Raw genomic sequence first — 100198 nt, 5'->3', positions numbered from 1 at the left:
GCTTATATCAAGCTTTTTTCAATTCTAGTCAGCTGTGCCGGGGTGGGACGACGAAATTTTATTAGAAAAATTAGATTTCTGTCCCACTCCCTTATTTTTAATGTTCAATTTTATATTTATTTTTACTCATTACAAATCAAGCACATTGACATTCATGAACTAAAGCCAGATAATTTGTATAAATTATATTATTTGCAACTTATTTAAGGAGGTGCGAAGTCAATGACGACAACACATATTGATCCACGAATTACTAGAACCAAAAAATTATTGATGGATGCCTTTCGTGACATTGCTAAAGAAAAAAAGTTACAAACCATTACAGTGAAGGATATAACTGAACGTGCAACTGTTAACCGTGCTACGTTCTATGCTCACTTTTATGATAAATATGACATTATGGACTACACATTGTCAGAAACCATTCTTAAAAATTTAAACGATAACTTAACCTTATCTTCTGAACTTAATGATGAAACATTATGCAAAACGTTCATCACAATTACGAGTTATATTGAAGAAACACATAATGAATGTAAATTAAATAGTGCTGCATATGGTGAAGTAGTTGAAAAGAGAGTGAAAGAAGAACTGGAAGATATTTTCTTAACGTTAATTGTACAAAAACATCCAACTGAAGACAGAGAAGCATTAGCTACGAGTGCTCGCTTTTTATCTTGGGGGCTATATGGCACAGCTAAACATTGGTTTCATACGAGTAATACTTCTGCACGTAACTATATCGAAAAAGCACTACCTTTGTTTATGAGCCAAGTATTAAAATAAATTATACAAAAAAGCCTCTAAAGCAATGCATATTTGCTCTAGAGGCTTAATATTTTTCAAAAAACTATTTTTTGTTTTCATTAATAAAGTCTAGTACATCACCAGTTAATGCGACGCCATTGTTACTTTCGCCTTCTACGCCACCGTAATGTAATCCTACTACTTCATTATTCGCATTAAAGATTGGAGAACCAGAGTTGCCGCCAAATGTACTCGCACCATATGTAAGTTGCGTGCCATTATTTGTCAGTACTTCCCCCTTACTTTCCCACATTGTAGCTAATGATTTATCACCCGGGTAGCCAGTTACTGTCACAGGATCACCTTTACTAACACTTGATGCATCTTGGATTGTTGCAGGTTGTACTACATCACCTACAGACTGCCCTTCATCATTGGTGTTGAAATGTACAAGCACTAAATCTTCTTGACCAGGATAAGGTTGGACATCTTTTTCCGTAAATTCACCATACGGAAATGAACCTTCATTTTTAGCTGCAGGTGCAAATGTCATATCGCCGTTTGAAAGATTAGCAACATGCTTATTTGTTAATACAGTATTTTTATCGATGACTACACCTGTCGCTATATTTGATCCCATATTCATGTACCCTACTGATTGATAATGACCTGTAGTGGTATTTTCAATTTGTGTTCTATCTTCATCAGGTAATATGACCCTTGGCATAACTTCTGATGATTGATTATTAGTTGTATTATCATTTTGTTGCGTTTGTGTTGGCTGAGTTGTTGTATCGTTATTTTGCGTATCCGTAGCTGCAAAACTACTAAATGGTGCAATTGCGAATAACATTACTAAAGAAAAAGCTATACTACCTATCATTTTTCTTGTAAACATAAATAACCCTCCATCAAAATATATTATACTATTAAAATTTAAAGAAATTTTCAAAAATAATCAAATGTTAATATTAGCTTTTGAAAATATATCACCTTAATTTATAAGTTTTTTTAATAGTATATTCTTAGCTTATACCCTATCTTCGAAAATAGTATCACTTTCAAAACAACACATTTCCCCTTATGTCGTTTAAACAATAAATCGATAAACATGTTGTTTGCATTATATTTCATAACGTAATACAATATATTTAAGCAACAGGTGTTAGTTAGTTAATACTTGTTGCTTAACTAAAGTTAGGAGGGATAGACGTGACAACAATTCAAAAACACAATGGTTTCAAACGGACTTTTCAACAGGATCATTTGACGTTAGGCTTAACGTTACCTTTTGATAATTCTGAACACATCGCATTGTCGTTGGAACATCAAGTTGATTTAGCACAATACGCTGAAACACTTGGATTTACAAGCCTTTTTGTACGGGACAGTCCGCTTTATAGCCCATATTTAGGAAATGTAACGACAAACTACGATCCGTTTGTATTTTTAACTTATCTCAGCGCCAAGACATCGAAAATCGCTCTCGGAACATCTAGTATTGTTGCTACATTACGTCATCCAATTCATATAGCGAAAGCTGCTACTTCTCTTGACTTGATTTCAAATGAGCGATTATTGTTAGGTGTTGCTACAGGAGATCGATCATTCGAATTTCCAGCTTTTAAAGTAAATACAGACCATTTAACTGAGCAATTTCAAACAGCGATAACCTCTATAAATGATTTATGGAAAACACATTCGCCACAAATCTCAAATTCTATATTTGAATTATATGAGGATGCCGGTTTACAAATATTACCAAAACATAAGCATATTCCAATGTTTGCTACTGGGTATTCAAACCAAGATATATCTTGGTTAAAAGCGCACATGGATGGTTGGATGTTTTACCCACAAGATTTTCAACAGCAAAAGAAATTATTACAAGATTGGCATCAAAACGATGTATTCAAACCTTTTATGCATCCACTTGTTATCGATTTGTCGATGAATCCAAATGAGTTGGTTAAACCTATTAAAGGTGGTTATCGCTTAGGTAGAAATACTTTAATAAAAATATTAAAATCATATGAACGTATAGGTACGAATCATATCATGCTACATTTAGTTGAAAATGAAAGAACTTATAAAAATATATTAACAGAGGTAGGAAATTATATTATTCCACACTTTCCACCTCATGAATTACAGGAGGAAAAAAATTATGACATTATTAGATAGAATTAATATACTCGCAAATAAAGAAAAAGTTGAAACATTGAGCATTGAAGAAAAACAAGAACAACATGTATTAAGACAAGAATATTTACAAATGATTCGTGGACAAGTTGTTAACACATTCTCAACTTTGAAAGTCGTTGATCCTTTAGGTGAAGACATTACGCCAGATAAAGTCTATGAATTACGTGAAAATATGGGTACTTTAGATTTAAATTAAATTTATAACTATATAATAAATATTCACTAAAAACGGCTGTGCGCTTTCAAATCAAAGCGCACAGCCGTTTGTTATTTCTAAGTTTCACAATATGCAGTTACTTATATCAATCATTTAAAATTTGTTGCATTGAGCGATCAACACTATTCGCATACATATTTCCAAATTTTACTAAGTGCACCATTAATAAATAAAGTCGATAAAATTCTAGGCGTGCCTCTGCGCCATCGCTCAATGGATAATGCTTATTATATTCATCATAAAATGCTTGAGTAAAACCACCAAACACAGTAGTAATACCTAAATCAAATTCTCTATCACCATATAAGGGTGCCGGATCAAATAACGCAGGCGAACCATCTTCCAAGAACATGTAGTTGCCTCCCCATAAGTCTCCATGTAACAGGGATGGTTTGCTTGTATGTTGATTCAACGTCTCTATAATGACCTTACGTACATGTGCATATGTTTGAGCATCGTCATCTGTCCAGCGTTTTAATCGCAATAATTCATCTTTTAAATGATCCAGACGGCGTTCCACGAATAATGTTGTCCATGAATCCGTCCAGCTATTATCAAATGAAATATCTCCGCCTTCATAAGGTAAATCAAAGCCAAATTTTCCAGCTGATTGTTGTTGGCTATGCATTTTCGCAACAAGCTGTCCTAATTCTTTTTGACTACCGGTCGTACCTTCATCTAAAAAGGTTAATAATAAATAAGCGTCGCCATTAATTTCTCCACTCCCAATTACTTTAGGCGCAGTAATTTGAGCTTGCTCAAAAAGGTTTAAACCTGCAATCTCTGCTGCAAAGAACGCTTCATTACGATCACGTTGCACGAGTAAAAAATAAGTTTCATCGGGCGTTTTCACTTGAAATGCTTCATTCACATCTCCACCACCAACAGATGATATAGATTCTATATGATTTAATGGAAGTTGTGCTTGCCATTCTTGTTTCATTTGTACCCCTCCATAACTTTTTAACTATAATATCGTTACTTCATTATTATTACCGTTTTCAACATATATTAATCAATAATGCTTATTGTCATACATTTTATGTGACACTTCTTAAAATTATCTTGATTTACTCTAGGCATATATTCAGTAAAATGCTAGTCTATTAAAGACATCATTTTCAATATAGCCAACAATATAAATTAACTTTTGGCTTAAATACATATTTTCAATACTAATAAAATTCGATTAACGGAGTGATAATCTCATGTATAAACTAATCAAACCTATTTTATTTCAATATGACCCTGAAAAAGCACATGGTATGACGATCGACGCACTGAAATTCGTACAAAAACATTCTAAATTATTACCAGTCATCGAACAATTATTTCATTATGAGCATGCGGCCCTACATCAAGAGATTCATAGTATTCATTTTGACAATCCAATTGGTCTTGCAGCAGGATTTGATAAATCTTGTGAAGTTCCTAAAGCTTTAGAAAAAGCAGGATTTGGTGCAATAGAACTCGGTGGTGTTACACCTAAACCACAGCCTGGTAATCCAAAACCACGTATGTACCGATTAGTTGAGGATAATGCTTTAATTAACCGTATGGGCTTCAACAATTTAGGTATGAATAAGGCACTTAGTAACTTACGTAAATATAGCTATCAAGTACCTGTAGGTTTGAATGTGGGCGTGAATAAATTTACTGATTATGAATCACGTTATCAAGATTATATAAAAGTAATCGATACATTTAGAAATGATGTAACTTTCTTTACTGTGAATATTAGCTCACCTAACACTAAAAATTTACAAAGCTTCCATGACAAAGATGAATTCTCACAGCTTTGTTCTGCAATTCAATCATATAAAGACAGTCACGATATCAACGTTCCTATTTTTATCAAGCTGACTTCAGATCTTGATTTAGATAGTTTAGGTCGTATGTTGGACCCTATCGTTGAAACTTTTGATGGCATTATTTTAGCTAATACCACTCAAAAACGTGAACAGTTACATTCTGACAATCAACATGAAACTGGTGGTTTAAGTGGTAGACCACTATTTGAGCGTAATCTAGAACTCATTTCTTATGCTTACAAACAAACAAATGGTCAGTTTTTAATTATTGGTACTGGTGGTATATTTAATACAAATGACGTTATTACAATGATGCGCCATGGTGCTTCACTGGTACAACTCTATAGTGCATTAGTATTTGAAGGTCCAGGTCTTACTAAAAAATTAAATAAGAACTTGGCAAAATATCTTAAAACAGAAGGTTATGCGCATATAAGTGATATTATAGGATTAGACGTATAAAATTCAGCAATTATTTAATTTGAAATCATATTACATTATTTTTATTAGGGTATGTAAATAATAAAGGAGGCGCTATTATGTACAAGAAAATACTATTAGCTTATGACTTTGGCAACACATTCGATAACGTTCCGAAAGAACTACAAAACTTAACTGCTGGCGTAGATGACGCAGAAATTACAATTTTCAATGTTATTTCTGAAGGAGAATTGCAAACCTCAGTACGCTATGATGGTAAACATTTTGAAGAATTAGCAAACGAAAAGGGCAAAGAACTTGATCCATTTGTTCAAAAATTAGAAGATCTTGGTTTAAATGTTCGCGTGAGATTTAGTACAGGGTACATCAAGCAATCTATTCTACAAGAAGTAGAAGAAAATCATTATGACATTATTGTCATGAGTAATAAACGTGCAAAATCAGACATTAAAAATGTCCTAGGCAATGTCACTCATAAAATTGCTAACAGCGCGAATCTTCCTGTATTAATTATAAAATAATAGGTATATAAATAAGGAAGCCTCCATCTAAATCTTGGAAGCTTCCTTATTTTTTTAGCATTATCGTCGATTATTTTCGACTTCTATTTATTCTTGATCCTCTTGATTCAAGTATCTTTCAATCACTTGTAATACACCAGAGTCATCATTAGATGGTGCACGGTGTTGGGCTATTTTTTCAAGTTCTGGACTACATTTTGCCATAGCATAACTATGGGTCGTCAGTGCAAGCATTTCTAAGTCATTATTAGCATCTCCAAAAGCTAATAATTCGTCTTTATCTATTCCCCATTGGTTTAAAAGTGCTTGAATCGCCACACCTTTATTCACACCAGGTAAAATAAGATCCACACTCTCAGCACCACTTGTCACAGCACGTATTTCGTGTGCATATTCACTTTCCAAACCAGCTTTCACTTGCTTTACGATATCGTCATCTTTGATTCTCATCGCCACTTTAACAAACTGGTCATCTTTGATATCACTAAAGTTTTCAACTTTTTCAATATCATAGTAATAGTTGGTAATAAAATTCATAAACTCATCGCTACAATTACTTTTAACATATGCTGATTTAATCCCACTTACTATAACGTCAGAGATATTATAATCCACCATAATTGTCTGCAAAATGTCAAAAGTAAGTTGTTGGTCAAAATGCGAAGAAGATATTAACGTATCATTAACATATGTAACAGCACCATTTTCTGCTACATACGTAATTTGTGATTCCTTGCCTGGGAAATATGATCGTAATTGGGCATATTGGTTTCCACTTGCTACAATAAATTTTATATTACGTTTCGTTACTTCTTCAAATATTTTTTCAAAATATATTTCATCAAACGTATGATTGGATTTAAATAACGTTCCATCTTTGTCTACTGCAATTGCTTTTATCATCGGTATACATCCTTCCAAATTCGTTATCAACCCTAACAATATATGCTACTACTTAATTTACATCACAATAATATTAAATAAGTGGCCATCTATGTCACTAAACAAACCACCATAAAACCCTTCTAGCATCGTGCCACTCTGCAATACTTTACCGCCTGCTTCTTCAACTTTATTTAATAATACATCAACCTCTTGGGACTGGGATACGGAAATAGAAACTAATGCTTCATTTGAGCCTATATTAGAAAGGTGAGCTGCTTTTTTAAATTGGCTATGCTCAATAAGCATGATAATTTTATTATCAATCGTTTGAATTCCTCTCATTTTATCCAAAACAGCGTCATTTTGTTGAATTTCAAAGCCAATTGCGCTAAAAAATGCTTCGCTTGCTTTAAGGTCTTTTACTGGTAAATTTAGCCACGCTGATTGTATATCCATTTTAACATGCCCCCTATTTTTACTCACCATACCATATCTCACTCTATATGGGGCATTAATCATCTGCTTTAAACTACATAATCCTTATCTACTTACATTGTGATTATACTTATAGTTCAAGTGATTATTTCCTAGGTTATACTATAAAAGCTAAAATCTAACGAATTAATCATCATTAATTTGAGTGAGTTTACGAATTTGCGATAGGTCGATCTTTTCAATCAATTGTTCATATGTGTTCAACGCCTTTTTAGTCATTGTTAATCCTTCTTCAGTTAGATAGATATACATAGCGCGCTGATCTTCAACACATTCTTGTCTATAAACGAGCGGACAATCCATTCTTTCTATCCTAACGATTAAACGCGACATTGCACTTTGACTCAAATCTACAATTTTGATTAAATCATTCATTTTATATTTTTTTCCTGTTGCTTTATAAATTTCGTATAGTACATAAAATTCTTTTAAGCTTAAATGATATTGTTGTTTTAACGTTTTTTCTATTAATGATTCTGTATAGTGCACATATTTTGTCATTTCAATCCAATTATTTATTTTTTGCTGTTGTTCCATATAACATCCCCCAATACTTAACTAACATCTCTATTTATTCTTATTTGAATTTATCGATTTAAATTACGTCTAAGCTTGATTCAACTGTTAATCCCATAATTTACCATTAAAAAAGTGAGCGCATTCACTTAAGATTAACACATTCATTATTAAATAAAAAAGTGCGTCTAAATACCACTAGCAACTTACTTTTTAATAAAAAAACATACTGAAAGGCTTTATAAATAAAAGCCCTCTCAGCATGTCCAACTCACTATGAATTGCTATTTAGTAATTTCTCTTTAAGATCTTTACGTTCATATTCTAATGAATATGGATCATTCAACCAATAAATACCTTCATCTACTTTAAATGTATGGTTGTTTTGTACCGCTTCAGTATTTTTCCAAATTTCTTTATTTTCAAATGATAAGTCTGACCCTTTTGCTACAGGAGTCACAACATAATCGCCAGCCATTTCAGGAAGCTCTTCTTCTGAGATATCAGCTAAATCATTTTTCTTCGTTGCTTTTTCTACTGTCTCTGGCATTTTCAGACCAAATGAGTCATATAAAATCTCACTACCATGACCATATGTCTTACCTAGTGCATAGATTTTTTTATCAAAGTCTTTGATGATAGACACTGTTGTATCTGCGCCAATGGCATCTTTAATTGCTTTACCATCATCTTTTGTTTTTTGCTCCCAGTCTTCAACCCATTTTTTTGCTTTATCTTCTTTGCCAACAATTTTCCCAAGTTCTAAGTGTTGTTCTTTATAGTCATGTTTTGCATAATCAAAGGCAACAGTAGGCGCTATTTTTTTCATTTTTTTTAAGTTTTTATCTGTATTATAAGTAATGATTAAATCTGGTTTGAGTTTCGCGACGCTTTCTACATTTTCAGCATCTACCTTCTCAACATCTTTAAATTTTTCTTTTAATACTTTACTGTCATCAACGATATTCGCAACACCTACAACATTTGCATCAAGTTGTTTTAAACCACCTGCATATGTTGCCCCTAAAACGACAATACGCTTAGGATCTTTAGGTATTTTCACTTTATCTCCTGAGTCTTGTTTGTAAGTTGTTTTTTCGCTATCTTTTTTAGACGACTTGTCTTCTGAGCCATTGCTACACGCTGCAAGTACAAGCACCAACACTAACAAAGGTAATAATAGTTTCTTCATTGTTTATGTCCCCTTTTTTTATAGTATTTTAAATTATACAGGAAGTTGTATTAAACACAATCATATATAAAGAATTACTATTTGAAATTCTAAATGATTGTAAATGTTATATAAACAAACAGTTACTTTCTTAATATATAGAAAGTAACTGTTTTGTATATTCATGTCGTTGATCACTAAATAAATCATCGATATTAAAATCGTCTACAATGATACCATTTTTCATTACAATAACTCTTTCAACCAAATGATTTAAAAAGGCAATATCATGCGAAATCATCAACATGCCTTTTTGTGTTCTGTGATGATAATCTTTTAGTACTTCAATCATTTTTTGCTCTGCAATAACATCTAAGCTGGCTGTGATTTCGTCACATAAGAGCATATCTGGTTCCAACATCAGTGTACGTATTGTATTAAATCGCTGTAATTGGCCGCCACTTAATTCATCAGGTAACCTATCCAACAACTTAGCATCTAATTCCATATATGTCATCAATGCTTTCATTCTTCGTTTTACATCACTCGTATCCGTGCCTTTATAATACTGTATAGGTTCTGCTAAGGATTTTCCTATATTAAACTTCGGATTAAAACTATCATATGCATGCTGAAATATAGGTAATAATGTTAATCCATGTGTGTTGATTTGTCCTTCGGTCGGTTGAAGTAAACCTAGCATGAGATGCGCTAAAGTGGTCTTTCCTGAACCACTTTCACCTACGATACCAATAATTTCATCCGCATTTATAGTCAGGTCGATATGAGTTAAAATAGGCGCTTGATCATATTTAAAGTTTATTCCTGTTAATTCAATCATAAACATTCTCCCTTCTTAGCTGGCTACGGGAATTAAATAGCTCCAAGCTATAGGGTTTTACATTGTGATTTTTAAAGGCTGTAACATGATTAGAATCTATCACTTCTCCGTGACGTATTACATGAATCCAGTCACTAAAATCTAAAACGTGGGATAAATTATGTGTGATGATTAATAACGTCACTTGATGCACTTCTGCTAAATGTTTAATTAAGTTCATTACATTATAACCCGTTATCGCATCTAATGATGAGGTTGGCTCATCAGCGATAATGACTTCTGGGTTTAACATCAAAACACTCGCAATTTGTACCCTAGCAAGTTGGCCACCAGATAAGCTAAAGCAGTAGCGTTCCATCACTTGATCAGGTGCTAAATCTACCCATTGTAATGCTTTTGTGACAAATTGCTTTGCCACTGTTTTTTTCACTTTATAGTGCATTCTATAAATAGCCATAAGTTGCTTACCAAGTTTTGTATGATCATTAAAGCTGTGTGTATAGTCCTGAGAAATAAAACCTATATCTTTGCCTAATAAAGTATGCATATCTCTGACAACTTGATTTTTATAATGTAGTGCATCGAATTCCATATCTAGTGCGCGTGGTACACGTTGGACAAGTGCTTTAGCAGTTAAACTTTTACCAGAACCACTTTCACCAACTAGGACATTCACTTTACTTTGCTTTAGCCCTAGATTGATATTATGGATGAGTTCAGTTCCTGAATTATCTTTGATTGATAGATTGGATATCTCGAGTATATTAGTCATCCAAATCACGCTTCCCTTTTAATAATTTATCTCGTAACGCATCACCAGCTAAATTGAATAATAATATTGTTAGTGTAATTAAAGTTGCTGGCACAATTAATAATAATGGATAAGAACTAATATAGTCACGTCCAGCATTAAGCATTGCACCCCATTCAGGTGAAGGTGGTTGCGCACCTAATCCTAAAAAGGATAGTGATGAAATATAAAGTATGATTTTACCAAAATCCACAGTCATCAGCACAATAATAGATGGCGTAACTTGTGGTAAAAAATGCTTCCAAATAATTGTACGCGTTGGCACATTAAAAAGCTTAGCCATTTGTATATAAGGTTTCATCATTTCACTGCTTACTACAGAACGCGTAAGTCTTGTATATGTCATCCATTTAATTATTGTAATGGCGATGACTAAATTCCAAATACTTGGTTTAAAAAAGCTGGCAAATGCAATCATCAATACAAATTCTGGAATACTTAGTCCAATGTCAATTAAACGCATAATCACTGTATCAACGATGCCTTTTTTGTAGCCTGCTAAAAGTCCAAGTGGTACACCTATAATTACTGTAACAAGTAATGTAACCAAACTAATGAGTAAAGTGTATCTCGCTCCAACAATAACTCTCGATAATAAATCTCTACCATAATCATCTGTGCCTAACCAATGGGCCAAACTTGGCGTTTCCAAAGCATTACCTAAATGTACTTCTAATGCACTATGAGTTGAAACAAAAAATTGCGCTATGATAATTATGATGAGATAGAAAGCAAAAACATAGAAAATGAGATTGTGTTTATTCATATGTTTCATTACATCTCACCATCCTGACGCGCTACTTTATTCTTTTTACGTTTTTTATTGTATCGCCGTTTTGGATCTAGCCATAATAGCAGTAAGTCACTGATGGTGTTAGCTAGAACTACAAGGAAGCCGATCATAAGGACTGCACCTTGCACGACAGGATAATCCCTTGCTCGAATACTATCGACTAAGAAATGGCCAATACCTGGTATGCTAAATAAGTTTTCAATAACCACTGTGCCTCCAATAAGACTGCCTATAGACATACCCAAGACTGTAACGACCGGTAAAATAGCAGGTTTAAACAAGTCCTTCCATAAAATATAACGTTCAGACATCCCTCTGAGGCGAGCCGCTTCTACTTCTTTTGATTGGTACAATTCTACTAAATTAGAACGCATTAATCTGACATAATAGGCACTCATACCTATGCTAAGTGCTATCACAGGTAAGACGTACCCTGCTAACGAATCTAATCCGGATGATGGGAGCAAGTTGAGTTTTTGAGCAAACACATAAATCAATAATGTTCCCAAAAAGAAGGACGGTATACTAACAGTAAAAGATGTTACTATCCGGATCAAGGTATCAATCCAAGTATGATAGTATTTCGCTGCAATAATACCTAATGGCACTGCTACAATAAAAACAATAATAATAGTCAAAACAGCTATGAATGCTGTAGGTGGCGTATAATAAATCAATTCATTGATTACAGGTTCACCGGTTTGATAACTCGTACCAAAATTCAATTGTACAATTTGTCCTAACCATTGAATATATTGGATGACTACGGGTTGATCTAAACCTAATTTTTGTTTAGTGGCTTCAATTTGTTCACTTGAAACATTAGCTACATCTAAATGTAAGATTTTGTCGACTGGGTCTCCTGGCGTAAGTTTCATTAATATAAACGTGATAGTAGAAAGGACAAACAATACAATGATCATTTGTCCAATTCTAGAAAGTATATTTTTTAATATCATTGTTTTTTATCTACTTTATAATCGATAAGGTAGACGCCTTCAGGTGTTGCTTTTAAGTTTTCTACATCTTTACTCATACCGACGATATTATCATTATATGAAATATAACTATTTGCTAAGTCATTGTTCGTTATATCAATAATTTCATTCGTTAGATGATGACGTTCATTTGTATCTACTGTTTTATTAAATTGATTTATTAGTTCAGTCACTTTGTCATTGTCATAATCACCTGCGTTAATCGCACCTTCTGGTTTGTACGCTTGGTTGAAGAAATAACCTGTGTCTCCTCTTGGAATCGTACCAAAGCTATAAAGTGACGCATCCCACTGACTTTTATCTTTTAGATAACCTTGAATATCATCCACATTACGTAATTTAATATCAATATTTGCTTTTTTAGCATCTGATTGGATGACTTGTGCAATTTTTGGAAGCTCTGGACGTCCATTATATGTTGAAACTGTTAATTGTAATGGATGTTCTTTTGTATAGCCTTCTTTTTCCATGATTTGTTTGGCTTTATCTATATCTTGTTTCTGTACTTGTTGGTTCTCTATGAAATCTAATTTGGTATTGAATGGTCCGGTCGCTGGTTTAGCATGACCTTTAGATACATTTTTAGCAATACTTTCACGATCTATGACTTTATCAAGTGCTTCGCGTACAGGTTGCGTCATCTTATCGCTTGTATGGTTATATAAGAGTAAGCCTGTTCTAAATCCTGAGACATTTGATACTTTTGTTTTATCACTCTCTTTTAGTGTTTTTACTTTTTCAACAGGTACATCTGTAATGACATCTGCTTTACCTGATTCTAAATCACTTGTCCGTGCGTTACCATCCTCTTGATATGTAACATTGATATGATCTAGTTTCGGTTTACCTTGCCAGTAGTCTTTATTTCGATCTAACTTAATTTTTTGAGATTGCTTATAGTCTTTAATTTGATATGGTCCAGTACCAACAGGGGTTTTATTTACATCGCCTTCTGCTTCCGTATCATAGATTGCAGAAAATGGACTAGCAAGCTCTGAAACTAACTCAGGATATGCTTCTTTTGTCGTAATCGTAACATTTTGTCCATCTACTTTAATGTCTTTGATAGGAAGTGAACCTTTTACTAAGTCACTTTTCTCAATACTTTCTTCTAAACTAGATTTCACTGCTTTACCAGTCACTTTTTTACCATTTTGGAATTTAATATCATCTTTTAATTTTAGGTCTAGTTGAGTTGGTGACTTTTGGTTATATGATTCAACTAATAATTTTTGAACTTTTCCTTCTGCGGAGGCTTTAAACAAAGATTCTGCTGCGCCAATCTTCACTGGTACATCTGTTTCATAAGGGGCGATTGAAGTTGTTTTTAAAGGTAATTCAATGTCTAAAGTGTTTCCTTTAGATTGACTTCCAGATCCACTGCAACCTGCTAAAGTAATTGCTGCGGTTGCAAACAATACAACTATTTTTTTCATTTATATTCCTTCTTTCTAAAAAATCACTCTTAAAATCAATTAGAAATTTATAGTTTAAAACTCATACAATAAGGCTAACTATCCTTTCAGCCCTATTGTTTTAAGTTTAAATGTTATATCACTCTACTTGTTGTTCTTTCATTTGATTACCCGCAAATAGCATAATCCATGTAGCAATAATAAATGGCAATGTAAATACCGGCAAGCCAAATGGTGTTAATAGCGTAGTCATGCCTGCATGTAAAACGACAGTTAGCAAAATGCCTAACACAATACTTATATAACGCGGAATTCTAGTACTAAACGCTACACCTAAAGCTAACACTGTAAGTATGACATTATAGCCAAACAGGCCATCATTAATTTGGTCGTGATTGCCACCAAGTACCGTGACTGCTGCAAAACCTATAATATTTGCAATTATTGCAAATGTACCAGCTTTTCTAGAAGCAATAAAAATACCAATAAGAATTAATATACCTGCAATCATATTTTTGAGTAAAAAGATTTCACTGAAGCCCGTTAAAAATGCACTTATAAAGTCGATACTATGACCAGAAAACTCAATTTCCTGAACAGTATTCGGTAAAATATTTACATCTGCATTCACAAATTTAAATTGGAATGACATGAGTAATACAATCCAACTTACAAATACATACGGCATTGTTAACATTGGCACACCAAATGGTTTGAAAAATTCTCTAAATGCCGAACCAATAGGCATTGTTATAATAATTGCCACTAATACAATAACCACACTATACCATTCTGGTACTAAAAATAATGTTAATGCAATGGCAGTAAGTACGGGATTAAACCCGGCCAATCCCGTATTGATTTCCTCTTCGGAATAATTCGTTCGTTTTGCAAGTAATAAGGAAATGACACTTGCACTCAAAGCCATTAGCCCCACTTTCCAATTACCTACAAAAATACCTGCTAAAACAAACAACCCTGTCCATGGATTGTTCAATAATAATACTTGCGCAATATTCTTCAATATTATCCGAATAGCGTCCACATCGTCACCTGATTTCTATATACTTTGACTTAAATAATAATATATTAATATCCACTAAATTTAAAGAGATACATATCGCCCGTAATAAAATTCATTTTTTTATTTTTTCACACTCTCAAGGGGTTATTCTTGTAGTTAAATAATATTCGGAATATCATTATATAGCGGACATAATTAACGTACACGATATAAATAATGGAAAGGTAGTGAAGCTCGTGCATTTTACACAACGTGAACAAGATAAGTTGATGTTAGTCGTAGCATCAGATTTAGCACGCAGACGTCAACAGCGCGGTTTAAAATTAAATTATCCTGAGGCAGTAGCCATAATTAGTTTTGAACTGCTTGAAGGTGCTAGAGATGGGAAAACCGTGGCTGAACTGATGAGTTACGGGAAACAAATATTAAGTGAAGATGATGTAATGGAAGGCGTTGCCGACATGCTAACAGAAATGGAAATTGAAGCGACTTTCCCTGACGGAACTAAATTGATTACCGTCCATCACCCAATCGTTTAAAGGAGGATTTATATTATGAAACCTGGTGAAATTATAGTTAAACGTACAGAAATAGAAGTAAATAAAGGTCATAAATCCACAATACTTAATGTGAAAAATACTGGAGATCGACCAATACAAGTTGGCTCACATTATCACTTTTTTGAAGCAAATCCAGCGTTAGATTTTGACCACGAAAAAGCCTATGGTAAACGACTAGATATTCCGGCAGGTGCAGCCGTTCGTTTTGAACCAGGTGATGAGAAAGAAGTTCAACTCGTTGAATATTCTGGCAAACGAAAAATTTATGGTTTTCATGGTGCTGTAAACGGGCCAATTGATGAGCCTCGTGTCTATAGAGAAGAAGCAAACGATTCAGCTACAGAAATAGCTGAAGAAGAAAATAAAGAAAACGAAAACGAAAATGCGAATAAAGAAAGTGGGTATAAAGCATGAGTTTTAAAATGACGCAATCACAATATACAAGTCTTTATGGACCAACTGTTGGAGACTCTGTAAGACTTGGAGATACAAATTTATTTGCAAGAGTAGAAAAAGATTACGCTACGTATGGTGATGAAGCAACATTTGGTGGTGGTAAATCTATCAGAGACGGCATGGCTCAAAACCCTAATGTCACGCGTGATGATAAACAAGTTGCAGATTTAGTTATGACAAATGCAATGATTATCGACTACGATAAAATCATTAAAGCTGATATAGGTATCAAAAATGGCTATATTATGGCAGTCGGCAAAGCTGGTAACCCTGATATTATGGATAACGTAGATATTATCATTGGTGCTACGACGGATATCATTTCTGCAGAAGGCAAAATCGTAACTGCTGGTGGTATCGATACACACGTTCACTTTATTAATCCTGAACAGTCACAAGTTGCACTTGAAAGTGGTATAACTACACATATTGGTGGCGGTACTGGTGCATCTGAAGGTGCAAAAGCGACTACAGTTACTCCAGGACCATGGCACTTACACCGCATGTTAGAAGCTGCGGAATCATTGCCATTAAATATCGGTTTCACTGGTAAAGGGCAAGCAGTAAATCACACTGCCTTAGTAGAACAAGTACATGCTGGTGCGATTGGCTTAAAAGTACATGAAGACTGGGGCGCAACGCCCTCAGCATTAGACCATGCTTTACAAGTCGCAGATGACTATGATGTTCAAATCGCATTACACGCCGATACATTAAATGAAGCTGGTTTCATGGAAGAAACGATGGCCGCAGTAAAAAACCGCGTATTACACATGTACCATACAGAAGGTGCTGGTGGTGGCCACGCGCCAGATTTAATTAAATCTGCTGCCTATCCAAACATCTTACCTTCTTCTACAAACCCAACGCTTCCATACACAGTAAATACTGTAGACGAACATTTAGATATGGTCATGATTACCCATCACTTAAACGCTGCAATCCCTGAAGACATCGCATTTGCTGATTCACGTATTCGTAAAGAAACAATTGCAGCAGAAGATGTATTACATGATATTGGCGTATTTAGTATGGTAAGTTCTGATTCTCAAGCTATGGGACGTGTCGGTGAAGTTATCACACGTACTTGGCAAGTTGCGCACCGTATGAAAGAGCAACGCGGTGCATTAGAAGGTGACAGTAAACATAATGATAATAATCGTATCAAACGTTATATAGCGAAATATACGATTAACCCTGCAATTACACATGGTATTTCAGATTACGTTGGTTCTATTGAAGAAGGCAAACTCGCCGATATTATCATGTGGGAACCTGCTTTCTTTGGCGTAAAACCAGACGTTATCCTTAAAGGCGGACTCATTAATACAGCCATTAATGGAGATGCTAACGGTTCTATCCCTACTTCCGAACCATTGAAGTACCGTAAAATGTACGGACAATTAGGCGGCAATATGCAAAGTACTTCAATGACTTTCGTATCTTCAACAGCATACGAAAATGATATTGATAAAGTACTCGGCTTAAAACGTAAAGTGAGACCTGTTCGCAATATCCGTAAGTTAAGTAAAGCAGATATGAAAAACAACAATGCAACACCAAAAATAGATGTTGATCCACAAACATATGAAGTATTCGTAGACGGTGAAAAAATCACAAGTGAACCAGCTACTGAACTACCGTTAACTCAACGCTATTTCTTATTCTAGGAGGTAAAAAATGATCATCGAAGAAATTGTAGGAAATATCGCTAACATTGCTGATAGTGAAAAAGGTAAGCATACAGAAAAAGTATACTTGGAAAACTCTGATTTAGTTAAACGTATTCAACGTGTAACGACAGACCATGGTAATGAAATTGGTATACGTTTAAAACAACCTATTGATTTACAATATGGTGATATTTTATATAAAGACGATACGAATATGATTATCGTAGATGTGAATTCTGAAGATTTACTCGTTATTAAACCACGTACGCTCCAAGAAATGGGAGATATAGCGCATCAACTTGGAAACAGACATTTGCCAGCACAATTTACAGAAACTGAAATGCTTGTACAATACGACTACTTAGTAGAATCTTTATTAAAAGATTTAGGGATTCCATACGAACATGAAGACCGTAAAGTAAATAAAGCATTTAGACATATAGGTCATTCACATGACTGATCATGCACACCTACGTCTGTTTCAATTTTGTGATTCCCAATTTCCGACAGGTGCATTTAGTCATTCATTTGGACTTGAAACTTATATTCAACGGGACACAGTACATGACGAAGAAAGCTTCCAACAATGGCTCACGCTATTCTTAAACGAACAATTGACATACGCAGATGGCTTAGCCATGCGCCTTGTCTATGATGCGCTCGACCAAAATGATTCAGAATCTATATTGCGATTAGATAAAATTCTTTTCGTGCAAAACTTACCAAAAGAAACACGACAAGGTTCAAAACAAATGGGTAACCGCATGGTCAAACTCGCTTCAGAACTTTATGATAGTGACTGGATTGACTGGTACAATGCACAACTAAAAGAGAAAAAAGCCAAGTTGCATCCTGCCATTTGTTTTACGATGCTCGGACATCATTTAGGAGTCGATATCGAAACAATTATTGATTATTATTTATATCAAAACGTGTCTAGTTTAACTCAAAATGCTGTACGTGCAATTCCTTTAGGGCAAACTGCTGGTCAACGTATTGTCCATCATATGATTCCACTTATGAAAGAGACAAGAGACCATATCATGACATTGGATGAATCCCAATTAGGCATTACTGCGCCAGGATTAGAAATCAACCAGATGGAACACGAGAACGTCAATGTAAGAATTTTTATATCTTAGGAGGACAATTTTTATGACAGAGACAGTTAAAATAGGTATCGGGGGCCCTGTCGGTGCAGGTAAAACCCAACTTATCGAGAAAATTGTTAAACGTTTAGCAAAAGACTTAAGCATTGGTGTTATCACTAATGATATATATACAAAAGAAGATGAAAAAATATTAGTTAACTCAGGTGTATTACCTGAAGATAGAATTATCGGTGTTGAAACAGGTGGATGTCCACACACAGCAATTCGTGAAGATGCGTCAATGAACTTTGCAGCAATTGATGAATTAAAAGAACGCAATGAAGATATAGAACTTATTTTCATTGAATCTGGTGGCGATAACTTAGCTGCAACTTTCAGTCCGGAACTCGTTGATTTTTCAATTTATATTATTGATGTGGCACAAGGCGAAAAAATTCCACGCAAAGGTGGACAAGGTATGATTAAATCTGACTACTTTGTAATCAATAAGACTGACTTAGCGCCTTATGTTGATGCATCATTAGAACGCATGGCAGAAGATACAAAAGCATTCCGCGGTAACCGCCCATTCACTTTTACAAACCTTAAAACCGATGAAGGCTTAGACAATGTACTTGAGTGGATTGAACAAGATGTATTTCTTAAAGGATTAGCTTAATGTCTGAATCAAATCCACAATGGACCGGCCAATTAGATCTAACTGTTTTTAATAACGGAAAAAAATCTGTTGCGCGTGATATCTTTTTTGAAAGAGCATTAAAAGTAATGCGTCCAGTTTACTTAAACGGCTCTGATATTCCTACATTTTATATTGTAAACGTAGGTGGCGGTTATTTAGATGGTGATCGCTATAACATGAACTTCAATATAGACACTAATGCGAAAGTCATATTAACTTCGCAAGGTGCAACAAAGATTTATAAAACGTTGAATGATCATGTGGAACAATATCAAAATTTCAATATTAAAGATAACGCTTATGCGGAATATGTAGGCGACCCAATTATCGCTTTTGAAAATGCCAAATTCTACCAACATAATACATTTAACTTGAGTTCAACAGCAGCTTTATTTTATACAGATATTTTAACACCTGGATATTCTAAAGAAGGTAAAGCCTTTAGCTACACATATATGCATTTATTAAATGAAATTTATGTAGATGATGATCTCGTTGTATTTGATAATATGTTACTTGATCCAACTAAAAATAAAGTTGATGATATTGGTTATATGGAGCATTATAGTCACTTGGGTTCTTGTTATTTTATCCACCCAGATGTTAACCAAAAATTCATAGATAACGTATTCGATCAAATTAAACACTTGCAACAAGCATATGATTGTCGCTTTGGTATTACACACTTACCAACACATGGTTTTAGCATTCGTATTTTATCTAATAAAACGCAAGTAATTGAAAAGATTTTAACGACATTACAAACTTACGTTGTTAAAGAAATCTTCGATCGTGACGTTGACTTTTTAAGAAAATATTAGTTGTTCTCGAGGCTGGACATAAATACCCAGCCTCAAAATAAAAGGACTAATCCATTTAATAACGGATTAGTCCTTTTTATATTTAAAATTTTACGCTTTTGCACAATTCTAAGGGAAGTATGCATAAAATCAAAGTTCATAACGTTCTATTGATAATAAAAAAGCCTTTAAGAACTCAACGTATTCTTAAAGACTTTTTAAATATATATAAATTTTTAACTACAGACACAACTTTTAAATTAAATTAAGTAACCAGACTAAACTTATCACTAATAAAACAATCGTAACGATATAAATCAATAACTTTTGCCCTTTAGTTAAAGTTTTTTCACCGTCCGTAAACAAACTAAATAACGAACCATCTTTGCCCATTAATAATGCAATAGAATAAATAAGTAAGACTAAAGATAAAATAAATAATATTAATGCAACAAATACCATAATAGTACTCCTCTCACAATACAATCTGTTTTTCTTAGTTCTATGCCTATTCATTCTATCTTAATATTCAAATTTGTAAAATAAAGCCTATATAAATGATCATAGTGATTTTATTTCTATTATATTATGGTAATTGTCCTTTTTTCTCTAATCGTTTAACTTTAAATGGTGCGTAAATTAATACCACAATTAATACTAATCCTAAATAACCAATAAATGGATAAAAGAATGACATTAAGTCTGTAAAGCCTGCAAAGCTTACTGCAAAGCCAATTAAAATAGATACGATATAAAATACTTTAAACTGTATTGTTTCAGGAGTAGTAAAACGTGTAGCAAGTGAATAGAACATACCTAAACACGTATTAAATATCATTAAATAGATAATGATAGACATAAGGACACCTAAAATTGGTGAGATATCGTTGACAAGCCCTAACATCGGCATTGGTAAATCTCCTACCGTTTCAATTTTAGAAAGTATCGCAAAATGACTTATCATGATCATCACACCTAAAACGAATCCTCCGACGAAACCGCCCCATGCAGCTATCTTAGGATTTTTCTCACTACCACCCATAACGATTGCCATAGTTGCCCCTAAACTGATATTTAACGAAACGTAATTAACGCCTGAAATAAACCAATTCGGCACCGCTGATGTATGTTCTTTAGCTATGTCAGTAAGTTCAGTAAACGTACCTGACATTGTAAACAAGCAATACACAGCAACAACTAGAATAGCTACAATCAATAACGGTGTAATATTACCGATAACTTTAACCACATTATCTACACGTAACATACCGAATAAAAATACTAAAAGAACCATTAATAGCGTTCCAATGACTGCCGGTATACCAAACTGTTGCTCAAAGTTCGAGCCACCACCAGCGAGCATTACGACACCAAATCCAAACAAGGCGATGATGAGTACAATATCTATCACCCATGCAAGCACTTTACCAAACAATGTACCGCCTGTTAATTTATGTATTACATCATTATGACTCTGAGCTTTAAACTTACTACCTAGCCATACAAGCACCATACCAATATATGAAAATAGCATTGTTGAAACAATTGCTGCAAATATGCCCATCATACCGAAACTAGTAAAATATTGTAGAATTTCTTGTCCTGAAGCAAATCCAGCGCCTACAATGATACCAATTAAGGCACTACCTATTAAAAATACCTTCTTCATAGTAATCCCCTTTGTTAGTAGTAATTTTTGTTAAAAACGTAAAATCATCATTGTGAAATAGATCGCATTACATTATATAACCCCTTTGTACACGTCTATCAATGTAACTTCGTATTGTCTCACACAACAATGTAAACGTTTACATATTCATAGTAACTCACTTGGCTTTAATTTTCAAACCGCTAAAAACACTTATCCTTGATGGTATTTACATTATATAATACGCACTTTACGACTAATAATAATATCATTATAGAGAAAACAAATTTTTAAACTTTTCACTATAAAACTGATACAATTATGTAGTCCAATATTAAAAGATAATTATAGGAGTGGTCTCATGGTAGAAGAATACATATATAGAAATACTGTACAACCATCTTGGATTGACCGTAACAACCATATGCACGACGCACAATATTATTCAATTTTCAGCGATGCAGTTGTTGGTTTCTTTGAATCTGTAGATTTATCAATTTCATATCGTCCTAATCAAGAAGTAACGATATTTAGTATGGAAGCGCATATTTCATTTTTAAAGGAATTATTACTAGATGATTCGTTTTATATTAAAGTGCGCATTTATGATTATGATGCAAAAAGAGTTCACCTCTTCTTAACAATGTATAATCAGCAAGACGAACGTAACGCTACATATGAAGTGATTATGATGGGTGTAAGTAATCAAACACGCCGCAGCATGAATTTTCCTCAACCTGTTTATGATAAAATCAAAGCTTATTTTGATAGTCAACAATCTTTCGAGGTACCTAAACAACTCGGTCATGTGATTAGTATACCTAGAAAATAACTATGCGATACTTAGAAGACTTTTATTGAATCTAAATTTAGATTCAGTAAGCATTTCTCAATATGGCAGGCAAAGACTCCAAACAGTATCATATTGATAACACAACAAAATATTATCTTATATAACAAAGAGAGCCTCTAAATGATTAGAGGCTCTCTTATTAATTAGTTTAAGTGATCTAAAGCTTGTTTTAAATCTGTTACTAAATCTTCAGTGTCTTCAATTCCAACTGAGAGACGAATTAGACCATCTGCAATACCTTCTTTGGCACGAATGTCTTTAGGAATAGATGCATGTGTCATTAATGCTGGTACAGAAATTAAACTTTCTACTGCGCCTAAACTTTCAGCTAATGTGAAATATTGTGATTCACGAATAACTGCTTTGGCGCTTTCTATATCCTCAACTTCAAAAGCAACAACACCAGTATGTCCTTCTGATTGTGCTTCGTGGATATCATGGTTTAAATGTTCAGCGATACTTGGATGGAATACTTGTTTAACATTTGGATGTTGTTGCAACATTTCAATAATTGAAAGTGCGTTACGTTGTACTTGCTCCATTCTTAGCCCTAATGTTTTAATACCACGAATTAATAAATAACTATCTTGTGGTCCCAACACGCCACCTGTTGAATTTTGAATAAATCCAATACGCTCAGCTAGGTCCTCATCATTTGTAGCAACTAGACCAGAAACAACATCACTATGACCACCAATGTATTTTGTAGCTGAATGCAATACGATATCAATACCCAATGTTAATGGGTTTTGGAAATAGGGTGTCATAAATGTATTATCAACAACTGATATCAAATTATGTTTCTGTGCAATTTCTGCTGATTTTTTAATATCTGTTACTCGTAACAATGGGTTTGATGGTGTTTCAATATATAACATTTTTGTTTCTGGTTTAATATATTGTTCCACTTCATCTATATGTGTTGTATCTATGAAATCTGCTTTTATTCCAAAACGTGAAAATACTTTTGTTAGTGCTCTGTATGTGCCGCCATAAACGTCGGAATTTATTAATAAATGATCACCTTCGTCTAATAACATGATTACTGCAGATATGGCTGCCATACCAGAACCAAATGCATAACCATATTGACCATGTTCTAAATCAGCAATAAGGCCTTCTAATGAACTACGTGTTGGATTAGCTGAACGAGAATATTCATATCCCTGTCTCATATCACCGATGTCGTCTTGCATAAATGTACTTGTTTGATAAATTGGTGTAGTTACTGCACCTGTATATGGATCAGTAGTAGATCCGCCGTGAATTAATTGTGTTTTTTTATTCATTAATGATTCTCCTTATAATTAAAGATTTTTTGTGACATGTATCGATCACTACCATCAGGAAAAATCGTTACTATAATGCCACTATTGATATGTTTTTTTACTTCTAATGCACCTTGTAAGACTGCACCAGAGGAACTTCCTACAAGTAAGCCTTCTCGTTTTGCCAATAATGCTACATTTTCAAAAGCGTCTTTATCAGACACTTTCACAATATCAGAAACTAAGGATTCAGGTAAAAACTGAGGCCACTTTTCAGAACCGATGCCTTCAATATCATGGGCGTGTTGAGCTCCTCCACTTAATATAGAACCTTCTGGCTCAACAATGACATTCTCTACATTAAATGAAGTTAAATGTTCTGCCACACCTGTAAATGTACCGCCTGAACCTATACCAGCTACAAAATAATCTACTTCAGGCAATTTTTCTGTAATTTCTTTACCCAACGTTTCTAAATATGCTTTCGGGTTGTTAGCAGATTCAAATTGATTTAAATAAAGTGCGTCCGTTTGCAATTCAAATTGCTTTGCTGCTTCTTGAGCACCTTGCATGCCTAATACTTTCTCAGTTCTTCTAACCTCAGCACCTAAAGCTTTAATAATGGATATTTTTTCTTCTGCAAAACCTTCAGGTGCAAAAATCACTGCATTTATATTATGATGGTTAGCTGCAATAGCTACGCCAATACCCGTATTGCCTGCTGATGCCTCTACTACAGTTCCACCTTTTTGTATTAAGTTGTTCTCTAAAGCTTTTTCAATTAAATACTTTCCAAGTCTATCTTTAATACTGCCGCCAGGATTGAATTGTTCTAATTTAGCATAAATTTGAACATCCTCATTACTAAAAGATTTTAATAATACCATAGGTGTATTGCCGATTAAATCATATGCAATCATTATAGTCCTCCACACACAGGTGTTTTTAATGTTTTGTTTATTCCCTACTATACTGATATGAATTATAAATAGTTTCAGCCCTTTTTGCAAATTTTATAATTAAAATATTGCAAAACACTTAAAATAAATCCTTACTTTTTTAATAAGAATACTTGAATTCACTATATAGCTCTTGTATAGTGTTAGTTATCAGAAAATTCAAATTTATAGGAGGATTTACATTATGAGTCAGAATTCATGGCATTTAGACACATTATCAATTCATGGCGGTCAACAAGTGGATGATTCAAAATCACGTGCAGTACCTATCCACCAAACAACGAGTTATGTATTTGATAGTACAGACCATGCACAAAAATTATTTTCGCTACAAGAAGACGGTAATATTTACACGAGAATTATGAATCCAACACAAAATGTCTTTGAAGAACGCATCACGGCTCTAGAAGGAGGCGTTGGCGCTTTAGCTACTGCTTCAGGACAAGCTGCAATACATCTCGCATTATTAAACATCGTTGAAACAGGTGACGAAATTGTTGCTTCTTCAAACTTATACGGTGGTACATATAATTTATTAAAAGTGACATTCAAAAAATTAGGCATTAAAGTCCATTTTGTAGATCCTAGCAATCCTGAAAACTTTAAAAATGCTATTACAGATAAAACGAAAGTTGTTTATGCAGAAACAATTGGCAACCCTCGTATTGATGTTCTAGATATAGAAGCTGTTGCAGATATTGCACATGATAATGGTGTTCCATTAATTGTTGACAATACATTCCCAACGCCTTATTTATTACGTCCGTTTGAGTATGGTGCTGACATTATTGTTCATTCAGCTACTAAATTTATTGGTGGACATGGTACTTCAATCGGTGGTGTCATTGTTGATAGTGGTAAATTCAATTGGGATAACGGTAAATTCCCTGGCTTAGTTGAACCAGACCCTAGTTATCATGGCGTGTCTTATGCGAAAGATGTAGGAGAAGCTGCATATATCACTAAAGCACGTGTTCAATTATTACGTGATTTAGGTGCATCTGTATCACCTTTCAATGTTCATGAATTCTTGATTGGTTTAGAAACATTGCATCTACGTATGGAACGTCATTCAGAAAATGCTTTACGTATCGCACAATACTTAGAAAAACATCCAAACGTAACATGGGTGAACTATCCAGGTTTAGAAAACAATGCTTACAATGAATTAGCTCAAAAATATCTACCAGATGGACAAGGCGCTATACTTACATTTGGAGTTGATGGTTCAGTAGACGATATTGCTAATTTTGTTGAAGGATTAGATTTATTCTCACACGTTGCAAACGTTGGTGATTCTAAATCATTAATTATTCATCCTGCAAGCACAACACACTTACAATTGTCACCAGAAGAACAAAAAGCTTCAGGTGTACTTCCAGAACTTGTAAGATTATCAGTTGGAACAGAAAAAGTAGAAGACATCATTTCAGATCTTGATAAAGGTTTTAAAGCATCACTTGGAAATTAATGAAAAAAATTTCCTTAGTGATGCTAAGAATCTAGTTCACACTCTAAAAATATATAACATCAAAAACGCCCAACCTTAATTTGTTTGGGCGTTTTTAGACTGCGCGCTATTATTTCGTCACACAAACCGAAGACTCCTGCGTGTGTAAATTTTATATTTAAACTCCTGTTTTCTATTAATAACGATATTTACCTTTGTGTTTGTTAATTAATATTGGGATAATAACAATAATTGTTCAATAAGTGGGAGGTGCATGTTTGGATAATCAAAAAGATAAAATAACCATGAATGTCATATTACTTACCGGTAAAATACTTTTGTCTTCTGGCGCTGAAGTATCACGGGTTGAAGATACTATGCGTCGTATAGCAATTTGTATGGGCTATTACAATAGCCAAGGATATGTCATAAATGTGTTCATCAACTTTTCACTAAGTGAAGAACACGATACACGCATTTTGCGTATTAATAAAAATACCACCAACTTATTGAAAATATTTCAAGTTAACGCAATTTCACGGAAACTCACAAGTAATCAATTATCTATAGAAGAAGCTTACGACCTTTTAAAAAATATAGATCGCACATCAGTAACAATTCCACTGTGGAAGAAAGGGATAGCAGCTGGCATTATCTCGCTGAGCTTTTTATATTTACAAAATGGTACATGGCCAGATGCGATTACCGCAATCATAGCTGGTGCTACAGGATTTTTAATTGTAGAATTTATGCATAGCAAGTCACTGACTATGTTTATCCCTGAATTTGTAGCCTCTTTTGTAATAGGAACAATCGTTATCTTTGGGTCTAAATTATTCAATGTTGATAATATGTTTGGACCTGCCATGCTTGCTTCAGTTATGCCAATCGTTCCTGGCGTATTAATAACAACCGCAATACAAGATTTATTTGGCCGTCACATGCTTATGTTTACAGCAAAATTTTTAGAAGCATTAGTTATTGCTTTTGCGATTGGTTCAGGCATAGCAATTGCGTATTCACTATTTTAAGGAGGATTCTTCATGACTATTTTAATTACATTCTTATGCAGTTTCAGCGCCTCCTATTTCTTCAACGTGATTTACGATTCGCATAAAAAGGTATTTCTTCCTGCTGGATTTGCTGGAGCCATGGGTTATATCGTCCATTTTATTTTAAGCGAGCACGGACAAATGGATACAATATATACAAGTTTATTAGGTAGTTTAACACTAGGTTTAATCAGCCATACTATGAGTCGAATATATAAAGCGCCTGTTGTGCTATTTATGATCCCTGGCATTATTCCACTTGTTCCAGGTAGTATTGCTTTCAGTGCGACACAACAGCTCGTTACGCTTAATTTTACTGACGCGACTAACACATTCATTCGCGCTATTTTGATAGCAGGTGCAATTGCTTTAGGTTTGTTGATTTCAGATCAATTATCTAAAACATTGAATATACGAAAATACTTAGCTATTAAAAGAAATAAACTTTAAAAAGACTACACACTATTGCTATACACTTCAAATAGGTTTATAAAAACGTTATTTGATAGTAATACAATACATGTGTAGTCTTTTATTAGGATTCATTCACAAAATATAAACCCGTTAATACATTAGCTTCTAAGTCACTTATTTTAATACTAATCGGACTATTGCGTATTAAATGATGTGCTTTTACATATGTTTCTATACTTTCTTTATAAGGCAATGCACTTTGTGTCACGCCACCACCTAATACAATATGATAAATATTAAATACACTAAATAAATTTGTACACAGTTGTTGAGTTAGTTTTAACACTTCTTCAATCATTTGAATTATTGCTTCATCTTCCCCTTGAACATACATTTCAATTGCTTCTTTCGTATTCACTTCTCTTTGTAAAATATCACTCGCTTTTCTGCTAATCGCTAACCCGGAAATTTCATTTTCAACACAGCCATATTGCTTACAGACAGGACATTGGTAACTGCTATCACTTTTAATTACTGTATGGCCAATCTCACCAAAGTTTCCGTCAACGCCAGAAACTAATTGTCCTTGTTTCATATAGGCCATGCCAACACCTGTACTAATCGTTAAATAAATGAAATCCTCAGTTTGTGCTTTTATATACTGATGTTCTGCTAAAATTGCAGCATCCGTATCATTAACAAATTGTGGTTTAAATTCACTATTCTGCGTTATATAAGCACCCGTATTAAATCCATTATATTTTTGCAAATTAGGTGGGTTTAAAAATAAGCCTTGAGTATAATCACACGGCCCTGGCATCGCAATATTTAAAACAGTCTTATCGACGTCCTTATAATTTGTTATATAGTCATTCGCCAGACTTATAATTTCATTGAATTCCTTTTCTGGCACATCTTTATTCGTTTTAAATTTTTGACTCGCTACGATTTCTAACTCTTCATTGATAAGCCCAACAATCGTTTTAGTTCCTCCAATATCAACACAAATTTTCAACATCAAGCACCAACTCCATCATTTATTATTTTATCTTAATTATGTATAAAAAGAGGCACAGACAAAACCAATTTGCCTTGTGACAAATCAAATTCATCTCGCCTCTCCTTATTTATACATGGCTGACAATCATCGTCATGTCACCATTAAATTGAATCTCATCGTCTTCTGTTGTCAGTATAAAGTGCGTACCTTTGTTTAAACTGTAGTCGCTTCCGTCTACAGTGATTTGTCCGCTGCCTTCAACAATTGAAACAAGACAGTAGTCCTGCGGTTTTCTATAATTTAAGTTACCATCGATTATCCAACGTTCAACTGTGAAAAAATCATTGGACACAAATTGTGTGTACTGCTGTCCTTGGATATTTTCATGTATTGGCGTTGTATTAGGTGAGTCTTCTGAAAGATGAATTACTGCTTTACTCTGTTCTAAGTGCAAATCACGTTTGTTTCCATCTTTATCTACACGATCATAATCATATATTCTATATGTCGTATCCGAAGATTGTTGTGTTTCTAAAATCATAATACCTTTTCCAATAGCGTGTACTGTTCCAGCTGGTACATAGAAGAAATCTCCTGCTTGTACTTTTACTGTTTTAAAAAGGGTATCAAATTGTTGTTGATCAATCATTTCATTTAATTCATCCTGATTTTTAGCGTTTACATCATAAATAATCTCTGCATCTTCTTGTGCATCTAGAATATACCAACACTCTGTTTTGCCATATTCACCTTCATATTTTTGTGCATATTCATCATTTGGATGGACTTGAACTGATAATTTATCGTTTGCATCTAATATTTTCGTTAATAAAGGAAATTTAGCATCTCCAGTTTCACCAAATAATGCTTTATCTTCATTCCATACTGTTTCTAATGTTTTACCTTTATGTTTACCATTCTCAATTATATTCGGTCCATTGGGATGTGCTGAAATCCCCCAACATTCACCTGTATATTCATTAGGGATGTCATAATTGAATGATTTTAAAGCCGTACCACCCCATATACGTTCTTGAAAAACGGGTTGTAAGAATAATGGCATATGCGCATACCTCCACTTATATTTCTTTTAGTATATCGTATATTTGTTCTGTATGTGTTGTATCGATTAAACTTTGACGGATATCATCATCCATTAGCGCTCTAGATAAACGCTGTAACAATTTCAAGTGCGTATCACTACTATCACTTGGTACTGCAATTAAGAAAACAATTTTTGGTAATGTGCCATCTAAGCTATCCCAATTCACGCCTTGTTTATTATTCATAACTGCTACGATTGGTTTTTTCACTGCATCTGATTTAGCATGAGGAATTGCCACATTCATGCCTATAGCCGTTGTCGACTCCATTTCTCGTTTTAAGACGTCTGCTTTCAGTCTTTCCGTATCTGTAATATAATCATATTTATTTAATTGACCTACAAGATGTTCAATTGCTTCGTCTCTTGTCAATTTCTTCTCTGATATTTCAATTACCTCTTGCTGAAATACTTCAATTTCGTCATCTGTTGTTGCTTGTTTATCTTCGCTTATTTCAGCGCTATTTTGCGTTGCTACTTCTGTATCATTCTGAGTTTGCGCAGCCATTCCTGCGTCTGTATGCGCTGCATCTCCAGCTATTGCTGGTGTTTTTCTTCTTAGTGTCAATACTGAGAACATTGTCACAACACTACCTACAATCACTGCTATAAAGAACCAAAGCACTTGATCAATACCACCAAGCACAGCTACGATAGGTCCACCATGCGCTACTCTATCACCTACACCACCAATTGCTGCAATCGCCGCAGCAATCATGGCTCCTATCATATTAGAAGGTATAATACGTAAAGGATCTTGGGCAGCAAAAGGAATCGCACCTTCCGTTATACCAAATAATCCCATTGTAAATGAAGCTTTACCCATTTCTACTTCACCTTTATTAAACTTGCGTTTGTTGATAAATGTTGCAAGTCCTAGACCAATAGGTGGTGTACATACCGCAACAGCAACCATACCCATTACCGCATAGTTTCCTTCAGCAATCAGTGCTGAACCAAATAGAAATGCAACTTTATTTACTGGTCCACCCATATCAAAAGCAATCATTGCGCCAATAATCAACGCTAAAATCACGATATTTGTTCCTTGCATACCTTTCAGCCATGTCGTTAAGCCTTCAAAAATACTAGCAATCGGTGCGCCAATTAAGAAAATAAAAATGAGCCCTACGATAAGTGAAGATATTATCGGTATAATGATAATCGGCATAATTGGAGCCATTACTTTTGGTATTTTAATATTTTTTATCCATTTTGCAATATAACCCGCTATGAAACCTGCTACGATACCACCTAAAAATCCTGCGCCTGCGTCACTACCATAAAAACTACCATCAGCAGCAATCGCACCACCAATCATCCCTGGCACAAGTCCCGGTTTATCTGCAATACTTACCGCAATATAACCTGCTAAGATAGGAACCATAAAGCTAAATGCTAAATTCCCAATATTTTCAATTGATTTCCAAAATGAATCTTCTGGTATTACTAACCCTTCAGGTGTAGCTTTGCCCCCTAAAGTCAATGCAATCGCCATCAACAGTCCACCAACAACGATAAATGGAACCATAAATGAAACACCATTCATCAAATGTTGATATATCATTTGCACGCCGCTTTTTTGCTCTTCATCATCTTGATTAGAAGCGCCTGTCGCATTAGCGTCATGATGTATGTGCGCATCTTTATCGATAATACGTTGAATGAGTTCTTGTGGTTTATGAATACCTTCTCGAACACTTTCATTAATTAATAATTTCCCATCAAATCGAGATAAATCTACTTGGCGGTCTGCGGCAATGATAATCCCATCCGCTTCTCTAATTTCTTTCGCTGTCAAAACATTTTCAGCACCAACGCCTCCCTGCGTCTCTACTTTAATGTCTACACCCATTTCTTTACCTGCTTGCTCTAATTTCTCTTGAGCCATATACGTGTGTGCTATCCCATTTGGACACGATGTTATCGCTAAAATTTTCATAACGTTCATCCTCCTTACTTATAATTGTAAACGCATTCACAAGCATATAAAAAAGAATAATTGCCGTTGGTAGTGGCAATTATTCTTTCACTAACTGAATTACTTTATCTTTTAAAATTTGATCTTCAAGCACTAGCAACTGATCTACATCATTTTCAGTTAAATTGGCTATCGTATGAATGATTTTTTTCATAACTGGAATATCTTGTTCTGCTATTGCTAAGAAAAAGACTAATTTCGCCCTATTTTGTTTCCAGCCAAAACCTTGCATATTTTTAAAAATTACCACGTGTGATTTCAGTACCTTTTCAGGGTCGCCATGGGGAATACTAATACCCTTTCCTATAAAAGTAGAAGAAAATTTTTCTCTTTCTAAAGCACTTTGAATATATTTTTCGGTAACTGAATGGTTGTCTCTAAAAATAATTTGCGCCTGTTCAAATACATAGGATGCTTCTGTTAACTCTTGTTTGTCTGAGTGTACATCAAATTGAATGGCTGCTAATTCATCCTGGTTTAGCACAGGATTTTGCTTATGGCGTATAAAGGATTGAATTTTATTAGCATCTTCGTTGGAAAATAGTGGCGAAACTTCCATTACTTGCAATGTATCTGGCACCTGAGATTTATCTATAAAGTGCGTCGTAATTAAAGCATCGACACCTGAAAAATCATACTGTGACACATCTTCTAACTTTAATGTATCTATCACGTGTATCCTATCATCTAAATTTGCTATCTTAGCTTCCAATAAACTTGAAATACCCAAACCATAATAGCAAGTAATTACGATATTAAAATGATTTTTCTCGTTACGATCTATGGATGATTGAAAATGTAATGCTAAAAATGCAATTTCATCTTCTACTAGATTTATTTTTGCGTCTTTAGACAGATGATTTACAGTTTCATATAAGGTGTTAAAAACAAAAGGATAATGTTTTTTAATATCTTCAGTTAATGGATTGTTAATGTAGACATTTTTAGCAATGCGTAAATAGGTTCTACTAAAATGTGAATAAACATTGTCTCGTAATGCTTTATCTTTGGTAAAATTCACTCCTACACTTTTTTCCATTTGATATATCATTCTATCGATGTAACTTTTAACGAACACTTTTTCTAAGCCTAAATCGTATTTATTAAAATAGTAACTAATAAAAAATGAAAACAATTTTGCAGTTTCATCACTTAACCCATATGCTAATTTTTTATTTATTTCGTCTATACAATGCTGGGCTATAATTTGTGATTCTTCATCTATAACCCACGAAGCATCATCGTCATTGTTTCTTTTAAATATAATAATAAGATGTATGAGCAATTGTCGAATTCGAATATCGGAAGTTTGTATTTGGTAATCACTTAAGTTACTTTTAATAATTTGAAATATCATTTGAATATGTGCTTCCGGTATTTCATTTAGAATGAATTGCTCTACGGTCTGGTCTTTTGTCGAGAGCTGATTTAAATGCAGAATTGCATTTCTTATATTCATTTCGTTACCATTAACTGTGATACCTTTTTTCTTAGTAATGTTTACACTAATATCAAATGATGTACACCAGGATTGTATTCTATTTAAATAGTCATTTACTTCTGATTTTGTTAAATCAAAGTCGTTTTCCAATTGATCAATGGTCATAGGTTGTTGATGCATTAGCAACTGATAGCCTAATTTCAACAGTATTTCACTTTCTTTATTCGTAAATGCTGTAACGATTTCTGCCAATTGTTCCACACTATATAAGGTACGATTCATTTTATATCCTCTACCTTTTACACTAACAATGAGTTCTTCCACTAACTCGCTATTAATATACTTAATATCACTTCGTACAGTTCTGTTGGAAACATTCAAGTAGTTCGCTATTTCGTTTGCACTTAAATAATCATTGTTATTATTTAATATTAAACGAATAAGTTTAGCATGTCTTTCTTGCATAGCTGCACCGCACTTTCCACATTATTACACGCCTTATTAGTAAGCGTTTCCTATAATATCAAATACATTGTAGCTATAACTCATTATATAAGCAAGGAGTTCACTGTTTGCATAACGTTACATTAATTTCTGCTGTAAATTATTGTTTTAAATAAAAAAGAGATAGCAACTGAAATTGTCATTCGTTACTATCTCTCAATTATTAGTTTGTTACTTTACTAATTGTTTGTTGTATATATTGATGTGCCACTTTGAGTTGTTCAATTTCTGTTTGACTGAGTTGAATTTCAAACCTCTGTTTAATACCTTCACTTCCCACTAATGTAGGTAGACTAAAGGCACTCTCATTCAAACCATATTCATTACTTATTGAAGTTAACGGCATGATGGTCTGTTGGTTTAATGCAATTGCTTGTATTAAATAATTAACTACTTTCGATATCGCTACATTTGTCCATCCTTTTTTATAAAACACATCCATAGATACCTGATCAATTTCTGAAGTTATACGTGTTTTATCGATTGGTAACGTATGCGTCAATTGTTCAAATTCATCTAATGTCATGCCATAAATTCTAACTTTACTCCATACTGGCACTGCATGTTGTCCATGTTCTCCAATCACAAATGCTTCAACATTCTTAGGGTCAACTTGGTAATATTTCGCAATCAATGTTTTAAAGCGAGATGTTTCCAAAGCTGTTCCAGTACCCATTATTTTATGAGAAGGATATTGAGATGCATTGCTCATATAAGTAATTGTATCCACTGGATTGGAAACTACAATAACAATCGCATCTTGTGTCACTTGATTAATTTGTTTCATGACTCCCTCAATCATAATTCTGTTACCTTTCGCTAGTAATACACGATCGCCCTCATTAGGATCTGTTGGCACACTCGCTGTAATCACAATGAATGATGCATTAGCTAAATCTTCATAACTACTTTCTCGAATATTGATGTGTGTTGAATTCGGTAAACCTTGCGTGTGCAAATGATCCAGTGCTTCACCACTTGCTCTTTCTGTATCTGTATCAATTAATACAATATCTGAGAATAAATTTAAATTTTGGACGTCTGTGAGTACTTGGCTTCCTACTTTACCAAGTCCAATGATTCCTATTTTGGACATTTTATCCCTACCTTATCTATAGAATATTAATATATGATACTTTTAACTACTATATAAAATGTAACAAACGCATTGTGTTACATCTTATTTTTCATATGGAATGACATCTTGACCGTATTCTTTTTTAATAAAGTCTTGTGTATCTTTTGATTGTAGTACTTTAATTAACGTTTGGTATTTTTTATCATCTTTATGTCCTTTTTGAACGGCAACTATATTTGCAAATGGTGATGATTTATCCTCAACTGCAATCGAATCTTTATGTGGTGTTAGACCGTTATCGATAGCATAGTTAGAATTCATAATAACTGCCGCGCCTTCTTTACTGTTATATGTTTTAGGTAAAAATTCAGCGCCTTGTTTGTTATTAAATTTTAAATCTTTTTTATTTTCTACAATATCCTCAAATTTTGCATCTTCAATATTTACACCTTTTTTAATTTTAATTAAGCCTTTATCAACAAAAAATGATAAGAAGCGTCCTTCTTCAGCAGGGTTGTTCGATACATAAATCGTTGATCCTTTAGGGATATCTTTAATATCTTTATATTTTTTACTGTAAACACCCATTGGCGTAGTTAAGACTTTCCCTACTTCTTCAATATTATAATTATGATCTTCTTTTTCAGCTTTCAGATAAGGTACATGTTGGAAAAAGTTTGCATCTACATCGCCTTTATCCAATAATTTATTAGGTACTTTATAGTCATTCACCGTCTTAATTTCTAAATCATAACCTTCTTCTTTCATTGCTTTTTTAGCATGTTTAAGCACTTCGCCATGTGGTGCTGGAGATGTTGCTATCGTGATTTTTTTATCTTCACCTTCGCCCTTTGAATTTCCGCATGCTGCCAATATAACTACTAATACTAATAATGAAACTAAACTTATAACCCTTTTCATCAAATCTCTCCTTATAATTTGTTTTACTTTACGACTAAAGCTATGTATAAAAAAATACTTTCTCTTCATTTTCAAGAGAAAGTATCCACCTTCTCTCATCTTTGAAAGTAAAATTACTTTCTGTGAATTAGCACCATTTCAAAAACGACGGTTGCTGGGCTTCATAGGGCACATCCCTCCACCACTCTAGATAAGAGTAAATCATATGCAATTGATTGTTTTAATCCTAGCATCGCGCTCATGATTAGTCAATAAGTTTTTAGAAAATTCTAAATCATTTGTTTTCATAAATATTTTTACTTTCGTTCCATGTGAAACAACAATCATTCTGATAAATAACTTTATAATTTGAGGAGTTTAAAGAAAGAATAATACCTTAATTTAATATATACATCTACAATAATAATATAAAATATATATAAAAGTATGCGTAATAATTTTATGAAGTGGTATATATACATTAACGAGATAGAAACAATACATAACATGAGGAGTTGCATAATAATGAGAATTTTAGTCTTAGGAGCAGGTGGTATCGGTGGTTACTTTGGTGGTCGCCTAGCTGAAGGTGGTCAAAACGTTACATTTCTAGTACGTTCAAAAAGAAAAGCATATCTAGAACGAAATGGTCTATCTATTCATAGCGAAAAAGGTGACTATCATTTCAACCCTCAACTTATTACAAGAAAAGACCGCGTGAAACCATTTGACGTAGTACTTTTGTCTTCTAAGTCTTATCATTTAGAACATGCACTTGAAGATTTAACACCATTTGTTAACGGCAGTACAGTGATTATTCCATTACTTAATGGAATCGCACATCTACCAAAGTTACAATCAACTTTCGGTGAAAATAAAATTATGGGTGGTTATTGCGTTATTGAAACGACTTTAAACCCCGTTGGTGAAATCGTTCATACAAGTCCTTTTGACAAACTCTTTTTTGGTGAATTAAATGGTGATCAAAGTGAACGTGCTGAACAAATTGCTCAAGCTTTTTCAAATACTAAGGCTGAATTTATTTTAAGTTCAAATATCCAGCAAGGTATGTGGCATAAATATTTAATGATCACTGTACTATCAAGTCTTACTACACTCATGCATGCACCAATTGGACCAATTCGTGATAGCGTGGGAGGCGTAGATTTTATTGAGTCACTATATAACGAAGCCGCTTCAATTATGCGTGCACATAATGCGCCCATTTCGGATAATATCGTCGATCAATATATGAAATCACTGCCGCAATTATCTTATCACTTCAAGACTTCTATGCAACGAGATATGGAAAAAGGATTAAATATTGAAGCAGATCATTTACAAGGTTATTTGTTACATTTAGCAGCATCATACCAAATAGATGCGCCTCTGCTAACTACTGTTTATCAAAACCAAAAAGTATATAAAGAAATGCTTCAATAGTAACTATTTATTATTGATTTCAGGGTGTCGACAAAATCTATTGTTTTGTTGGCATTTTTTGTGCACGCTTTCCGCGGGCACACCTCACCCTGTAGTCTCCGGCTAGTGCTTTTCCTTCCGGAGTCGGCACAAATCACTGACTTTATTTAAACAAAAATAATTTTATTATTGAACAAAGATTGTCTCAAGAAAAAATACCTATAAAAAATAAACCAAGTGCTATAAAAGCACTTGGTTTATCTATGTTTTGAAAGTATTCATAATAAAACATATTGAAACGTTTCATTATGTTATTTTTTTATCATTAATTTTTTGAAACCATTTATAATCAGCGGATAGAACAACGCTAAAATAGTCATCAACGATAAAACGATACTAATTGGGGATCCCAAAAATATATCTCCTACATTATTATTACTAACTATTAAGCTTTTACGGAAATTCTGTTCCATATCTGAACCTATAATTGCTGCCAAAATCAAAGGTGCAAGTGGAAAATCTAATAATTTCATAACTAATCCAATAATACCGAAAATAATTAAAATATAGAAATCAGTTATACTATAACCTAATGTATATGTACCAATAAACGCTAGCACCAAAATAATTGGATATAACACTTTTGGCGGTGTACGTAATATCTTTAATAACAATCCTATTAAAGCAATGTTTAAAATTACTAAAAATATATTACCGATAAACATGCTATTAACGAGTGTCCATATCGTTTCAGGTTCGTTTGCAAATAATAAAGGCCCTGGTTGTAAGCCTAGCATAACTACCGCACCTAAAATTACAGCTGTTGTCCCTGATCCTGGCACGCCCATCGTTAATAATGGTATTAAAGCACCTACTGATGCAGCATTATTAGAAGCTTCTGGCGCAGCTACACCTTCTATTTGACCTTTCCCAAAATTCTTACCATTTTTAGATATTTGTTTTTCGGTTGAATAGCTTAACATTGCCGCAATAGAGCCACCAGCTCCTGGTAAAACACCTATTAGAAATCCAATAGGACTTTGTCGAAACATAGCACCTCTTGTTCGTTTCCAATCTTCTTTTGATAATTTCATTGATCCTACATCAGCTTTAGGTGGTTTCAATGCATCTAAATGTAAATAATTATATAATACTTCTGCTACTGCATATACACCAATGATAACTACTAAGAAGTTGATACCTTCACTTAAATGAGGAATGTCAAAAGTGAAACGATAAATACTTGTTTGTAAATCAACACCTACCGTACTAATGATTAAACCGATACTCGTGGCAATAAACCCCTTGACCATCTTCCCAGATGATAAAGTTACAATAGCTGAAAGTGTAAATAAGAATAGTAAAAAATATTCTTGTGGGCCAAATTTTAAAGCAAAGGCAGACAATGGCTTAGCTAAAATGATAAAACCAAACACTGCAGTAATACCACCAATTAATGAAGCTATAGCTGAGATAGTTAGTGCTTTACCAGCCTCTCCTTTTTTGGTCATTGGATAACCATCGAATGTAGCTGCAATGGCTGATCCATCACCTGGCGTATTTAATAAAATCGAACTTCTTGATCCACCATACATGGCACCGTAATAAATTGAAACCATTAAAATCAGTGCACTTACTGGTTCCATACCGAATGTCACAGGTATCAGTACTGCAACCGCAGTCGCAGGTCCTAATCCAGGTAACATACCTACCACTGTACCTAGAAAACCACCGATAAGTACCCATAAAAGGTTCATCGGATGAAACGCAGTTGATAATCCTTCTAAAAAACTACCTGCATCAATCCCCATTTAAATCACCCTCCTTAAGGTAAACTGACATTCAATAATTGTGCGAATGTGTACCATGCAATGCCAGAAAAAATCACCGTAACTAAAATATTTTGTAACCATCTTTTATATCCATTAATTAAGAACATAATCGCACCTAAGAATATAATTGTTGAAATTAAAAAACCAAGACGTTCGAATATTAAAGCGTATATCACTGTTAAGATAATTGTTAAAACGATACGTATAAATGTTTTTCTTTCTAGTAATTGTGAAAAAGCTGTGAATTCTTCGTGACGTTTTTTAAACTCTTGATAAAAATAAACAATGCTCATTATAAGAAGTAATAAACCAACTAACATTGGAAAATACATCGGACTATTAGGGTCTCCAATGTTTGATTTTGGTATATTAATTGTTAATACTAAATAAACTACACCAAATAATATTAATAATACTGGAAAGACAAGTCGTGACATTTATACTCCCCCTTATTTCAGACCTGAATCTTCGACTAATTTTTTATATTTCTTGCGTTGTTCTTTTAAGAACGCTTCACTTTCTTCGCTATCTTTGTAAAAGTTTTCCCAATCATTGTTTTTTCTTATTTCTTGCCATCTGTCAGATTCAACTACTTTTTTCATTGTAGTATCCCAATATTCACGTTGTTGTGGTGTCATATCTTTCGGTCCCATGACCCCACGCCAATGTGGAAATACGACATCAACACCTTGTTCTTCCCAAGTGGGCACTTCTTCAATACCTTCAACTGGTTTATCTGCAGTGACTGCCAACATTTTTAATTTCCCAGTTTGGTGTTGTTCTTTAACTTCAGAGACTGCAGTAGATGCAACATCTACGTGACCACCTAATAAAGCCGTTTGTAAATCTCCTCCACTCTTATACACAAGGAAATCTATTTTTTCTACATCAACACCAAATTCTTTTGCTGCCTGTACAAATGCTAAATGATCATTGTTTCCTAAACCTGGTGCGACACCTATAGTTAAGGATTCTGGATCTTCTTTTAGTTTTTCCATCACTTCTTTACCAGAGCTTAAGTTAGATTGATTAGATGCTGTTAAACTAATCCATTCAGTTGCTAAAATAGCAATAGGAGTGAAATCATCTGTACTTAAATCACTTAGCCCTAATTCATTGTTAGATAATAATAAACTGGAATTAATAGATATGGTGTTCGGTGAACGTGATTTTAAATATTGCCAACCTACCTCTCCACCACCTCCAGGTTTATTAATAACATTGACATTTTGCTTTGTTAAGTTTTCATCAATCATAATTTTTTGAATGGCACGAGCTGTTGTATCCCAACCGCCTCCTGGAGAAGCCGGTGCAACAATTTCTACCGTTTCATTGGGAAATTCCTTATTTGACGCATTCGAATTATTATCTTTGCCACAACTTGCTAGCACAATTGAAAAAATGACAATTAAAATCCCCCATCTTTTCATCCTAATCCCCCTTTTGTTGAAAGCGTTTACAAACTAACTTTATATTATCAGATAATTCAGTCTATTAAAACATTAATTTATTCTTTTTATGTTTTTCTTATTTGAAAGTCAACATTTTAAAATTTATATTAAAATATTAATAAAAGTGCTAAGTATTATTTAAAAAGGGCATCAATAAGCTTCGTTATAATACTTTATCTAGTAGTTAAAATAAATGCTTAATCACAGTAGAAACAGGATATATTAAGTATAATGCTTTCTTTAAAATTCTATTTTAATCAAATATGTATTAATAAGGATTAAACGCATAATTTGGGGGGATTTACTATGGGACAGAATCATCCATTTGATAAAGCTACACAACTAACTGAAAAAACGCCAGGTGTTTATAGTGGCCATACGTCCGAAAAGTATGCCAATATGATTGGGCCGTTTGGTGGTGTTATTGCATCTACGTTACTTCGTGCCGTTTTAGAACATCCAGAACGATTAGGAGAACCAGCATCATTAACTATCAACTACGCAGCTCCTGTAGCTGATGGCGATTTTAATATTATAGCAACACCGACTCGAACAAATAGATCCACTCAGCATTGGTATATTGTGCTTTCTCAAAATGATAAAACTGTTATTACTGGAACGGCTGTTACTGCTCAACGACGAGATACTTGGTCTACTACCGAGATAGCGTTCCCTAATGTACCAGTTGCTGAAAAATTTGCACTTCCATCTATAGAGGGCGCACCACCTTGGTTACAGAATTATGATATACGAATTATTAAAGGGGCACCACTCGCGTTATCACAAACACAATCTAACAATGCTCATGATTCAACGACGCTTCAATGGATACAAGACAATCCAAAGAGAAACCTCGATTTTCTCTCACTTACTTCAATATGTGATGCTTTCTTTCCACGTATTTGGGTGCGTCGTGAAAAAATGGTACCGATTGGAACAGTTTCACTTACCATTTATTTTCATGCTGATTCAGAAACACTTAAAACACATGGCGATCGAGAAGTCTTAGGTCATACACGTGCGTTAAAATTCTATGATGGCTTCTTTGATCAAACTGGAGAAATATGGAGCTATGATGGAATTTTACTCGCGACGACGAGCCAATTTGTTTATTATAAAGAATAACTATCTTAAATTTCATAAGAATTAAAAAAGAGCTATAAAACATCTACGACATAGATGCTTTATAGCTCAATTTATGAAATATTTTAATGACTTACTTCTTCATTTTGAAAATGTCCACCATGATATTGATCTATATATTGATAATCATGTTCTGTACGCGCTTTCAAAATTGCGTTTCTTAATAGATTATTCACTTTATTTTTACCATGTATGATTTCGCCCCATACACGTGCATTTTCTTGTACAAATGTCGTGCGTGGTTTACGCTCTTCTTCAAATTCTTTAAATGCTCGTTCATAATTCGTTTCATGTTTTTCTAACATATCAGCCATGAATGATGCATCTTCTAAAGCTTGGCATGCACCTTGAGCTAGATACTGTAGCATTGGGTGCGCCGCGTCACCCATCAATGTGAAGTTGCCTTCTGACCATTGATCAATCGGCTTGCGATCAAACATTGGCCATCTTTTTTGTCTTGAAATATAGGAAACTGCAGTTTGCACTTTATCACATGTTCCTGAGAATACTTCATCCATTTCTTCTGGTGTACCCCAGTCATCTGCGAGTTCATTACCAGGTTGATAGTTTTTACTTTTAAATACAACAACTTGGTTATAAAGTTCACCTTTACGTACTGGATATTGTACAACATGCATATCAGGACCAATCCACATATAGACATCGTCCAAATTACCAATATTAGTAACTTCTTCCATTGGAATTGCACCTCTATATGCAACATATCCTGAACAAATAGGTTCGTCATCAATTAAATAACCGCGTGTAGTAGACCATAAACCATCTGCGCCGATAACAGCATTTCCTTCATGGCTATCACCATTTTTAGCTGTGACTTTTACATCTCCGTTATTTTTTGTTTCTATGTTTTTGATGTATTGATTTGTAGATAATTCAATATCAGGATGTTCTTCACATGCTTCTAATAAAATACGATGCAAATCAGAACGATGAAGTACGATATAAGGTGCACCATATCTCTCACGATAGTTTGAATCGATATCTAGCGCAGATAATTCTTCACCCGTAAATGCGTTCATTAATACTAACCGTTTTGGAAAAACAGCTACTTCATTAATCTTATCCATTACGCCTAATTTTTGTAATACATTTGTACCATTCGCCGCAAGTTGAATACCCGCGCCAATTTCTTTAATTTCTGGTGCCTTTTCTAAAACTTTAACATCATTTCCATTCTGAGCAGCACCCAAAGCTGTTGCTAAACCTCCAATACCGCCGCCAATAATGATCATTTTTTTATTTTCATTACTCATGATGTTTACCCCCTTGTTTTAAAAATCAACTTTAAAAAATTATTATGATTAAGTTATTTTATATCATGTAATGTTATTAACGAAAATCGTCTGTAAATTCGCTAATTATTTTTTGATGCCCCTTGTTTTCTTCTAAACTATTTCCTCTTTCTAACTCAAAACGATCCATAATTGGAATATCATTAACTGAGAATAAATATGAATCTTCACTTGCTACATGTTCATGCCAATTCCAGTTTGGTACTACAAAATAATCTCCTTTTTTCCAATTAAATTTCATACCATTAATAACAGTATAACCAGATCCTCTATGCACACAATATATAACTGAGTGTGTATGTCTATGTGCTTTTGTATGATGTCCTTTAGGTAAATGTGTCATTCTAGAGCCAACTGTTGGGTTAGCAGATTTTCCTGTTGATGGATTAATATATTCAACTGTAAATCCATCATATGGATCAGGTTCGAAGTTCATAAGACCTTTGATTGCATCTACAGTGCGATCCCATTTATAGTTAGCCAGTGGTGCTACATCAAATTTGTCATCACCAATTGGACGTACCATTCCACCTCGATATCTTTTTTCAGAGAAGTTATCTGGAACATCAGGTTGTTGCAATCCATCTTCGTATGGTTCAAAGAAAGTACCACCTAGATTATAAATAGTAGGAATATCTAACGCATCCATCCATATCATTGGTTCATCACCTAAATGACCATGACCATGCCATAAATTTTTAGGCGTTGTTAAAAAGTCCCCTTCTTCCATAAATATACGTTCACCTTGAACAATTGTATATGCGCCTTCACCGTCAGTTATAAATCTGAGTGCACTTTGCGTATGACGGTGTGAAGGAGCTTCTTCTCCTGGTTGTAATAATTGCACTGCTGCATAAAGCGTCTGAGTAGTCGATACATGTCCCCATGGTTGACGATAAGTTAATCCTGGGTTTTGAAAATAGATAGCACGACGCTCGCCACCTCTGTCAGGCGTAAATATTTCCGCTGCCTCTGATAATTTTTTCTTCAACAATTCACCACTCCATAAATAAGCTTGTGCGTGTGATTGTGGTGTCTTATTCATTACTTCAGGAATAGCTTCCCAAAGTGGTCCTAAGTTATATTGTTGAATATCTCGTGTGAAATCTTTTACGTCGCTGTCTTGTAAGAAACTTCCTTTATCTGCCATAAAAAAATCTCCCCTTTATAATATAATTTTATTCAGGCACTTTACTTAAATTTCTTTTAATTTGCCCAAGATGCTTTTCAATATGCTCATCAATAAAATGTTCAATAATAAATGAAACTGGTTTATTACCAAATTTTTCGAAATTTCGATGTGGATTTTCTTCCGCTAAACGACTTTCGTCAATTTTTGAAAGTCTTTCATTTACTTCGTCTTTCAAATTCGAAATTGATTGTATAACATTTTTAACATTTAATGCTTCTGGGTTAGACACTGCTTCTAATCTAGCTTCATCTTTCAAACCTCTTCCCCATTTTGAACCCGGTTCTGATAATACTGTTTCAGTTTCGCTTAACCAATATGAAGTCGCTTCTTTAACATGATTTAAAATTTGTAAAATAGACCATTCATCTTCTGTTGGGTTCCAACGTATTGTTTCTTCTGGTAAACCATCTACTACTTCTAAAATATTATCTAAAGTATGTTGAATTGATTCGATATACGTTTCTATTTTCGACATTTTATATGCCTCCTTCAAATTTATTTTTGTTTATTTTCTGCAACTACTTTATTTTCTAAAGCACCTATTTTATCGATTTCTATTTTTACGACATCGCCATCTTTCATAAATACTTGTGGATCACGCGCTGAACCTACGCCACCTGGTGTACCTGTTAAAACGATATCTCCTGGTTTCAATGTTGCTAATCCAGATAAGAAAGCAACTAATTTTTGAACTGTGAATACATGATTAGATGTATTTGAACGTTGCATTTCTTCACCATTTAAAGTGAGTACCAACTCTAATCCGTCTGGATCTTGTAATTCATCAGAAGTCATAATCCATGGACCCATTGGCGCTGTGCCATCTACTGTTTTTCCTTGTAGCCATTGCAATGTTCTTTGTTGAATATCACGATAAGTCACATCGTTAACGATTGTGTATCCTGCTACATAATTAAGTGCGTCTGCTTCAGATACGTTTTTTGCTTCTTTACCTATTACAAAAGCAAGTTCTGCTTCATAATCTAATTTATCTGAGATAGGATAATGAACAATATCGTCTTCTGGACCAACAATTGTATTATCAAATTTAGCAAATACTACTGGATTTTCAGGCAAGTCACGACCCATTTCTTTAATGTGTTCTTCATAATTATGTCCTACGCAAAACATTTTTCCTGGATTTTGAATAGGCGCCTCTATTTTTACGTCTTCTTTTTTATAAATTAATTGATGATTAAATACATCTGGTTTAGCTTGTGCAAACTCGATTGCTTCTTTAGCATAGTTTAAACTTTCTTCTCCACCTTCAATGAACCCCTTCGCATCAGATGGAACATATGCTTCAGCAATCGTTTCACTACGATATTTCCCCTTGCTTTGTAATAAAGCTTGAAATGCGTAGTTTAAATCTACTACTTCATTTTTTTCAGTTAATGTACCTAACCTAGAATAACCATTTGTTTTAAAAGTAATCAGTTTCATAAAATATCTCCCTTTGTTTTAAAATTTAAGTTTTATTTATCAATAAAAACTTATTCTTTCTAATGATTTTCCACTCATGTGATAATGAGTTCACCATTTGTAAACAATTATAATTAATTGTCAGAAAATTGTCAATCTTCCTTTTGGTAGTAATTCATTTCTATTAGTATAAAAAGTCATTATTTCAAACTAAAATTTAGGAAATGTATAGTGGTAGAATATTGTGCTATAATTTGTTTGCAATGAAGGAGCGTGAGTAATAAATGGCGGATAAAAAAAGTAAAGACTATATCCAATCTTTAGATACAGGTATTAAAATATTGAATGTTTTACAGAAATCTAAATCCCCTATGAAATTTAGTGAGATTCAACAAATTACTTCTATTACGAAAAGTAACTTATATAAATATATGAATACTTTAGCTAATAATGAATTAGTCTATCGTAATCCAGCTACAAGTGAATATCATTTAGGGAACCAACTCATACAACTGGGTATGTCGGCAATGGGTAATTTAGACTCTCTAGCTATTGTGACACCTTACTTACAAGAAATTGGCCGTCACAATAATAATACAGTGCTGTATTCAGTAATCACTAGACGAGGCCCAGTCGTTACAAAAATTTGGCATGCAGAAGGTATTTTAAATATTGGGGCACAAATTGGTACAGTACTCCCCCCGAAATCTTCTTCCGGTAAAATATTTGCAGCCTTTTTTGATGAAACTCAAAAAGAGTACGAAGATGAAGAATTAAATAAAATTCACAATCAACAAATTGCTTTTGCTGAAGAACCGTTGATCCCTGCAATTTCTTCTGTTTCTTTCCCTGTGTTTACATTTAATAAAGAATTAGAAGGAATCATTTCTGTTATAGGAGTAAAAGACAATTTACCGGATTCCGTAGACTCACCAGATACATATTATTTATTAGAAAAACAAAAAGAAATTTCTAAATTATTAGGATTACACCTTTAATATTCAAGATAATTTAAATCATTTTCTGTTGCTTAGTCTAATAATTGAATATATAATCACCCATTAAATTATTTTAATGGGTGATTTTTTTAAGGTTTAAATGTCATATTAATTACGCCGCTCACCCCTTTTCTACTTAGTTTTCTAACAGTTTGAAGTACCACTCCATAACAGTTAAATATTCTTAATTTTCACATTTTTCATTGTAATTGTAAAAAAACACCTATATAATCACCACTAAAGAACAAAGGACACTAATATGATAAATATACTGTTTTATTATTATATTTTATTATTAGTGTTTAATTTCATGGAGGGGTATATTTATGGGGGAAATCAATACAACCAAAGTAGTTAATAAAAGTAAGTTCAACAAATTTCATTTCAAATTAATTTTTTGGAGCTTTTTTCTTATTATTTTCGACGGCTATGATTTAGTTTTGTACGGGACAGCAGTACCTATGTTAATTGAGGATTGGGGGCTCTCCGAAATTGAAGCAGGTACTTTAAGTAGCTATGGCCTATTCGGCATGATGTTTGGGGCTATAGGATTTGGCATTTTAGCTGATCGTATTGGTAGAAAAAATGTCATAGCAATCACATTGATTTTATTCAGCTTATTTACATGTCTTTGTGGGTTTGCTGCAAATACAACACAGTTTGGCATCTATCGCTTTTTAGCAGGTTTAGGTTTGGGGGGTATCATGCCTAATGTCATTGCACTTGCAACAGATTTTGCACCTGAAAGAATGAAAAATCTTGTGGTTTCAATTGTGTTATGTGGCTACTCAATTGGTGGTATTCTTGCACCAGTATTAGGGTTAACATTAATGCCTGTTGGAGGCTGGCGTTCAATCTTTTGGGTAGCAATTTTACCTATATTTGCACTACCTTTTTTACTTAAACAATTACCTGAGACTTTTAGTTATTTAAATCGTACTAATAGGAAAAAAGAAGCAGTAAATACATTAAGAAAAATTGATCCAAAACTTAACATATCTATGAACGATACGATAAAAGATATCGAAGTTTCTACTACTAAAGTGCCTTTAATGGACCTATTTAAAGAAAATCGGGCGCTCAGTACAGTCTTATTTTGGTTAACTTTCTTTTGCTGTTTGTTAATGATTTTTGGTTTAAATACATGGCTACCAAATTTAATGATGCGTGCTGGATATGAATTAAATTCTAGTTTAGTATTTTTAATCGTATTACAAGTTGGAGCAATCATTGGAACACTTATAATCGGAAGACTATGCGACAAATTTGGTTCCAAAAAACTACTTGTGCCATTATACATTGCTGGCGCTATCTCTTTATCTCTATTGTCTTTAGGTAAAGATGTTAATATATTTGTTATTTATATCTTAATTGCAATCGCAGGCGCTGCTACCATAGGTTCACAAAATCTCGTTCAAGCTTTCGTATCGCAATATTTCCCAGCTTATATTAGATCCACAGCGCTAGGTACAGCTTCTGGTATTGGGAGAGTCGGCGGAATGATTGGACCACTAATGGGTGGCTTTTTACTCACATTTGCATTACCTATGCCGTTGTACTTTATCGCTTTTGCTATTCCAGGTTTAATAGCTGCCTTAGCACTTTATTTAATACCAATGCAGCATGCAAGTGAAGAATATAAAAAAACATATCAGGCCAAAGACGCGCCGAAAGACGTGCCGAAAGACGTGCCGAAAGACATACCAAACGAAGTTAAATAACTTAATAACCAAAAAATCTCAACCAATGTTGGTTGAGATTTTTTTATGCTTTATTCATATTATAAATTGTTTTTCTTGAAGCTGTTTCAATAGTTCAGCATAATTATTAATTGCTGTTTGATGTTTTAATCGTTCATTATTTTTTACATTGTTAAGTGGTTTATCTACAATTTTCATCATACTATTTGCAAATTCTCGAATATTATTAGGTTCAATAAGATATCCATTTTTACCATGTTCAATAATTTCTCTCGGACCATATTGAACATCATATGAAATGGCAGGGCATCCAACTGCAATGCTTTCCATAATTGTTAAGCCAAATCCTTCAAAGCTACTCGTTAATAGCGATGCTCTCGAAGCTTTAAATTCTGCTAATGGATTGGATGTATAGTCATTAATCTCAACGTAATCATTTAAAGCATATTCATTTATTAAATCTTTAAGCATTTTTAATTGTCCCGCTTCATCCTTACCATATAATACGAGTTTGCTTGTATAACCTGCTTCACGAAATAACTTATATGCTTTAATAAGATGGTCTAATTGTTTTCCTAAACCAAACCTGCCAATATAAATAAATTGATCTTTAAAGTTTGATGGTTCACGGGAAGGCTCTGCAACTTCAATAAAATGGGGTATTACAGCAAAACAGTCATCTTCAATAGAGTATAAATTTTGTATATCTGTTTTTTGATGATTCGTTAACACTAAATATTTAGTAACACTTTCAGAATGTGTAAGCGCGTATTTATATGCTTTTTTCACATTATTCCCATCTATATGTGAGCTATGAAATACCAATACATTTTTAGTATGATTTGTTTGTTTTAATAATGGTATATCTAAAAGTCTTGCATCATTAAAGACAATATCTCCATCTTTAAAACGATTTTGGAAATAATATTGAAAAAGCTGTTTTTCATTTTCAAATGCTTTAAAATGTTTACTCTCTTTATATAATTGAACTAATAATAGTGTTGTGTTTTCATCATCAGCAAAAAACTTTTCACAATATTTATTACCTTCTCTATCGTAGAATTTTTCTGCAATCTTCCCATAATTTCTAGTAGAAAAATAAATTTTCTTATGTAAACAACCAAAATTATTATATTGATGTCTCTCTACTCTTTTTTTACAATAAGGCGTCATAAAATCTTCGAATTCTAAAATATTACTTCCTGGTCTGAATTTTCTATATAGAACATATGTATCACCGTCATAATAACGAACGACATCCCTATTATTCTTTCTGATTTCACTTGTTAATCCTTCAATATCCCGTTCAACTTCATGATATTCTATTGTGTCACTATTAGCGTGTGGATTATATAATAATTTAAAATCAGATAGCCAATCATAAATATTTTCTACTCTAATTTGAGCATTTAATTTATTATTTTCCACAAATGATTTAATAACGTCATAATAGTTAGGATTATAATTTGTCGTTAATATTGTGTTTGTTTCATTTAAATCATTATGCATTAATTGAATTCTATTTAATAACGCTTTCGTTCTTCCACCATGTACTGGTGGCAATGTTGACGTAACTGTATAAAGCACTTATGACTCTCCCCCGATATAATAACTTGTAATAACAGTAGTATACCATATAAAATAAACTTTTTTATATTAATATAAATGTTTATTTCATAAATCAAAATTTCGTACAATTATGTAGTACATTTATAAACATACTGCCTTATCGCTAGAGATTAAATTAAAACAAATCGGGAAGATAATGATTAAGAAGGTGAAATGATGTTAGATAGGGAAGAAGTTTTTAATTATGTAAATCGTAAGTATGATGTGAAACCAGATTATCCTTGGAAAACTTATTCGAATTTTGCAGCTTTAAGACATAAAGATAACAAAAAATGGTTTGCTTTAGTGATGAATATTGCTCAAGACAAATTAGGGTTAAATGGCTCTGATGAAATAGATGTATTAAATTTGAAAATCAGACAAGAATTTATTGGACCTTTAAGAAAAAAAGAAGGATTTTACAAAGCCTATCACATGGATAAGTCCAATTGGATAAGTATCAATTTAAATGAGATTAACTCTATAAATCATATTAAAGATTTAATAGCAGAAAGTTATGAGCTAACAAATTAACTTTTACAGTTTCATTGATCATTTTTAATAAGACTTCATACTAAATTGACATTAAAAAACAGGTAAGCATCCTTAATTTATAAGATGCTCACCTGTTTTATTTTAATTATTTAATTTTACTGTTCCTCTGCTTCTTTTTGATTCGTACGTTTTTGTAATAAAATTGCTACCGCTGCTAAGATTAAGACTAAAACGGCGATACCGATAAGCCCAAGATATTTCGCAATATTACCAAAGACGATACCTACAACTAAGAAATCTGTATCTGAGAATGTCGTTGCTGCACCACCAAGTTCACCTAGGAATGGCAAGAACAGCAGTGGTAAGAATGTAATTAACAAGCCATTTAATGCTGAACCTGCTATTGCACCTCTAATACCACCACGCGCGTTACCAAATACGCCAGCCGTTGCCCCAAGGAAGAAGTGAGCTACTACACCTGGAAGTATAACTACCCCACCAAATAAGAATAAGACGAACATGCCCAAGACCCCAACTATAAAACTGACAAAAAAGCCAATTAATACAGCATTTTGTGCATAAGGGAAGACTATAGGACAGTCTAATGCTGGTTTTGTGTTAGGTACTAATTTTTCAGAAATACCTTTAAACGCCGGCACGATTTCAGCCAATATTAAACGTACACCCGTTAATATGATAAACACACCAGCTGCAAAAGTAACCCCTTGAATCAGTGAAAATACAATAAAGTTTTGACCGTCACTAATTTCTGTATGTACGAAGGTTGGACCCGCAAATAACGCTGCCACAAAATAGAGTAATGTCATTGTTAATGAAATACTGATTGTACTTTCTCTTAAAAAGCTCAAGCCTTTAGGAAAATTAATTTCTTCTGTTGATTTAGACTTTCCTTTAAATAACTTTCCAATCTCTCCAGCTGCCCAATAACTGATCGTACCAAAGTGACCTAAAGCGACTTGGTTAGTCCCAGTTATTTTCTTCATTGTTGGTTGTGCTAACGCTGGTAATATAGCCATAATCAATCCTAAAATAATAGATCCTGTGATTACTGTCAATGTCCCAGTGATATTACCTACTGACAGTAATATAGCTAAAAAGGCTGCCATATAAAATGTATGATGACCTGTTAAAAAGATATATTTCAAATTCGTAATACGTGCGATAATGATATTAACAATCATCCCAAACACCATAATTAATGCTGCTGTTGTGCCATATTGTTCTAAAGCAATTGAAATAATCGCTTCGTTATTAGGTACGACACCTTGCACGCCAAAAGCGTGTTGGAATATTTTTCCAAATGGTTCTAATGATTGTGTTACAACATTCGCCCCTGCGCTTAACACTAAAAATCCAAGTATCGTTTTAATCGTACCGGACGTGATGTCAGTGGCTGATTTTTTCTGCATAATTAGACCTATTAAAGCAATTAAAGCAACTAATATAGCAGGTTGACTCAAAATATCAACGATAAAATCTAGGATAGGTTTCATAACGTTGCCCCCTTACTTCTAATTTATAAAATGTTCAAATCACTTAATTTCTCATTCAATTTATTTTGTAACTCTTCTTTATCTAGAATGTTATCTAAAACAATAACGTCCCCTAAGTGCTTTGTATTTTCTTCTAAATCTCTACCACAAATAAATAAATCTGCCATATCAGGGCTTGCAGACATGACATCACTGTGTTCAACTTTAACGTCTGATGGTGCATTTAAATTTTTTAAAGCTTCCTGTGCATTCATTTCCACCATAAAGCTACTTCCTAAACCGTGACCACATACAACTAAAATTTTCATTTTCATCATTCTCCTTTAAATATATTTATTATTTCATCAATGTCTGTTGCTGCTAATAATTTATTAACTGTGTTCGAATCCCCTAAGATTGTTGCTAAATTTCTTAAAATTTCTAAATGTCCCTCGTTATCAACAGCGCTTAATACAAACACGAGAGACGCATGATGTCCGTTCTCAGAAAAGTTAATATGGTGATTCAATTTCAATAAACTTAATCCTATTTTTTTAACATCATCACTCGGTCTAGCATGCGCTATTGCAATTTCAGGTGCTATTACAATATAGGGCCCTAATTCTTCTACGCTATAAATCATCTTTTCAATGTATTGTTGTTTAAAGTACCCTTGTTCTAGCAGAGGTTCAGATGCAACACGAATTGCATGTTTCCAATCATCCACTCGATCTCGTATCTGTACTTTATCCGATGATAAAATTTCCGGACTCATTTATATCCCCCTTATTAATGTTGACTTACATCACGAATACATGACATGATATCTGCTATATTTCCAGAAAACAGTGTTGCTCTCGTTGCTTCCTCCATGATTAGCTCGCTAAATTGTCGCAAAGCATTTAAATGTATCTGCGGCTGCTCCGTAGCTAATGTAATAATGATATGCACTGGATCATATTGCTGATGATTAAAGATCACACCCGTTTTAAAATGAACTAAACTAAATCCCACAGGTTGTTTAACATGTTTATGGTTAGCATGAATCAATGCAATATGAGGACTAATTACCATATAAGGTCCAAATGCATCTAATTGTTCAATAATGTCAGCAGCATAGGCCTCATCTACGATTTGATCATTTACAAGCGGTGATACACATTGTCTAATTGCATCATTTCTTAAAAGTGTTTGCTGTTGTGTCAATATTCGAGATTGTGGTAATACTTCTTGTAACGTTGGCCCTAACCCTTTAACATCATTTACATATCGCTCTCTTGAATGGTTAATAATTTCATTTAATTGCTTTCGATCGTCTTTATTTAAAAATGGCGAAACCCTAATTACTGGTACGCTTGCTTGTTCAAAAGGAACCGTAGAAATGATATAATCAATACCTTCATGTTTTAGCATTACTTCATCTATTTCATATATAGAATAAGCATCTACAATTTCTAATTCTGGATAAATATGATCCATCCTACTTTTTAATAATTGAGATGTTCCTATACCTGATCCACAAAGTAACACGACTTTAATGGCATTTGTGGTCACTGCTGAAATCCGTTCAATCGCAGAAGCAAAATGCAATGTGATATACGATAATTCATCATCAGTAAAGTGTATTTGGTAATTTTCTTCAATGCCCCATACATGCCTTTTAATTCCTTCTATAATATGGTGATACTGCGTATGGATTTCCCTATTTAAAGGGTTCGCATGTGTCATATCAAACTTCAATCGATGAATTGCAGGTCTCAAATGTACGATTAAACCATTTGCTAATTTGCTATCAGACATTAAATCTAGTCCTAAATCACCACTCATACGTTCAATCAATTGTTCTGTTAATATCTCTAAATCGTCTATTTGTTGATTGAGTTCATTCACTTCTGACGTTTTAGCACCCAATAAATGTAAAGTAATAAAAGCTGCCTCACTTTTTGGAAATTCAATCTGAAAAATAGCTTCTAATTTTTCTTTAATTTTAAGTGCAATATGAAATTGCTCTGTTTTAGCAAGCTTTTCATACTCTTTATCAGGTATATCGAAGGCAAAATGTTCATTTGTACGATGAAGCGCAATCAAAATGTGATAAATCAATCCATCAATTGCACTTTGAACTAATTGATATTTTGCATCTAATAATATAGAAGTTACTGTTAAACGAATTTGTTCTAACTCTTTATTCGAAAAAAGTTGATGACCCATGTGATGTGTGTGCGTTTGAAAATATTCATGTACACGTGTGGCATAGGCTTTACGATAAGCGTTTTCCTCACCCTGAATTACAAACCCTTTATTTTTCTTGTACTCAAGAAACAAATCGTTTTCTTCTAACCAAGATTGAACATTTTTTAAATCTTCAACAATTGTACGACGTGTTACTGAAACCAATGTTGCTAATACTTGGGATGATGTGGGTTCAATCGATTCAAACAGCTTCAAAGTGATATATAATATGCGTTCTTTCTTTGAATAATGCATCGATGTTCCCGTATATTTTGGCTCTAATGTTGCCAACTGAAGCGCTGTTGTTGTAATCTTTATCCCATCATATTTATTCCGATGAATCGTTAAATCTAATTTATCTTCCATAGTTTCAATGTATTCAAGATCATATTGGATTGTTCTTTCAGATACATTGAACTGTGTTGCTAAATTATGAATTTGAACAAAGGCTTCACGTTCAAGTAAGTACGTTAATATATGATGTTGTCTCTTGCTTAACACATCAGCAACCTCCTTACAGTTATATTGTAATCGCTTTCTTGTACGTGTGGATGTGTAATCTATTTCGTCTCACAATACGAAAAGTTGCACATCTAAATAAAAAATACTATTTTTAAATTATAAAATGCATTGATCTAATTTGATACATCTTTGTTTATTTTTCAAAACAAAAAAGATGTAAAAGTAATTAAACTTTTACATCTTTTGCTGACATTATTTCACTACCATAACAAATCATTCAATTATTTATTATTTTTTACTTCTTTATATAAATCTATCATTTCCTGGGCAATATCTTTAAAAGTGATTGCCGTCATTAAATGGTCTTGACTATGCACTGTTAACAGCGTCAAATTGATATGTTCACCTTGTGCTTCCTTTGTTAACATATTCGTTTGTACATGATGTGCTTCAAGCAAAGCAGCTTCAGCTTGTTTCAGTTTCGTTTCCGCTTCATCAAACGCACTTTTTTTAGCTGCAAATATGGCTTCCATAGCATGACTTTTAGCATCACCACTATAAGCAATGAGCGACATTGCAAATTCCAAATTCTTCTCTTCTTCAGTCATTGTTCCACCCCTATTCGCTCATTAAACGTTCAGCTGCACTTAATACGTTTGCGCCATTCATCGTACCGTAATCTGTCATTTCAATGACTTCTACAGGTATGTTTTTGTCTGTACATTTTTTAGTATATTCATCTTTTTTAAAACGGACTTGTGGACCTAATAACAAAACATCTACTTGAGCATCTTCAATTTTTTGATCCGCTTCTGTCGTTGAGACTGCAAATATTTCACGGTCTAAATCTTGGTTTTCAGCTTCTTTTTGCATTTTCTGAACTAACATACTTGTACTCATTCCAGCTGCACATACAAGCATTATTGTTTTTTCTGCCATATAAATCCCTCCATTTATTATTACTATACCCTATCTGTTAATTGATCTCGCTATCATGGACAATGTGTGGCGTTGTCCACGTATCGCTTTACTTAATTCAAAAATATTTTCTACAGGAGCTAAACCGCCATAGCCTGCGTCACCAATATGTTGAATATCCACACCGCATATTTTATTTCGAATTGCGAAGTCCCTAATTGTACTGGCGTCAGAACTCTCTTGACTTGTCCCTATTGCTGACATGACTAAACCACCATGATGATGGACTGCTTTCACTATGTCTTTTAATTGTGCTTCATCAAATCCTGGAACTGTTCCAATAGATGGTACTAAAATAATATCAGCACCTGCATCAATAAATTTTTCAACATATGCTTTAGTAATTACAGGTTCATCTACACCTGCACTGTGCATTTTTCCGGCTATAATCAATCCTGAAAAATTTGCTCTTGTCTCAGCAATTGCACCAACAATTTTTTCATTAGATACGCCAGTACCTGGATTCCCCGTCATGCAAATAAAGTTTATGCCTAATTTTTCTAAAGCTTTTACTGTTTTCGGACTTGCTTGTCGTCCTTTAGCAATATTTAATTTTTCTTCTGCCATGCTCGCTTGCTCATCTACTGGTTCTAAATTGACACCTATAGGTCTTGCAACAAGACGTCTTAATTCTTTAATGACATGTTTTTTCTCGTCTATGTTTTCTACTTTAGGATTGAACACGTCTAATCCATTTAATAAAATCAAATCTGCTCCGAATGCACGTGATAGTTCTGCATTTGTTATGTCGGGTATCACTGGTGTACGCGTAACAACATTCTCTGCTAAAACAACGCGACCATCACTTGCTTTAATACTTTGTTTTAATTCTTCAGCCGTCATTTTCACTATTTCTGAGGCATTAGCACTTAATAATCTCTTAACCATATTATCTACTCCTTTATTTTGGTTCTTCCGTTTCTTTTTTTCCGTTTACTTCTTTATCTTCTAAATATAAATTATATTTCTCCATTGCTCTATAAAATGGGTAATAGAGTAAAATATCGATAATGATACATACAATTTGAACCAATGAACCACTATAATGCCCTGTCGCTAAAAATCCACTGATGATAGGTGGTATCGTCCATGGCATCGCCGTCCCATTGGTGAGATGCACGATACCGCTCGACATTGCGAAATATGTTATCGTCGCATTAATCATTGGTGCTAATACAAATGGAATAATTAATCTCACATTAAGTACAACAGGCAAACCAAACAATGTTGGTTCATTAATATTAAATATTCCCGGCATTAAAGTAAGTGGTGCCATCGTTTTTGTGATTTTACTGGAACGTTTTTTAAAAGCTAATATCGCAATTACGATGACTAGACCTATTGTTGAGCCACCGCCTCCCATAAATACAAAATTATCAATAAATGGCTGCGTTATGATATGCGGTAAGTCTCCGTGTGGATTGGCTTGATATGCTAGACGGTTTTCATCAATATTTTTCAACCAAATTGGTTGCATAACTGCATTTACTACGTTTGCACCATGGATACCGACAAACCAAAAAGCACTATTAAGACCAACTAAGATAATGGTACCGATCAAGCTACCTCCCATCAGACTTAACGGTACACCTAATGTATTAACAATCAATTCATGGATGTTGCCAAACGGTAAATTATCCAATGCGATATATACAGCAAGCCATAATATTATAATAGCTGCCCCAGGTATTAATGCGCTAAAACTTTGTGCTACTGCTGGCGGTACTTGATCTGGCATTTTGATTCTAATGTTTCTATTGATAAACCACTGAAAGATTAACCCTGAAATAATACCAATAATAAGTGCTACAAATAAACCCTGACTTCCCATATATATTTGAGGTATTGCTTCTTCAGGTACTTTATCTCCAGTCATTACATTCGGTGTGACAACTAAAAATGCTGACATCGCAATAATACCGGCTGAAACCCCATCTGTATTGTATTGCCGGGCAATACTATGTGCGACACCAAAACTTGCAACTAGTCCCATTAATCCGAATGTCCCATTCACTGCTTTCATTAAATATGGTTGAATCCCCTGTGTTTCTAGCCACTCTATCCAGCCCGGTATCGCAATACCACTGATTACTAAAAATAATGAACCAATAATAATCAAAGGCATTGCAACGATAATGCCATCCCTCATTGAAATCAAAATTTTATTTGATCCCAATTTAGAAGCGACTGGTAACAAATGTTTTTCTAATGCGTCATTAAATTTACTCACATCAACACCCCATCGTAGATTCGATTTTGAAAACGCTTTCAATGTTTTGATTAATTATAATTTATAATCAATTATGTGTCAATATAGTTGCAACTTTTTATTTTTAATATAATAATAAGAGTATTAAGAAATTATGGTGATAAAAATGAAAGCAAACATGACAAATAAACAGCGGATGATACGTGGCCAAATTTTAAATGAAATATACGTACGTGGCCCTATATCAAGAGTTGACATAGCAAGAAATACAGGAATCACACCAGCAACAACAACTGCAGTAACCGCAGAACTAATACAAGATAATCTCATTAAATCTACGGATATTGAAGTTGATCATTACGATATTGACACTAAAAAAACGTCAGGACGCAAAAAAATATTACTTACAATTTGTAATAAATACAATTACTATGTTGGTATTGAATTAGCCAGAGATTTTGTAACGTTATGTTTAACTGACAATCTTGGTAATATTGTCGATCAGAATATGATTGATATTACTACAACACAATTCTTAAAAAAAATTACTCCAAACTTTATATTGGAAGAACTTAATCATTTCTTAAAACAACATGTAGCTTATAATATTCAAGCAGTTGGTATTGCTTTACCAGGTCACTTTGATGAAACAGATCAACAAATTGCTTCGAATAGTGATTGGTCCGGTTTTGATTTGAAAAATTTACTTTCTCGTATTGACCTGCCTGTATTTTTAGAAAATAACGTACATTGTATGAGTCTATATGAACATTTACTTACATCAGAAAATGATGGCGAAAACTTCATCTTCTTCCATGCTGTAAAAGGGATTTTTTCATCTAGTATGTACCGTGGTAATTTATATGGAGTTTCCAATTTTTCTGTAGGGGAAGTCGGACATACCATCATCCATCCAGACGGTGAACGCTGTGAATGTGGTCGTAGAGGGTGCTTACAAAACTATTTAGGTGGTATGAATATTATAAATAAAGCTAAAGTTATTTATAGAAGTGCTCAAAGCACATATCTCACAAGTTTAGTAGCAGACTCAAATGATATAACTTTAGATACTGTTATAGAAGCGTATCGTTTAGGCGATAGTGGCATCGTACAAATTATCAAAGATGCTATGCGTGCAGTCGCAATTACGCTCAATAATTTAACCATGTTAGTAGATACCAATAAAATTTATTTGCATGGTCCATTATTTAACAATGATATTACAGATGTCATTTTAAAAGAATATTTAAGTTACCAAAACTTATACGGTGGATTAGGTAAAATTGATTTTCAAATGAAAGTCTATCACCCTATTAATGGTGCCAAAGGTGCCTGTGCCCTTGCCATCCATCAACATTTAATTTGGTCAGAGTTATAGGTTAAGTCAAAATATAATAGTTCGATAAAAGAGATAGCGGAGGATTTTTTATCTTCCGCTATCTCTTTTGATTTCTAACACTTCTTATAACAAGTATTATCTATAAAAATTTTTATCCCTCACAAAAATTAAATAAAAATAACTTTTTAAATTATTAATTTTTTCCTTTTTTGAAAAAGCGGTGCGCACTAGATATAACTGTGATATTCTATTTTAATAAACATATTATAAGGGGGATTTTTATGCATTGCCCAAATTGCGGGGAGTCAGTTACAAAAAAAGATTTATTTTGTGGCGAGTGTGGTACCAAATTAACACTTCAAGATCAATCATCTACTGACAATCCAACTACTAATCAACATACATCTCAGTCTGATGCATCACAGAATCATGAACCATCTCATACCTCTCATCAGCCAAAACAACCAAGTCAATCAAACAAAAACATTACCAAACATTCTGATGATATTTTTAATGAGGCAAAATTATTTTTCTCCAGCTCATTTTCTAGGACAGATGAGGCAGTTATAAGTAAACATCAATTTACATTTAAAACGCTTTTCAGTCTCATTATTGCAGGGTTTATAATTACACTTATTTTATTATCTTTAGTTATACCAGCAGAGGTAGCATTTTTTGCGACAAGTAAGGCTAATATCGTTTTTAACATTACCTTTTACATACTAATATCTATTTCAATAATTTTTGCCATTACATTATTATTGATTAAACTGCTAAACATTAAAATCAGTGTACATAAAGCACTTTCAGATTTTGTATTAATTAATACTTTTTCTGTAATTGCGTTCTTATTAGGCTTATTATTTCTAGCTATTAATGTGCCAAGCTTTGGATCAATGCTTGTTTTAATTTCTATGCTATTTACATTAGTGTCACCAATTTATCTCACAACAAAGCACAGTCATATGCATCAACTTCGTATGCCCGTGATTTATGCTATTTTAATTTATATTCTTATTTTAGGTGTCCTCCTTCGCATTCTTATTGAAGGAACAGTTTCAAATTCTTTAAGTGCTTTAGATTCATATTTTAATACAGATTATTAAGGAGAGAGTTAATTAATGAAATACTGTAGTAATTGTGGAGCCGAAATTAAACCAAACCAAAAAGTATGTACACAGTGTGGCACACCTGTACATCAACAACGTAGTACAAATAACAACGACAATCATAATAAAAAATCAAAATTACCACTTTATATTACAATTGCTGTCATTGTAGTTATCATTATTGCATTATTTACAGCTTATAAGATAATTGAAAGTCAGCTTTCACCGACAAAACAAGCTGAAGCTATTTCAAATGATTTAAAAAATAATAAGCCCAGTAACTTAACTCATAATTTAAAAGCAAACGGCGAGTCTCTGTCTAAAGACGAAGCCAAAGCTGTCTATAAATATATTAATGAAACAGATAGCCCTGAACGTGTTGGTGATGAAATTCAAAGCGCTGCACAAGGTATGAAAGATAATACAATGGGTGGCACTTCTGTTACGGTTGGCGATAACGAACTCATAAACATCTCTCAAGATGGTAAAAAATGGGGTATATTTAAAAACTATAATTTTAATGTAAATGAAGCGTCTGTTACCATTCTTCCTGAAGAAGATAGTACATTATCTTACAAACATAACGACGATACGAAAAAAGTGAAACTAAAACAAGGTAAGACAAAAACACTTGATGACTTCCCTATTGGAATATACGATTTAAAAGCTACTCAAAAAGTAGATGGTAAAAAGTTTGATGGTGTCGTTCATATCGATATGTCTGAAAGTAACGATGCTGATCCTCAATTCAAACAAAAGCGTTTTACTGTAAGTACTGACTCAGCATATATCGATTTAGATTCACTAAAGCTTTATATCAATGGTGAAAAACAACAAGACTTTGATGAATACGCTAGCGAAACATTTGGTCCATACTCACCTGACGAAAAAGTAGAAGTATATGCTACAACTGAAGTTGAAGGTAAACAATTCACATCAAATGTCGAGAATGTTTCAAGCCCTGAAAACGACGAAGAAGAAGTTGATGTTGCTTTAACCTTTGATGATGATGCTATTAGCGACCATGAAGACAAAGTATTTGAAAAAGAAACTCAATCTGAAGATGACGAAGACGCATCTAGTTCAGATGAGGAGGATGTCACACGTGATAATGTTATAGACAAAGTCGAATCATATGAAGGCGAAAGTTTAGACACTGATACTTATACTTATAAAGAACCTGAAGAAACAGATGATGGTTGGGGATTTTCATTTACCGATAAAGACGGTAATTTAGCTGGATCATATACTATAGATGATGACGGTTATGTCACAGAATATGATGAAGACGGTGAAAAAGTCGATTCTGGATATTAATATTATTTTATAGGGAGTAGGATAGAAATCTAATTTTCCTAATAAATTTCGTCGTATGAACCCAGCCCGGCACAGCTACTGTAAACAAGTGCTTCAGTGCTTTTAAAGAACTACTTGTCTTCATAAATGAAGTAGTAGTTCTTTAAAAGCTTGATATAAGCGTATTTTCAATTCAGTCAGCCACTCCCTATATAAAAAATAAGCCTGAGACATGTGCTATGTCCCAGGCTGTTTTTTATTTAAATAAATCTTTCTTGCTTCTTTTCAAAATAATTTTAATAATATGTAGTTATTCACGTTATTCGAACATCTTTACTTCCCCTTTTTTCTAATCACTCTACGCCACTTTCATTTATCTTTTTTAATTGTCACAATTTTAGTAACTTTTATATGTAAGCGTATACAAATGTAAAATTACATGTTAGAATTTTACCAAATTAAACAAATGTTTGATTTTAAACTTATGTTTAGGTTACAGAAAAAGGAGGTTGATCTTATGAATAACAATGAACGAGAGGTTCTCAAACGTATTCAAGAAAATCCTTTTATCTCTCAACAAGAATTAGCTCAGTCTATTGGTCTATCCAGGCCAGCTGTGGCAAACATCATCTCAGGTTTAATTCGCAAAGAATATGTATTAGGAAAAGCCTACGTGTTAAACGAAGACTATCCGCTCGTTTGCATTGGTGCCGCCAATTTGGATAGGAAGTTTTATGTTCATTCCGAATTGCAATTGGAAACTTCAAATCCTGTCACTTCTACAAGATCTATAGGTGGTGTCGCACGTAATATCGCTGAGAATTTAGGCCGTATGGGTGAAACTGTTGCTTTTTTATCAACAAGTGGTAATGACAGTGAGTGGGATATGATTCATAAATTATCTAGTCCGTTTATGAATTTAGACCATGTACAACAAGTTGAAAATGCAAATACAGGTTCATATACTGCCTTAATTGATAACGAAGGCAATATGAAATATGGCTTAGCAGACATGGAAGTTTATGAGTACATTACCCCTGAATTCTTGATAAAAAGAACCCACTTATTGATTAAAGCGAAATGTATCGTCGTAGATTTAAACCTCAGTAAAAACGCTATTGATTTTCTATGTGCATACTCAGAAAAACACAATATTAACTTAGTCGTTATACCTGTGTCATCACCAAAAATGAAAAACATGCCTGATTCTTTACATGCTATCGACTGGCTCATCATTAATCGTGATGAAACAGAGACCTACTTAAAAATGAAAATCAACAATACAAATGATTTAAAAATTGCAGCTAAAAGATGGAATGATTTAGGTGTTTCGAATGTCATTATTACTAATGGCGTTAATGAACTCATATATAGAAATTCCAATAAAGAAATTATCAAACCGATTATGCCATCAGACAAAGTCGTAGATGTAACTGGTGCAGGAGATTCTTTCTCTAGTGCAGTCGTATTTAGTTGGCTCAATGACTTAGACATAGTTAGCATACTTGAGGCCGGAATAATTAACGCGCGCAAAACAATCGAAACGAATTACACTGTTCGCCAAAATTTAGATAAAAAACAATTATTTAGAGACTTGGAGGAATATAAAAATGGAAAAATACATTGAATATTCAAAAGAAGTACAACAAGGTAAAGCAAACAACAAACCTATAGTAGCACTAGAGTCAACAATTATTTCACACGGTATGCCCTATCCACAAAATGTCAAAATGGCTAAAAAAGTCGAACAACTTATAAGAGATAATGGTGCTGTACCTGCCACCATTGCTTTAATGAACGGAAAAATTAAAATCGGCTTAGAATCAAATGAACTCCACTTTCTCGCCAATAGTGACAATGTAGCTAAAGTATCTCGTCGTGATTTAGCAGAGATAATTGCAACTAAACGAATTGGGGCAACTACTGTAGCATCAACAATGATTTGTGCTGAATTAGCTGACATTCAGTTCTTCGTTACTGGAGGTATTGGGGGGGTCCATAGAGGAGTCGAACATACCATGGACATTTCAGCAGACTTAGAAGAACTGGGCCAAACAAATGTCACAGTGATTTGTGCTGGTGCAAAATCTATATTAGATTTACCAAAAACAATGGAATATCTCGAAACTAAAGGGGTTCCTGTAATTGGCTATCAAACAGATGAATTACCTGCATTCTTCACTCGAAAAAGTGGTATTAAATTAAATAGCTCTGCGGACACACCTGATGCTGTAGCACGTATTTGTAAGAAAAAATGTGATATAGGTCTGTCTGGCGGTATTGTAATTGCCAATCCTGTACCTAAGCAATTCGAGTTAGCTAAATCTTATATCGATACAATAATTGAAGACGCTGTAAAAGAAGCAGAAGTACAAGGAATAAGTGGAAAAGATTCCACACCTTTCCTTTTAGGTAAAATCGTTGAAAAATCTGACGGTAAGAGTTTAGAAACAAATATAAAACTTGTTGAAAACAATGCTGTTGTAGGAGCTAAAATTGCAGTTGCTTTCACTCAAATGTAGGTGATATATATGTCAATTTTATTTACCTTTACTGGTATTTTATTTGCTTTATTAATAGCTTTTCTATTTAGTTTTAACAGAAAAAGTATTAATTTTAAAAAACCTGCCATTATGTTAGCTATTCAAATCATCATTGTATTATTCATGATGAACACAACTATAGGTTTGAATATATTAACAACTTTAGGCGCCTTCTTTGAGGGTCTAATCAATATCAGTAATGCTGGAATAAACTTTGTGTTTGGAGATTTACAGAATCAAGATGGTTCCACATTCTTTTTAAACGTCTTGCTACCATTAGTATTTATATCTGTACTAATTGGAATATTAAATTACTTCAAGATTCTTCCTTTTATCATTAAATATGTTGGAATAATTATCAATAAAATAACGCACATGGGACATCTTGAAAGTTACTTTGCAATTTCGACATCCATGCTTGGTCAACCAGAGGTATTTTTAACAATTAAAGATATGATACCCAAACTATCCCGTGCAAAATTATATACGATTGCTACATCTGCTATGAGCGCTGTCAGTATGGCGATGCTTGGTTCATATATGCAAATGATTGAACCAAAATACGTAGTAACTGCAGTGATGCTTAATATATTTAGTGCATTAGTCGTAGCAAGTATTATCAATCCATATGAATCTGACAACCAAGACGTAGATTTAACAAATTCAATTAATAAGAACGATTCAAGTCATAATAGCAATCAATCATCGTCGCGACAAACTAAAGTTCCTTTTTTTCAAATGATTGGTGATAGTGCAATCGATGGTTTTAAGATTGCGATTACTGTAGCTATTATGTTATTAGCTTTCATTTCCTTAATGGAGGCCATTACTATATTATTTGATCTTGTAGGTCTCAACTTCAAACAACTTATTGGTTATGTATTTGCCCCAATTGCTTTTATTATTGGAGTACCATGGCATGAAGCTGTTCAAGCTGGTTCTATTATGGCTACAAAATTAATAACTAACGAATTTGTTGCAATGCTAGATTTTCAAAAATTAGCAGGAGATTTGACGACACGCACTCAAGGTATTATTTCAGTTTATTTAATCAGTTTCGCTAACTTTGGTACTGTAGGGATTATCGTTGGTGCCATCAAAGGAATTAGCGGAGAGCAAGGAAATAAAGTCGCATCTTTTGCACTGCGCTTATTGCTTGGTGCTACACTTGCATCTATCATTTCTGCATCTATCATTGGCTTGGTTTTATAAATAAATTAGCAATATCTAATTATGAGTATTTCACTTAATCCTATTCTATATTAAAGTAATATTTTTCGTTTTTGCACTTATCGAATATTGAATTTAGCAAGCAAAGTTCGATAATTATACACAATGTATTTTCATAGACAAAATGCTACTGATTTATACTAATGCTAGTTATATTTCAAATTTCAAATTATAAATCAAAAAAGCCACAACCATCATGGTTGTGGCTTTTTTGATGAATATGCTAATTTTCAAACAGTTTCAGTAAGTCATCCTTTTATTTTTCAAAAATAAAACCCCTTTTCAATATAACTTTTTTATAATTTTGCATAATTTAATAAATATTGAATATTAATTATACGTAATATAACATGATGTCAAGGGTCTAGTGTCAAGGGGTGTAATTAATGAATCTAAAAAAAATAATTGCATGTACATTATTATCAACACTAATATTTACCGGCGTCACTAACTTCAATATAGGTACTTATAAATTTAGTCAACATCAAGTTCAAGCTGCTGCAATAGATAAATATCCCAGACCAATAAAAAGACAACAAGCAAATTATCACTGGAAGAATAATTGTACCTGGTACGTACATAATAGAAGAAACCAAATAAAAAGATATCTTCCTTCCAGCTTTACCCATGCAAAAAATTGGTTGGCGGAAGCTAGGAGAGCCGGTTTTGCTACTGGAAAGAAACCTCTAGCTGGAGCAATATTGCAGACTTCTAAAGGGGGTGGCGGTTACGGCCACGTTGCTTTTGTTGAACAAGTTTATAAAAACGGGAGTATTAAGATATCAGAGTATAATTACAATGTACGATTAGGCTATGGTACTAGAGTTTTATCTAAATCTCAGGCTGCACAGTACAATTATATTTATTAATTTCTAAAAAATACACTAGATCCTAGGGACCTGGACTGCTGATCCAGGTTTCTTATTATTTAAGAAATAGGTGAAAAAATGAACTTCGTAGAATTAACAGCAAAAGAATTCACTGATTTTATTAATCAACATTTTGTGCATTATACCCAGTCTTATTCTCATTTTCATTATAGAAATAAGAATAAGAAAGATGTACATTTAGTAGGCGTTAAAGAAGATGATAAAGTGATAGCAGCTTGTCTATTAACAGAAGCTAGGGCATTAAGGTTTTTTAAATACTTTTATTCTCACAGAGGTCCTGTTTTAGATTATAGTAATCCAATATTAACTAAATTCTTTTTTGAAAATTTAAAAGTATATTTAAAAACTCAAAAAGCATTATTCGCTTTAATAGATCCATATATTTTAGAAAATATTAGAGATGCTGATGGAAAAATAATTGAACACTATGATAATGAAAAGCTTAAAAATGCATTATCAAAATTAGGTTATGCCCATCAAGGTTATAGTATTGGTTACTCTACTACTAGCCAAATTAGATGGTTATCTGTTTTAAATTTAAAAGATAAAAGTGAAAGTACCATATTAAAAGAAATGGATTATCAGACACGTCGTAATATTAAAAAAACTTTTGAAATGGGTGTGGAAATAAAAACATTGGATATTTCAGAAACCGATGTATTCTTTGAACTATTTCAAATGGCAGAAGAAAAGCATAATTTTAAATTTAGAGATAAAGCTTATTTTGAGGAAATGCAAAAAATTTATGCTAATCATTCTATGTTAAAACTCGCGTATATCAATTTAGAAAATTATAAGCAGCAATTGCAAAAGAAAAACGCTAACCTTCTTTTAGAAATTAAAAATTTAGAGAATAAATTACAAGAAAACACTAATTCTAAAAAAACGAAAACGAAATTGAAGCAATTAACGCAACAACAAAACAGTTACGAAAGAAAAATTAATGAGACGATCGAATTAATTTCAACTGACGGAAATATCTTGAATTTAGCTGCTGCATTTTATATATACACGAAAGATGAAGTTTATTACCTATCTAGTGGTTCTAATCCTAAATACAACCAATTTATGGGGTCTTATCGTTTACAATGGGATATGATTAAATTTGCCATAGAGAACGCTATTCCAAGATATAATTTTTATGGCATTACTGGAGACTTCAGTGAAACTTCTGAAGATTATGGCGTACAGCAATTTAAAAAAGGCTTTAATGCACACGTAGAAGAATATATTGGCGATTTTATAATTCCAATCAGAAAATATTTATATAAACTATATTTATTAAATAAAAATAGACATGTTAAGTGAATTAGATTCAAAACCAAATGCTGTAAATGTATTTGGTTTTTGAATCTATTTTTTGTTCGTTCATTTCATTACTCAATACCACTTGAAAATGTCAGTGATTCGGGCCAACTCCTCATTAATTAATAAAGTACTAGCCGAATACTATAGGCTGAGGTTGCGCCCGCGGACAGCGCGCACAAAAAAATGCCAACAAAGTCGGAAACTTTGTCGACATTCTAAACCAATACAAACTTGTATCGCTTTTGTATATTTATTTAATTTAAAGCTGAATCATCAACGATAACTTCTACATTTGGATGTTGATGCAATATTGAAGCAGGAAGTGATTCCGACACTTTAACATCCATTAATTGTTGGATTGCATCTTGCTTATTACTTCCAAACGCTATTAGAATGATGCGTTTCGCACTCATGATAGATGCTAAGCCCATTGAAATAGCTTGTTTAGGTACATCTTCAATATTATCGAAGTGTTGACTATTTGCTTTGATTGTTGAACCCGTTAAATCTACTACGCGTGTTTCACTTTCAAATGATGAAAATGGCTCATTAAAACCAATATGTCCATTTTCACCGATACCTAAGATTTGAATGTCTGCTGGTCCTGCATTTTGTATACATTGCTCATAGGCTATACATTCTTTTTCTACATCTTCTGCATCACCTTTAGGTAAATAAATATTATCTTCATTCCAAGTGCTATTATGATTGAATAAATGTTCTTTCATATAAGCATGGTAACTTTGTTCGTGATCTGCCGCTAACCCAATATACTCATCTAAATTAAATGTCACCACATCAGTTAATTCTGTGTGATTAACATTAATTAATTCTGCTAAGTATTTATAGATATCAATCATTGTACTTCCCGTAGCAAGACCTAACACAGCATTAGGTTGCGACTTTATTTGTTTCAAAAGCTCTATAGCAACATATTGACTCGCCGTTGTGCGATCTTTCAAATTTATAACGTTCATATTTCTACCCCATTCTTTCTAATATCACTATATATTTTCATAATTAACATTTAATTACCTATATTACATAATTATCTGTTTTTTATCAAATTAATATAAAATGAATCATGCATACAATACCATTATACGCTTGTTTATGACTGTTCACTATCTAATAGTTCTTCTACTTCATTTTTTATCGTAGTTACATGGGGACCATAAACAATTTGAACGCCGTTCCCCTTCTGAATCACGCCTCTTGCTTCGGTCGACTCTAATATTTTTCTATCAACATCTTTATCAGTCTTTAAGGTAACTCTTAATCTTGTTGCGCAACAATCAACGACATCAATATTCTCTTTACCACCAAGACCTTGAATAATCGTTTTAGCACGATCAGTTGCTTCTACTGTTTCAGCCGCTTCTCCTTCTTCACGCCCAGGTGTTTTGAAATTAAATTTCGTGATGCAAAATCTGAATATAATATAATAAAGCATAAACCAAACGATACCTATTGGAATTACCCACAAGAAATTCGTCTTAGCATTGCCCTGCAATATACCAAATAATAGATAATCAATGAAACCACCACTAAATGTTTGACCAATCGTAATATTAAATATGTCTGCGAGCATAAACGCTAAACCATCTAAAAAGGCATGTATGACATAAAGAACCGGTGCTACAAATAAGAAACTGAATTCTAATGGTTCTGTAATTCCTGTTAAAAATGATGTTAACGCTGCAGATAACATTAACCCGCCAACGACTTTTTTACGTTCTGGCTTTGCAGTATGGTAGATTGCCAATGCAGCACCACATAAACCAAACATCATAGTAATGAATCTACCTGACATATATCTAGATACACCCGAATAATATTTAGTAACATCAGGATCACCCAATTGAGCAAAAAAGATATTTTGTGTACCTTGTACAATTTGTCCTTTCACTTCTAAAGTACCACCCAGTGCTGTCTGCCAAAATGGTAAGTAAAAAATATGATGTAAACCAAATGGTCCCAAAAGCCTTAAAATAAAACCAAAGAAAAAAGTACCAATAACTCCTGTTTTATCTACGATTCCTCCAACACCAAATATCCAACCTTGCACAGTTGGCCAAATAAAGAACATCACGACACCTAATATAATAGAACCTAATGCTGTGATAATAGGCACAAAACGTGAACCGCCAAAGAAGCCTAAATAGGTTGGTAAGGATATTTTATGGAACTTATTATGTAAAAGCGCTGTCATGATGCCGGTTATAATACCGCCAAATACGCCTGTTTCCACTGTTTGTATTCCAAGGACTGTACTTTGCCCTTCTTTAGCTAAATTACCATCTGCTAATGTATCTGTAATAATTAACAAACCATTCATTGAAGCATTCATAATGAGGAACCCTAACATGGCAGCTAAACCTGCTGTTCCTTTATCACTTTTGGCTAAACCAATCGCAACACCTACTGCAAAAATGACAGGTAAATTTTGGAAGACAATATCACCTGCAGATGACATTAATATAAATATATTTTGTAATAGTTCAATATCCAATAAAGGATATGCTTTGATTGTATTTGGATTACTTAATGCGCCACCAATACCTAACAATAAACCGGCTGCTGGTAAAATTGCTATAGGTAACATAAAGGACTTACCGAATTGTTGTGCTTTCTCAAATAGCTTACTCATAATTGATTAACCTCCTAATTACCATAAATATACAAGTAAAGAAAATGATAATCAATACAATTCGTCATTATGAAAAAAAATTTCAAAAGGATATAACTCTTTTCTATGTAAGCCCTTTATTATAAACCTCGTTTAGTTCACTTAAATAACAGTTTTCTTTATACATTAAATAATCTGTTTCACCCATTAGGACACTTCACAATCTACATCGTCATATTAAAAGTTTAGCGGTGGTATTTTGAGCCAATATTTGCGATAAATAATAGTAGCTGCAAACTACAAGCTGTGACTTCGTAAGGTGTGCAAAAAAATGGGGAGGGACAGAAATCAAAATTTGAAATTTGATTTCGTATTCCCTCCCCTACGACTATTACTTCGCTTAAAATATATCGCCTAGTGTCACTGACATAATTGCTTTTATAGAATGTAATCTATTTTCAGCTTGATCAAATATCACAGCGTGCTCACCTTGAAATACGTCATCCGTAATTTCCATTTCAGACAAACCATATTTTTCATAAATCTGTTGTCCTACTTCAGTGTTTATATCGTGAAATGCTGGTAAACAATGTAAGACGATTGCATTAGGATTCATCGTATTCAATAACATTGATTCATTTACTTGGTAAGGTAATAATTCATTAATACGGGTTTCTAAAACAGATTGATCCTCACCCATTGATAACCATACATCTGTATAGATAGCATCTGTTTGATAAATTGCTTGATTCACGTCATCCGTAATTAAAATTTCACTCTGAGATTGTGCAGCATAATCCTTAGCCATCTTTTGAATTGCTTCATCAGGTTGTAAAGATTTAGGTGCAGCAATATGTACGTTAACGCCTAATATAGCTCCAGTGATAAGTAAATCATGTGCTACATTATTTCTAGCATCACCTACATATGTTAATGTTTTACCTTCTAAAGTTCCCCAATTTTCTTTTAATGTAAAGAAATCCGCAATCATTTGCGTTGGATGCCACTCATTCGTCAAGCCATTCCAAACTGGCACATTGGCATTTTTAGCTAAAGATTCTATATCTTTTTGATGATAACCTCTAAATTCAATGCCGTCATACATACGACCTAATACTTTTGCAGTATCAGCTGTAGATTCTTTCACACCTAAGTGAATATCACCTTGGCCGAAATACTCTGGATAAGCGCCCAAATCATACGCAGCAACACTAAATGCCGAACGTGTTCTTGTAGAGGGTTTTTCAAAGAGTAACGCTAAATTCTTTCCTTTCAGATAAGGATGAGGGATCCCACGTTTTTTCTTTTCCTTTAACTCTCCAGTAAAATCTATTAATGTATTCAATTCTTCTGCTGAAAAATCGCATGTTTTCAAAAAGTGTTCTCCTTTAAAAACTTGTAACTTATTTAAAGCTGTTGTGTTCAACCCCATTTTCATCACTCCAATATTTTTATAAGATTTATATACATAATATACGTAATTCACATATAAAACAAGTATAAATATGCTTTATTATGTATATTGTTGAATTTTAGTTTGGAATGTTATCTTTAATTATTTGATAAACAGCACTCATTTTAACTAATGAATTTAACATTTATGCAGTTTTTCAAAGCATTTATGCACTGTGAATTTCCAATAAATAACACTTGTGAAATTTATTTTTTGAGTTATGCATGAATACGCATTGTGCTACTTTTTTGTACTACAATGACGCTGAAATACTTCATTGACGGAGGTGATTGATTCTGTTAACTAAAATTGTGACTGTAATCAAACAGATTGTTGCTCAATTTATTTCTGGTGGCTTCCAAGAAAAATAAGTCATTCATTTCCACTCCATTTCAAAACGATTGCATAATCAGCTTTTAAAAATAAAAGAGTCCCATTCTAGTTTTAAAACTAGAATGAGACTTTTTTAATGGTAAATATTTATTTTTTAATACATGCTTTTTACGATTACGTTGCTTCTTTCTTACTAAGTTTTGCACGCTCTTCAGGCGTTTTTAAGAAACGTGTCATAATTGCACTTGCTACATATAATCCAAAGATTAAGTACATCATGCCTTTTACGCCAATACTATCGTAGAATAACGCTACTAATCCAGGCCCAGCAAATACACATAACCCTGCACCTAAGTTTAGTATAGCCATCGCTGGCCCTTTGTCGCCATCACCTACAAGCGAAGGTACGAGCGCAGAAATTGGAACAAATCCTGCTAGACACATACCCCATAAAAACCCTACAGTGCCGATGACAAATACATTACCTGTAAATAATTCTGGTACAAAATACAATCCTAATGTGAACACAGCACAACCAATACCGCCGATGTATGAGATTGTATTTTTCCAACCAATCTTGTCACTCAATGCACCGAATATTAAATTAAATATAATATTTGCGACAAAAATTGTTCCCCAAATATTGAGCCAAGTTGTTGTTGCAATTCCTTTAGATGCTAAATATATCGGTAAGAACAATGGAAATGCATATTGTGCTGCTTGATTAATAATTCTTACGATACATGCCACTGCGACGCGTGGTTCTCTTTTTAATATCGTAATTCCAGCACCCATTTCTTTTACATGTTCTTTCACACCATGGCCTTTCTCTTCTATTTCAAATTGATCTCTGTTTACAAATACAGCTAAAAACGTTCCAATAAGCACCCATATAATAGCTGTCCATAAAGTGAACACATGACCAAACCATTGAATTGCGAATGAAGAATAGAATGAACCAAGTACGCTTAAACCACCTGTAAATACAAACCAGAACCAACCTACTGCCGCACCTAATCGTTTTTGAGGTGAACGGTAAGCGACCCACACTAAAAATGAATAAGCAAACAACGGATAACCAAATCCTCGAATGGCATACGACGGAATCATTAATTCATAATTCATCGTAGGTATTGCAAATCCTACGAATATAATATGACCAACAATATACAGCCCTGTGCCTAACAACATAACTTTACGCGGTCCAATAATTTCGACCAAGACGCCTGAGAACCAAGATCCAATTGCAATGGTCACACCATAACAAGTCGTTAAAATTGCAGTTTGTTGAACGGATAAGCCGTGATCATGAAGATAAGGGCTTATCCAAGCAAGTTCTAATCCATCACCCATCATAAAGATTAATACGCCAATATACCCCCATAATAAAGTTGGTGGCATACCCATTTTCGATAATTTTTTATTCATATTTAACACACCCCTATGTAATTAAATTGATAACTTGTGGCTACTTATACAATTACAAAACATACTAAAAACCTAAGTGATAAAAATAAATTTTAATTGCTGCCTTTCATATTTCATCGTACAGAAAACGCTTTCATATATTGTCTTTATATTATTGTATTTTTTCTAATAATGCAAATTTATTTTCGTTTTCTTTCGTTTTCTTTCGATTGATGATTATTTTTAGATACTTTTGATATAATCAACACTTCTATAGTACTTTATTAATTCTACGTAGTTATTTTTTGGATATGTTTAATAATTTATTTAAGTTATATATTAATTACAGAAGATTGATTTTTATTTTGAAAACGTTTACAATAATTATGATTTAATCATCATATGACTAGATGATATTAATTTTGTAAGTTAGGGGTTAAAATATATGCTGTTATTAATTGCTTTAAGTGCAGTAATTGTACCGTTTATCTTTTTAGTGCTACTTCGTATGTCAGCTTTAAAAGGTATGATAATCAGTGCAATTGTTGTTACGTTATTGGGAATATTTGTTTGGGGTATGAAAGGTAATGTCGTAATTGCTTCATTATTACAAGGTACACATAAAACGTTTACGATTCTATATATCTTATTCGGTGCACTTGTATTACTTAACACATTACGACAAACTGGGGCTGTAAACCGTATTAATGCAGGCTTCCAGAAAATATCTGGAGATATGCGTGTCCAAGTGATTATCGTCGCATTCTTATTTGGGTCATTAATTGAAGGCGCGTCTGGTTTTGGTACACCTGCAATGGTTACAGCTCCATTAATGGTAGCTTTAGGTTTCAGACCAATGATTGCTGTAGTATCTGCTTTAATCGCAGATAGTGTTGCCGTATCATTCGGTGCAGTTGGTACGCCTGTTCTTGTAGGATTAAGTACATTGACAGATGCTGATAGTGCATTCTTCCAATCTACTGCTGAACGTATCACTACATTAGATTTATTGAGTGGTGTTTTCATTCCAATTATTGTAATCATTACTTTAGTTGTTTTCTTTGGTAAGAAAAATAAATTAAAATCTATAATTGAAATGTTACCGTGGCTCGCTTTAATTGGTATTGTTTATGCTGGGTCAGCATTTGCCTATGCATTCTTATTTGGCGCAGAGTTCGTTGCAATTTTAGGTTCATTAACTGGTCTTATAGTAGCAGTTATAACTGCAAGTAAAGGTTGGTTATTGCCTAAGACTGAGTGGAAAGATGGATTAGATGATTCATACGAAGCTGATGAATCTGAGCACTCAATGAGTTTACTTACTGCTTGGGCACCGTATTTAATGGTAGTTGTCTTATTATTACTTACTAGAACAGTACCATTTATTAAAGAATTCACAACAAGTGTTTTAGATTTAACTTGGACTAACATTATGAATTTTGAAAGTATTTCATCAGATTGGGAAGTATTGTATTCACCAGGAACCATCTTAATAATATCTGCAATATTTGCGATACTCATTCAGAAAAAACCATTTAAAGATCTGACTAAAGCTAGTGTAGAATCTTTAAGTACAATTAAGATAACTGGTATTACGCTTATTGCGACACTCGCAATGGTTCATGTGTTCATCAACTCAGGTATTAATGCTAATGACTTAATTAGTATGCCTGAATATATAGCTAATGCTATGTCCGAATACTTAGGTCCAATTTGGTTATTTGTCGCTCCGTTCTTAGGTGCTTTAGGTTCGTTTATTACAGGAAGTGCTACTGTTTCCACACTTACGTTCTCACCAATTCAAATGAATATCGCAAATGCAATTGGTGCTGAACCGTTCACTGTATTAGCCGCACAAATTATTGGTGCCGCCGCAGGTAATATGATTTGTGTTCATAACGTTGTTGCAGTTTGTGCTGTTGTCGATATGCCAGGTAAAGAAGGTAGTGTTATTAGAAAAACACTCGGACCTGCACTACTATATTGTGCACTCGTAGGTATTAGTGCATATATCTTCACACTGTTTTTCTTCTAATTTAGTTGGAAGTTAATTAATAAATAAAACAGACTAAGTGCTTTGATTAGCATTTAGTCTGTTTTTATATGTTCTTTTTTATTGCTACAAAACACCTAGGATATTCACGGATTAAAACTTATAATTTTATCATCACTTTAGATGATAATTTTGAATTTCTAGCAATTTCAAACGCTTCTTTAAAGTCTTCAATACTATAAGTCTGTGTGACCACATTCTCTATTTTTTCATTTTCATCTAAAACTTTTAATGCATCTTCTATCTCACTATTAAATCTATAGCACCCTCTATATGTTACTTGTTTTACATTGATTGTCCCTAAATTTATAGAAGCTTTTTCATTTTCTATATTACCTACCTGAATGATTGTTCCACCAATATTAACTGCTTTAAAAGCTGTTGTTACAGCTGGCGTTGCACCTGAACATTCTAATACCACATCATAATAATCTTCTGGTACATCTTTATCTTTTATATTCAGTGTATCAATCTCACCTAAGTCTTTAGCACGTTCCAGAGGTTCATTTAACATATCTGTAATCATTACACTTTCTGCGCCTATAGTATAAGCTGCACCTGCCGCAAGCAAACCAATGGGACCTGCTCCAGAAACAAGTACTTTTTTTCCTTTAACACCGCCGGCCAAGTTAATTGCATGCATTCCCACGCTTAGTGGTTCAGCTAATGCACCGCGCTTTAAAGTTACATTTTGAGGTAATGGTAATATTTGCGCTTTATCTACTATCATTTTTTCAACCATGGCACCTTGTTTATGTGGTAAATATCTTGCAGATCCTAAGTATGAACCGTTTGGCCAAACCTCTGGATTATGAGGCAAGCGGTCAATTTTCTCACCGTAAGTTGCTGGATGCACAGTTATTTTAGTACCTTCAGGCAATGTTTGTCCTTTGTACTTCATCTCTTCAAGTAGGATACCGCTTAATTCATGACCAGGTATTAATGGTTCTCGTATCACTGCTGCTCCACTTATACCTTCAGATAAATAATGTAAATCCGAACCACAGATACCTACATATTTCACTTCAATTAACACTTTATCTTGATTAATATTTTCATTAATTGCATCAATATCACGTAAGACAATATCTTCTTTACCATTTATATATACAGCTTTCATTTTTTACATACTCCTCTTCTGTTAAATAATCATATTTAAAATTAAAACAAACCCTAATCCACAGACAGATATAGCAGTTTCTAATAAAGACCAAGTTAAAAATGTTTCCTTTATCGTTAAACCAAAATACTCTTTAAAAATCCAAAAGCCCGTGTCATTAACATGTGAAAAAATAATACTACCTGCACCAATAGCTAAAGTTACTAATGCTAAGTTAGCATCTGTTGCTTGTAGTAGCGGTAAGACAATCCCTGTAGTTGAGATAGCGGCAACCGTTGCTGAACCTTGCGCAATACGTAGTAATGATGAGACAATCCACGCTAAAAGTATTGGAGACATACTCGAACCAACAAACATGTGCTCAATTGTTTTCCCAACACCGCCATCGATTAATATTTCTTTAAATGAACCACCTGCACCTAAGATAAGTAACATCATCCCAATAGGAATAATTCCAGATTTTGCACTTTCCATAATCTCATTCATATTTCTATTCCTACGTACACCCATTGAATATATTGCAAAAAGCAGTGAAATTAGCATTGCAATTGGTGCATTACCGATAAAGTAAGTAATACTTTCAAACTGATTTGTCGCTCTATCTTGGTGTCCTGTAACCATTTGGACAATTGTCGCAAACAACATCAAAATAACAGGCAATAATGCAGTAAATACACTAATGCCAAATCCTGGACGATATTTTTCTTCAATAGATACCTGAGAAATTATATTTGTCATATCTACTTTTTTAGTGAACGCACTTGGTGATAATTTAGGTAATATTTTCACAAGTAAACCACCAACAATAGCAACTGTAGGTATGGCTATAATCATCCCATAAAGTAGCACTTGCCCTATGTTCGCATTTAATTCTTTTGCTATGACAACTGGTCCTGGATGCGGTGGTAAAAAGCCATGTGTCACTGATAATGCAATAGCCATTGGTATACCAATAGTCATATGAGATACACCTAAACGTTTAGAAATTGTGAACGCTAATGGTATTAATAATACAAGACCTACCTCAAAAAATAATGCAATACCAATAATAAATGACGCTAAAATCATCGCCCATTTGATATATTTCTCTCCAAATTTATCTATAAGTGTATCCGCAATTCTATTTGCTCCGCCTCCGTCAGCAAGTAGCTTGCCTAAAATTGCGCCTAAACCAAATATAATTGCTACACTTCCTAAAGTGCTACCCATACCTGTTTCAACTGTTTTAACTATTTCATTTAATGGCATACCTAAGATAATACCTGTGAAAATGGATGTCACAATTAAAGATATAAATGCATTAATCTTAAATTTAATAATTAAAATTAATAGTACAATAACGCCCAATACAACACTGATTAATGGCCAAAATTCCCCAAACACATCAACACGCCCCTTTTATTATTAAAAACATATTCACTTACAAATATAATATTTTAAATTTTATGTTTATTCTACATTATGAAATGGTATATCATATAAAGGAATTATTTATTAGTATAAAGCGCAAATGAAAGCGCTGTCAATTAAAGGAGGAATATTATGTCAAATGTACAGTCTATCGATCGTGCATTAAATTTATTAGAATTAATATCTAAACACAGCCCGGTTTCACTTAATGAACTCGTTGAATTAAGCAATTTATCAAAAACAACAGTCCACCGATTAGTAAAATCTCTCGTTGATAACCATTATGTAAATCAAAATTCTTTAACACATCAATACGAATTAACTTACAAATTATTTCAATTAGGTTATTCAAGTATTCAAAACATCGATTACTTAAACATTGCTAAAAGTTTAATTAGCAAATTATCTATAGAGGTATCCGAAACATGTCATTTAGTTCTCGAAGATAGCAATGAAATTTTATATATCGAAAAATTCATACCTAACAACACTGTCTATGCTATGGCCTCAAAAATAGGACAACGAGCACCAATGTATTCCACTGCTGTGGGGAAAGCTATTTTATCTACTTATAGTAATGAAGCTATTCGAGCTGTGTGGGACAGTTCTAATATTGAAAGTTATACTGAACAAACTATTACCGATTTTGAAGTTCTTATGAAAGAAATAGAATCAATTCGTGATCAAGTCTATGCAGAAGATAATGAAGAAAATGAAAAAGGAATTTTTTGTGTTGGAACTTACTTTGTTAACTATAAAAATGAAGTTCAAGGTGCAATAAGCTTATCTTTTTCAACGTCTCAACTAAATAAAAAAGCCTTTTTTATTGATAAGTTAAAATCAACTGCAAATGATATTTCAAAACACCTGGGATATTCAATAGATTAAAGTGTATTTTTACTTTATAACTTCGTTATATTATCATACTCCTTAATATTTTGATAAAGTACAATTAACTTATTAATTAAATTTATTTGCCAAACTAAACAATGGATTGGATGGGGATCTACAAATGAAATTTAAAAACGTTACGTTATTAACCTCTGAGTTGAAAGAAACTTTGCAGTTTTACGAAGAAACATTAGAGTGTCCTGTTCAAGTTCTTGATCACGATTCTTTTATTGTTCAAATTGGGGAAACTCAATTAAATTTTCAAAAATCCGAAGAAATCAATCAACCGTTTTACCACTTTGCAATAGATATTCCTTACAATCATTTTTACGATATGAAACAACACTATCAAAATATTTTATTTTTATTGATGGAAGATGGCCAACATACAACTTATTTTGAATCTTTCGTTGCACATTCAGTTTATTTTAATGATCCTTCAGGTAATATTGTCGAACTCATTGCAAGGGTATCTAATATGACAGATGAACCTGAATTTTCAAGAATTAGTGAAGTCGGATTTGTCTGTAATGAGCTAGATGATGTGTATCAAGCTTTAACCAATCACCATCTTACAACACATGAAGGGCGTCCATTTTCTCCAGAAACTTTAAATTTTATGTGTGATACAAAGGATGAAAGTTATATTTTATTAACACCTGAAAATAAAAAATGGATTTTTTCTGATAAAGCATCTACTGCATTTCCGATAGCTATTGAAACTCAAGACTTCAAATTAACTTATGATGACAAACATCAATGGTCTTTAGTATCTTTATAAATTTATACATAAAAAAGGATGGAAGCGTGACATTATTTATGTCACACACCCATCCTTTTTATATTCAACATATTATTCTCTGACTTGTGATTTGTCACTGACAAACTTTTTTAATGTTTTATCTAATCCTTCTTTTGCTTCTTGATCATAACCATAAGTGCCGTCTTCATTTGAGGTGATGTGTTTATCTAATATAAATCTGCCTTTGTGAATTGTGTCTGCACCTAGTTCTTTAATCACTGGATCCAAACTATATTGAATTGCTAGTACATGCGCAAAGGTTCCGCCTAATGCTAATGGCAATACTGTCTTACCTGTGAAAGCACCTCTTGGCAATAAATCTAAATACGTTTTAACAATACCTGAATAGGCTGCTTTAAACACAGGCGATACGATAATGATACCATCTGCGTTTTCTATTTTTTGATGTGTTTCATTAATAGACGCATTAGAAAAATCCGCTGTAATCAACGCTTCTGCGTCTAATTGATGAACATGTACAACATCTGTATCAATACCTTCATCTTCTAGATATTTTTCAGCATACTCGACAATACCTGTTAAACGAGATTGTAATTTATTTCCACCTGCAATGATTGCTACACTTGCCATCTTTAATGTCCTCCTTTATTTATTCAAACTGCTTATACTTTCTCAGACACCTGACAGGAGCTCAATTTTTAAAAACTAAACATGTTATTGTTATGCATGTTGTTTCTATTGAATTTAAATTTCTGCTGTACTATAACTATATTGCTTATTAAATTGCGGTTTATATTGTGATCCTGGATGCGTAGATCTTAAATACTTTTCACCTTTACCGAATAAATTTTCTCTAAGTGTTGTATTTTCTTCATCATAATCTTTATGATAAACGCCTCGTGCTTGTAATATTGGAACCACTTTTTCTATGAAATCTTCATATGAATTTGGTATCGTTCCATACGCAATATTAAACCCATCTACATCAGCAACTTCAACCCAGCGCTCTATTTCATCAGCAATTTGCGTAGGTGTGCCGACAAAGCGAACTGAGCCAATACCTAAGCCATGATGCTTAATAGCTTCTTTCAACGTCCATTTACGTGTTGGATCTTTCGCATAAATATCTAACAAGCTTTGAATCGCATCTGTTTCAATATCTTCTAAATATTGATCTGGGTCAAATTGAGAAAAGTCTATGCCTGTGTGTCCACTTAATAAAGCAGCAGTTCCTTCATAAGTGATATGTTCGATTAACTCTTGATGTAATTGTTCTGCTTCTTCTACCGTATCACCAATAACGGGAACAATCATAGTAAATACCTTTAAATCTTCTTTATTTCTGCCTTGCTGTGTTGCTCTAGAACGAATGTCATTTACATCATTAGCTAGGCCTTGAAGTGAGTGATTCACGACAAAGATTGCTTCTGCATGTTTACCTGCAAAGTTACGCCCTTTATCCGAAGCTCCTGCTTGAAATAACACTGGTGTACGTTGTGGAGATGGCTCTACAATATGTGGCCCAGGAACATTAAAGAAACGCCCACTGTGATTAATTAAATGTACTTTATCTGGATCTGCATACGTGTTGGTAGCTTTATCTTTTACAACGGCGTCATCTTCCCAACTACTTTCCCACAATTTATATGTTACATCTAAAAATTCGTCTGCACGATCGTATCTTGTTTCTTTAGGCATACGTTCTGTTAATCCTAAATTTTCCGCTTCACTTCCTAAATAAGATGTCACAACGTTCCAACCAATTCGGCCATGTGTTAAATGATCTAATGTAGAAAATTTTCTCGCAATATCATATGGTTGAAAATAAGTCGTAGATACAGTTGGTGCAAATCCTACGTGTTCTGTTGCTTGCGCCATAGCAGATATCACTAATAATGGATCATGATCTGGAACTTGTACGGCATGTTGTACAGCTGTTTTATAATCATTGCCATATTCACTATACGTTCCTAATACATCAGCGATAAATAGTGAATCGAACTTCCCTTTTTCAAAAAGCTTTGCAAGCTTCACCCAATAATCGATGGTGCCATGTTGTGCGCCTTCATGTTTGTCATGTTTCCAAAGACCAATTGCATGTGGTGCTGGTGAGTTCTGAATAAAGCCATTAAAATGTATTTGTTTTTTTCCCATTGTATTACCTCCTATGAGTTTAAGTCACGCTTATGCTTATATTTCATCGTTGTGATTTTATTTTTTTATTTATTTTGTAAAATATTTTTATATTAATTAGATATATTTAATCGGATATTAGTTGAAAATTATTTTTCAATCGTACTTAAATCTCCAGCTGGCAAATCTAATTCCCAAGCTTTTAAGACACGACGCATAATTTTACCAAAACTTGTTTTCGGTAATTTATCCATAAAATCAATTTCTCTTGGTGCAGCATGTGCAGCTAAACCAGTCTTAACAAATTGTCTTATTTCAACTTTAAGTTCATCCGTTTTTTCTACGCCTTCACGCAATGTGACATATGCTTTGATAATTTCACCTCTTACGTCATCAGGGATACCAATAACTCCTGCCTCTGCAATCGCTGGATGTTCTACAAGTTTAGACTCAACTTCAAACGGGCCTACTCTTTCGCCTGATGTCATAATCACATCATCTACTCTACTTTTGAAGAAAAAGTAATTGTCTTCATCTCGATATGCTGAATCTCCAGAAATATACCAACCATTCACAAAATATGAATTGAATTTTTCTTCATTTTTCCATATTTTTCTCATCATAGAAGGCCATCCTGCTTTTAACGCCAAATTACCTAATGTATTCGGAGGTAATTCATTACCTTCGTCATCGACAATACTTGCTGTAATACCTGGTAAGGCTTTACCCATAGAACCCAATTTAATAGTCTGACTTGGATAATTCACAATCATTAATCCACCGGTTTCTGTCATCCACCAAGTATCTAGTATACGTCTGCCATATACTTCATTGCCCCAACGAATCACTTCTGGGTTTAAAGGTTCACCGACTGACAAAATACTTCTTAAAGTTGATAAATCATATTGCTTAGTGAATGTCTCGCCTTTACTCATCAACATACGTAATGCTGTAGGTGCGGTATACCATAATGTAACTTTATATTTTTCTATCATTTCATACCATAATTCTGGAGAGAATCTTCCACCTATGACACAATTTGTTACGCCGTGAAGCCAAGGACTGAATATGCCGTAGGACGATCCTGTTACCCAAGCTGGATCTCCAGTACACCAATAAATATCATCTTCTTGTAAATCTAATACATATTTTCCTGTAATGTAATGCACAATCATCGCATCCTGTGCATGTAAGACGCCTTTAGGTTGGCCAGTTGAACCAGACGTGTAATGCAATACAAGTGGGTCTTCACGATTTAACCATTCAATGTCGAAACTATCACTCGCATGCTTGAACGCTGTATGAAAATCAATATGTTCTGGCGATACGTTGTCACCCACAACTATAATAGTTTCTAAGTCTGGTAATTTTGAGTAAGGCACACGGGGTAATAACTCTTCTGTTGTAACTAAGACTTTAGCGTCTGCATTGCTTAAACGTTCTTCTACTGCTTGATCCATAAATGCTTCGAATAATGGACCACATATTGCTCCAGTTTTTAAAATACCTAAAAATGAAAAATACAGTTCTGGCATTCTAGGCATATACACAAACACTCTATCGCCTTTTTCTACGTTAGCTTCTGTCTTTAATAGATTCGCTACTTTATTTGAAGCTAGCTTTAAATCTTCGAAAGTAAAAGATGCTTCTTGTGCGCTGTCTTTATAATTCAAGGCAATTTTTTGCCCTTTACCGTTATCTACGTGACGGTCTATACATTCATATGCCATATTTACTTTTCCTGTTTCATACCAAGAAAATGCTTTTTCCGCTTCTTTCCAATCAAAGTTATTATATGTATGTTCATAATCTTGAAGATTAAAGTTTCCTTTTTCACCTTTTAAAATTTCAGTTGTCATGTGTATGCCTCCTATAAAGATTTAAAAATCATTATAGATGGAACTTTCTGAATATTCAACCTATTATTTAATAATTCCGATATATTTAGTATGATTTAAATCTTTGAAACCTAGAGCCACATATCTTAGCAGTTTTACAAATAATTTTAAACTTTTTTAATTGTTCTACAATATCATTTTAAATTATTATAGTTTAAATGATATTTATTATTCATTTGATTATGATAGCTTTGGTGTGAGAATTGATAAGAAAAATAATTATCACGCTAGCTTAAATTTTATAATTGACGAGGATAAATATGGTATTAACACCTCAAGGGATATACAGGTCTTTTGAGAAGATATTTGAGACTCATGGATGTATTTGGTTTATTTAGGGAAACTGAGGATAATAGGCGATTATATAGCATTGTAATGAATGATTGAACTTGTATTTTTAAAAATTGCAGTGATTTGAAGTGAATCACAAGCTAAAGAGTCTGAGACATAAATATCCCATTCTTAAATTAAAAGCAGCAATCTATTAGTTTCTAATGGATTGCTGCTTTTCTATTTAAAATTTTTCGATTTTGAGAGCGCATGCTTGCCTGGGGCATGGTTCGAGCCTGTAGTCTCTCACTCATACTATTCCCCTAGGCGTCAGCGCTTTACAAAATCGGTGCAATTATATAAATTCATACAAAAAAATAAGCCACTTTCGTATAATAAAGTGACTCTAGCATAACTTTAAAACGAGTTGTCTTATGTATAAGAATTATAATATGACTCAGCTAACACTACCAATGGATAAGAACATAAAAATGGTGGTTTCTACTATATTTCACGTAGAAACCACCATTTTTTTAGTTAACTGAGAAGCTTATGTCTCAGACTCTTTTTTAAATATATGATTGGTCGTACTATTGTTGGATGGTTGTACCAACGTTTTGACCACTTTGTAATTTCTTAATAATATGTGATTCATTACCTGCAGCAATGACTACTTTTTCACAGCCTGATTCAATCGCTTGAATCGCATCTTGAACTTTAGGAATCATACCACCATATATTGACGCTTGATCAATATAGTGATTGATACGTTCAGCATTCAGTGTAGCTTGCACTTTTTCATCAATGATGACACCAGGAATATCACTTAATAGATAAATTGGCGCCTGTAAAAATTGTGCGATTTTATATGCTAATGTATCTGCATTAATGTTATAGAGTTGCCCCGTGCTTCTATGTTGACCTATAGATGCAATGACTGGTACAAATTGTTCTGTTAACGCAGCAAGTACAGAAGTATCGACATCTGTAGGTTCACCGACATAACCATATTTATCGTCTAATGGGAGGACATCAAATAATTTTGCATCTACGCCATTTATACCAATGCTTTGAATATCTGATTTATTAATTTTGCTAACAAGCGTTGGATTCACTGATCCAATTAATGTCTGACTTGTCACTGCAAGTACTTCACGCGTTGTTACTCTCAAACCATCTTTAAATTGCGTAGACACACCTTGTTGCTCCAAAGCTTCATTAATAAAAGGCCCACCGCCGTGTACAATAATGGGTTTAAATCCTTGTTGTCTTAAAAGTGCAATGTCTTCTATTGTTGAATCATGTAGATTTGTCAGAGTGCTGCCACCTATTTTAATTACAATATAGCTCATTTGTCACACTCCTTAGGTTCTATATGAAGCATTGATACGTACATATTCATATGATAGGTCACAACCATATGCTGATGCTGCGCCTTCACCATTACCGACTGATGCTTCAATATAAATGTTATCTGCTTCTAATTGTTTTTTTAAATGTAACTCATCAAATTCAACTGACATGCCATCTTCAACAACAGGCACATTACATAAAGAAACATTCGTCTGACTTGGTTCTATGTCTTCAGAAGCATAGCCCATTGCTGTAACAATTCTTCCAAAGTTGGCATCTTCGCCATGAATTGCTGTTTTCACAAGGCTTGATGATACAATACTTTTAGCAATTTTTCTTGCTTCTGCAACATCATTTGCACCTTTAACTTTAGCCGTAACTAATTTCGTTGCCCCTTCACCATCTTTAGCTATTGATTTAGCAAGATACTGACTCACGAAATTTAATGCATATTCAAACTTTTCCCAATCAGGGTGTAACGTATCGAGTTTATTATGGTTCGCTTGTCCATTCGCTAAACCAAGCACCATATCGTTTGTACTAGAATCTCCATCAACTGTAATCATATTAAAAGAGTTATCAATCGTTTGTTTCAAACAATTGTCTAGCGTGTCCGCATCAATTTTGGCATCTGTCGTAATAAATGACAGCATTGTTGCCATATTCGGATGAATCATGCCTGAACCTTTAGCTGTTCCTCCAATTGTTACAGTTATATCATCAATTTCAACTTGCACAGATAAATGTTTAGTAAATGTATCCGTTGTTAAAATCGCTTGATTGAAAAACTCGCTTTGATTATATTGTTCTTTTAAGACATTTTGTGTACCGTGTTGTATCTTATCCATTGGTAAAAATGATCCTATAACGCCCGTAGATGCGACGCCTACGCTCTCTTTGGATAAATTCAAATGCTCTGCTACCCATGCTTGAGTGTCTTTGGCATCTTGAATACCTTTTTCACCAGTACATGAATTAGCATTTGCTGAATTCACTACAATGGCTTGTAACGATTGATTATTTTTAATCGTTTCTTCAGTAACTTTTAACGGTGCTGCTTTAAAACGGTTCAGTGTATAAGTACCTGCTGCTGCAGCTGCTGTCGTAGAGTATATCCATCCAAAGTCTTTTTTCTTTCTTCTTAATCCAACATGCATGCCTCCAGCTATAAAACCTAATGGAGAACTTACATCACCTTGTAAATCTATTTTCAATTGGTTAAGTGTATCTAACGTTTCAATATCTTTCATCCCATCTCACCTTTCTTTTATATTACGGATATACAGGTAGTTGTATTAACCCTGTTGCTTCATTTAATCCATACATTAAGTTTAAATTTTGTATCGCTTGGCCACTTGCACCTTTGACTAAGTTATCAATAACAGAGACAATCACTGCTGTTTGCGTTTCTTCGTCAACATACATACCGATATCACAGTAATTACTACCATATACTTCTTTAGTTTTAGGATAATTACCTAAATCTCTAATGCGTACAAAGGGTTTACTATCATAATATTGCTTGAAAGTTGCATGTAAATCTTCGCTAGTAGTTTGTTTGTTTAATTTCACATATATCGTAGAGAGTATGCCACGTGTCATTGGTACTAAATGAGGGGTAAATACTACTTTGATATCTTCATCTGCTAAATGCGAGACATACTGTTCTATTTCAGGCTTATGCTTATGTTTACCAATCGCATAAGCACTCAAGTTCTCATTCATTTCAGCGTAATGGACGTGTTGTGCTAGTGACCTTCCAGCCCCTGAAACACCTGTTTTGGCATCTATAATAATTGAGTCTTGTTGAATTATTTTTTGATCTATTAACGGATGTAACGCTAATAATGTAGCAGTAGGAAAACAACCTGGATTAGCTACAAGTTGTGTATTGGTTTGATCTACTTCAGACCATTCTGCAATACTATAATTTGCATCATCTAATTGTTGTTGTGTCGCAGCTGCTTCACCATAAAACTGTTGATAGACATCTCTATTAGTTAATCTGAAATCACCTGACAAATCGATGACTTTTATATTTTTCTCTACCAAATCAGGCGCTATATGTTTACTTACATTTGAAGGTGTAGCAAAGAACATCACATCACAGTCAACTGTTTCAGTGTCTAAAGCCTCGTAGCGATGCGTTAAATGAGTTAAGTGAGGAAATGTTTCTTTTATTGGTTCATCCGCTTTAGAATGTGAAAAGATATATTTAATTTTTACATTTGGATGGTGCTGTAATAATCGAATTAATTCGACCGCACCATAACCACTTCCTCCTACTATCCCAACTTCTATCATGACGTTCATTCCTTTCTGAATATTCGAACTTTTTTAAGTGTTATGCTTTACTTTTTTTCTAAAACTTCTGTTATTACTTTTATAACTTTATCAATGTCTTCATCTTCAATAACAAGTGGTGGTGCAAGTCTAATAATATTTCCTTGTGTTTCTTTACATAGCACACCTTGTTCAATCATCTCTTGACAATAAGATTGTGCTGGTTCAGTTAATTCAATACCGATAAATAATCCTCTGCCTCTCACATCTTTTATGATGTTGCTGTCTATCAGCTGTAAATGGTTAAGTAATTTTTGTCCTTGTTCAGCAGAACGTTCGATTAAGTTTTCATCAATTAACACATCTAATGCTGCCATTGATACTGCACATGCAAGTGGATTACCTCCAAATGTCGAACCATGTGTGCCAGGTGTAAGTACTTTCATCACGTCATCATTAGCTAACACTGCTGAGATCGGATAAAGACCACCACCAAGTGACTTACCTAATAAGTAGATATCTGGTTCTACACCTTCCCATTCCATTGCAAACATCTTACCTGTTCTACCAAGACCAACTTGTATTTCATCTGCAATAAATAGAACGTTATGTTCATCACATAAGTTTCGAACCTCTTGGATGAAATAATCTGGCGGTACGTTGACGCCACCTTCACCTTGGATTGGCTCAAGTACAATTGCTGTTGTATTTTCGTTAATGAGTGATTTCAAGCGAGTGATATCTCCGAAATCCATATATTGCATATTATCTAGCAAAGGTCCAAAACCTTTTTTATAACTTTCTTGCGAAGATAGCGATAAGGCACCTAGTGTACGACCATGGAAATTACCATTCATTGCAATAATTTCGCCTTGGTTTTCCGCTATACCTTTAACATCAGATCCCCATTTACGTGCAATCTTAATTGCCGTTTCAATGGCTTCAGTGCCTGTATTCATAGGCAACACTTTTTCCTTATTGGCAAGGGAACATATTTTCTCTTCCCATTTGCCTAAATTGTCGCTATATAATGCACGTGATACCATAGTTATTTTTTCGCTTTGCTCTTGAAATGCTTTTATAATTTTCGGATGACAATGCCCTTGATTGACGACTGAAAAACCTGAAATACAATCAATGTAACTATTATCTTCAACATCCCAAACTTTAGCACCTAGACCTTTCGTTAAAGCCAGTTTAAGTGGGCTATAATTGTTCGAACTGTATTGATCTGTTAGTGCAAATAAATCATTCATCGAAACCCTCATCCCTTTTCTATAAATATTCTAAATTTTGAATTAATATCCATAAATCATACACGTAATTTTACAATTAGTCAAAGACTAATTAAAATAATAATTAAATAAACGATTGTTTTAAAGCCTTTTTACAAATTTTATACAGACTTAACATTTCTTTGAATACTGTGATGACAAACTATAAAATGTATATATGTTGTATGATTTGGTGCCTGTTGGCTTTTAAAAAACTTGTTATGTAATTATTTCATGGTAGTACCGCTCTATTATTTTCATAAAAAAGGCAAACTAAGTTTACTTTTCACTTAGTTTGCTTAATATTAATTATCACTATCTAAGATTTTTCATTTACTATTTTAGAATTATGTTTTTTACATAAATTTGAGCTTTAATCTTTATTGATTTGCTTAGTACATTTAAAAAGATAAACTTCGCCGTAATATGCTGTATCAAATTTTAATAATTAGATATGAAATCATGCGGGGAATGAATCTCGTTAATACAATATTTAACGTTACTTGTTAACAATAAGAAAGCAACGCTTACAAAGTATAAAATAATTCATAAACTGCTACCATTTTATTTGCGTGCTTGCTAATTTATTTTACGTACAAAACAAGGCGAATGCACTTTTTATACAAACTCTTGTATACGAAGTTATTATACGCATATAAAAACTCAAGTCAAATCGACTTTTTAATCGATAATAACTGTATATAAAAGTATCTTTATACAAATTAGGCGTACTTAATGTATAAAGATATGGCACAATTCATTCGCCTTCAGTCCTATAGATAAAGTCCATAGCGTGTCATTTTACGATGTTACTCATTTATTCATTAAAAGTATATTCACTGTAAATATCACATTTACGCTTAATAGCCTTCAAACGTTGTAACACCAACACTTTCAGCCAATTCATAGCCTTTCAAATCACAAATTTACCCTTATTTTACTTTTTTATTGTATTTATACACAAATGAAGCAGTATCTACAAAGAATTGTGTTTAATCCATTCAGATACTGCTTTTTATGATGTTACTCAAATATATAATTATGCTTTTAGTAAGGTGATTACATAAATAAATCTAGTATTAGAACAACAATTAATCCAGTAATTGATGTCGTCAATAATAAGACGCCCCATGTTTTAAATGTGTCTTTTATTGAAATATTAAAGTATTCTTTAAATAGCCAAAATGAAGCATCATTTACGTGTGTAATGGTATTACTACCTACCGCAGTAGCAAGAACCATAAGCACTGGACTTACATTAAATGTAGGGATCAGTGGTCCTACAATACCTGCTGCAGTAATCGCTGAAACTACACCTTGCCCAGTAGCAATACGAATTAACGCTGTAATGAGCCAAGCCATAATAAGTGGTGAAATATTAGTATCTTTCATAATGTCTGCTATATAGTTCCCAACATTAGCTTCTAATATAACTTCTTTGAACGCACCACCTGCACCGACTATGAATATAATCGTTGCAACACCTTTCAAGCCAGTTTCAAATGTCTTCATCATGTCATCCATATTTTTACCTTTTCTAAGACCAAAGATAACAATAGCAGTTAAAATAGCAATAATAAGACTGATTTCTGCACTTCCTATAAAGGTCACAGCTTCATGTAATAATGTATCTTCAGTAATAAATAAACTTAGAATTGTTGAAATAGAAATTAAAATAGCAGGAATAAGTGGTATAAATAAACTCATTCCAAAACTTGGCATTTCACTTTCCGAAAAAACCTTGTTCTTTTTTAATAACGGAGGTACTGGGTAATCCATTTTCTTCATAAACTTAGGTAATACAACACCAGCCATAATTACACTAGGTACAAAGACAATAATGCCTAATATATAAACCATACCCATATCTGCATTGTAAGCATCTACAAGTGCAGTTGGACCTGCTTGAGGTGGGAATATACTATGAGATAGCGTCGTGGCAGCAACCATAGTAATAGCTAACTTCATAAATGGTGTTTTTGCTTCCACAGCAATACTAATTACTAATGGTGCTAAAATCATAAATGCCACTTCATAAAATACAGAAATCCCAAATACAGCACCTACAATAATTAATGCCCAATGCACATGTTTAGCACCAAATTTATTTATAAGTGTTGATGCAATGCGTTGTGCTGCACCTGAATCCACCATTAATTTACCGAGTACTGCACCAAATCCAATAATAAGTGCAAGACTTCCTAACGTTGATCCTAATCCTTCTTTAATCGTGTCTAATATTGCAACAGGTTTCATCCCGTTTATAAAACCAACCACTATTGCTGAAAAAATGAGTGCTAGAATACTATTGATTTTGAGCTTAATATTTAAGAATAATAGTAAGGCAACCCCTATTACGAGTGAAATGAGTGGTAGATGTTCGCTTAAAAATGACAATTTCATGTCCTCCCATCCCTTAATAACTTATGAAAGCGAATTCACAATTCCTAATTATAATAGATTTAATTAAAAATAACAACGTTGTTATTTAAAAATTGCATTTAATTTAATTTCTTAAAAGGTATTCAACATATTAATATAAAAATAAAAGCATACCCGTCATTGTATATAAGTCGCTTTATAACAATAACGGATATGCTTTTTAATTTTGTTTATGGTACGTATCAAAATGCCATTGCTTATCTTTCAGAATATCTCTATAGAACGGATCAGTGCCGATCACTTTAATGCGATCTGCTAACGCTTCTACTTCGTCTAAATGATGTGTGGTTAATATAATCAGACATTGTGCTTTCATTTTATTGAGCAAGCTATGAATATCATATCTTGATTTCAAATCTATACCTACAGTTGGTTCATCTAATATTAATATTTGCGGGTTGCTTAAAAGTCCTATTAATACATTCACTTTTCTTTTCGTGCCACCTGATAGTTTCGACACAGCAACTGTTCTATCTGTTAAATGAAGTTGGGATGCATACTGGTCTATCATGTCTTCGGTTATAGGATTTTTGCATAACGCCTTAAAGCAATTGATGTTTTCATTTACTGTCATGTGTTCAAATAACGCAATATCTTGAGGTACATAACCGATCATATCTTGAAGTTGCTTTTTTGCAACTTGGTCACCAAAGTAAGTAATATTGCCATAATCCGCTTCCTCTAATCCTGAAATCATTCTTAACAAAGTGGATTTTCCGGCCCCATTTTCACCAAGTAAAATAGTTAACTGTTTATCTTCAAATGTCATATCTAGCGATTCAAAGATGCTTTTACTACGGTATTGTTTTTTGATATTTTGTAATTCTATCATCTTATCACTCCTATAATTGTATGAAGATATAAATTAAACCCATCACCAGTGCATATATAAGTGTCATAAATAGTCTATGGCTTAATGTATTTACTTTAAATAATAGCCAAGCTACGCCCAATTCATAAATTAAAATAACCCATAGCGATTTCACATAAAACATCAACGATAAATTTTGCTGAAACACGACTGCTGTCACACTTAATAAAACCATTAATATCATAGTATGTGCAATAACATATGTGCCAAACAATTTAAGGCGACTATAGCGGAACATAAACAGTCTTGCCAGCGCACCATTTTGTTTCAATCTTTGATGTAGCACAATTTGAACACTGCTGACGCATAATAAAATTGCAAAGACAATACTTAATGATATAGAAGTATTAGAACTGTGATTAATAACATAATGCGCTATCTTTGATTCTGGTGTTTCTTGATTTAATTTTCTATTAACTGCTTTTAATGAAGTATCTTGATCATTATCTTCTAAGTGCGACTTCACTATATTAGGTATTTGCTGTTCATACAAAGAACGACTAATCATTTCTAACGTAATATCTCCAATAAAGTCATCTCTGCCATATAGGGTTAGTGCATCTTTTAAATGATTACTATGCAACTTGTCACTATAATTTTCTGGTATTTGCAAACTGACTACCGCTTCTTTTCTAGTAACGCGTTCCTCAATATATGCTTCCTCAAGCGGCACATGCTCTACCTGCACAAATTCATTGCCATCTATAGCTTCAATCAAATTTTCAGATGCTGACGAACGTTCTTGATCTTGGACTGCCACTGGTATTTGAAACGATTGATTGAGTGTCTTATATACGCCCCACACCGCTAATAAGGTACATAATAATAGTAGCGCTAGTAACACGTATTGTTTCCACTGTTTTACAACTACGATAAAAAGGTAAGGTTGAATCATCTACGATACCTCCCAACAATGACAAATATTAATACAACAAATGATAATAGAAAGCTAATATAAAACATGATCGGCGTTTCTAAAATGTAATTATTTAATATGATTTCCAACATTTGATTTGTTACAAAACTAAATGGTTGTACCGTGAAAATACCATTGAATAAATGCTTGAAATATATAGTAGGTATGATTAGACCTGATAGTAACAAAATGATAATACTGAATATACTTTTCAAAATATAATTCATCCATTTAGATGATATTAAATCAATAATCGTCAGCCAGATTATCAACATCAAGATATAATATATGAGTTGAATCACTACAGTAGACCAATTGTAGCTTTCAAAATCATTCGGCAATACATTGAGCATCCAAAACAAGCCAACTACAGCCCAGATACTCGTATAAAATAATGTGAATAAACTTCGAATAAGCGTCAGTTTCTCAAATGAAAAATGATACATACTTAACCTAGATTTCAGTGCTGTTACTTGATTCATTTTTAAAATTGAAAATAATGATAAAGCGAAGATAAAAATAGACGCTAAATAGCCGGTTATCACATAATAGCTCGCAGTATCGTATATTTGTACAGGTTTATAATCAAATCCACCTGTACGATTTAACCCTGTAAACAATAAGTCTGTTAATAAAAGCATCGTGTCTTCTTTTCCTGCATCCTCTGCAAGTGATGTATAAGCGAGTCCTCCGCCCATAGACAACATGAGTCGATTGTACACTGAACCTGTTAATTGATTAATAACTAAACTTTTAGTCGATTGTTTATCATATGTATAAACTGAAATAGGCAAGTTACCATTTTTATAAAATGACTTAGTCATCCCTTTTTCAAACACATAGTATCCTTCTAACTTCTGAGCTTTTAACAATTGATGTGCTTCTTGTTTATTATAGCGTTTGATACTAATATCTTTGCCTAAGTTTGTCCCATCGCCCATCGATTTAAGTATTAATGCAGTTTCTGTCGATTGATCACGATCTACAACACCAATTCTAAATTTGGAATCATCTTGATTAAATTGTTGTATGACAAGTAAGGTTGAAAACAAACCAATGATAATTAACACTAAATATAAAAATAAATGCCATTTTTTCAATAAAAAAGAGTGGTAAATGCGAAACAATTGTAATGTTCTCATTTAACCACTCCTTTCATTAATATTTTAGTTTAGTTTAAATTCTTGTAATGCTTATTTATCTTCAAGATCTTTCACAACATCTTTCAAGATGTCTCCAGCATTATCAGAAATTTCTTTTTGTAATTTACTGAAGTCACTGTTAGACATTGTATTTAAGTCTTTCGCACCAGCTTTATCAAACTTAATGTCTTCTTTAAGTTTAGTTTCGCCTTTGATGTTAACTGTAACAGGTTCATATTGAACTTCTGTAGTAATGTCGAGATCTTGTTTCTGTGAATTATTCTTCACATCAGTCTCTAATTTATTTTCATATTCAATTGTAGTTTCATCGTAGTTTGCACTGATTACGACATCGCCTTTATCAGTACGTTTGTTACCGTCCACTGTTTCTTTATTTGTAACTTTGATATCTGATTCTTTAATACCATCATCAAAACCTAAAGTATATTTATCTTCATACTTATCATCATCTTTTGTTGACTCACCTTTAAGCGAAATCTTAGTCTCATCAGCAGATACGTTATAATCCATAACTAACTTGTCATCATCGATTAGACTTGTACCCTCTAATTTAATTTCAGCACCGCTGTTATCTTTCAATCTTAAATCACGTTTAAGAATTTGATTATCATCTTCCCATATTACAGATTTAATACTTGGGAATTCATCTTTATCAGCATCTTTCACTTCTTCTAAAGCTTCATCAATTGAATCATCATATTCTTCAGCATTAAATTGGTCTTCTGCAATGCCTTTAATATCTTTATCTTCTTTAGCTTTTTCTAAAACTGCTGTCAAAATTGATTTCGTTTCAGCTTTGCTAATATTCATTGTTACTTTATTCGTATCTTTCTCTTCGCCATCCACATCGATCTTATCGTCTTCTTTTTCAAAATTATCATCATCAAGTTTATCGATAATTAATTCACTATAGCGTTCACTAATTTTCTCAACTTTTTCTTGTGAAATTTGTGTACCAGATAATAGAGAATTTAAATTCAATGTATCATTCGTGATTGCTGAATTGTTGCTGTTCATACTTGAAGAACTACTTGAAAAACTGCTTGATGAACTAGTTGATGAACTGTCTACTGTTTCACCCGTTAATTTTTCATAAACATCTACGAGTTCATCATTTTTAGCTTTGTAAACATCATCTAAAATTGGTGCTGAGTAATATTGATTATCCTTATCTGCTGCCCATTGAAACTCCCCAATTTCATTGTCGGCTACAGTAGGGTTTAATGCTAGTACTGACTTTTCGTTCTCTGGATCATGTCCCATTTTAAATCCTAACCCAGAAGCATCTATTGCAGATTTTGGTATATCAGATGATTTAAGTAATTTCTCTGGTACATCTGCACTTGCATCTAAACTAATTAAATATGACTCATCTTTCATTTTGTCTTGAAATTTAAATTCATTTTCAAAACGGTCCTCAGCGTATTCTTGTATTTGCTTAGCGGTTTCTTGCTCACTTAATAAATATGTGTTCTTTGGTGAATTTTTCATGAAATAATAAGTAGCAGCACCACCTATCCCAACAACGAGTAACACCCCAATAACGACTGCTATGACAATCTTCACTGTCTTTGACATATCGTCCAACCTCCCATAAACTTTTATTTCTTTTATAATATCACAAAACTTATAATATTAATTAATTAATTTGATATTTTTTATAATTTTTCGCATATTTTTAAATTATATATTTATACTTTTTATACCAATGATATTATTTAATTAAGTGCAATATATTGTGCTTAATTAACGATTGTACAAATTATTACAAATCACTCTTATAGATTCATCACATAAAAAAGACGCAATGCCCATGAATAAGCATTGCGTCTTTTCGAAATTATTTAATTCTTATAATTCACTTTATTAATCTTTTTTAACTTCATCTTCCCACCAAAGTGCATCTTTAGGATTTTGAATGACGTCTTCATAATCTTCTTGGTTTTCAACGTTTGGATAATTTCCTCTCAATGATTTATTTGATGTTGATTTAAACATTGTTAAGAAAATAATAAGTCCGATGACGTTAATAAACATCAAATAATATGAAGGTGAAATTTCTTGACCTGTCGTTTGTACTAACATTGATAGAATAAATGGTGTCAAACCACCAAATATTGCAGCACCGATATTATAAACAAGTGACAAGGTACGTAATCTCACTTTTGTATGGAACATACTTGGTAACACTGATGGCATTACGCCTTCAAATGTAGACATGAATAGTGCGATGATAAATAATCCTAAGATAACGACTGGTATCATTGGAATACTCATGAGCCAGAAAGCAAGCACAGAGAATAAACTAAAGCCAATTAAACCAAATAAAATCGTCTTCTTATTACCAACTTTATCACTGTACCAACCAAAGAAAAATACGGCTGGTATCATTACTAACATTGTGACTGTACTCAGTATAGAACTCATGGTGCCCCCTAAGTTAATGGTTGAGTTTAAGTACGATGGCATAAAGGATAGCACCATGTAGTTAGCCACATTTAAGAATGCTACACCAGCGAAACAAACGATGATATCTTTCCAATAATATTTAAATATATCTAAATAAGAATATTCTAATTCTTCTTGTTCTTCTAATGTCGATTCATAAGCAGGACTTTCGTCTAATCCTGTACGCAAGAAGATACCCACAATACCTAATGGCGCAGCAAGGATAAATGGAATTCTCCAACCCCAGTCTGCCATTTGTTGATCGCTTAACAATGCATACATAAGACCAGCTAGAACTGCCGCCATAATACTACCTGCGAGTGTACCAATTTCTAGTCCACTACCTAACTTACCACGTGCTTTATCTGGTGATGATTCTGCTATGTACGTCATCGCACCAGCGTACTCTCCACCAGTTGAAAATGACTGAATCATACGTACTACAAGTAATAGAATTGGCGCCCATATACCGATTTGATCTTGCGTTGGTAGTAACCCAAGCATCAATGTTGAAGCTGCCATAAGTAATATTGTTGATGATAATACAACTTTCCGTCCATATTTATCCCCTATATGACTGAAGAAGATACCACCAATCGGTCGTACTATAAATGCAAAAGCAAATACAGCAAATGTAGATACAATTTGCATCTCTTGCGGTAAATTACCAAAGAAATTGGCACTTATAACTACCGCTAATTGCGCATATAGCCCGAAGTCAAACCACTCAATTGCGTTACCAATACCTGTGGCAACCACACTTTTTTTAGCTTGATCGGAATCTACCCTATTAACTTTTTCTTTTTTAAACTTCACAAAAAAAACACCCCTTAATTTTTGTCTATCAATATAACATAACATAACCTGTGTACAAATTTTTAAACAATTTAAATTTAATGTTCCATGTATTTTGCGTTTAAAATGCATAAATACTTATATATCAAAACGATACAGCACTCTACTTTATTCTCTATATTTATTATAATTACCATAGCATTGGACTTCATGGATTAAAAAATGAGATCAATTAGATAAAATAAATTTATTTTAAATCACATTATGTTATATAAATACTTTTTACAGCTCAAAAATCATTCTTAAATTAATTATTCAGAACGAAACATATTGATTTCTTTGGTATAATAGCCTCATAAAAATGAACATATGGAGGCACTCAAGTTATGAAACAAATTTATTTTAACCATGATGGTGGCGTAGATGACCTCATCTCTTTATTTCTTTTAATACAAATGGATGATGTAGAGCTTATTGGTGTAAGCGCAATTGGCGCAGATAGTTATATCGAACCAGCAGTAAGTGCATCTCAAAAAATAATTAACCGCTTCTCCGACCAACCAATACATGTGGCCGCTTCAAAAGAACGTGGTAAACATCCTTTTCCAAAAGATTGGCGAATGCATGCATTTTTTATGGATGCATTACCTATTTTAAACGAATCATCAAACCAACAATCTTTGTTATTAAAACAGCCTGCTTACCGAGATATTATAGATAAATTACAAGACCATTCTCAAAAAGTCACTTTACTTTTTACAGGACCCTTAACAGATCTAGCCAAAGCTATTACAGTAGAGCCTACTATTGTTCAGAATATCGACCGCCTTGTGTGGATGGGTGGTACATTTTTAGATAAAGGTAATGTTGAAGAACCTGAACATGATGGTACAGCTGAATGGAATGCTTTTTGGGATCCTGAAGCTGTTCAAATTGTGTTTGATACGGATATCAAAATAGAAATGGTAGCTTTAGAAAGCACGAATCAAGTGCCTATGACATGGGATGTTAGACAAGCATGGGCTAACGAACGTCATTATCCTGGCGTAGATTTCTTAGGTGTAAGCTATGCTGCTGTCCCACCATTAACACATTTCCAAACGAATTCTACTTACTTCTTATGGGATGTATTAACAACAGCTTACGTTGGCATGCCTGAACTCGTTCACCAACATAGCGTAAATGTATCTGTACATACTGAAGGTTCCAGCCAAGGCCAAACGTATATTGACAACTTAAATGGTAGAGCTATTTCAGTTGTTGACCACGTTGAACATGATGCTTTCTTCAAATACATCACTGATTTAGCTAAAAATGTCATACGTTAAAAAGTAAATACTAGTTTTACTAATATAAAAAAGAGGGATCTCCAATTTGCGGAAGATCCCTCTAATCATTAAATATTTTTAATAGACACATATATTAATAACTATCCGGAGTTAAATATTGTTTATCGATGACATCTTTAGTAATTGTTTCTAAACGTTGTTTCGTAACGTCATTTTCGTGATCATAGCTTAATGCGTGTCGTTTTGCTAACTTGTCATCGTATCTTTTGAGTGGATACATTTTAAAACTATGTCTTGTGTTGTCATCTAGCGGATTAGCTATTTCATAATGCGTAATTAAAGATTGCCATTTAACATCTTTAATCGTTACACCCTTGGGCAATTTCTCAATATTAAAACGAATATTACCCCCTAATACATTACTTTCATCACCAGTAGTTTGCCCATTCAAAAAATTTCCCAGGGAATAAGCTACAAGTGTCTTATGATTGTCTTTGCCTTCTACCCACTCTATAGGTTGGATGACGTGAGGATGTGTCCCAATTACAACATCTACCCCTGCATTTGCAAATACTTCAGCATATTTTTTCTGTTTACGCGTAGGTTCATGTTTGCCTTCACTTCCCCAATGTGCCGACACAATAACCGCATCACTTTGTGTTTTAGCTTTCGCTACATCTTTTTTAATCTGAGTTTCATCAAAATAGTTGATATGATACGGTTTTTCAGGAGAAATATCATTTGTGCCATATGTATAACTTAATAGTGCAACTTTGATTCCATTCCTCTCAACAACGGGTATATGATTTCTCGCTTTTTGTGAATTAAACGCGCCAGTATATAAGATATCGTCAAATTTTCCCCATAAATTTATCTCATTCAGCAATCCATCGGTCCCTTGATCAAGCGCATGGTTATTCGAACCATTGACAATGTCAAACCCCACATCAACGATATCATCCGCTATATCCGTCGGCGTATTAAATTGTTTGAAGCCTGAAAATCCTTTTTCATCTCCACCAATTGGTGATTCTTGATTTATATACGAAATATCCGCAGATTTAATGTCTTCTTGTAAGTATTCATACATAGGTTTAAAGTCGAAACTATTATCATCTTGTAATGCATCCTGATAAACTACTGGATGGATTAAATTATCTCCAACTGCATAAAATGAAATTTTATCTACTAATTGCTTTTGGTCTTGCAAGCATAGTCCACTAAAAAATATAAAAACAGTAAATAACAGTGTCATCATTATTTTATATTTCCACATAGCTTCCCCCCTTTGACCATTTCAAAAAACATTCACATTACATATATTAATTCTATTATAATTAAACATCTCAATTTATTATAGAGTATTTACAATAAACTCAAACTTCTTTAACAATATAATAAGAGCTTAGGTAAAATCTCTGTTTGTATGAGTTCTTAATAGTGATTGAATTCGTAGAATTCTGTTTCTGGAATTGTTTCAACAATTTGATTAACTGCATGTGCGATATCATTGTTAGG

At 33.4% G+C, this 100198-nt stretch carries 91 protein-coding genes and 1 riboswitch; of the genes, 33 read left to right on the top strand and 58 right to left on the bottom strand.

The window, feature by feature from the left end; translation table 11 throughout:
* Positions 1 to 222 precede the first annotated feature (222 nt).
* Positions 223 to 786 carry a TetR/AcrR family transcriptional regulator gene (locus AST02_RS11370; protein ID WP_069817873.1) on the top strand — a complete coding sequence of 188 codons (564 nt, stop codon included), beginning with the start codon at positions 223 to 225 and terminating at the stop codon, positions 784 to 786.
* Positions 787 to 850: 64 nt separating this feature from the next.
* On the opposite strand, the gene AST02_RS11365 is transcribed toward AST02_RS11370, so the two are convergent.
* Entirely contained in the window at positions 851 to 1645 is a 795-nt protein-coding gene (locus tag AST02_RS11365; protein WP_069817872.1) for a trypsin-like serine peptidase, read from the bottom strand.
* Between the two features lie 314 nt (positions 1646 to 1959).
* Here AST02_RS11365 and AST02_RS11360 point away from each other — a divergent pair, with 314 nt between their 5' ends.
* Positions 1960 to 2931: an LLM class oxidoreductase gene (locus AST02_RS11360; RefSeq protein WP_069817871.1), complete on the top strand. Its 972-nt coding sequence runs from the start codon at positions 1960 to 1962 to the stop codon at positions 2929 to 2931.
* A complete protein-coding gene (locus AST02_RS11355) occupies positions 2915 to 3148 on the top strand; it encodes a DUF896 domain-containing protein (protein WP_069817870.1) in 234 nt (77 codons plus the stop codon). Before AST02_RS11360 ends, AST02_RS11355 begins: the two co-directional genes overlap by 17 nt.
* A 106-nt stretch (positions 3149 to 3254) precedes the next feature.
* Here AST02_RS11355 and AST02_RS11350 read toward each other — a convergent pair whose 3' ends face one another.
* Entirely contained in the window at positions 3255 to 4112 is an 858-nt protein-coding gene (locus AST02_RS11350) for a fructosamine kinase family protein (protein ID WP_069817869.1), read from the bottom strand.
* Between the two features lie 265 nt (positions 4113 to 4377).
* On the opposite strand from AST02_RS11350, the gene AST02_RS11345 reads away from it, so the two are divergent.
* Positions 4378 to 5442, top strand: a complete 1065-nt coding sequence (locus AST02_RS11345; protein ID WP_069817868.1) for a quinone-dependent dihydroorotate dehydrogenase — start codon at positions 4378 to 4380, stop codon at positions 5440 to 5442.
* 77 nt (positions 5443 to 5519) lie between these two features.
* Positions 5520 to 5942, top strand: coding sequence for a universal stress protein (locus AST02_RS11340; RefSeq protein WP_069817867.1), 423 nt, complete (start codon positions 5520 to 5522; stop codon positions 5940 to 5942).
* An 87-nt stretch (positions 5943 to 6029) separates the two neighbouring features.
* On the opposite strand, the gene AST02_RS11335 is transcribed toward AST02_RS11340, so the two are convergent.
* The 10 genes from AST02_RS11335 to yut form a co-directional block, all read right to left on the bottom strand.
* Positions 6030 to 6845, bottom strand: a complete 816-nt coding sequence (locus AST02_RS11335; RefSeq protein WP_069817866.1) for a Cof-type HAD-IIB family hydrolase — start codon at positions 6843 to 6845, stop codon at positions 6030 to 6032.
* Between the two features lie 57 nt (positions 6846 to 6902).
* The gene (locus AST02_RS11330; protein ID WP_069817865.1) at positions 6903 to 7283 is read right to left on the bottom strand and encodes a VOC family protein; all 381 of its coding nucleotides are present in this window, start codon (positions 7281 to 7283) and stop codon (positions 6903 to 6905) included.
* Between the two features lie 165 nt (positions 7284 to 7448).
* Positions 7449 to 7859, bottom strand: a complete 411-nt coding sequence (locus AST02_RS11325) for a MarR family winged helix-turn-helix transcriptional regulator (RefSeq protein WP_069817864.1) — start codon at positions 7857 to 7859, stop codon at positions 7449 to 7451.
* A gap of 253 nt (positions 7860 to 8112) precedes the next feature.
* Positions 8113 to 9030, bottom strand: coding sequence for an ABC transporter substrate-binding protein (locus tag AST02_RS11320; RefSeq protein ID WP_069817863.1), 918 nt, complete (start codon positions 9028 to 9030; stop codon positions 8113 to 8115).
* 130 nt (positions 9031 to 9160) lie between these two features.
* On the bottom strand, positions 9161 to 9850 hold the full coding sequence (locus tag AST02_RS11315; RefSeq protein ID WP_069817862.1) for an ABC transporter ATP-binding protein: 690 nt from the start codon (positions 9848 to 9850) through the stop codon (positions 9161 to 9163).
* The gene (locus tag AST02_RS11310) at positions 9843 to 10622 is read right to left on the bottom strand and encodes an ATP-binding cassette domain-containing protein (protein WP_069817861.1); all 780 of its coding nucleotides are present in this window, start codon (positions 10620 to 10622) and stop codon (positions 9843 to 9845) included. Before AST02_RS11310 ends, AST02_RS11315 begins: the two co-directional genes overlap by 8 nt.
* Entirely contained in the window at positions 10615 to 11436 is an 822-nt protein-coding gene (gene nikC, locus AST02_RS11305; RefSeq protein WP_069817860.1) for a nickel transporter permease, read from the bottom strand. Before nikC ends, AST02_RS11310 begins: the two co-directional genes overlap by 8 nt.
* On the bottom strand, positions 11436 to 12413 hold the full coding sequence (nikB, locus tag AST02_RS11300; protein ID WP_069817859.1) for a nickel ABC transporter permease: 978 nt from the start codon (positions 12411 to 12413) through the stop codon (positions 11436 to 11438). Before nikB ends, nikC begins: the two co-directional genes overlap by 1 nt.
* Positions 12410 to 13888 (bottom strand): nickel ABC transporter substrate-binding protein, encoded by a 1479-nt coding sequence (nikA, locus tag AST02_RS11295; RefSeq protein ID WP_069817858.1) that lies wholly within the window; start codon positions 13886 to 13888, stop codon positions 12410 to 12412. The genes nikB and nikA overlap by 4 nt, the downstream gene beginning before the upstream one ends.
* Positions 13889 to 14006: 118 nt before the next feature.
* Complete coding sequence (gene yut / locus AST02_RS11290; protein WP_069817857.1) at positions 14007 to 14912, bottom strand: urea transporter; 906 nt, start codon at positions 14910 to 14912, stop codon at positions 14007 to 14009.
* A 215-nt stretch (positions 14913 to 15127) separates the two neighbouring features.
* On the opposite strand from yut, the gene AST02_RS11285 reads away from it, so the two are divergent.
* From AST02_RS11285 to AST02_RS11255, 7 genes are read left to right on the top strand one after another with little or no spacing between them, the layout of a single operon-like run.
* A complete protein-coding gene (locus AST02_RS11285; protein ID WP_069817856.1) occupies positions 15128 to 15430 on the top strand; it encodes an urease subunit gamma in 303 nt (100 codons plus the stop codon).
* A gap of 15 nt (positions 15431 to 15445) precedes the next feature.
* Positions 15446 to 15865, top strand: a complete 420-nt coding sequence (locus AST02_RS11280) for an urease subunit beta (RefSeq protein ID WP_069817855.1) — start codon at positions 15446 to 15448, stop codon at positions 15863 to 15865.
* The gene (gene ureC / locus AST02_RS11275) at positions 15862 to 17577 is read left to right on the top strand and encodes an urease subunit alpha (RefSeq protein ID WP_046466000.1); all 1716 of its coding nucleotides are present in this window, start codon (positions 15862 to 15864) and stop codon (positions 17575 to 17577) included. Before AST02_RS11280 ends, ureC begins: the two co-directional genes overlap by 4 nt.
* Positions 17578 to 17587: 10 nt before the next feature.
* Positions 17588 to 18040: an urease accessory protein UreE gene (ureE, locus tag AST02_RS11270; protein ID WP_065338831.1), complete on the top strand. Its 453-nt coding sequence runs from the start codon at positions 17588 to 17590 to the stop codon at positions 18038 to 18040.
* Positions 18033 to 18722, top strand: coding sequence for an urease accessory protein UreF (locus AST02_RS11265; protein ID WP_069817854.1), 690 nt, complete (start codon positions 18033 to 18035; stop codon positions 18720 to 18722). Before ureE ends, AST02_RS11265 begins: the two co-directional genes overlap by 8 nt.
* A 13-nt stretch (positions 18723 to 18735) precedes the next feature.
* Positions 18736 to 19350: an urease accessory protein UreG gene (ureG, locus tag AST02_RS11260; RefSeq protein WP_069817853.1), complete on the top strand. Its 615-nt coding sequence runs from the start codon at positions 18736 to 18738 to the stop codon at positions 19348 to 19350.
* Positions 19350 to 20192, top strand: coding sequence for an urease accessory protein UreD (locus AST02_RS11255; protein ID WP_069817852.1), 843 nt, complete (start codon positions 19350 to 19352; stop codon positions 20190 to 20192). The genes ureG and AST02_RS11255 overlap by 1 nt, the downstream gene beginning before the upstream one ends.
* Positions 20193 to 20426: 234 nt before the next feature.
* Here AST02_RS11255 and AST02_RS11250 read toward each other — a convergent pair whose 3' ends face one another.
* Together AST02_RS11250 and AST02_RS11245 are read right to left on the bottom strand one after the other, a co-directional pair.
* Positions 20427 to 20633 carry a hypothetical protein gene (locus tag AST02_RS11250; protein ID WP_002511563.1) on the bottom strand — a complete coding sequence of 69 codons (207 nt, stop codon included), beginning with the start codon at positions 20631 to 20633 and terminating at the stop codon, positions 20427 to 20429.
* A gap of 124 nt (positions 20634 to 20757) precedes the next feature.
* Positions 20758 to 21840: a YkvI family membrane protein gene (locus AST02_RS11245; RefSeq protein ID WP_069817851.1), complete on the bottom strand. Its 1083-nt coding sequence runs from the start codon at positions 21838 to 21840 to the stop codon at positions 20758 to 20760.
* 340 nt (positions 21841 to 22180) lie between these two features.
* Between AST02_RS11245 and AST02_RS11240 the strand changes: the two genes are divergently transcribed.
* On the top strand, positions 22181 to 22651 hold the full coding sequence (locus AST02_RS11240) for a thioesterase family protein (protein WP_069817850.1): 471 nt from the start codon (positions 22181 to 22183) through the stop codon (positions 22649 to 22651).
* Positions 22652 to 22815: 164 nt separating this feature from the next.
* On the opposite strand, the gene AST02_RS11235 is transcribed toward AST02_RS11240, so the two are convergent.
* Positions 22816 to 23961: a bifunctional cystathionine gamma-lyase/homocysteine desulfhydrase gene (locus tag AST02_RS11235; protein ID WP_069817849.1), complete on the bottom strand. Its 1146-nt coding sequence runs from the start codon at positions 23959 to 23961 to the stop codon at positions 22816 to 22818.
* Complete coding sequence (locus AST02_RS11230; protein WP_069817848.1) at positions 23961 to 24860, bottom strand: PLP-dependent cysteine synthase family protein; 900 nt, start codon at positions 24858 to 24860, stop codon at positions 23961 to 23963. Before AST02_RS11230 ends, AST02_RS11235 begins: the two co-directional genes overlap by 1 nt.
* Positions 24861 to 25083: 223 nt before the next feature.
* On the opposite strand from AST02_RS11230, the gene AST02_RS11225 reads away from it, so the two are divergent.
* From AST02_RS11225 to AST02_RS11215, 3 genes are all read left to right on the top strand, one after another.
* Positions 25084 to 26370 (top strand): homocysteine synthase, encoded by a 1287-nt coding sequence (locus AST02_RS11225; protein ID WP_069817847.1) that lies wholly within the window; start codon positions 25084 to 25086, stop codon positions 26368 to 26370.
* A 257-nt stretch (positions 26371 to 26627) separates the two neighbouring features.
* Complete coding sequence (locus tag AST02_RS11220; RefSeq protein WP_069817846.1) at positions 26628 to 27380, top strand: threonine/serine exporter family protein; 753 nt, start codon at positions 26628 to 26630, stop codon at positions 27378 to 27380.
* A gap of 12 nt (positions 27381 to 27392) precedes the next feature.
* Positions 27393 to 27851 carry a threonine/serine exporter family protein gene (locus AST02_RS11215; RefSeq protein ID WP_002506578.1) on the top strand — a complete coding sequence of 153 codons (459 nt, stop codon included), beginning with the start codon at positions 27393 to 27395 and terminating at the stop codon, positions 27849 to 27851.
* A gap of 85 nt (positions 27852 to 27936) precedes the next feature.
* Here AST02_RS11215 and AST02_RS11210 read toward each other — a convergent pair whose 3' ends face one another.
* The 6 genes from AST02_RS11210 to AST02_RS11185 all read right to left on the bottom strand — a co-directional run bounded on the left by AST02_RS11210 (position 27937) and on the right by AST02_RS11185 (position 35842).
* Positions 27937 to 28833, bottom strand: coding sequence for an ROK family protein (locus AST02_RS11210; RefSeq protein ID WP_069817845.1), 897 nt, complete (start codon positions 28831 to 28833; stop codon positions 27937 to 27939).
* Positions 28834 to 28942: 109 nt separating this feature from the next.
* Complete coding sequence (manA, locus tag AST02_RS11205; protein WP_069817844.1) at positions 28943 to 29878, bottom strand: mannose-6-phosphate isomerase, class I; 936 nt, start codon at positions 29876 to 29878, stop codon at positions 28943 to 28945.
* Between the two features lie 16 nt (positions 29879 to 29894).
* Positions 29895 to 31859, bottom strand: a complete 1965-nt coding sequence (locus tag AST02_RS11200) for a fructose-specific PTS transporter subunit EIIC (protein WP_069817843.1) — start codon at positions 31857 to 31859, stop codon at positions 29895 to 29897.
* Positions 31860 to 31938: 79 nt separating this feature from the next.
* Positions 31939 to 33804, bottom strand: a complete 1866-nt coding sequence (locus AST02_RS11195; protein WP_069817842.1) for a BglG family transcription antiterminator — start codon at positions 33802 to 33804, stop codon at positions 31939 to 31941.
* A gap of 202 nt (positions 33805 to 34006) precedes the next feature.
* On the bottom strand, positions 34007 to 34939 hold the full coding sequence (locus AST02_RS11190; RefSeq protein ID WP_069817841.1) for a lactate/malate family dehydrogenase: 933 nt from the start codon (positions 34937 to 34939) through the stop codon (positions 34007 to 34009).
* An 84-nt stretch (positions 34940 to 35023) separates the two neighbouring features.
* Positions 35024 to 35842, bottom strand: a complete 819-nt coding sequence (locus AST02_RS11185; protein WP_069817840.1) for a MetQ/NlpA family ABC transporter substrate-binding protein — start codon at positions 35840 to 35842, stop codon at positions 35024 to 35026.
* A gap of 92 nt (positions 35843 to 35934) precedes the next feature.
* A riboswitch (SAM riboswitch) is annotated at positions 35935 to 36039 on the bottom strand.
* A gap of 307 nt (positions 36040 to 36346) precedes the next feature.
* Here AST02_RS11185 and panE point away from each other — a divergent pair.
* Positions 36347 to 37264 carry a 2-dehydropantoate 2-reductase gene (gene panE / locus AST02_RS11180; RefSeq protein WP_069817839.1) on the top strand — a complete coding sequence of 306 codons (918 nt, stop codon included), beginning with the start codon at positions 36347 to 36349 and terminating at the stop codon, positions 37262 to 37264.
* A 290-nt stretch (positions 37265 to 37554) separates the two neighbouring features.
* Here panE and AST02_RS11175 read toward each other — a convergent pair whose 3' ends face one another.
* From AST02_RS11175 to AST02_RS11165, 3 genes are read right to left on the bottom strand one after another with little or no spacing between them, the layout of a single operon-like run.
* On the bottom strand, positions 37555 to 39054 hold the full coding sequence (locus AST02_RS11175) for a tripartite tricarboxylate transporter permease (protein ID WP_069817838.1): 1500 nt from the start codon (positions 39052 to 39054) through the stop codon (positions 37555 to 37557).
* Between the two features lie 14 nt (positions 39055 to 39068).
* Positions 39069 to 39512, bottom strand: coding sequence for a tripartite tricarboxylate transporter TctB family protein (locus tag AST02_RS11170; RefSeq protein ID WP_069817837.1), 444 nt, complete (start codon positions 39510 to 39512; stop codon positions 39069 to 39071).
* 12 nt (positions 39513 to 39524) lie between these two features.
* The gene (locus AST02_RS11165; RefSeq protein WP_069817836.1) at positions 39525 to 40505 is read right to left on the bottom strand and encodes a tripartite tricarboxylate transporter substrate binding protein; all 981 of its coding nucleotides are present in this window, start codon (positions 40503 to 40505) and stop codon (positions 39525 to 39527) included.
* A gap of 327 nt (positions 40506 to 40832) precedes the next feature.
* Between AST02_RS11165 and AST02_RS11160 the strand changes: the two genes are divergently transcribed.
* Positions 40833 to 41651, top strand: a complete 819-nt coding sequence (locus tag AST02_RS11160; protein ID WP_069817835.1) for an acyl-CoA thioesterase — start codon at positions 40833 to 40835, stop codon at positions 41649 to 41651.
* A gap of 83 nt (positions 41652 to 41734) precedes the next feature.
* On the opposite strand, the gene AST02_RS11155 is transcribed toward AST02_RS11160, so the two are convergent.
* The 4 genes from AST02_RS11155 to AST02_RS11140 form a co-directional block, all read right to left on the bottom strand.
* Positions 41735 to 42943 carry an FAD-dependent monooxygenase gene (locus AST02_RS11155; protein ID WP_069817834.1) on the bottom strand — a complete coding sequence of 403 codons (1209 nt, stop codon included), beginning with the start codon at positions 42941 to 42943 and terminating at the stop codon, positions 41735 to 41737.
* 76 nt (positions 42944 to 43019) lie between these two features.
* Positions 43020 to 44132 carry a cupin domain-containing protein gene (locus tag AST02_RS11150; RefSeq protein WP_069817833.1) on the bottom strand — a complete coding sequence of 371 codons (1113 nt, stop codon included), beginning with the start codon at positions 44130 to 44132 and terminating at the stop codon, positions 43020 to 43022.
* A gap of 28 nt (positions 44133 to 44160) precedes the next feature.
* Positions 44161 to 44649 (bottom strand): DinB family protein, encoded by a 489-nt coding sequence (locus AST02_RS11145; protein ID WP_069817832.1) that lies wholly within the window; start codon positions 44647 to 44649, stop codon positions 44161 to 44163.
* A 20-nt stretch (positions 44650 to 44669) separates the two neighbouring features.
* Entirely contained in the window at positions 44670 to 45617 is a 948-nt protein-coding gene (locus AST02_RS11140; protein ID WP_069817831.1) for a fumarylacetoacetate hydrolase family protein, read from the bottom strand.
* A gap of 263 nt (positions 45618 to 45880) precedes the next feature.
* On the opposite strand from AST02_RS11140, the gene AST02_RS11135 reads away from it, so the two are divergent.
* Positions 45881 to 46594, top strand: coding sequence for an IclR family transcriptional regulator (locus tag AST02_RS11135; protein WP_069817830.1), 714 nt, complete (start codon positions 45881 to 45883; stop codon positions 46592 to 46594).
* A gap of 326 nt (positions 46595 to 46920) precedes the next feature.
* The gene (locus AST02_RS11130; RefSeq protein WP_069817829.1) at positions 46921 to 48315 is read left to right on the top strand and encodes an MFS transporter; all 1395 of its coding nucleotides are present in this window, start codon (positions 46921 to 46923) and stop codon (positions 48313 to 48315) included.
* Between the two features lie 54 nt (positions 48316 to 48369).
* On the opposite strand, the gene AST02_RS11125 is transcribed toward AST02_RS11130, so the two are convergent.
* Positions 48370 to 49881, bottom strand: coding sequence for a glycosyltransferase (locus AST02_RS11125; protein WP_069817828.1), 1512 nt, complete (start codon positions 49879 to 49881; stop codon positions 48370 to 48372).
* Between the two features lie 198 nt (positions 49882 to 50079).
* Between AST02_RS11125 and AST02_RS11120 the strand changes: the two genes are divergently transcribed.
* A complete protein-coding gene (locus tag AST02_RS11120; protein ID WP_069817827.1) occupies positions 50080 to 50436 on the top strand; it encodes an MmcQ/YjbR family DNA-binding protein in 357 nt (118 codons plus the stop codon).
* A 116-nt stretch (positions 50437 to 50552) separates the two neighbouring features.
* Here the strand turns inward: AST02_RS11120 and AST02_RS11115 are convergent, their stop codons facing one another.
* From AST02_RS11115 to AST02_RS11080, 8 genes are all read right to left on the bottom strand, one after another.
* Entirely contained in the window at positions 50553 to 51911 is a 1359-nt protein-coding gene (locus AST02_RS11115) for a PTS ascorbate transporter subunit IIC (RefSeq protein WP_069817826.1), read from the bottom strand.
* A gap of 23 nt (positions 51912 to 51934) precedes the next feature.
* A complete protein-coding gene (locus AST02_RS11110; RefSeq protein WP_069817825.1) occupies positions 51935 to 52219 on the bottom strand; it encodes a PTS sugar transporter subunit IIB in 285 nt (94 codons plus the stop codon).
* A gap of 5 nt (positions 52220 to 52224) precedes the next feature.
* The gene (locus tag AST02_RS11105; RefSeq protein ID WP_069817824.1) at positions 52225 to 52665 is read right to left on the bottom strand and encodes a PTS sugar transporter subunit IIA; all 441 of its coding nucleotides are present in this window, start codon (positions 52663 to 52665) and stop codon (positions 52225 to 52227) included.
* A gap of 14 nt (positions 52666 to 52679) precedes the next feature.
* Positions 52680 to 54623 (bottom strand): BglG family transcription antiterminator, encoded by a 1944-nt coding sequence (locus tag AST02_RS11100; protein ID WP_069817823.1) that lies wholly within the window; start codon positions 54621 to 54623, stop codon positions 52680 to 52682.
* Between the two features lie 242 nt (positions 54624 to 54865).
* Positions 54866 to 55192: a PTS lactose/cellobiose transporter subunit IIA gene (locus AST02_RS11095; protein WP_069817822.1), complete on the bottom strand. Its 327-nt coding sequence runs from the start codon at positions 55190 to 55192 to the stop codon at positions 54866 to 54868.
* Positions 55193 to 55202: 10 nt separating this feature from the next.
* A complete protein-coding gene (locus AST02_RS11090; RefSeq protein ID WP_069817821.1) occupies positions 55203 to 55523 on the bottom strand; it encodes a PTS sugar transporter subunit IIB in 321 nt (106 codons plus the stop codon).
* A gap of 30 nt (positions 55524 to 55553) precedes the next feature.
* Positions 55554 to 56450, bottom strand: a complete 897-nt coding sequence (locus tag AST02_RS11085; protein WP_069817820.1) for a DUF7916 family protein — start codon at positions 56448 to 56450, stop codon at positions 55554 to 55556.
* Positions 56451 to 56463: 13 nt separating this feature from the next.
* Positions 56464 to 57792, bottom strand: coding sequence for a PTS sugar transporter subunit IIC (locus AST02_RS11080; RefSeq protein ID WP_069817819.1), 1329 nt, complete (start codon positions 57790 to 57792; stop codon positions 56464 to 56466).
* A gap of 133 nt (positions 57793 to 57925) precedes the next feature.
* Between AST02_RS11080 and AST02_RS11075 the strand changes: the two genes are divergently transcribed.
* The 8 genes from AST02_RS11075 (at position 57926) to AST02_RS11040 (ending at position 67486) form a co-directional block, all read left to right on the top strand.
* The gene (locus tag AST02_RS11075) at positions 57926 to 59149 is read left to right on the top strand and encodes an ROK family protein (protein WP_069817818.1); all 1224 of its coding nucleotides are present in this window, start codon (positions 57926 to 57928) and stop codon (positions 59147 to 59149) included.
* Positions 59150 to 59391: 242 nt separating this feature from the next.
* Positions 59392 to 60216, top strand: a complete 825-nt coding sequence (locus tag AST02_RS11070) for a zinc ribbon domain-containing protein (RefSeq protein WP_069817817.1) — start codon at positions 59392 to 59394, stop codon at positions 60214 to 60216.
* Positions 60217 to 60231: 15 nt separating this feature from the next.
* On the top strand, positions 60232 to 61536 hold the full coding sequence (locus AST02_RS11065; protein ID WP_069817816.1) for a TcaA second domain-containing protein: 1305 nt from the start codon (positions 60232 to 60234) through the stop codon (positions 61534 to 61536).
* A gap of 496 nt (positions 61537 to 62032) precedes the next feature.
* Positions 62033 to 63142: a carbohydrate kinase gene (locus tag AST02_RS11060; protein WP_069817815.1), complete on the top strand. Its 1110-nt coding sequence runs from the start codon at positions 62033 to 62035 to the stop codon at positions 63140 to 63142.
* Complete coding sequence (locus tag AST02_RS11055; RefSeq protein WP_069817814.1) at positions 63126 to 64037, top strand: pseudouridine-5'-phosphate glycosidase; 912 nt, start codon at positions 63126 to 63128, stop codon at positions 64035 to 64037. Before AST02_RS11060 ends, AST02_RS11055 begins: the two co-directional genes overlap by 17 nt.
* Positions 64038 to 64046: 9 nt before the next feature.
* Positions 64047 to 65270: a NupC/NupG family nucleoside CNT transporter gene (locus tag AST02_RS11050; protein WP_069817813.1), complete on the top strand. Its 1224-nt coding sequence runs from the start codon at positions 64047 to 64049 to the stop codon at positions 65268 to 65270.
* A 404-nt stretch (positions 65271 to 65674) separates the two neighbouring features.
* Positions 65675 to 66157: a CHAP domain-containing protein gene (locus AST02_RS11045; protein ID WP_069817812.1), complete on the top strand. Its 483-nt coding sequence runs from the start codon at positions 65675 to 65677 to the stop codon at positions 66155 to 66157.
* 78 nt (positions 66158 to 66235) lie between these two features.
* Positions 66236 to 67486, top strand: coding sequence for an aminoacyltransferase (locus tag AST02_RS11040; RefSeq protein ID WP_069817811.1), 1251 nt, complete (start codon positions 66236 to 66238; stop codon positions 67484 to 67486).
* Positions 67487 to 67740: 254 nt separating this feature from the next.
* Here the strand turns inward: AST02_RS11040 and nagB are convergent, their stop codons facing one another.
* From nagB to AST02_RS11020, 4 genes are all read right to left on the bottom strand, one after another.
* Positions 67741 to 68463: a glucosamine-6-phosphate deaminase gene (gene nagB, locus AST02_RS11035; protein ID WP_069817810.1), complete on the bottom strand. Its 723-nt coding sequence runs from the start codon at positions 68461 to 68463 to the stop codon at positions 67741 to 67743.
* Between the two features lie 134 nt (positions 68464 to 68597).
* The gene (gene ptsG, locus AST02_RS11030) at positions 68598 to 70136 is read right to left on the bottom strand and encodes a glucose-specific PTS transporter subunit IIBC (protein WP_069817809.1); all 1539 of its coding nucleotides are present in this window, start codon (positions 70134 to 70136) and stop codon (positions 68598 to 68600) included.
* A 379-nt stretch (positions 70137 to 70515) separates the two neighbouring features.
* Positions 70516 to 71547, bottom strand: a complete 1032-nt coding sequence (gene argF / locus AST02_RS11025) for an ornithine carbamoyltransferase (protein WP_069817808.1) — start codon at positions 71545 to 71547, stop codon at positions 70516 to 70518.
* Between the two features lie 528 nt (positions 71548 to 72075).
* Positions 72076 to 73329, bottom strand: coding sequence for an MFS transporter (locus tag AST02_RS11020; RefSeq protein WP_069817807.1), 1254 nt, complete (start codon positions 73327 to 73329; stop codon positions 72076 to 72078).
* A gap of 424 nt (positions 73330 to 73753) precedes the next feature.
* On the opposite strand from AST02_RS11020, the gene AST02_RS11015 reads away from it, so the two are divergent.
* Positions 73754 to 75343, top strand: coding sequence for an L-lactate permease (locus tag AST02_RS11015; RefSeq protein WP_069817806.1), 1590 nt, complete (start codon positions 73754 to 73756; stop codon positions 75341 to 75343).
* Positions 75344 to 75461: 118 nt separating this feature from the next.
* Here AST02_RS11015 and AST02_RS11010 read toward each other — a convergent pair whose 3' ends face one another.
* Positions 75462 to 76481, bottom strand: a complete 1020-nt coding sequence (locus tag AST02_RS11010; protein WP_069817805.1) for a zinc-binding dehydrogenase — start codon at positions 76479 to 76481, stop codon at positions 75462 to 75464.
* Positions 76482 to 76502: 21 nt separating this feature from the next.
* Positions 76503 to 77864, bottom strand: coding sequence for a gluconate:H+ symporter (locus AST02_RS11005; protein WP_069817804.1), 1362 nt, complete (start codon positions 77862 to 77864; stop codon positions 76503 to 76505).
* Between the two features lie 159 nt (positions 77865 to 78023).
* Between AST02_RS11005 and AST02_RS11000 the strand changes: the two genes are divergently transcribed.
* The gene (locus AST02_RS11000) at positions 78024 to 78779 is read left to right on the top strand and encodes an IclR family transcriptional regulator (RefSeq protein WP_176723024.1); all 756 of its coding nucleotides are present in this window, start codon (positions 78024 to 78026) and stop codon (positions 78777 to 78779) included.
* A 124-nt stretch (positions 78780 to 78903) separates the two neighbouring features.
* Positions 78904 to 79563: a hypothetical protein gene (locus AST02_RS10995; RefSeq protein ID WP_069817802.1), complete on the top strand. Its 660-nt coding sequence runs from the start codon at positions 78904 to 78906 to the stop codon at positions 79561 to 79563.
* A gap of 72 nt (positions 79564 to 79635) precedes the next feature.
* On the opposite strand, the gene ssuE is transcribed toward AST02_RS10995, so the two are convergent.
* The 13 genes from ssuE to AST02_RS10930 form a co-directional block, all read right to left on the bottom strand.
* Positions 79636 to 80175, bottom strand: coding sequence for an NADPH-dependent FMN reductase (gene ssuE / locus AST02_RS10990; RefSeq protein WP_069817801.1), 540 nt, complete (start codon positions 80173 to 80175; stop codon positions 79636 to 79638).
* Between the two features lie 114 nt (positions 80176 to 80289).
* The gene (locus AST02_RS10985; protein WP_069817800.1) at positions 80290 to 81699 is read right to left on the bottom strand and encodes an LLM class flavin-dependent oxidoreductase; all 1410 of its coding nucleotides are present in this window, start codon (positions 81697 to 81699) and stop codon (positions 80290 to 80292) included.
* A gap of 128 nt (positions 81700 to 81827) precedes the next feature.
* The gene (acsA, locus tag AST02_RS10980; RefSeq protein WP_069817799.1) at positions 81828 to 83537 is read right to left on the bottom strand and encodes an acetate--CoA ligase; all 1710 of its coding nucleotides are present in this window, start codon (positions 83535 to 83537) and stop codon (positions 81828 to 81830) included.
* A gap of 899 nt (positions 83538 to 84436) precedes the next feature.
* Entirely contained in the window at positions 84437 to 85198 is a 762-nt protein-coding gene (argB, locus tag AST02_RS10975) for an acetylglutamate kinase (RefSeq protein WP_069817798.1), read from the bottom strand.
* Between the two features lie 12 nt (positions 85199 to 85210).
* A complete protein-coding gene (argJ, locus tag AST02_RS10970; protein ID WP_069817797.1) occupies positions 85211 to 86449 on the bottom strand; it encodes a bifunctional glutamate N-acetyltransferase/amino-acid acetyltransferase ArgJ in 1239 nt (412 codons plus the stop codon).
* Between the two features lie 22 nt (positions 86450 to 86471).
* Complete coding sequence (gene argC, locus AST02_RS10965; protein ID WP_069817796.1) at positions 86472 to 87503, bottom strand: N-acetyl-gamma-glutamyl-phosphate reductase; 1032 nt, start codon at positions 87501 to 87503, stop codon at positions 86472 to 86474.
* A gap of 47 nt (positions 87504 to 87550) precedes the next feature.
* The gene (gene rocD / locus AST02_RS10960) at positions 87551 to 88738 is read right to left on the bottom strand and encodes an ornithine--oxo-acid transaminase (protein WP_069817795.1); all 1188 of its coding nucleotides are present in this window, start codon (positions 88736 to 88738) and stop codon (positions 87551 to 87553) included.
* A 1077-nt stretch (positions 88739 to 89815) separates the two neighbouring features.
* Entirely contained in the window at positions 89816 to 91153 is a 1338-nt protein-coding gene (locus AST02_RS10955) for a gluconate:H+ symporter (RefSeq protein WP_069817794.1), read from the bottom strand.
* A gap of 205 nt (positions 91154 to 91358) precedes the next feature.
* Positions 91359 to 92030 carry an ABC transporter ATP-binding protein gene (locus AST02_RS10950; RefSeq protein ID WP_069817793.1) on the bottom strand — a complete coding sequence of 224 codons (672 nt, stop codon included), beginning with the start codon at positions 92028 to 92030 and terminating at the stop codon, positions 91359 to 91361.
* Between the two features lie 10 nt (positions 92031 to 92040).
* A complete protein-coding gene (locus AST02_RS10945; RefSeq protein ID WP_069817792.1) occupies positions 92041 to 92964 on the bottom strand; it encodes an ABC transporter permease in 924 nt (307 codons plus the stop codon).
* Positions 92961 to 94127, bottom strand: coding sequence for an ABC transporter permease (locus tag AST02_RS10940; protein ID WP_069817791.1), 1167 nt, complete (start codon positions 94125 to 94127; stop codon positions 92961 to 92963). Before AST02_RS10940 ends, AST02_RS10945 begins: the two co-directional genes overlap by 4 nt.
* 51 nt (positions 94128 to 94178) lie before the next feature.
* Positions 94179 to 95726: a DUF6583 family protein gene (locus tag AST02_RS10935; protein ID WP_069817790.1), complete on the bottom strand. Its 1548-nt coding sequence runs from the start codon at positions 95724 to 95726 to the stop codon at positions 94179 to 94181.
* 288 nt (positions 95727 to 96014) lie between these two features.
* Positions 96015 to 97412 carry an MFS transporter gene (locus AST02_RS10930; RefSeq protein ID WP_069817789.1) on the bottom strand — a complete coding sequence of 466 codons (1398 nt, stop codon included), beginning with the start codon at positions 97410 to 97412 and terminating at the stop codon, positions 96015 to 96017.
* Between the two features lie 365 nt (positions 97413 to 97777).
* Between AST02_RS10930 and AST02_RS10925 the strand changes: the two genes are divergently transcribed.
* The gene (locus tag AST02_RS10925) at positions 97778 to 98719 is read left to right on the top strand and encodes a nucleoside hydrolase (RefSeq protein ID WP_069817788.1); all 942 of its coding nucleotides are present in this window, start codon (positions 97778 to 97780) and stop codon (positions 98717 to 98719) included.
* 94 nt (positions 98720 to 98813) lie between these two features.
* Here the strand turns inward: AST02_RS10925 and AST02_RS10920 are convergent, their stop codons facing one another.
* Complete coding sequence (locus AST02_RS10920) at positions 98814 to 99956, bottom strand: CapA family protein (protein ID WP_069817787.1); 1143 nt, start codon at positions 99954 to 99956, stop codon at positions 98814 to 98816.
* Positions 99957 to 100198: the final 242 nt, after the last annotated feature.

This window comes from Staphylococcus equorum (assembly GCF_001747895.1).
Taxonomy (GTDB): Bacteria; Bacillota; Bacilli; order Staphylococcales; family Staphylococcaceae; genus Staphylococcus; species Staphylococcus equorum_A.
The sequence above is the reverse complement of the archived record's forward strand: the minus strand, read 5'-3'. Positions and strand labels throughout refer to the sequence as shown.

Coding starts and splice junctions, on each gene's coding strand:
- AST02_RS11370 (WP_069817873.1), top strand. CDS start 223: ATGACGACAACACATATTGATCCACGAATTACTAGAACCAAAAAATTA.
- AST02_RS11365 (WP_069817872.1), bottom strand. CDS start 1,645: ATGTTTACAAGAAAAATGATAGGTAGTATAGCTTTTTCTTTAGTAATG.
- AST02_RS11355 (WP_069817870.1), top strand. CDS start 2,915: ATGACATTATTAGATAGAATTAATATACTCGCAAATAAAGAAAAAGTT.
- AST02_RS11350 (WP_069817869.1), bottom strand. CDS start 4,112: ATGAAACAAGAATGGCAAGCACAACTTCCATTAAATCATATAGAATCT.
- AST02_RS11345 (WP_069817868.1), top strand. CDS start 4,378: ATGTATAAACTAATCAAACCTATTTTATTTCAATATGACCCTGAAAAA.
- AST02_RS11340 (WP_069817867.1), top strand. CDS start 5,520: ATGTACAAGAAAATACTATTAGCTTATGACTTTGGCAACACATTCGAT.
- AST02_RS11335 (WP_069817866.1), bottom strand. CDS start 6,845: ATGATAAAAGCAATTGCAGTAGACAAAGATGGAACGTTATTTAAATCC.
- AST02_RS11330 (WP_069817865.1), bottom strand. CDS start 7,283: ATGGATATACAATCAGCGTGGCTAAATTTACCAGTAAAAGACCTTAAA.
- AST02_RS11325 (WP_069817864.1), bottom strand. CDS start 7,859: ATGGAACAACAGCAAAAAATAAATAATTGGATTGAAATGACAAAATAT.
- AST02_RS11320 (WP_069817863.1), bottom strand. CDS start 9,030: ATGAAGAAACTATTATTACCTTTGTTAGTGTTGGTGCTTGTACTTGCA.
- AST02_RS11315 (WP_069817862.1), bottom strand. CDS start 9,850: ATGATTGAATTAACAGGAATAAACTTTAAATATGATCAAGCGCCTATT.
- AST02_RS11310 (WP_069817861.1), bottom strand. CDS start 10,622: ATGACTAATATACTCGAGATATCCAATCTATCAATCAAAGATAATTCA.
- nikC (WP_069817860.1), bottom strand. CDS start 11,436: ATGAAACATATGAATAAACACAATCTCATTTTCTATGTTTTTGCTTTC.
- nikB (WP_069817859.1), bottom strand. CDS start 12,413: ATGATATTAAAAAATATACTTTCTAGAATTGGACAAATGATCATTGTA.
- nikA (WP_069817858.1), bottom strand. CDS start 13,888: ATGAAAAAAATAGTTGTATTGTTTGCAACCGCAGCAATTACTTTAGCA.
- AST02_RS11280 (WP_069817855.1), top strand. CDS start 15,446: ATGAAACCTGGTGAAATTATAGTTAAACGTACAGAAATAGAAGTAAAT.
- ureC (WP_046466000.1), top strand. CDS start 15,862: ATGAGTTTTAAAATGACGCAATCACAATATACAAGTCTTTATGGACCA.
- ureE (WP_065338831.1), top strand. CDS start 17,588: ATGATCATCGAAGAAATTGTAGGAAATATCGCTAACATTGCTGATAGT.
- AST02_RS11265 (WP_069817854.1), top strand. CDS start 18,033: ATGACTGATCATGCACACCTACGTCTGTTTCAATTTTGTGATTCCCAA.
- ureG (WP_069817853.1), top strand. CDS start 18,736: ATGACAGAGACAGTTAAAATAGGTATCGGGGGCCCTGTCGGTGCAGGT.
- AST02_RS11255 (WP_069817852.1), top strand. CDS start 19,350: ATGTCTGAATCAAATCCACAATGGACCGGCCAATTAGATCTAACTGTT.
- AST02_RS11250 (WP_002511563.1), bottom strand. CDS start 20,633: ATGGTATTTGTTGCATTAATATTATTTATTTTATCTTTAGTCTTACTT.
- AST02_RS11245 (WP_069817851.1), bottom strand. CDS start 21,840: ATGAAGAAGGTATTTTTAATAGGTAGTGCCTTAATTGGTATCATTGTA.
- AST02_RS11240 (WP_069817850.1), top strand. CDS start 22,181: ATGGTAGAAGAATACATATATAGAAATACTGTACAACCATCTTGGATT.
- AST02_RS11235 (WP_069817849.1), bottom strand. CDS start 23,961: ATGAATAAAAAAACACAATTAATTCACGGCGGATCTACTACTGATCCA.
- AST02_RS11230 (WP_069817848.1), bottom strand. CDS start 24,860: ATGATTGCATATGATTTAATCGGCAATACACCTATGGTATTATTAAAA.
- AST02_RS11225 (WP_069817847.1), top strand. CDS start 25,084: ATGAGTCAGAATTCATGGCATTTAGACACATTATCAATTCATGGCGGT.
- AST02_RS11215 (WP_002506578.1), top strand. CDS start 27,393: ATGACTATTTTAATTACATTCTTATGCAGTTTCAGCGCCTCCTATTTC.
- AST02_RS11210 (WP_069817845.1), bottom strand. CDS start 28,833: ATGTTGAAAATTTGTGTTGATATTGGAGGAACTAAAACGATTGTTGGG.
- manA (WP_069817844.1), bottom strand. CDS start 29,878: ATGCCATTATTCTTACAACCCGTTTTTCAAGAACGTATATGGGGTGGT.
- AST02_RS11200 (WP_069817843.1), bottom strand. CDS start 31,859: ATGAAAATTTTAGCGATAACATCGTGTCCAAATGGGATAGCACACACG.
- AST02_RS11195 (WP_069817842.1), bottom strand. CDS start 33,804: ATGCAAGAAAGACATGCTAAACTTATTCGTTTAATATTAAATAATAAC.
- AST02_RS11190 (WP_069817841.1), bottom strand. CDS start 34,939: ATGTCCAAAATAGGAATCATTGGACTTGGTAAAGTAGGAAGCCAAGTA.
- AST02_RS11185 (WP_069817840.1), bottom strand. CDS start 35,842: ATGAAAAGGGTTATAAGTTTAGTTTCATTATTAGTATTAGTAGTTATA.
- panE (WP_069817839.1), top strand. CDS start 36,347: ATGAGAATTTTAGTCTTAGGAGCAGGTGGTATCGGTGGTTACTTTGGT.
- AST02_RS11175 (WP_069817838.1), bottom strand. CDS start 39,054: ATGGGGATTGATGCAGGTAGTTTTTTAGAAGGATTATCAACTGCGTTT.
- AST02_RS11170 (WP_069817837.1), bottom strand. CDS start 39,512: ATGTCACGACTTGTCTTTCCAGTATTATTAATATTATTTGGTGTAGTT.
- AST02_RS11165 (WP_069817836.1), bottom strand. CDS start 40,505: ATGAAAAGATGGGGGATTTTAATTGTCATTTTTTCAATTGTGCTAGCA.
- AST02_RS11160 (WP_069817835.1), top strand. CDS start 40,833: ATGGGACAGAATCATCCATTTGATAAAGCTACACAACTAACTGAAAAA.
- AST02_RS11155 (WP_069817834.1), bottom strand. CDS start 42,943: ATGAGTAATGAAAATAAAAAAATGATCATTATTGGCGGCGGTATTGGA.
- AST02_RS11150 (WP_069817833.1), bottom strand. CDS start 44,132: ATGGCAGATAAAGGAAGTTTCTTACAAGACAGCGACGTAAAAGATTTC.
- AST02_RS11145 (WP_069817832.1), bottom strand. CDS start 44,649: ATGTCGAAAATAGAAACGTATATCGAATCAATTCAACATACTTTAGAT.
- AST02_RS11140 (WP_069817831.1), bottom strand. CDS start 45,617: ATGAAACTGATTACTTTTAAAACAAATGGTTATTCTAGGTTAGGTACA.
- AST02_RS11135 (WP_069817830.1), top strand. CDS start 45,881: ATGGCGGATAAAAAAAGTAAAGACTATATCCAATCTTTAGATACAGGT.
- AST02_RS11130 (WP_069817829.1), top strand. CDS start 46,921: ATGGGGGAAATCAATACAACCAAAGTAGTTAATAAAAGTAAGTTCAAC.
- AST02_RS11120 (WP_069817827.1), top strand. CDS start 50,080: ATGTTAGATAGGGAAGAAGTTTTTAATTATGTAAATCGTAAGTATGAT.
- AST02_RS11115 (WP_069817826.1), bottom strand. CDS start 51,911: ATGAAACCTATCCTAGATTTTATCGTTGATATTTTGAGTCAACCTGCT.
- AST02_RS11110 (WP_069817825.1), bottom strand. CDS start 52,219: ATGAAAATTTTAGTTGTATGTGGTCACGGTTTAGGAAGTAGCTTTATG.
- AST02_RS11105 (WP_069817824.1), bottom strand. CDS start 52,665: ATGAGTCCGGAAATTTTATCATCGGATAAAGTACAGATACGAGATCGA.
- AST02_RS11095 (WP_069817822.1), bottom strand. CDS start 55,192: ATGACTGAAGAAGAGAAGAATTTGGAATTTGCAATGTCGCTCATTGCT.
- AST02_RS11090 (WP_069817821.1), bottom strand. CDS start 55,523: ATGGCAGAAAAAACAATAATGCTTGTATGTGCAGCTGGAATGAGTACA.
- AST02_RS11085 (WP_069817820.1), bottom strand. CDS start 56,450: ATGGTTAAGAGATTATTAAGTGCTAATGCCTCAGAAATAGTGAAAATG.
- AST02_RS11075 (WP_069817818.1), top strand. CDS start 57,926: ATGGTGATAAAAATGAAAGCAAACATGACAAATAAACAGCGGATGATA.
- AST02_RS11070 (WP_069817817.1), top strand. CDS start 59,392: ATGCATTGCCCAAATTGCGGGGAGTCAGTTACAAAAAAAGATTTATTT.
- AST02_RS11065 (WP_069817816.1), top strand. CDS start 60,232: ATGAAATACTGTAGTAATTGTGGAGCCGAAATTAAACCAAACCAAAAA.
- AST02_RS11060 (WP_069817815.1), top strand. CDS start 62,033: ATGAATAACAATGAACGAGAGGTTCTCAAACGTATTCAAGAAAATCCT.
- AST02_RS11055 (WP_069817814.1), top strand. CDS start 63,126: ATGGAAAAATACATTGAATATTCAAAAGAAGTACAACAAGGTAAAGCA.
- AST02_RS11050 (WP_069817813.1), top strand. CDS start 64,047: ATGTCAATTTTATTTACCTTTACTGGTATTTTATTTGCTTTATTAATA.
- AST02_RS11045 (WP_069817812.1), top strand. CDS start 65,675: ATGAATCTAAAAAAAATAATTGCATGTACATTATTATCAACACTAATA.
- AST02_RS11040 (WP_069817811.1), top strand. CDS start 66,236: ATGAACTTCGTAGAATTAACAGCAAAAGAATTCACTGATTTTATTAAT.
- nagB (WP_069817810.1), bottom strand. CDS start 68,463: ATGAACGTTATAAATTTGAAAGATCGCACAACGGCGAGTCAATATGTT.
- ptsG (WP_069817809.1), bottom strand. CDS start 70,136: ATGAGTAAGCTATTTGAGAAAGCACAACAATTCGGTAAGTCCTTTATG.
- argF (WP_069817808.1), bottom strand. CDS start 71,547: ATGGGGTTGAACACAACAGCTTTAAATAAGTTACAAGTTTTTAAAGGA.
- AST02_RS11020 (WP_069817807.1), bottom strand. CDS start 73,329: ATGAATAAAAAATTATCGAAAATGGGTATGCCACCAACTTTATTATGG.
- AST02_RS11015 (WP_069817806.1), top strand. CDS start 73,754: ATGCTGTTATTAATTGCTTTAAGTGCAGTAATTGTACCGTTTATCTTT.
- AST02_RS11010 (WP_069817805.1), bottom strand. CDS start 76,481: ATGAAAGCTGTATATATAAATGGTAAAGAAGATATTGTCTTACGTGAT.
- AST02_RS11000 (WP_176723024.1), top strand. CDS start 78,024: ATGTCAAATGTACAGTCTATCGATCGTGCATTAAATTTATTAGAATTA.
- AST02_RS10995 (WP_069817802.1), top strand. CDS start 78,904: ATGAAATTTAAAAACGTTACGTTATTAACCTCTGAGTTGAAAGAAACT.
- ssuE (WP_069817801.1), bottom strand. CDS start 80,175: ATGGCAAGTGTAGCAATCATTGCAGGTGGAAATAAATTACAATCTCGT.
- AST02_RS10985 (WP_069817800.1), bottom strand. CDS start 81,699: ATGGGAAAAAAACAAATACATTTTAATGGCTTTATTCAGAACTCACCA.
- acsA (WP_069817799.1), bottom strand. CDS start 83,537: ATGACAACTGAAATTTTAAAAGGTGAAAAAGGAAACTTTAATCTTCAA.
- argB (WP_069817798.1), bottom strand. CDS start 85,198: ATGAGCTATATTGTAATTAAAATAGGTGGCAGCACTCTGACAAATCTA.
- argJ (WP_069817797.1), bottom strand. CDS start 86,449: ATGAAAGATATTGAAACGTTAGATACACTTAACCAATTGAAAATAGAT.
- argC (WP_069817796.1), bottom strand. CDS start 87,503: ATGATAGAAGTTGGGATAGTAGGAGGAAGTGGTTATGGTGCGGTCGAA.
- rocD (WP_069817795.1), bottom strand. CDS start 88,738: ATGAATGATTTATTTGCACTAACAGATCAATACAGTTCGAACAATTAT.
- AST02_RS10950 (WP_069817793.1), bottom strand. CDS start 92,030: ATGATAGAATTACAAAATATCAAAAAACAATACCGTAGTAAAAGCATC.
- AST02_RS10945 (WP_069817792.1), bottom strand. CDS start 92,964: ATGATTCAACCTTACCTTTTTATCGTAGTTGTAAAACAGTGGAAACAA.
- AST02_RS10940 (WP_069817791.1), bottom strand. CDS start 94,127: ATGAGAACATTACAATTGTTTCGCATTTACCACTCTTTTTTATTGAAA.
- AST02_RS10935 (WP_069817790.1), bottom strand. CDS start 95,726: ATGTCAAAGACAGTGAAGATTGTCATAGCAGTCGTTATTGGGGTGTTA.
- AST02_RS10925 (WP_069817788.1), top strand. CDS start 97,778: ATGAAACAAATTTATTTTAACCATGATGGTGGCGTAGATGACCTCATC.
- AST02_RS10920 (WP_069817787.1), bottom strand. CDS start 99,956: ATGTGGAAATATAAAATAATGATGACACTGTTATTTACTGTTTTTATA.